The 115,343-nt window shown below is 65.3% G+C and carries 76 protein-coding genes, 2 tRNA genes, 1 other RNA gene and 3 pseudogenes (2 of these 82 only partly in view); 37 read left to right on the plus strand and 45 right to left on the minus strand.

The genetic code is table 11. The features are described from left to right. Both F6B93_RS21205 and F6B93_RS21210 read right to left on the minus strand, forming a co-directional pair. A protein-coding gene (locus tag F6B93_RS21205; protein WP_211696833.1) for a non-ribosomal peptide synthetase crosses the window boundary here: on the minus strand, positions 1 to 3,240 show its beginning. Its footprint begins 8,190 nt before the window's first position; 3,240 of the gene's 11,430 nt are visible here — the first part of the coding sequence; the start codon lies at positions 3,238 to 3,240; the stop codon falls past the left edge of the window. Continuing rightward, positions 3,237 to 3,968: a hypothetical protein gene (locus F6B93_RS21210; protein ID WP_211696834.1), complete on the minus strand. Its 732-nt coding sequence runs from the start codon at positions 3,966 to 3,968 to the stop codon at positions 3,237 to 3,239. Before F6B93_RS21210 ends, F6B93_RS21205 begins: the two co-directional genes overlap by 4 nt. A gap of 1,244 nt (positions 3,969 to 5,212) precedes the next feature. On the opposite strand from F6B93_RS21210, the gene F6B93_RS21215 reads away from it, so the two are divergent. Beyond that, positions 5,213 to 5,431 (plus strand): hypothetical protein, encoded by a 219-nt coding sequence (locus F6B93_RS21215; protein ID WP_211696835.1) that lies wholly within the window; start codon positions 5,213 to 5,215, stop codon positions 5,429 to 5,431. 138 nt (positions 5,432 to 5,569) lie between these two features. Here F6B93_RS21215 and F6B93_RS21220 read toward each other — a convergent pair whose 3' ends face one another. Further along, entirely contained in the window at positions 5,570 to 6,034 is a 465-nt protein-coding gene (locus F6B93_RS21220) for a GatB/YqeY domain-containing protein (protein ID WP_211696836.1), read from the minus strand. 156 nt (positions 6,035 to 6,190) lie between these two features. On the opposite strand from F6B93_RS21220, the gene F6B93_RS21225 reads away from it, so the two are divergent. From F6B93_RS21225 to F6B93_RS21245, 5 genes are all read left to right on the plus strand, one after another. After that, positions 6,191 to 7,465 (plus strand): DUF7847 domain-containing protein, encoded by a 1,275-nt coding sequence (locus F6B93_RS21225; RefSeq protein ID WP_211696837.1) that lies wholly within the window; start codon positions 6,191 to 6,193, stop codon positions 7,463 to 7,465. A 24-nt stretch (positions 7,466 to 7,489) separates the two neighbouring features. Next, positions 7,490 to 8,143 (plus strand): DUF4129 domain-containing protein, encoded by a 654-nt coding sequence (locus tag F6B93_RS21230; protein ID WP_211696838.1) that lies wholly within the window; start codon positions 7,490 to 7,492, stop codon positions 8,141 to 8,143. After that, positions 8,125 to 9,294, plus strand: a complete 1,170-nt coding sequence (locus tag F6B93_RS21235; RefSeq protein ID WP_425518479.1) for a DUF4350 domain-containing protein — start codon at positions 8,125 to 8,127, stop codon at positions 9,292 to 9,294. The genes F6B93_RS21230 and F6B93_RS21235 overlap by 19 nt, the downstream gene beginning before the upstream one ends. After that, positions 9,291 to 10,286: an AAA family ATPase gene (locus F6B93_RS21240; protein WP_211696840.1), complete on the plus strand. Its 996-nt coding sequence runs from the start codon at positions 9,291 to 9,293 to the stop codon at positions 10,284 to 10,286. The genes F6B93_RS21235 and F6B93_RS21240 overlap by 4 nt, the downstream gene beginning before the upstream one ends. Before the next feature lie 124 nt (positions 10,287 to 10,410). Further along, complete coding sequence (locus tag F6B93_RS21245) at positions 10,411 to 11,733, plus strand: DUF58 domain-containing protein (protein WP_211696841.1); 1,323 nt, start codon at positions 10,411 to 10,413, stop codon at positions 11,731 to 11,733. A gap of 318 nt (positions 11,734 to 12,051) precedes the next feature. On the opposite strand, the gene F6B93_RS21250 is transcribed toward F6B93_RS21245, so the two are convergent. Further along, positions 12,052 to 13,044: a stage II sporulation protein M gene (locus tag F6B93_RS21250; RefSeq protein WP_211696842.1), complete on the minus strand. Its 993-nt coding sequence runs from the start codon at positions 13,042 to 13,044 to the stop codon at positions 12,052 to 12,054. 181 nt (positions 13,045 to 13,225) lie between these two features. Here F6B93_RS21250 and F6B93_RS21255 point away from each other — a divergent pair, with 181 nt between their 5' ends. Further along, positions 13,226 to 14,209 (plus strand): RDD family protein, encoded by a 984-nt coding sequence (locus F6B93_RS21255; RefSeq protein WP_211696843.1) that lies wholly within the window; start codon positions 13,226 to 13,228, stop codon positions 14,207 to 14,209. Here the strand turns inward: F6B93_RS21255 and F6B93_RS21260 are convergent, their stop codons facing one another. After that, entirely contained in the window at positions 14,210 to 14,602 is a 393-nt protein-coding gene (locus F6B93_RS21260) for a hypothetical protein (protein WP_211699656.1), read from the minus strand. Positions 14,603 to 14,805: 203 nt separating this feature from the next. On the opposite strand from F6B93_RS21260, the gene F6B93_RS21265 reads away from it, so the two are divergent. Further along, positions 14,806 to 15,516 carry a PadR family transcriptional regulator gene (locus F6B93_RS21265; protein WP_211696844.1) on the plus strand — a complete coding sequence of 237 codons (711 nt, stop codon included), beginning with the start codon at positions 14,806 to 14,808 and terminating at the stop codon, positions 15,514 to 15,516. 48 nt (positions 15,517 to 15,564) lie between these two features. Here F6B93_RS21265 and F6B93_RS23265 read toward each other — a convergent pair whose 3' ends face one another. From F6B93_RS23265 to glpK, 3 genes and pseudogenes are all read right to left on the minus strand, one after another. Then, the gene (locus F6B93_RS23265; RefSeq protein ID WP_246540896.1) at positions 15,565 to 32,238 is read right to left on the minus strand and encodes a non-ribosomal peptide synthetase/type I polyketide synthase; all 16,674 of its coding nucleotides are present in this window, start codon (positions 32,236 to 32,238) and stop codon (positions 15,565 to 15,567) included. 246 nt (positions 32,239 to 32,484) lie between these two features. Beyond that, a pseudogene (locus tag F6B93_RS21290) lies at positions 32,485 to 40,898 on the minus strand (SDR family NAD(P)-dependent oxidoreductase); the annotation flags it as partial. A gap of 453 nt (positions 40,899 to 41,351) precedes the next feature. Further along, positions 41,352 to 42,878, minus strand: coding sequence for a glycerol kinase GlpK (gene glpK, locus F6B93_RS21300; protein WP_425518480.1), 1,527 nt, complete (start codon positions 42,876 to 42,878; stop codon positions 41,352 to 41,354). A 125-nt stretch (positions 42,879 to 43,003) separates the two neighbouring features. Here glpK and F6B93_RS21305 point away from each other — a divergent pair, with 125 nt between their 5' ends. The 4 genes and pseudogenes from F6B93_RS21305 (at position 43,004) to F6B93_RS21315 (ending at position 50,147) form a co-directional block, all read left to right on the plus strand. After that, a complete protein-coding gene (locus F6B93_RS21305) occupies positions 43,004 to 44,476 on the plus strand; it encodes a glutamate-cysteine ligase family protein (RefSeq protein WP_211696847.1) in 1,473 nt (490 codons plus the stop codon). 19 nt (positions 44,477 to 44,495) lie between these two features. Then, positions 44,496 to 45,185: a class I SAM-dependent methyltransferase gene (locus F6B93_RS21310; protein WP_211696848.1), complete on the plus strand. Its 690-nt coding sequence runs from the start codon at positions 44,496 to 44,498 to the stop codon at positions 45,183 to 45,185. 91 nt (positions 45,186 to 45,276) lie between these two features. Further along, positions 45,277 to 45,452, plus strand: a pseudogene (locus F6B93_RS23270) (cytochrome P450); the annotation flags it as partial. Between the two features lie 432 nt (positions 45,453 to 45,884). Then, positions 45,885 to 50,147 (plus strand): PE family protein, encoded by a 4,263-nt coding sequence (locus tag F6B93_RS21315; RefSeq protein WP_211696849.1) that lies wholly within the window; start codon positions 45,885 to 45,887, stop codon positions 50,145 to 50,147. A gap of 182 nt (positions 50,148 to 50,329) precedes the next feature. Here the strand turns inward: F6B93_RS21315 and F6B93_RS21320 are convergent, their stop codons facing one another. The 9 genes from F6B93_RS21320 to F6B93_RS21360 form a co-directional block, all read right to left on the minus strand. Further along, positions 50,330 to 53,392, minus strand: a complete 3,063-nt coding sequence (locus tag F6B93_RS21320) for a PPE family protein (protein WP_211696850.1) — start codon at positions 53,390 to 53,392, stop codon at positions 50,330 to 50,332. 167 nt (positions 53,393 to 53,559) lie between these two features. Continuing rightward, complete coding sequence (egtE, locus tag F6B93_RS21325; protein WP_211696851.1) at positions 53,560 to 54,699, minus strand: ergothioneine biosynthesis PLP-dependent enzyme EgtE; 1,140 nt, start codon at positions 54,697 to 54,699, stop codon at positions 53,560 to 53,562. Continuing rightward, positions 54,696 to 55,661, minus strand: a complete 966-nt coding sequence (gene egtD, locus F6B93_RS21330) for an L-histidine N(alpha)-methyltransferase (RefSeq protein WP_211696852.1) — start codon at positions 55,659 to 55,661, stop codon at positions 54,696 to 54,698. The genes egtE and egtD overlap by 4 nt, the downstream gene beginning before the upstream one ends. After that, complete coding sequence (gene egtC / locus F6B93_RS21335) at positions 55,658 to 56,380, minus strand: ergothioneine biosynthesis protein EgtC (RefSeq protein ID WP_211696853.1); 723 nt, start codon at positions 56,378 to 56,380, stop codon at positions 55,658 to 55,660. The genes egtD and egtC overlap by 4 nt, the downstream gene beginning before the upstream one ends. Beyond that, positions 56,380 to 57,711, minus strand: a complete 1,332-nt coding sequence (egtB, locus tag F6B93_RS21340; RefSeq protein WP_211696854.1) for an ergothioneine biosynthesis protein EgtB — start codon at positions 57,709 to 57,711, stop codon at positions 56,380 to 56,382. Before egtB ends, egtC begins: the two co-directional genes overlap by 1 nt. Continuing rightward, positions 57,708 to 58,997 (minus strand): ergothioneine biosynthesis glutamate--cysteine ligase EgtA, encoded by a 1,290-nt coding sequence (egtA, locus tag F6B93_RS21345; RefSeq protein ID WP_211696855.1) that lies wholly within the window; start codon positions 58,995 to 58,997, stop codon positions 57,708 to 57,710. The genes egtB and egtA overlap by 4 nt, the downstream gene beginning before the upstream one ends. Before the next feature lie 174 nt (positions 58,998 to 59,171). Next, the gene (locus F6B93_RS21350) at positions 59,172 to 59,837 is read right to left on the minus strand and encodes a sensor domain-containing protein (RefSeq protein WP_211696856.1); all 666 of its coding nucleotides are present in this window, start codon (positions 59,835 to 59,837) and stop codon (positions 59,172 to 59,174) included. 261 nt (positions 59,838 to 60,098) lie between these two features. Beyond that, entirely contained in the window at positions 60,099 to 60,509 is a 411-nt protein-coding gene (locus F6B93_RS21355) for a hypothetical protein (RefSeq protein ID WP_211696857.1), read from the minus strand. A 133-nt stretch (positions 60,510 to 60,642) separates the two neighbouring features. Further along, entirely contained in the window at positions 60,643 to 60,996 is a 354-nt protein-coding gene (locus tag F6B93_RS21360; RefSeq protein WP_425518573.1) for a hypothetical protein, read from the minus strand. 303 nt (positions 60,997 to 61,299) lie between these two features. Here F6B93_RS21360 and F6B93_RS21365 point away from each other — a divergent pair, with 303 nt between their 5' ends. After that, complete coding sequence (locus F6B93_RS21365; RefSeq protein WP_211696859.1) at positions 61,300 to 61,983, plus strand: TetR/AcrR family transcriptional regulator; 684 nt, start codon at positions 61,300 to 61,302, stop codon at positions 61,981 to 61,983. A 172-nt stretch (positions 61,984 to 62,155) separates the two neighbouring features. Here F6B93_RS21365 and F6B93_RS21370 read toward each other — a convergent pair. The 3 genes and pseudogenes from F6B93_RS21370 to F6B93_RS21380 form a co-directional block, all read right to left on the minus strand. Continuing rightward, positions 62,156 to 62,407 (minus strand): annotated as a pseudogene (locus F6B93_RS21370) (DUF4185 domain-containing protein); the annotation flags it as partial. 75 nt (positions 62,408 to 62,482) lie between these two features. Continuing rightward, a complete protein-coding gene (locus F6B93_RS21375; protein WP_211696860.1) occupies positions 62,483 to 63,526 on the minus strand; it encodes an aspartate-semialdehyde dehydrogenase in 1,044 nt (347 codons plus the stop codon). Further along, positions 63,527 to 64,792 carry an aspartate kinase gene (locus F6B93_RS21380; protein WP_211696861.1) on the minus strand — a complete coding sequence of 422 codons (1,266 nt, stop codon included), beginning with the start codon at positions 64,790 to 64,792 and terminating at the stop codon, positions 63,527 to 63,529. Positions 64,793 to 65,084: 292 nt separating this feature from the next. On the opposite strand from F6B93_RS21380, the gene leuA reads away from it, so the two are divergent. Further along, a complete protein-coding gene (gene leuA, locus F6B93_RS21385; RefSeq protein WP_211696862.1) occupies positions 65,085 to 66,914 on the plus strand; it encodes a 2-isopropylmalate synthase in 1,830 nt (609 codons plus the stop codon). On the opposite strand, the gene F6B93_RS21390 is transcribed toward leuA, so the two are convergent. From F6B93_RS21390 to F6B93_RS21400, 3 genes are read right to left on the minus strand one after another with little or no spacing between them, the layout of a single operon-like run. Beyond that, positions 66,911 to 67,474 carry a TetR/AcrR family transcriptional regulator gene (locus tag F6B93_RS21390; protein ID WP_211696863.1) on the minus strand — a complete coding sequence of 188 codons (564 nt, stop codon included), beginning with the start codon at positions 67,472 to 67,474 and terminating at the stop codon, positions 66,911 to 66,913. The genes leuA and F6B93_RS21390 overlap by 4 nt on opposite strands. Continuing rightward, on the minus strand, positions 67,474 to 67,923 hold the full coding sequence (locus F6B93_RS21395) for a hypothetical protein (protein ID WP_246540900.1): 450 nt from the start codon (positions 67,921 to 67,923) through the stop codon (positions 67,474 to 67,476). Before F6B93_RS21395 ends, F6B93_RS21390 begins: the two co-directional genes overlap by 1 nt. A 42-nt stretch (positions 67,924 to 67,965) precedes the next feature. Continuing rightward, positions 67,966 to 68,955, minus strand: coding sequence for a DEDDh family exonuclease (locus F6B93_RS21400; protein WP_211696864.1), 990 nt, complete (start codon positions 68,953 to 68,955; stop codon positions 67,966 to 67,968). A 368-nt stretch (positions 68,956 to 69,323) separates the two neighbouring features. On the opposite strand from F6B93_RS21400, the gene F6B93_RS21405 reads away from it, so the two are divergent. Continuing rightward, positions 69,324 to 70,562, plus strand: coding sequence for a Mur ligase family protein (locus tag F6B93_RS21405; protein WP_211696865.1), 1,239 nt, complete (start codon positions 69,324 to 69,326; stop codon positions 70,560 to 70,562). Positions 70,563 to 70,588: 26 nt separating this feature from the next. Continuing rightward, positions 70,589 to 71,281 carry a type 1 glutamine amidotransferase gene (locus F6B93_RS21410; RefSeq protein WP_211696866.1) on the plus strand — a complete coding sequence of 231 codons (693 nt, stop codon included), beginning with the start codon at positions 70,589 to 70,591 and terminating at the stop codon, positions 71,279 to 71,281. A 9-nt stretch (positions 71,282 to 71,290) separates the two neighbouring features. Here F6B93_RS21410 and recR read toward each other — a convergent pair whose 3' ends face one another. After that, a complete protein-coding gene (recR, locus tag F6B93_RS21415; protein ID WP_211696867.1) occupies positions 71,291 to 71,902 on the minus strand; it encodes a recombination mediator RecR in 612 nt (203 codons plus the stop codon). An 11-nt stretch (positions 71,903 to 71,913) separates the two neighbouring features. Next, the gene (locus tag F6B93_RS21420; RefSeq protein ID WP_211696868.1) at positions 71,914 to 72,438 is read right to left on the minus strand and encodes a YbaB/EbfC family nucleoid-associated protein; all 525 of its coding nucleotides are present in this window, start codon (positions 72,436 to 72,438) and stop codon (positions 71,914 to 71,916) included. A gap of 97 nt (positions 72,439 to 72,535) precedes the next feature. Here F6B93_RS21420 and F6B93_RS21425 point away from each other — a divergent pair, with 97 nt between their 5' ends. Next, a complete protein-coding gene (locus F6B93_RS21425; RefSeq protein WP_211696869.1) occupies positions 72,536 to 73,297 on the plus strand; it encodes an Rv3717 family N-acetylmuramoyl-L-alanine amidase in 762 nt (253 codons plus the stop codon). Positions 73,298 to 73,389: 92 nt separating this feature from the next. Here F6B93_RS21425 and F6B93_RS21430 read toward each other — a convergent pair whose 3' ends face one another. Further along, positions 73,390 to 73,827 carry an SRPBCC family protein gene (locus F6B93_RS21430; protein WP_211696870.1) on the minus strand — a complete coding sequence of 146 codons (438 nt, stop codon included), beginning with the start codon at positions 73,825 to 73,827 and terminating at the stop codon, positions 73,390 to 73,392. Positions 73,828 to 73,905: 78 nt separating this feature from the next. Between F6B93_RS21430 and F6B93_RS21435 the strand changes: the two genes are divergently transcribed. Both F6B93_RS21435 and F6B93_RS21440 read left to right on the plus strand, forming a co-directional pair. Beyond that, entirely contained in the window at positions 73,906 to 75,297 is a 1,392-nt protein-coding gene (locus F6B93_RS21435; RefSeq protein WP_246540901.1) for an FAD-binding oxidoreductase, read from the plus strand. Continuing rightward, a complete protein-coding gene (locus F6B93_RS21440) occupies positions 75,294 to 76,604 on the plus strand; it encodes a class I SAM-dependent methyltransferase (protein WP_211696872.1) in 1,311 nt (436 codons plus the stop codon). Before F6B93_RS21435 ends, F6B93_RS21440 begins: the two co-directional genes overlap by 4 nt. Positions 76,605 to 76,623: 19 nt before the next feature. On the opposite strand, the gene F6B93_RS21445 is transcribed toward F6B93_RS21440, so the two are convergent. The 3 genes from F6B93_RS21445 to ffs form a co-directional block, all read right to left on the minus strand. Then, positions 76,624 to 78,420: a DNA polymerase III subunits gamma/tau gene (locus tag F6B93_RS21445; RefSeq protein WP_211696873.1), complete on the minus strand. Its 1,797-nt coding sequence runs from the start codon at positions 78,418 to 78,420 to the stop codon at positions 76,624 to 76,626. Positions 78,421 to 78,597: 177 nt separating this feature from the next. Continuing rightward, positions 78,598 to 79,878 carry an aspartate aminotransferase type Ic gene (locus tag F6B93_RS21450; protein ID WP_211696874.1) on the minus strand — a complete coding sequence of 427 codons (1,281 nt, stop codon included), beginning with the start codon at positions 79,876 to 79,878 and terminating at the stop codon, positions 78,598 to 78,600. A 47-nt stretch (positions 79,879 to 79,925) separates the two neighbouring features. Further along, positions 79,926 to 80,020, minus strand: an RNA gene (gene ffs, locus F6B93_RS21455) — signal recognition particle sRNA small type. Between the two features lie 78 nt (positions 80,021 to 80,098). Between ffs and F6B93_RS21460 the strand changes: the two genes are divergently transcribed. After that, positions 80,099 to 80,184, plus strand: a tRNA-Ser gene (locus F6B93_RS21460). A gap of 87 nt (positions 80,185 to 80,271) precedes the next feature. Then, positions 80,272 to 81,174 (plus strand): lipid uptake coordinator LucA, encoded by a 903-nt coding sequence (gene lucA / locus F6B93_RS21465; protein ID WP_211696875.1) that lies wholly within the window; start codon positions 80,272 to 80,274, stop codon positions 81,172 to 81,174. Positions 81,175 to 81,181: 7 nt separating this feature from the next. Here lucA and F6B93_RS21470 read toward each other — a convergent pair whose 3' ends face one another. Beyond that, a complete protein-coding gene (locus F6B93_RS21470; RefSeq protein WP_246540902.1) occupies positions 81,182 to 81,916 on the minus strand; it encodes an enoyl-CoA hydratase/isomerase family protein in 735 nt (244 codons plus the stop codon). A gap of 202 nt (positions 81,917 to 82,118) precedes the next feature. Here F6B93_RS21470 and F6B93_RS21475 point away from each other — a divergent pair, with 202 nt between their 5' ends. Both F6B93_RS21475 and F6B93_RS21480 read left to right on the plus strand, forming a co-directional pair. Beyond that, positions 82,119 to 82,766: a cutinase family protein gene (locus tag F6B93_RS21475; RefSeq protein WP_211699660.1), complete on the plus strand. Its 648-nt coding sequence runs from the start codon at positions 82,119 to 82,121 to the stop codon at positions 82,764 to 82,766. Between the two features lie 82 nt (positions 82,767 to 82,848). Continuing rightward, positions 82,849 to 83,835 (plus strand): NAD-dependent epimerase/dehydratase family protein, encoded by a 987-nt coding sequence (locus tag F6B93_RS21480; RefSeq protein ID WP_211696877.1) that lies wholly within the window; start codon positions 82,849 to 82,851, stop codon positions 83,833 to 83,835. Here F6B93_RS21480 and F6B93_RS21485 read toward each other — a convergent pair. After that, positions 83,832 to 83,969 carry a hypothetical protein gene (locus F6B93_RS21485; RefSeq protein ID WP_211699678.1) on the minus strand — a complete coding sequence of 46 codons (138 nt, stop codon included), beginning with the start codon at positions 83,967 to 83,969 and terminating at the stop codon, positions 83,832 to 83,834. The two genes, F6B93_RS21480 and F6B93_RS21485, sit on opposite strands and share 4 nt — an antisense overlap. Positions 83,970 to 84,136: 167 nt before the next feature. Between F6B93_RS21485 and F6B93_RS21490 the strand changes: the two genes are divergently transcribed. The 4 genes from F6B93_RS21490 (at position 84,137) to F6B93_RS21505 (ending at position 88,093) form a co-directional block, all read left to right on the plus strand. Next, the gene (locus F6B93_RS21490; protein ID WP_211696878.1) at positions 84,137 to 85,849 is read left to right on the plus strand and encodes a PE family protein; all 1,713 of its coding nucleotides are present in this window, start codon (positions 84,137 to 84,139) and stop codon (positions 85,847 to 85,849) included. Positions 85,850 to 85,980: 131 nt separating this feature from the next. Further along, entirely contained in the window at positions 85,981 to 86,292 is a 312-nt protein-coding gene (locus F6B93_RS21495; RefSeq protein WP_211696879.1) for a carboxymuconolactone decarboxylase family protein, read from the plus strand. Then, positions 86,289 to 86,867 (plus strand): carboxymuconolactone decarboxylase family protein, encoded by a 579-nt coding sequence (locus tag F6B93_RS21500; RefSeq protein WP_211696880.1) that lies wholly within the window; start codon positions 86,289 to 86,291, stop codon positions 86,865 to 86,867. Before F6B93_RS21495 ends, F6B93_RS21500 begins: the two co-directional genes overlap by 4 nt. 53 nt (positions 86,868 to 86,920) lie before the next feature. Next, complete coding sequence (locus F6B93_RS21505; protein ID WP_211699661.1) at positions 86,921 to 88,093, plus strand: zinc-binding dehydrogenase; 1,173 nt, start codon at positions 86,921 to 86,923, stop codon at positions 88,091 to 88,093. Between the two features lie 16 nt (positions 88,094 to 88,109). Here F6B93_RS21505 and F6B93_RS21510 read toward each other — a convergent pair whose 3' ends face one another. The 3 genes from F6B93_RS21510 to ligD all read right to left on the minus strand — a co-directional run bounded on the left by F6B93_RS21510 (position 88,110) and on the right by ligD (position 92,942). After that, positions 88,110 to 91,283, minus strand: coding sequence for an ATP-binding protein (locus F6B93_RS21510; protein WP_211696881.1), 3,174 nt, complete (start codon positions 91,281 to 91,283; stop codon positions 88,110 to 88,112). A gap of 156 nt (positions 91,284 to 91,439) precedes the next feature. Further along, positions 91,440 to 91,853 (minus strand): hypothetical protein, encoded by a 414-nt coding sequence (locus tag F6B93_RS21515; protein ID WP_211696882.1) that lies wholly within the window; start codon positions 91,851 to 91,853, stop codon positions 91,440 to 91,442. Between the two features lie 48 nt (positions 91,854 to 91,901). Continuing rightward, on the minus strand, positions 91,902 to 92,942 hold the full coding sequence (gene ligD, locus F6B93_RS21520; RefSeq protein ID WP_211696883.1) for a non-homologous end-joining DNA ligase: 1,041 nt from the start codon (positions 92,940 to 92,942) through the stop codon (positions 91,902 to 91,904). Between the two features lie 57 nt (positions 92,943 to 92,999). On the opposite strand from ligD, the gene F6B93_RS21525 reads away from it, so the two are divergent. Both F6B93_RS21525 and F6B93_RS21530 read left to right on the plus strand, forming a co-directional pair. After that, on the plus strand, positions 93,000 to 94,097 hold the full coding sequence (locus F6B93_RS21525; RefSeq protein ID WP_211696884.1) for an ATP-dependent DNA ligase: 1,098 nt from the start codon (positions 93,000 to 93,002) through the stop codon (positions 94,095 to 94,097). A gap of 104 nt (positions 94,098 to 94,201) precedes the next feature. Further along, a complete protein-coding gene (locus tag F6B93_RS21530; protein ID WP_246540903.1) occupies positions 94,202 to 94,672 on the plus strand; it encodes a hypothetical protein in 471 nt (156 codons plus the stop codon). Here F6B93_RS21530 and F6B93_RS21535 read toward each other — a convergent pair. The 5 genes from F6B93_RS21535 to F6B93_RS21555 form a co-directional block, all read right to left on the minus strand. Continuing rightward, on the minus strand, positions 94,669 to 95,904 hold the full coding sequence (locus F6B93_RS21535; protein WP_211696885.1) for a cytochrome P450: 1,236 nt from the start codon (positions 95,902 to 95,904) through the stop codon (positions 94,669 to 94,671). The two genes, F6B93_RS21530 and F6B93_RS21535, sit on opposite strands and share 4 nt — an antisense overlap. Positions 95,905 to 95,971: 67 nt before the next feature. Continuing rightward, positions 95,972 to 96,877: a haloalkane dehalogenase gene (locus F6B93_RS21540; protein ID WP_211696886.1), complete on the minus strand. Its 906-nt coding sequence runs from the start codon at positions 96,875 to 96,877 to the stop codon at positions 95,972 to 95,974. Between the two features lie 19 nt (positions 96,878 to 96,896). After that, positions 96,897 to 97,382 carry an NUDIX hydrolase gene (locus F6B93_RS21545; RefSeq protein ID WP_211696887.1) on the minus strand — a complete coding sequence of 162 codons (486 nt, stop codon included), beginning with the start codon at positions 97,380 to 97,382 and terminating at the stop codon, positions 96,897 to 96,899. A gap of 36 nt (positions 97,383 to 97,418) precedes the next feature. Beyond that, a complete protein-coding gene (locus F6B93_RS21550) occupies positions 97,419 to 98,777 on the minus strand; it encodes a WS/DGAT/MGAT family O-acyltransferase (RefSeq protein ID WP_211696888.1) in 1,359 nt (452 codons plus the stop codon). A gap of 165 nt (positions 98,778 to 98,942) precedes the next feature. Further along, a complete protein-coding gene (locus F6B93_RS21555) occupies positions 98,943 to 100,634 on the minus strand; it encodes a PE family protein (RefSeq protein WP_211696889.1) in 1,692 nt (563 codons plus the stop codon). 263 nt (positions 100,635 to 100,897) lie between these two features. On the opposite strand from F6B93_RS21555, the gene F6B93_RS21560 reads away from it, so the two are divergent. Next, complete coding sequence (locus F6B93_RS21560) at positions 100,898 to 101,965, plus strand: AraC family transcriptional regulator (protein WP_211696890.1); 1,068 nt, start codon at positions 100,898 to 100,900, stop codon at positions 101,963 to 101,965. Here the strand turns inward: F6B93_RS21560 and F6B93_RS21565 are convergent. Next, positions 101,913 to 103,271 (minus strand): WS/DGAT/MGAT family O-acyltransferase, encoded by a 1,359-nt coding sequence (locus tag F6B93_RS21565; RefSeq protein WP_211699662.1) that lies wholly within the window; start codon positions 103,269 to 103,271, stop codon positions 101,913 to 101,915. The genes F6B93_RS21560 and F6B93_RS21565 overlap by 53 nt on opposite strands. 381 nt (positions 103,272 to 103,652) lie before the next feature. On the opposite strand from F6B93_RS21565, the gene F6B93_RS21570 reads away from it, so the two are divergent. After that, positions 103,653 to 107,570: a Pls/PosA family non-ribosomal peptide synthetase gene (locus tag F6B93_RS21570; protein ID WP_246540905.1), complete on the plus strand. Its 3,918-nt coding sequence runs from the start codon at positions 103,653 to 103,655 to the stop codon at positions 107,568 to 107,570. Further along, a complete protein-coding gene (locus tag F6B93_RS21575; protein ID WP_211696892.1) occupies positions 107,567 to 108,916 on the plus strand; it encodes a M1 family metallopeptidase in 1,350 nt (449 codons plus the stop codon). Before F6B93_RS21570 ends, F6B93_RS21575 begins: the two co-directional genes overlap by 4 nt. Positions 108,917 to 108,936: 20 nt before the next feature. Here F6B93_RS21575 and F6B93_RS21580 read toward each other — a convergent pair whose 3' ends face one another. Next, a complete protein-coding gene (locus tag F6B93_RS21580; protein WP_211696893.1) occupies positions 108,937 to 109,323 on the minus strand; it encodes a DUF2237 family protein in 387 nt (128 codons plus the stop codon). Between the two features lie 166 nt (positions 109,324 to 109,489). On the opposite strand from F6B93_RS21580, the gene F6B93_RS21585 reads away from it, so the two are divergent. Continuing rightward, positions 109,490 to 109,876 (plus strand): hypothetical protein, encoded by a 387-nt coding sequence (locus F6B93_RS21585; protein ID WP_211696894.1) that lies wholly within the window; start codon positions 109,490 to 109,492, stop codon positions 109,874 to 109,876. A 79-nt stretch (positions 109,877 to 109,955) separates the two neighbouring features. Here the strand turns inward: F6B93_RS21585 and F6B93_RS21590 are convergent, their stop codons facing one another. Beyond that, positions 109,956 to 111,092, minus strand: a complete 1,137-nt coding sequence (locus F6B93_RS21590) for a 6-phosphofructokinase (protein ID WP_211696895.1) — start codon at positions 111,090 to 111,092, stop codon at positions 109,956 to 109,958. 190 nt (positions 111,093 to 111,282) lie between these two features. Here F6B93_RS21590 and F6B93_RS21595 point away from each other — a divergent pair, with 190 nt between their 5' ends. The 3 genes from F6B93_RS21595 to F6B93_RS21605 all read left to right on the plus strand — a co-directional run bounded on the left by F6B93_RS21595 (position 111,283) and on the right by F6B93_RS21605 (position 113,058). Next, a complete protein-coding gene (locus F6B93_RS21595; protein WP_211696896.1) occupies positions 111,283 to 111,687 on the plus strand; it encodes a YbjQ family protein in 405 nt (134 codons plus the stop codon). Between the two features lie 67 nt (positions 111,688 to 111,754). Next, positions 111,755 to 112,126: a hypothetical protein gene (locus F6B93_RS21600; RefSeq protein WP_211696897.1), complete on the plus strand. Its 372-nt coding sequence runs from the start codon at positions 111,755 to 111,757 to the stop codon at positions 112,124 to 112,126. 260 nt (positions 112,127 to 112,386) lie between these two features. Continuing rightward, the gene (locus F6B93_RS21605) at positions 112,387 to 113,058 is read left to right on the plus strand and encodes a pyridoxamine 5'-phosphate oxidase family protein (protein WP_211696898.1); all 672 of its coding nucleotides are present in this window, start codon (positions 112,387 to 112,389) and stop codon (positions 113,056 to 113,058) included. Positions 113,059 to 113,109: 51 nt separating this feature from the next. On the opposite strand, the gene F6B93_RS21610 is transcribed toward F6B93_RS21605, so the two are convergent. The 3 genes from F6B93_RS21610 to F6B93_RS21620 all read right to left on the minus strand — a co-directional run bounded on the left by F6B93_RS21610 (position 113,110) and on the right by F6B93_RS21620 (position 114,274). Continuing rightward, positions 113,110 to 113,200, minus strand: a tRNA-Ser gene (locus F6B93_RS21610). Positions 113,201 to 113,240: 40 nt separating this feature from the next. Beyond that, positions 113,241 to 113,699, minus strand: coding sequence for a nucleoside deaminase (locus F6B93_RS21615; RefSeq protein ID WP_211696899.1), 459 nt, complete (start codon positions 113,697 to 113,699; stop codon positions 113,241 to 113,243). Between the two features lie 53 nt (positions 113,700 to 113,752). After that, positions 113,753 to 114,274 (minus strand): tRNA adenosine deaminase-associated protein, encoded by a 522-nt coding sequence (locus F6B93_RS21620; RefSeq protein WP_211696900.1) that lies wholly within the window; start codon positions 114,272 to 114,274, stop codon positions 113,753 to 113,755. A gap of 148 nt (positions 114,275 to 114,422) precedes the next feature. Here F6B93_RS21620 and F6B93_RS21625 point away from each other — a divergent pair, with 148 nt between their 5' ends. After that, positions 114,423 to 115,343 carry the 5' portion of a prephenate dehydrogenase gene (locus F6B93_RS21625; protein WP_211696901.1) on the plus strand. It continues 39 nt past the right edge of the window, so 921 of the gene's 960 nt are visible here — the first part of the coding sequence; the start codon lies at positions 114,423 to 114,425; the stop codon falls past the right edge of the window.

Here is a 115,343-nt window from a genome sequence, read left to right on the forward strand (position 1 = left end):
TTTCCCGTTCGGCGTCAACGGCAACCCATCAACCACCATCACCACCGCCGGCACCATGTAGGACGGCAACCCCTCACCAACCCACCGCCGCAACTGCGCACCCAGGTCCCCCTCGCCAGCGTGATCGGCTGGCGCGCTGTCGCTGGCCACCACATAGCCCACCAGCTGGTGATCGCCACTGACCGCACCCGCACTATCGGTGCTGGTTGCAGTGCTGTGGACAGTCACCACCGCCTGGGCAACACCCGGGTGGGAGGCCAATACTGCTTCGACTTCGCCGGGTTCGATACGGAAACCGCGGATCTTGACTTGCTCATCAGCACGACCAACGAACTCCAATACCCCGGCGCGGTTCCAGCGCACCAGATCACCACTGCGATACATCCGCGAGCCCCGGGGCCCGAACGGGCAGGCCACAAACCGCTCCGCGGTCAACGCCGACCGGCCCCGATACCCCCGCCCCACCTGCGCACCACCGATATACAACTCCCCGACCACCCCCGCCGGCACCGCAGACAACCCCGCATCAAGCACGAACACATCGACAGTGCCCAACGGCCCACCGATAGGCGAAGCACCGGGAGCGGGGTGTGTACTTGTCAGCTCGAGATGGGTGGCATACACCGTGGTTTCGGTGGGCCCATACATATTGACCAACCGCGGTGCATGCCTACGCTGCCCGGGATACCAGCCCTGCAGCCGGGAGGTATCCAACGCCTCCCCAACGAATACCACCATCCGCAAAGCACTGTCGGCGGCGTTCGTCGAGCATTCGCGCTCGGCGCGCATCAACTCATAAAACGCTGACGGGGTCTGGCCTAGCACGGTGATGCCCTTATCCACCACGAACTGCCACAGCTCGCGCGGTGCGCGCACCGTCTCCGCCGGCACCGCCACCACCCGAGCACCACACAGCAACGCCCCCCACAATTCCCACACCGACAAATCGAACGCCGCGGAATGGCACCACGCCCACACATCCCGCTCGGCACCGTCGTAGCAGCCATCCAGACCGGCGAACAACGCCACCACATTGCGGTGCGTGACGGCCACCGGTTTGGGTGTGCCCGTGGACCCGGAGGTGTAGATGACATAGGCCAGGTTGTCCGGGCTGGGCCGGCGCCGGGGCACAAAACGCCCACCGCCGGTCGGGTCGGCGGACTCAGTGTCAGCGCTCGACGTCAGAGTCGCGTCAGAATTGACCACCAGGACCGCGGTGCCGGTGTCAGGCAGGGTCGCGGCGGTGGCGGTGTCGGTGATCAGCACCCGCGCACCAGCATCGGCGAGGATGGTGGTGTTACGGCTGCTGGGATAGCTCGGATCGATCGGCAGATACGCCGCACCGGTCTTCAGGATCGCCAGCAACGCGGTAGCCAGTGCCGCCCCCCGCGGCAACACCACCGCCACCACGGTTTCCGGGCCGACGCCATACCCGCCAGCCAACTCATCTGCCAGCCGGTCAGCGCGGGCATCAAGCTGGCCATAAGTCAGCGCGAGCTGCTCGTCTTCGACGGCGATGGCCTGCGGGCTACGGCGCACCTGCGCAGCGACCAACTCCTCCAGGGTGGCCTCGCCCACCGGCTCAGCTGAGCCCCGGCCCTGGCTGACCAACACCTCACGCTGAGCCGCGGTGGTGATCTCAACCGCCGAGACCACCCGCCCCGGATCAGCAATGACCGCCCGCAACGTCGTCAGGTACTGCTCGATGAAGGCCGCGATCGTGTCAGGATCGAACAAATCGGTGGCGTACTCGATCGACCCAGACCAGGGCTGCGGTTGCTCGGGAGTGCTGGGCACATCAACCAGTTCGATGAACAAGTCGAACTTCGCGGTGCCGGTATGCGCAGGCAACAACTCGGTATCGAGTCCGGGCAGATCCAAACTCGGCCAGGGATTGTTCTGCAACGCAAACAACACCTGAAACAGCGGGTGATGCGCCGCCGAGCGGGCCGGGCTAAGCGACTCCACCAACCGCTCGAACGGGGCGTCCTGGTGCTCATAGGCCCCCAACGCCTTATCGCGCACCTGATCAACAAGCTGAGCAAAGGTCGGGTTACCCGCCACATCGACACGCAACACCCACGTATTGACGAAAAACCCGACCAACGCATCCAACGCCGCATCCGTACGCCCAGCGATCGGCCCCCCAATGCTGAGGTCATCACCGGCACCCAACTTATGCAGCACCACCGCCAACGCGGCCTGCAACACCATCGACGCGGTAGCACCGCTGCGCCGCGCATACCCCTCAACATCAGCACGCAGCGCGGGGTCGATGCTGAACGCCACCGTGTCACCGGCAAACGACTGCCGCGCCGGGCGAGGCCGATCCCACGGCAACACCATCTGCTCGGGCGCCCCCGCCAACGCCTCCCGCCAATAACCAACCTGCTGGGATAGCACACTGTCGGGGTCATCCTCATCACCGAGCAGCTCCTGCTGCCACAACGCGTAATCGGCGTACTGCACCGCCAGCGCAGACCACTCCGGGGCGTGGCCGGCACACCGCGCCCCATACGCGCGCGCCAGATCCCCCAGCAACGGCGCCATCGACGCCCCATCGGTGGCGATGTGATGAATCACCACCACCAACACCTGCTCACTAGCGCTGCGGCGCAGCAGCTCCACCCGCACCGGGACCTCCCCGGCCAAATCAAACCGATACCCCACCGCATCAGCCACCGCGGCGTCGAGCGCCGCGCCATCGGATACCGCACGCACCACCAGTGGCGCATCAACATCCGCACACGCCACAATCTGTTGATACGGCACCCCATCGACCTCGGGAAACACCGTGCGCAGGCTCTCATGACGAGCGATCACATCACCCACAGCCGCCCGCAACGCCGCCACATCCACATCCCCCACCAACCGCAACACCAACGGAATGTTGTACGTCGCCGAGGGACCCTCAAACTTGTGCAAAAACCACAACCGCCGCTGCGCATACGACAACGCCACCCGCACCGGACGCACCCGCGACCCCAACACCGGACGCACCGACCCCCTCTGTGCGGACGCCAACGCCGCGGCAAGCCGACCGACGCTGGGATTGCTCAACACCTCGACGAAGTCGAGCGTGACGTCGACACGTTCTTGGAGCAGATGCGTGATCAGAACGGCCTTGGCCGAGTCCCCGCCCAGCGCGAAGAAATTGTCATCGTCGCTGATCTCGGTCGTTGCCAACACATCTCGATAAACTGACCGCAGCGCATCCCGCAAACCATCCGCAAGCGTCATGTCTCTCTCACACGATCAGTTCCACCGCACGTTGCGGCGGCCGGTCGCTCCTCGGCCAGGAATATCGTCTGGGCCATCATTCGGTAGCCGGACATGTTCTCGCGCAGCACTTCGATCGATTCCTCCGGATGAACGGAGTCGATGACGGCGTTGGGGCCGATAGCGTTGAACTGATGAGATGTGCCGCTGGGAATCTGGAGGTCGATCCACGAGTTCGGCGGAACGATCAGGTTGTAGCGCGTCCGGTCGGTGTGCTCGTCGCCGCCGGGCAACACGTCGACAAACTCGTCCGGCACGAACGGGGCTAAGCCGGAAACGACGCGAAGTTCGAACGGTGCGAAACTCGATACCCGAATAATCGTCTCGGGTCCGGTCATCATGCGCACGAAGCGAAGCCCGGTGTGCAAATGCATCCGTGAGCAGATGCCGCGCTCGGTCACATCGTAGAAATCCATTAGGTACCGATCGGCATGAAAACCCTCGAAGGGCGCTTCCAACATATAGACGTCACCCTCTTCGAATGTCTGCGCGCGGGTGATGCCCTGCCGATCGGCGGTCGTTGTTGCTGTCAGCTGGTGTGCCCGTCGCACTACGCCCGCAAGGGCCTGGACGATACTCGCGGCAGTAGCAGGTTCGAATTGGACGACCGGGGTTACCACGCAGCTTCCGCTGTCGCGGAAATCGTCAGCCGGGCACACTTCGTTGAGGTCATCTGCGATGCGCTTCATGTGCCCCCCGACGGCCCCCGGAACACCGGGACTGCCCACGCACGACCCATCTCGGATCGACGTCGCTGCGGTCCGTCGCGACGGCCTCGTTATCGACGGAGACATAGCGATACTCCTTTTGTCGCGAAATCCGCGTACTTCGCGGCTGGCTCTACGTTTGACCACCCACGTGAATGCCCGGCGAGACCACAATGAGAGGGCTCTCATCGGCACTCAGACCGACCCCGCCATCACATTGACCGCCAACTGCGGTAGAAAGCTCGCGAACGTGCACAACCTGATCGCCGAGCTGCCCGTTCAACGGCGGCGTCCGCAACAGATCGCCCGGCAGCTGCGGGGCGATACTCCCGAGACCAATTGATGTGGTTACGGCACGAAAGCATCTGTCAGGCTGCGAACCAACCCGACTCGCGCTAGATCCGGCCGCCGCAGCGTAGGTCGCCACACCGGCGCAACGCTGCGCAGCGCCAGCACTCATAGCCGCAGGCAGCAGCGGCCAACCCAGTCAGGCTTGGCGCGCAGGCAAACTCGACCAATACCAGACGGCTAGGAACGATGTGCGCCTGCCGGCATGTGACTCAATCCAGCGCTGTCCGCCGTGGAGACCTAGCGGCGATGGCGTGATTCCAAGCCAGTCCGAGCCACGGCATCATGACTGCCACAACCAGTGCTGCGCCCGCGTGCGCTAGGTTTCCGGCCGCCAACAAAATCAGGCCAGCCAGCAGAGCGACCGCCCAGCCTGCCGCAGCAACCAGGCCCGGAACGCTGACACCATTCTCGGTTGACTCGTGAGCGCCGTGCTGCGCAACGCGTGCCTGGCTGCCCACGCTACTTCCGACGTAATACATGCTCACACTCCCAGCGAGAAGGATGTCGGGTCACCTCAGCGGTATGGTGACCACCCTGCGGCGACCGGGATGCGGGACACGGGCGCCGACCGACTCTGCTACTGTATCCTACGGATACTGTTTCTTCATTATTTAATTTGCTCTCGCCGTAGGTCCCAACGACTACGCGGGTCGCCACGATCTCACCACCGCTTCACTTCCGCCGGCATCGACCCGATCGAACAATACGCCCTAGGCATGCTCGACTGCGGTTTCGCCACGCGTGCCGCGCTCGTGCGGCGATTCATTCTCAGTGATCTACGTCCGTCGCCGTGCTCGTCACGCCGGACGGGTCGGGTAACCTGTTTTGCTGAGCGACTGGCCGGTCAGCTCCCACCGGCCTCAGCTGACCTCCTCATGGCCGCGGGTGTGGCGCTGATCGGCAACGGCGGTAGCGGCGGATCTGGCGCAACCTTGGGCAGTACCGGAGTCGGCGGTCCTCGCGCACTTGTTGTCGGCCAGAACGGGAGAAACCGGTTGGCGTGGCCGGGCGAACAGCGTGCAGCGCTCGGCATCTGGGAACGGCGCGACCAGGTTGGCTGCATCGCGACTCGGCGAGCGACCGGTCAGCAGTGATCGGCCCACCGTTCGGCCGAAAAACCTCGGGCGCACAGAATCTTTGGAGATTGCCGGCACCGGCCCCTGATCTAGGCCCAGTCGAGTCGTACTGACCCGGCACCTGCGCGTCCGAGGGAAAGCGGGCTTGTGGCAGGACTAGAGCCGCTCTTTGACAGCCGTGGACAGCCGTGCTCCGTCCGCTTTTCCGGCCGCAATCACGGTGGCCGCCTTCATAACCAGACCCATCTGCTTCATGTTGGGCCGATGCCCGAGTTGTTCGGCGACCTCGGCGATGGCGGTGTCGGCGACGTCGGCCAGCTCTGCCTCGGTGAGGGGCGTCGGCAGATACTCGTCGATGATCCGTGCCTCGGCATGCTCGTTCGCGGCTAGCTCACCGCGCCCGTTTTGAGTGTAGATCTCTGCCGCCTCACCACGCTTCCGCGATTCCCTGGCCAGCACCTTGATCACAGCGTCGTCGGAAAGCTCTCGTGCCTCCTTGCCGGAGACTTCCTCGGTCTGGATCGCTGCGAGCACCATGCGAAGGGTCGCAGTGCGCAACTTGTCCTGTGTCTTCATCGCCTGAGTCAGATCCGACCGAAGCCGGGATTTGAGTTCCGCCATGACTGAGACGCTACGCGTGGGACCCACAAACGCTGACGAGCAGTCAGGACACGCCGAGACCCAACCCGGATGCCCGCGCGGAGCATCCGGATTGTGAAATGGCCCGACCGTCGACAGGATGGAGGCCATGACGAATGACGACGGCCGCCCCCCACGGTGAGCCCGCAGCCGCCCGGTTCTCCGGCTGACCCACCGCCGAGGCCGCACGGGTATTCGCCGCAGCGATATCACCCACTTGGTTTTAATGCGCCGCCCGGTAGCGGCCCGCCGCAGGGGTATGAAGCCCCGCCCGGCCACGTTCCCCCGCCCGGTTACGCGGCACCGCCGGGTCACGTTCCGCCGCCCGGTTACGCAGTGCCGCCGGGCTACGTTTCGCAACCGAATTATCGTCCCCAGGGTTATGGGCCGCCGGGCTACGGGCCGCAGCGGACCCCCCAGTACGGTCCACCTCTAGACCCGGGAGCGGTTAAACCCGGGATAATCCCACTGCGCCCCCTGACCCTAAGCGACATCTTCAACGGCGCCGTCGGCTACATCCGAGCCAACCCGAAACCGACTCTGGGATTGACCGCGGCAGTGGTCATCATCATGCAGATCGTCACGTTGTTTGCCGCGCTCGGACCGTTGGCTGCCTACGGCAATATGGCCGCCGACCCGCCCGAGGAGTTGACTGAGGGTGTCGTAGGCGCGTGGGCGGCGACTGCCGGCGTCGGCCTGCTCGTCACCTGGCTGGGCGGCGTGCTGCTCAGCGGAATGCTCACCGTCGTTATTGGCCGCGCGGTGTTTGGCGCGCCGATCACCATCGGCGAAGCGTGGGCCAAGGTCCGCGGTCGCCTGCTGGCGTTGCTCGGCTTGGCGCTGCTGGAAGTCACCGGGATGGTGGCGCTTGTCGGGCTGGTGGTGGTGATCCTGGCCGCGGTCGCGACAGCGATCAACGGTGCGGCGGCGATCCTCGTGGCATTTCCGCTGGTGCTCGTGGTGATGGTGGTGTTGGCGTACCTCTACACCGTGCTGTTATTCGCGCCCGTGCTGATCGTGCTGGAGAAGCTATCGATCGTCGATGCGATCGCTAGATCGTTTGCGCTGGTTCGCAACGGATTCTGGCGGGTCTTTGGCATCCGGCTGCTGACCGCAATCGTGGTGGGCTTCATCGGCACAGCCATCTCGGCGCCATTCAGCATCGTCGGCCAGGCTCTCATGGCCGCCGCGGGTTCCACGACGATGTTGCTGGTCGGCACCACACTTGCGGCCGTCGGCGGCGGGATCAGCGAGATCATCACGGCACCGTTCAGCGCTGGGGTTGTGGTGCTGCTGTATACAGACCGACGCATTCGCGCGGAGGCTTTCGACCTGGTATTGCAAACAGGAGCCGCTGGCAGCCCCGCCGCAGTGGAATCCACCGACAACCTCTGGCTCACACGGCCGTTCTAAGGGACTAGCGAGGACCAACACAGCGTGCCAGCCATAGACATCGACCGCGATGCCGCGCACCAAGCCGCACAGCGTGAGCTCGAAAAGCCAATCTACCCAAAGGATTCCTTGACGACGCAATTCGTTGATTGGCTCAACGAGCTGATGTACCGGCTGTTGGAGAAAAGCTCGACGGTACCGGGCGGATGGTTCACCATTACCGTCCTGGCCATCCTCCTGGCGATCGCGGTGGCAGTTGCTATCCACATCGCTCGTCGCACCATCCGCACCAATCGCCGCAGCGACTACCGGCTGTTCGACGCCGGGCAACTAACCGCAGCGCAATATCGAGCAACGGCTGAAAGGTATGCAGCCGAGGGTAATTGGAGTGCGGCGATCCGGCACCGACTACGCGCGGTCGCCCGCGAACTAGAAGAGTCTGGCGTGCTCAACCCCACTCCCGGCCGCACAGCCAATGAATTGGCTAGCGACGCGAGCGTGCCCCTTCCGCACCTGGCGGGGGAATTGACTCAGGCAGCAACGGCATTCAACGACGTCACCTATGGGGAGCTGCCGGGAACCCAAGGCGCCTACCGGTTGATCGCCGACCTCGATGATCACCTGCGATCACGGTCATCGACTCCCGCGTCCGCAACGCAGCCGCAGGCCGCGTTCGTCCCGTGGGCGGCGGTCCGGTGAATGCCCCGCGTTCCGGAACCGACCCTCAGTCGCGGAGGACTATCTCCCGGCGACGAACGTCGTGGCGCGCGGTCTTGCTCACGCTCGGCGCACTGACTGTCGTTGCCGCGATTGGCGCCTACCTGACCGCACCGCGGCCGGGCGGCACCATGGACCCCGAGTCCACGAGTTCGTCGGGCGGACACGCGCTGGCGACACTGCTTCGCGAACAAGGCGTCGAGGTTGTGGTCGCCGATAGCACCTCCGATGTCGAGACCGCGGCACGTCCCGACTCGCTGTTGCTGGTGGCGCAGACTGAATATCTGGTCGATAGCGCACAACTGGATCGTCTGGCGGCAGCTCCCGGTGACCTCTTGCTGGTGGAACCTACATCGCGCACCCGGGCGGCGTTGGCGCCGCAGTTGCATGTCGGGGCAGCCAGCCCATTCAACAGCGAACCGAATTGCCCTTTGCGGGAGGCGAATCGAGCCGGTTCGGTGCAGTTCGGCCCAAGCAATAGCTACGTGGCCCGCGGCGATCTGGTGATCACCAGCTGTTACGACGGGGCGCTAGTTCGTTTTCGGAGCGGCGGCCGGACCATCACCGTGGTCGGCAGTGGCAGCTTCATGACCAACGGAAGCCTGCTTCGAGCCGGCAACGCCGCGCTGGCAATGAACCTTGCCGGTGACCGGCCTCGGCTCGTCTGGTACGCACCAGACCACATTGAGGGCGAAAAGTCCTCTCCGACATCTATTTCCGATCTGGTTCCCGACAACGTGAACTGGGTCTTCTGGCAGCTGTGGCTGGTGGTGCTCCTAGTCGCGCTATGGAAGGGCCGCCGGCTCGGGCCACTGGTGGCCGAGGAGTTGCCCGTCGTAGTCCGCGCATCGGAGACCGTAGAGGGCCGGGGCCGACTGTACCGATCCCGACGTGCCCGCGATCGCGCCGCGGCAGCCTTGCGCACGGCGACGCTACAGCGCTTAGCGCCGCGGCTCGGCCTTGGCCCCAACCCGCCGTCGGCGGGGGTAGTGACGACTGTGTCCGAGCGCAGCGGGGCCGACCCGGAATTTGTTTCCTACCACCTATTCGGCCCCCCACCGGCTAGTGACACTGAGCTGCTACAACTTGCTCGTGTGCTCGACGACATCGAAAGGCAGGCCACGCACCCGTGACGCAGTCCCCTACCAACCCGCAAGCCCCGCCGGCCCAAACCCCGACCGCAGAATCAGCACGTGATGCATTGCTGGCGTTACGCGCCGAGATCGCCAAGGCCGTCGTTGGGCAGGACGGGGTCGTCAGCGGCCTGGTAATCGCGCTGCTGTGTCGCGGCCACGTACTCCTGGAAGGTGTTCCCGGAGTGGCGAAAACATTGATGGTCCGTGCCATGGCCGCTGCCTTGCAGCTGGAGTTCAAGAGGGTGCAGTTCACTCCCGATCTGATGCCGGGCGACGTCACCGGGTCGCTGGTCTACGACGCGCGTACCGCGGCATTTGTGTTCCGCCCGGGTCCGGTCTTCACCAACCTTCTTCTGGCCGACGAGATCAACCGGACCCCACCCAAGACCCAGGCTGCATTGTTAGAGGCCATGGAGGAACGCCAAGTAAGCGTGGAAGGCGAACCCAAGGCGCTCCCCGACCCGTTCATCGTGGCTGCTACTCAGAACCCGATCGAATACGAGGGCACTTATCAGTTGCCGGAAGCGCAACTCGACCGTTTCCTGCTCAAATTGAACGTGACCCTGCCAGCGCGCGACGCCGAGATCGCGATACTTGGCAGACACGCGCACGGCTTCGATCCCCGCGATCTATCCACAATTGACCGCGTGGCCGGACCCGCCGACCTTGCGGCCGGCCGCGAGGCGGTGCGACAGGTGTTGATCGCCGACGAGGTGCTCGGTTACATCGTCGACGTCGTCGGGGCCACCCGCGCCTCTCCCGCGCTGCAGCTGGGCGTATCACCACGGGGGGCAACGGCCCTGCTGGGTACTGCTCGGTCTTGGGCGTGGCTGTCCGGGCGCAATTACGTCACTCCGGACGATGTGAAGGCCATGGCGCGCCCGACACTGCGCCACCGGGTGCTGCTGCGCCCAGAAGCCGAGCTCGAAGGCGCAACCCCCGACGGAATTCTCGACGGGATCTTGGCCTCGGTTCCGGTGCCCCGCTAGTGATCTGCGCCGACGACAATGCGGTAGGCGCACCAGCCGGCTGGCGGAGACGACGCGATGGCCGGGTACCGCGCACGGGCGCGACAGTGGGGATACCACCCGCGGGCGGCAGCGAGCGACGCCGATGACTCTCACCGGCCGCGCGGGCTTGCTGGCGTTGATCTGCGTTGTCCCGATCGCGCTGTCGCCCTGGCCAGCAAAGTCATTCGGCATGCTGATGGTGACGCTGACCGTCGCGGTGGTCGTTGACGTGGTGCTAGCGGCTAGCCCCAACCGGTTGCGCTACAACCGCCTACCAGACTGCTCGGCCCGGCTTGGCCAGCAAGTGGAGGCCGTCTTGCTGATCCACAACGATGGTCGCCGCCGGTTCCGCGGCCAAATACGCGATGCCTGGCCACCCAGCGCGCGTGCCGAGCCCCGCACACACGCGGTTAGCCTCCCGGCCGGGCAACCGCATCAAGTGTCTACGGCGCTGCGCCCAATCCGCCGCGGCGATCAGCGCTCTGCCGCCGTGACCGCTCGATCGACCGGGCCGCTGGGATTGGCGGGGCGACAACGTTCCACGTTGGTGCCCGCCCAGGTTCGGGTGCTGCCGCCATTTCTGTCCCGTAAGCACCTGCCCTCGCGGCTGGCGAAACTACGCGAGATCGACGGGCTATTGCCCACCCTGATACGCGGGCAAGGCACTGAATTCGATTCGCTGCGCGAGTACGTCGTGGGCGACGACGTCCGCTCAATCGACTGGCGGGCAACTGCGCGGCGCGCCGACGTCGTGGTCCGCACATGGCGACCTGAACGCGACCGCCGAGTCGTCATCGTGCTCGACACTGGGCGCATGGCCGCAGGTCGCGTCGGTGTCGACCCGACTGCGGCCGACCCCGCCGGGTGGCCTCGGCTGGATTGGGCGATGGACGCCGCGCTGCTGTTGGCGGCACTGGCCTCGCGGGCTGGCGATCATGTCGACTTTCTCGCCCACGACCGGGTTAGCCGGGCTGCCGTATTCGGCGCGTCGCGCACCGAACTGCTCGCTCAGCTCGTGGACGCGATGGCACCGCTACAGCCAGCACTTGTCGAGTCCGACTGGCGGGCGATGGTCGCAACGATTGCTCGTCGCACCCGCAGGCGGTCATTGGTGGTCCTGCTCACTGACCTGAACGCGACCGCGCTGGACGAGGGCCTGCTCCCGGTGCTACCGCAGTTGTCGGTCAAACACCATGTGTTGATCGCCGCAGTCGCCGACCCCCGCGTTGACCAGCTGGCCGCCGGGCGTTCCGACGCGGCCGCGGTGTACGACGCAGCGGCTGCCGAACGCGCTCGCAATGATCGGGGCGCGATCGCGTCGCGCCTGCGCCGCAGTGGGGTCGAGGTCGTCGATGCGCCTCCTACCGAAGTAGCGCCGGCGCTTGCGGATAGCTACCTGGCAATGAAAGCGACGGGCCGGCTCTAGCTCAGCGACGATGCAGGCCGCGCAGCGGCCTGAGAAGGAGCGAGCAATCCAACACAAGCTCAGCGACGATGCAGGCCGCGCAGCGGCCTGAGAAGGAGCGAGCAATCCAACACAAGCTCGGCGACGATGCAGGCCGCGCAGCGGCCTGAGAAGGAGCGAGCAATCCAACACAAGCTCAGCGACGATGCAGGCCGCGCAGCGGCCTGAGAAGGAGCGAGCAATCCAACACAAGCTCGGCGACGATGCAGGCCGCGCAGCGGCCTGAGAAGGAGCGAGCAATCCAACACAAGCTCGGCGACGATGCAGGTGCGGGGAGGTTCAGCCGGTCGGTATCACGTCGGGCGCGTCCTCGATATCGCCGGTCTCCCCGGCTTTCGCCGCGCGACGCCCGAAGTACGCGACGTAGGACAAGAACACCAACTCGGCAATGACGCCGATGGCGATCCGAACGAACGTCGGCAACGGTGACGGCGTCACCAGCGCTTCGAGCAAGCCCGATACGAGCAAGACGCCCACGAGGCCCACGGCCACCGCCACAACGCCACGACCTTGCTCTGCAAGAACCTGCCCACGCGGCCGGTCTCCCGGCGCTATCACCGACCACCCCAGGCGCATCCCAACCGCGCCGGCCAAAAAAACCGCCGTGAGCTCCAACAGCCCGTGCGGAATCAGCAGGCCCAGCAGCAGCCCGCCCTTGCCAGCCGGGAACATCAGACCGGCGATCAGCCCCAGGTTGGCCGCATTTTGAAGCAGCAGAAACGGGATGGGCAGACCCAGTAAGACGGCGAACGCGATGCACCTGGCGGCCAACCAGGAATTGTTCAGCCATACATGGAGGGCGAACGCCGCAGCCGGGTGCTCGCTGTAATACGACTCGACGTCGTGATTCACCAGTTCGTCTATTTCACTTGGCGTCCCGACCGCGTACTGCACCTCCGGATTGCCGGCAACCCAAAAGGCTAGGACTGCAACGACGACTAAGAACGCCACACCGGTCGCCAGCCACCACCGCCAGGTGCGGTAGGCAACCACGGGGAAGGAAACTGTCCAGAAACGAATGAAGGTGCTGGTCATCGGGGCATGCGCACCCGTGACCGCGGAACGGGCGCGCGCGACCAGACTCGAAAGCCGCCCAGTCACCAGTGAATCCGACGACGCCGATCGCAGCATCGACAAATGGGTAGACGCGCGCTGGTAGAGCTCAACGAGTTCATCCACTTCGGCACCGGTCAGGGAACGGCGCTTCTTGATCAATTGGTCAAGCCGATCCCACGTGCCACGGTGGGTCAGCAAGAACGCGTCGACGTCCACCCGCGCAGCCTAATGCCGATCGCAAGCTCGGCGAAGCCGAGTGCAGCGGGTCGGCATCATCAACGCCCGCCGATCGCAAGCTCAGCCAAGCCGAGCGCAGCGGGTCGGCATCATCAACGCCCGCCGATCGCAAGCTCGGCAAGCCGAGGCGCCCGCCGCAAAGCAGGTACCGTTCCGTGGTATGTCGGAGGTGGTGACCGGCGACGCCGTCGTTCTCGATGTACAGATCGCTCAGTTGCCGGTTCGCGCAGTAAGCGCGGTGATCGACATCATCGTCATACTCATTGCCTACATGCTCGGGTTGATGCTGTGGGCGGCCACGCTGACCGAGTTCGACGAGGCATGGACCACCGCGTTCCTGATCATCTTCACGGTGCTGGCGATGGTCGGCTATCCCTTGGCTTTCGAAACGGCCACGCGGGGAAGGTCGGTAGGCAAGATCGTGATGGGCCTACGCGTGGTGTCCGACGACGGCGGCCCAGAGCGCTTCCGGCAAGCTCTGTTTCGAGCACTGACATCGGTCGTAGAGATCTGGATGCTGCTGGGGAGCCCCGCCGTGATCTGCAGCATGTTCTCACCGAAGGCCAAACGCGTCGGCGATATCTTTGCTGGCACTGTGGTCGTGAGCGAAAGGGGTCCGCGGCTAGGTCCACCGCCTGCAATGCCGCCGTCACTGGCCTGGTGGGCGTCATCGCTGCAATTGTCCGGGCTTACCCCAGGCCAGGCCGAGGTAGCCCGTCAATTCCTCTCCCGGGCAACGCAACTCGATCACCAACTACGAGACCAGATGGCTTATCGAATCGCCAACGACGTGCTGTCGCACATCGCCCCGCCCCCGCCGCCCGGCGTCCCGCCGCAGCTGGTCCTTGCCGCAGTCCTCGCCGAACGACACCGACGCGAACTGGCACGATTACTCCCCACGATGCCCCAGCCTGGCCAAGCGGTGGGACCAGCGCCATGGCCTGCACCAGGGCCAGGGGCGCCCCCCGGACCGGTTCCGTGGCCCTCACCGCATCCGCATCCGCATCCGCAGGGATGGTGGCCAGGGCCGTGGCCACCCTCGCAGCCGGCGATCCCGTGGCCGGAGCCCGATTCGCCCGCTGCACAGCAGGCTCCCCGGCGGCAACAGCGGCCGGACGCCGGTGGGTTCGCACCGCCTCGCTAACTACCGCGCAACCGTAACCGCCAGAAGGGCAACATCGGCGACCAACAGCGCCCACCCGAAGAGTGGAACAGCGATACCGCCTCGGCGTTTCGCGCTAAAAACCGACACCAACATGACCACCAACGCGACCGCGGGCGCACCGTAGAACAGCACCCCGAAATCAATCCCCCCCACGCCCAGGTTTGAGCATTGGCGGCCACTACAGGCCTCTGTGCTCATCAACGCGCCAAGGGCAAAGAGCATCACGATGGCGGCACCCGGCACCGTCGACAGCGCGAGCACCCAATTGACGCGTGAACGACCCTTCCGGCCGCTAACCCTTCCGAAGGGCGTCGGCTCAGTCGCGCCAGCGGAACCGGTTTCGATCGTCAGATTGCGATTCCTTCCGTTCATCACTCCCGTGCTACCTGGTCGCAACTGGCTGCGCAAACTGGCGGTGCCTTTCAGGCGCAAAGCCGCCGGTAGACGGTTTGGTCACGGATCGATCTCACCGTTGCATCGCGTTAGTTTCCGATATATCGTGATATTCAACGATACTCTGAGACGAGCGCCTGAGTGACCCTCTGGCGCCTCGCTACCGACACAAGGAGAGGGACATGAGCAACTCATTCATACCCCCTACCGGTACATTTGCCGCGCGGCCAGGGTTCGGCTTCGGGCCGGGCTCCGCACTGGGGGGACCACTTGCTCGCCGGGGACGGCGCGCCCTGCACGGCGTGAAGCACGACGCTGGGCGGGAGTTCTTCGACAACGTCCGCGACCACGCAGCCGACCAGAACGGACACTGGGGTCTCGGCCCGGGATTCACATTCGGATTCGGCGGCCCCGGTTTCGGCGGCGGCCCGCGCGCCGGCTCACGCCGGGGTGGTCGTGGTCGGCGCGGTGATGTTCGCGCGGCCATTCTGGTGCTGCTGGCCGAGCACCCGATGCATGGCTACGAGATGATCCAGCAGATCGCCGAACGCAGCAACGGAATCTGGCGGCCCAGCCCCGGGTCGGTGTACCCAACGCTACAGCTGCTCGATGATGAGGGTCTCATTGCCGCCAGCGAAACCGACGGCAGCAAAAAGCTTTTCGAGCTGACCGACGACGGTCGCACCGCAGCGGAAAAGATCGGAACCCCACCGTGGGAGGAGATCGCCCGAGGCGTCGAACCCGGCCACATCAACCTGCGGACAGCTATGCGCCAACTCGTCGGCGCAGTGGCGCAATCTGCGCACGCCGCCAGCGCCGAACAGCAGCAACGCATCGTTGACATCATCAATACCGCGCGCCGGGAGATCTACGGCATCCTCGGCGAGGACTAAGCGCCGTTCCGCGAGCGTGCGCAAACGCGCAGCGTTAGCCGGTGTCGATCACGCGGTTCGTCTGGTGGGCCTCGGCGAGCCCTGGGCAGAACCATGATTCTCGTCCCTGGCTGAAGCGGTGGGCACGCCAAATAGCCGTTTGAGTTCGTCGCCATAACTACGAACGGATTCCGGAGTCAACATCTCTCCATGCAGGCAGTCAACCGAGTGCACTGTAAGACCGCCATCGACATACGGTTGCCAACTCCGCACCAGCGATGAACAGTGATCATCGCCCTCTCCAGCAGCCAGAAATATCACCGCGTTGCCGTCGTACACGCTCGGCTCGTGTTCCAACATCGACGAACAGTTAGAATCTACGTTTTCAATAGCGAGCTCCAGAATTTGCTCGACTAGATGACGAAACTCTGCTGCTCCTTCTTGCTGCAGAATTAGTTCGAGTGCCTGCTGGCGGGTAAGGAGACCGGACTGTTCTGGCAGATCGGGTCGGATAAATCGTAAGGCGATTTTCAAGAATACGCTCGTACGTTCGGCCTCGGTGTAAGATTCAACTCCTGCGGCGCCATCATTGTCAGTGGGGAAAGCGTCCAACAGCACCAGGTTTTGGACTACGCCTCCGCGTCGACCGAGCTCAATGGCGATCTCGTGGGCAACGGGGCCTCCAAAAGACCAGCCGAGTAGGTTGTATGGCCCGCTTGGATAGGCCGCTTCGATTCTGTCCGCATAGCTTTTCGCCAAGCCACGAATTGATTGATCTTCGACTTCCTCTCCATCCGAGACTTGTTGGATGCCAATGATCGGGCAGTCCAAGTATTTGCCCAGCTCCCTATATGGCCAGCTAATCCCACTAGCCGGATGGATGCAGAATAGCGGGACGCCGGTTCCTTGCTTGAGCGTCTCGATGGGAACTAGTTCGCCCGAACTGCTGTCTTCGCCCAACTGCTCACTCAAGCTCTTTACAGATGATGCATCGAACATTGCCCGTACCGAAAGCTCGGCACCAAAGGCGGTGTTGACCGCGGCGACCAGGCGCATCGCCGACAGCGAGTCCCCACCCAAATCGAAGAACGAATCATCGACCCCCACCCGGTCGACACCGAGGACTTGGGCAAAAATACCGGCCAAGATCTCCTCGGTGGGCGTACCCGGAGCCTGATACCGATCGGCATCACCGAACTCGGGTGCCGGCAAGGCCCGTTTGTCGAGTTTGCCGTTGACCGTCAACGGCAACGCGTCCAACACCAGCACCGCCGCAGGCACCATATACGCCGGCAACCGCTCGCCCAGCGCGGCACGGACCTGGGCCGCATCCACCGTCCCGGTCTCCAACTCGGTCACATAACCCACCAACCGCTTGTCACCGGGGCGGTCCTCGCGGGCGATCACCGCCGCCTGCGCCACCCCGTCCAACCCGGCCAGCGCAGCCTGGATTTCACCCAGCTCAATGCGATACCCACGGATCTTGACCTGCTCATCAGCGCGCCCCAGATACTGCAACTGCCCATCAGCGTCCCACCGCACCAAATCCCCAGTGCGATACATACGTTCGCCCGACGCTCCGAACGGGCACGCCACAAACCGCGACGCGGTCAAACCCGACCGGCCCACATAGCCATACCCCACCCCGGCGCCGGCCACATACAACTCACCGACCACCCCCACCGGCACCGGACGCAACCACCCATCCAAGACAAAGAACCCAAGATGGTCCAACGGCACCCCAACGGGACTGGCAGTGCTGTCCACATCGGCCTCGACGATCTCGCGGAACGACGCATGCACCGTCGTCTCGGTGATGCCGTACATGTTGATCAACCGCGGTGATCCCGGGTGGTGGTCCAACCACGTCCGCAGACGCTGCGGTTCCAACGCGTCACCGCCGAACACCACCGCCTCCAGCGTGAGCTGGTGTCCCAGCTCGCGCCGGAGAGCATCAACGGCTTGCAGCGCATAAAACGCCGACGGAGTTTGGCTCAACACCGTGACCTGTTCCGCGACCAGCAGGGCGTGGAAGTCCTCCGGTGAGCGGCTCGTCTCCTCGGGCACCACCACCACCCGGCCGCCATACAGCAGCGCACCGAAAATCTCCCACACCGAGAAGTCGAAGGCCAACGAATGCGCCTGCGACCACACCTGCCCGGTCAGCTCCAGCTCGGTGTCGGTTGCCTCCAACAACCGGGTCACATTGCGGTGGGCGATCGCCACTCCCTTGGGCACACCGGTGGTGCCCGAGGTGTAGATCAGATACGCGATGTCATCGGGGGCCGGCACCGGCAACCCGGTGCCGGGGTGGCTGTCCACCGTGGGGTCATCGATGTCGATAACCGGCACATCATGCCCATCCAACCGGTCGGCCAACCCGGCGGTGGTGATCGCCGCGATCGGCGCGGCGTCGGTCAACACGAACTCGATCCGCGCATCCGGAACCGCCGGGTCGATCGGCAGATACGCCGCCCCCGATTTGAGCACCGCCAGCATCGCCACGATCGCCTCCGGCGACCGGGAAAACAGCAGCGCCACACGCTGTCCCGGCCCCGCACCCCGGGTCACCAACAGCTGCGCCAACCGATTCGCGGCGTCATCAAGCTCCCGATACGTCAGCGACCGGCCCTGGAAGGTCACCGCCACCGCCTCCGGGGCACGCGCCACCTGCGCGGCAAACAAACCCGGAATCGACACCGGGTTCGTCGACTCGGTCAACGCCGTCCGATTGCTCCACTTATCCAGCCGGGAATGCTCACCAGCGTCAAGCGCATCCACCGACGAGAGCCGCCGCGCCGGATCAGCACACATCGCCACCAGCACCCGCCGCCACCGCTCGATCAACACCTCCATGCCGGCCGCGTCGAACACATCGGTGCGAAATTCCAGCGCCCCGGAAATCCCCGCCAGCTCACCGGTCTCGCTGAAGCGTTCGGACAGCGAGAACGACAGATCCATCTGCGCGGTGTGGGTGTCCGCCGACAGCGGCGTGACCTGCAGATCACCCAACGCCAACCCGGCGGGATCGGTGGTGTCGCGCCCGGGAAGGTTCTGCCAGGCCAACATCACCTGGACCAGCGGGTGATGACTCAACGACCGGGTGGGGTTGACGCGCTCGACCAGCACCTCAAACGGCACATCCTGATTGTCGTAGGCGGCCAGGCTGCGCTGCCGCACCTGAGCCAGCACCTCAGCGAAACTGGGATCGTCGCCCACCTGCACCCGCAACACCAACGTGTTGACAAAAAACCCGACCAACTCATCCAGCGCCGGGTCACGGCGTCCGGCGATCGGAAATCCGATAGCCACCTCACTGCTGGCACTGAGCTTGCACAGCAGCACCGCCAAAGCTGCCTGGATCACCATGAAACTGGTCGCGTTGCACTCTCCGGCGACAGCGCGCACCGCCTCCTGAACCTCGGCCGGCCAGTCCACGGCCACCGTGGCGCCGCGGTGATCGGCCACCGCCGGATACGGACGATCGGTGGGCAACGCCAGGTGCTCAGGCATCCCGGCCAGCGCGTCTTGCCAGTAGGCCACCTGCGCGGCAATAGCACTGTCGGGGTCGTCCAGATCACCGAGCTGGGTGCGCTGCCACAAGGTGTAGTCGATGTACTGCACCGCCAAATCCGCCCAGCCCGGGGCGTGGCCCGCACACCGGCTGGCATACGCCGCCCCCAGGTCAGCCACCAGCGGAGTGACCGACCAGCCATCGGCAGCGATATGGTGCACCACCGCCACCAGCACATGCTCCTCGGCGCCGACGCGAAACAGCCGCGCCCGCAACGGAATCTCCGTCGCCAGGTCAAAACTGTGAGCGGCGGTTTCCCCGATAGCCTGCTGCAGTTGCGCCGCCGACCACCCGGCGGCATCAACAACGTCCCAACCGAGATCGGCCCGCTCGGCGGTTATCACCTGCTGCCGCGGTATGCCATCCACGGCAGGGAACACGGTGCGCAGGCTCTCATGGCGGCCTACCACATCGGTCAAGGCCGCACCCAACGCCGTGGCATCCAGGCGCCCACTCAGGTGCAACGCCACCGCGAGGTTGTACACCGGTGAGTGCCCGTGCAACTGGTCGAGGAACCACAATCGGTTTTGGGTCGGCGACAACGGAACTACGTCGGGCCTTGGTCCGGCCACCAACGGCTCACGGCGACCGTCCTCCCCACCGAGACGGGACACCAACTGGGCCACCGTGGGGGTGTCGAATACCGCGCGCACTGAAAGCCCGGTATCCAGGCTGTTGTTGACCGCGGCGACCAGGCGCATCGCCGACAGCGAGTCCCCACCCAAATCGAAGAACGAATCATCGACCCCCACCCGGTCGACACCGAGGACTTGGGCAAAAATACCGGCCAAGATCTCCTCGGTGGGCGTACCCGGAGCCTGATACCGATCGGCATCACCGAACTCGGGTGCCGGCAAGGCCCGTTTGTCGAGTTTGCCGTTGACCGTCAACGGCAACGCGTCCAACACCAGCACCGCCGCAGGCACCATATACGCCGGCAACCGCTCGCCCAGCGCGGCACGGACCTGGGCCGCATCCACCGTCCCGGTCTCCAACTCGGTCACATAACCCACCAACCGCTTGTCACCGGGGCGGTCCTCGCGGGCGATCACCGCCGCCTGCGCCACCCCGTCCAACCCGGCCAGCGCAGCCTGGATTTCACCCAGCTCAATGCGATACCCACGGATCTTGACCTGCTCATCAGCGCGCCCCAGATACTGCAACTGCCCATCAGCGTCCCACCGCACCAAATCCCCAGTGCGATACATACGTTCGCCCGACGCTCCGAACGGGCACGCCACAAACCGCGACGCGGTCAAACCCGACCGGCCCACATAGCCATACCCCACCCCGGCGCCGGCCACATACAACTCACCGACCACCCCCACCGGCACCGGACGCAACCACCCATCCAAGACAAAGAACCCAAGATGGTCCAACGGCACCCCAACGGGACTGGCAGTGCTGTCCACATCGGCCTCGACGATCTCGCGGAACGACGCATGCACCGTCGTCTCGGTGGTGCCGTACATGTTGATCAACCGCGGTGATCCCGGGTGGTGGTCCAACCACGTCCGCAGACGCTGCGGTTCCAACGCCTCGCCGGCGAACACTACCGCCTCCAGCGTGAGCTGGTGTCCCAGCTCGCGCTGGAGAGCATCAACGGCTTGCAGCGCATAAAACGCCGACGGAGTTTGGCTCAACACCGTGACCTGTTCCGCGACCAGCAGGGCGTGGAAGTCCTCCGGTGAGCGGCTCGTCTCCTCGGGCACCACCACCACCCGGCCGCCATACAGCAGCGCACCGAAAATCTCCCACACCGAGACGTCGAAGGCCAACGAATGCCACTGCGACCACACCTGCCCGGTCAGCTCCAGCTCGGTGTCGGTTGCCTCCAACAACCGGGTCACATTGCGGTGGGCGATCGCCACTCCCTTGGGCACACCGGTGGTGCCCGAGGTGTAGATCAGATACGCGATGTCATCGGGGGCCGGCACCGGCAACCCGGTGCCGGGGTGGCTGTCCACCGTGGGGTCATCGATGTCGATAACCGGCACATCATGCCCATCCAACCGGTCGGCCAACCCGGCGGTGGTGATCGCCGCGATCGGCGCGGCGTCGGTCAACACGAACTCGATCCGCGCATCCGGAACCGCCGGGTCGATCGGCAGATACGCCGCCCCCGATTTGAGCACCGCCAGCATCGCCACGATCGCCTCCGGCGACCGGGAAAACAGCAGCGCCACACGCTGTCCCGGCCCCGCACCCCGGGTCACCAACAGCTGCGCCAACCGATTCGCGGCGTCATCAAGCTCCCGATACGTCAGCGACCGGCCCTGGAAGGTCACCGCCACCGCCTCCGGGGCACGCGCCACCTGCGCGGCAAACAAACCCGGAATCGACAGCGGCTCTGGCTTGGTGGTGGTCAGCGCACTGCGGTTACTGAAGGCATCGAGGAGGCCTTGTTCTGATATTGGTTCTGATGTTGCGGACTCGCCAGAGGCATGTTCGTCCAGGGTGGCGATGTCGCGGAGGGGGCGGCTCCACATCGGCAAGAGTTGCTCAAGGATGGCCAGCATGCGCTGCCCCAGGTGCTGGGCATTGACAACACCAAGCAGGTTTCTGGTGGTCTGGATAGTCAGGGTCAACCTGTCATCGGCCAGGCTGACCCAAATGGTCACAGAGAAGTGGGTATGGGCCGTCGCACTCGATATCGCGAAGCTTGGCGGGCCCGTGGTGAGATCGTCGCCAAGTAGACCTGTAGGTAACGGGGGCTCAAAAACTAGCAGGGTGTCGAACAGTTCGTCGAAGCCAGCTAAGGCGCGGAATCGTGCGTGGTTGAGGTAGCCGTGCTCGCGCATTTGTCCACCACTGCGCTGAATCTGCGCGCATTCATCGCCCACCGTGGTGGCGGGGTCAAGTCGAGTCCGCAGCGGTATGGCGTTGATGAGTAGGCCGACGATCGATTCGATACCGGTTTGTTGTAGCTCGACGGGCCGGTCAGCGATCGAGCTGCCGAAGACGACGTCGGGGGAGCCGGTGAGCGTGGACAATGTCAACGCCCAGGCGAGTTGGGTCAACGTGCTGACCGTGATCCCGCGGCTGCGGGCGGTGTCGAGCAGCCACGCGGTGTCAGCGCTGTTCATGCTGAGCTGCGCTCGCTGGGGTTGGTTGCTTGGTCCTGGTGGATTTTGGTCGGCCAGTATTGTCGGTGCTGGCAAGCCGGCCAGGTACTCACGCCATAGTTGTTCACCGTGCTGTTGGTCACGCTGAGCGTGCCAGGCGATGTAGTTGCGATACGGCCGCGGCTGCGGTAGCGAAGTCGTGTCGCCGCCATTCTTGTACAGGGTGAGTAGCTCATGGCACAACAGGCCAAGCGACCATCCATCGATGACGATGTGATGCGCGGTAATGAGAAACCGCCAACGCCCGCCCGACAATTCGATCAGCAGAAACCGGATCGGCGGCCCCTGTTCGAGGTTGAATCCGCGAGCTTGTTCGTCGGCTTCCAAACCGGCGAGCGTTTCCTGGGTGGCGCTGACATGCCGCCAGTCCAGGTCCACATCAGACATCACGACCTGCACTGGGTGCGGTAGTTCGCGACCGATGAAACGCGCCCGCAAATTTGGGTGGCGCTCGAGCTCCGCCAACGCACACATGCGCAGTAGCTCGCTGTCCAACGGCCCGGATACGTCGATACCTACCGCGACCGTATAGGGATCATCTGCCGGCGTTTCGCTCAGTATTGCGAGCGCGAAGAGCCCCTGCTGTAGCGGGCTAAGCGCCATGACGTCGTCGATATCGGAAACGTGATCGCCTAGCTGGGCCAACATATTCGGAACCGCAGCTAGCTCCCTGGGCGACAATCCCGATAACTCCATCGGCTGGGATGCAACAACCTCGACGGCCGCAGCGCCGTCGTTTTCGCCGGTTTTGGCGCCGTGGTCGATCGCGTGGTCGAGCGCGACGCCTAGGTGTTTGATCGTGGTGTGCTCGAAGATCAGCTGCGGCGTCAGCGGCAGACCCGCCTCCCGGACCTGGGCGGCCAGTTTCATAGCGGAGATACTGTCGCCGCCGAGTTCCACGAAGTCGTCGTCGCGCCCTGGCTGGGCGACGCCGAGAATTTCTTCGATCGTTGCGGCCAGCACGCGCTCGGTGTCGGTGCTTGGCGGCTCGGTCGACGTGCTGACGCCGACCTTCGGCGTGGGCGGTTGGGCGGTGTCCAATCCGGTGGACCAGCCGCTGCCGCTTGCCGCGGAGTCCAGCCATAGCCGCTTGCGCTGGAATGCATAGGTGGGCAGGCTCACGCGTCGTGCGTCTGTACCTGCGTATCCGCGGGTCCAATCGATCGGGGTCCCGTGGGCATACACGGTGGCCAGTCCGTTGACAAACGACACCTTCTCGTCGCTCGAGGGTCGCAGCAGCGGTGCGACAACCACCGCGTCGGAGTCGCGATCATCGGCGGTGACGACGTCTTGCGTCACGCTGGTCACGGAGTTGCCAGTTCCGATTTCCAAGAAATTGTTCACGCCCCCGTGGCGACGGGTCCAGCGCATCGCCTCCATGAATCGGACCGGGTTGTTGATTTGGTCAATCCAATATTGCGGCGAATTCAACAGATCCGGCTCTGCAATCTCCCCCGTGCACGCGGAGACAACCGGAATATCGGTAGCGCGGTAACCCAGGCTCCGGCAAACCCGAGCAAACTCCGAATACATCTCACTTTCAGCCGTCGCGATCGCCAACATGCCCGTAGCACCGGCCAGGGATTGCATGACCCGTCCGCGCGCGGCAACGACAAGGCAGGCATCGTCCAACGACCACAATCCCGCCACGTAAGCCGCGGTGAGCTCACCAACGCCATGACCCACCACAAAGTCCGGCCGCAGCCCCCAGGACCGAGCAAGGTCGAACAGCGCTACCCCGACAGCAAACGACGCCGGTTGAGCATATGCCACCTGGTCCAGTAATGTGGCCGCCTCCGATCCAGCTTCGGCGAATACCACATCGCGCAACGACGCGTCCAACTGTCCGTCGAAGCGGCGGCACACTTCGTCGAACGTTTCGGCGTATACCGGAAAACAGGCATACAGTTGTTTCCCCAGGCCGATCCATTGCGTATTTTCTCCCGCAAACAGCGCCGCCGTCCTCGTCGATTCGCGGGCTATTCCGCTCACCACCGCGGATGAATCTTCCTCAGCCGCCAACGATCTCAGCCCGTCGAGCAATTCTTCGCGATCGCGCCCAACGATCACCGCCCGATGCGCAAATTGTGCCCGTGAACTAGCCAACGAGAACCCGATATCGGTCAACCCGAAATCCGGATTCTGTTCGAGATGGGCCGCTAGCCGGGCACCCTGCATCGGCAGCGCCTCCGCGGACTTTGCGGTCAGCACCCACGCGTTGACAGGCAGACCATGAGCAGCTGGCGAGTCAGTAGCCTCACCCACCGGCAAACGCGGTTGCGGGGCTTCCTCGACTATCACATGCGAGTTGACGCCGCTGTTACCGAACGCAGACACCCCCGCCCTGCGGACGCCATCGTGACGCGGCCACGGCACCAACGTCGTCGCCAAGTCGACACCCCCCGACGACCAATCCACATACGGCGTCGGCTGCGCCGCGTGCAGGGTTGGCGGGATATATCCATGGCGCATCGCCTCGACCATCTTGATCACCCCGCCGACCCCGGCCGCAGCCACGGTGTGGCCGATGTTGGATTTCAGCGACCCCAACCACAACGACTGATCCGCCGGCCGCTGCTGGCCATACGTCGCCATCAACGCCTCAACCTCGATGAGATCGCCCACCGAAGTCCCAGTAGCGTGCGCCTCCACCGCATCGACTTGGGCCGCTTGTAGGCCAGCGTTGGCCAGCGCCCGCCGGATCAGCCGCTGTTGCGCCTTACCGTTGGGAGCCACCTGGGTCCCGGTCGATGTCCCTTGCCCCCCATCGTGATTGACCGCCGAGCCCGGTATCACGGCCAACACCGGATGTCCGTTGTCTTGCGCATCGCGCAGGCGCTCCAGCAGGAGGATGCCGGCGCCTTCACCCCACCCGGTGCCGTCGGCGTTGGCCGCGAATGATTTGCAGCGCCCATCGGGTGCAGACACCATTCCTAGCCGCAATCCGATGTAGGACTGTGGTGTGGCCATCACTGTCACACCACCAGCCAAGGCCAACGAACAATCCCCGGCCCGCAGTGATTGGCCAGCTTGATGAATCGCGACCAACGACGAGGAACACGCCGTATCGACCGTGATGGCGGGGCCCTCGAAGCCAAAAAAGTAGGAGAGTCGTCCGGTGGCCATACTCGACGCGTGGCCGGCCACCAAAGACGGCAAGGAACTGTCCGGGGTTTCGCTTTCGGTGGCGCCGAGACCCACACCGCCGCTCACCGACGACAGGCCCATGAAGACCCCTATCTCGTCGCCGCGAACAGTTGATGGATCAATGCCTGCGTCCTCAAACGCTTCCCACGCACACTCGAGTGCTAGTCGATGCTGGGGATCCATCGCCGCGGCCTCGCCCGAGCCGATTCCGAAGAAGTCAGCGTCGAACCCCGTCACATCGGACAGGAACCCTCCGGCCCACTCACCAAACCGGTTGTCTGAGGGGGAATTTGAGTCGGACACGATATCGGTGGCCCAGCCACGGTCTGTCGGCAACTCCGATATGAGGTCGCGGCCCGCTGACACCGCCGACCACAACTCCGCAGGAGAATTCAGCCCACCCGGATAACGACACGCCATGCCCACGATCGCGATCGGTTCGCTAACCCACGCCCCCGCATCCGGCGCGCGTCGACCCGTCTGTTCCAGCTCGGACAACTCCTCCTCATCCGATCCACCGGGCTGCCGCGCCCCATCGCCGGACCCGAGGTGATCGTTGTTGCTGAGCGAGGTGGTGAGGTGGTCGGCGAGTGTGTTGGGGGTTGGGTGGTCGAAGGCGAGGGTGGCTGGCAGGGTCAGCCCGGTTTGTGTCGAGAGCGTGTTGCGCAGTTCGAGGGCGCTGAGGGAGTCGATGCCGAGGTCTTTAAACGGCCGGTCGGGGTCGAGGGCCTGGGGATCGGGGTGGGCCAACACCTGCGCGGTGGTGGTGATGACCAGGCTGGTCAGGGTGGCGCGTTGTTGTTCGGGGGTCAGGTTGGCCAGCTGCGTGGTCAACGCGCGTGAGTCAGCTGCTGCGGCGTGGGGGCGGCTGGTGATCAGTGCCGACAGCATCGGGGGCAGGCTGTGGCGCTCGGCCAATGCTGCCAGCGCTGTGGGGTTGAGCGGGGCGGGGACCAGATTGGGGTGTTGGTAGCTCAGCGCGGTATCGAACAGGGCCAGGCCGTGGTCGATGCTGATCGGGGTCATCCCGATGCGGGTAAAACGGGTCTGATCGCGGGTGTCGAGATGCGCGGTCATCCCGGAGGGGGTTTGCCAGTAACCCCAGGCCAGGCTGGTGGCGGGTTGCTGGTGGTGGTGGCGGTGGTGGGCCAGCGCGTCGAGGACGGCGTTGGCGGCGGCGTAGTTGCCTTGGCCGGGGGCACCGAGGGTGGCCGCGACGGAGGAGAACAGCACAAACGCGGCCAGGTCGTGGTGTTGGGTGAGGTGGTGCAGATGCCATGCGGCATCGGCTTTGGCGGCCAACACGGTGTCGAGTTGGGTGGGGGTCAGTTCGGTGACAACCGCGTCATCGAGCACTGCGGCGGTGTGTACCACCGCGGTCAATCGATGTTCGGTGGGGATGGACTCGAGCAGAGCGGCCAGTTCGGTGGGGTTGGCGCTGTCGCACGCGGCGATCCTGACGTCAGCGCCGAGTTCGGTGAGGCGCTGGGCAAGCTCGTCGGCGTGGGGGGCGCTGGCGCCGCGGCGTGAGGTCAGCAGCAGATGACGCACACCATGGGTGGTGACGAGGTGTTCGGCGAACACCGCGCCCAGGGTCCCGGTGCCCCCGGTGATCAACACCGTGCCCTGCGGGTCCAAAACAGGGGGAGGTAGCAACACGATCTTGCCGCTGTGGCGGCCTTGGCTCATGTCCCGGAAAGCGTGGGCAGCGCGCAGCAGACCGTAACTGGTGGTGGGCAGCGCGGTGAGCACCCCACGGTTGAGCATGTCGACCAGCGCGGGCCAGGTTTGATGTAGCTGTGGGGCCGGGATGGTAGCCAGGTCATACACGTGGTAGCCGACGTTGGGATGGGCCGCGGTGATGTCATCGGCCCCGCGGACGTCGGTCTTACCGATCTCGATGAAACACCCCTGAGAGCCCAGGAGCTGCAGCGAAGCGTCCACGAACTCGCCGCGCAGACTGTTTAACACCACATCCATCCCGCGCTCACCGGTGAGCGCGGAAAACTTCTCAACGAAGTCCAGATCACGCGACGACGCGATGTGGTCATCACCGATTCCCAGGTGTCGCAGCAGGTGATGCTTGCTGGGGTGCGCGGTGGCAAACACCTCCGCACCGAGGTGGCTCGCGAGTTGGATAGCGGCTTGACCAACACCACCAGCGCCAGCGTGGATGAGTACCCGCTGGCCCGCGCACAGCTGCGCGATATCGACCAAGGTGGTGTAGGCGGTCAAGAACGCCACCGGTATCGACGCCGCCTGCGGATAAGACCACCCCGACGGGACGGCCACCACCATGCGGTGATCGGTGATAGCGGTCGGGGCAAACGCGTTGTTGGGGAATAGCCCCATCACCGCATCCCCGGGCTGAACACCCACCACATCATCGGCGGTGTCGATCACCACCCCAGCGGCTTCCACACCGAGGCCTTCATCGGTGATCGCGCCCAACGCGACCACCACATCATGGAAATTCAATCCGGCAGCGCGGATCTGCACCCGGATCTGCCCTGAGGCCAACGTGGTGGCCGGCTGCACCGGGGTTAACTCCAGATTGGCCAAGTCCCCCTTACCGGTGGTCATTAACTGCCAATCCGGTGTCGGCGGCGCAGTCAACGCCCGAGCTGGGGATAGCCGCGGAAGGAAAACCACACCATCACGCACCGCCAGGTGGGGTTCGGCCGAAGAACACCCCACCGCGGCGATCAGCGCGGTCACCCGGTCCGCAGTGGCCGCGCTGGTATCGGTATCGATCAATGTGATGCGGCCCGGATGCTCGTTTCGAGCGACGTGCAGCAACGCCCACACCGCCGCATGAGCCAGATCCGGCGCCCGGTCATACACACCGACACTGACGGCATGACGGGTGACCACCACCAAATGCGTGCTGGTGGTTTCCGCACGAGCCAGCCAGTCCTGCAACCTGGCCAAAGTGTCTTGGGTCACACCATGGACCCGCTCCAACACCACAGCATCTACCGCATCTGCCGCATCTGCCGCATCTGCCGCGGCCGCATCGGTGGCAGGGATACCCCAGACCATCAACTCCGGAAACGACGTCACCGCATCAAGATCGGGATAACTCACCACGTCACTGACACCAGCGAGCAACCCGTCACACCCATCACCGAGCACCGCCCACGACACCGTGTCGGACATATCAGCGCTCAACCCATCGGGCGCAGCCACCCAACCCAGCTCCAACGGGCCAGCACCCGACGTCGATGCCGCGACCCCCGCCGACACGGTGTCCGGCACAGCCCGCAAAGTGATGGTGTCGATCTTGATCACCGGCGCGCCCATGGGATCAGCGCCATACAACGTGAACGTGTCGGTGCCCGTACGGGTCAACCACACCTGTAACCGAGTGGCCGCGCTGGCATAAAGACACACCCCGGTAAAAGCGAACGGAAGCCGCGCCGACGGCCGGTCGGACTCATCGTCGGTCCCGGCGCCGAGCATGACCGCTAAGGGCTGTAACGCAGCATCCAGCAACGCCGGGTGAAGACCATAACCGGTGATATCGGTATCCGCCGGCAACGCCACTTCGGCGTAAACATGGTCAGGATCAGCCGGATCATGAGCAATACCGCGCAGCGAACGAAACAGGGAACCGTATTCCAAACCATGGGTCGCCAACTGCTGATAGAAACTGTCGACATCAACAGCGTCAACAGGCACCGCCGCGCCCGGAGAGCCACCCGCAAGACCCTGATCGGGACCCAACACACCGCTGGCATGACGCACCCACCCCGTACCACGGTCATGATCACCACGGCGGGCATGCACCGTAAACGAACGCCGCCCACCCTCACCGGCGGCAGCCACCACGATCTGCACATCGGTCGGGGCGTCGTCGGTAAGCACCAGCGGGGCATGCAAAACCAACTCATCAATCACCGGACAATGCACATAATCACCGGCCTGCAACACCACATCGATCAACGCGGCCCCCGCCAACACCACCGCACCACCCACCCGATGACCGGCCAACCACCCCTGCGACCCGATCGACAACCGACCACTGGCCACAACCTGATCTTGATCAGCCAACGCGGTAATCGCCCCCAACAACGGATGCTGCGCACGGTCCAACCCGGCCGCGCTGACATCACCACCCAACCGCGGGGTCAGCCAATACCGACGACGCTGAAACGCATACGTCGGTAACTGCACTACCTGGGCCCCTGGATACAGCACCGGCCACGACAGGACATGACCGTGAACATGCAGCCGACCCACCGCAGTGCTCAAGGCATCCAGATCACCGCGATCCCGATGCAACGTGGGAACCACCACCGAGGCGCCGCGCCCACCCCCATCACTGCACGCATCAGCGATCGCAGCGGTCAGGACCGGATGCGACGACAACTCCACAAACACCTGATCGCCAGCGGCCAACAACCCCGCCACCACGTCATAAAACCCGACCCGCTCACGCAGGTTGGCATACCAGTAATCCGCGGTCATCACCGTGGTGTCCAACGGCTGACCCGACACCATAGAACCCACCGTGGAATACACCGGGACACGCGCCGGCGCCGGGGCCAGCCCCGCCAGATCCTCCACAAGACGCTGCCGCAACGGTTCCACCTGAGAGCAATGCGAGGCGTAATCCACCGCGATCGGCCGCACCTGGACGTTGTCAGCCTCACAATCAGCAACGAAGCGCTCCACCGCCGCGCACTGGCCACTAACCACGGTCTGCGTCGGACCGTTAACCGCAGCGATCTCAACCTCATCGCCATAACGCCCCAACCGCGGACCCAGCTCATCAACACCCAGCAACACCGACGCCATACCCCCGGCCCCGGACAGATCCCCAAGCGCCGCACTACGCAACGCCACGATCTTGGCGGCCTCACTCAACGAGAACACCCCAGCCACATAAGCCGCGGCGATCTCACCCTGGGAATGCCCCACCACCGCATCAGCGCTCACCCCGTAACTGATCAGTGTTCGAGCCAGCGACACCATCACCGCGAACAACACCGGCTGGACCACATCCACCCGATCCAGCGCCGGAGCCGCCGGATCACCACAAATCACCCCACGCACCGACCAACCCGTATACACACCCAACGCCTGATCACACTCATCAATCGCGGCCGCAAACACCGGATGCTCGGCATACAACGCCGCGGCCATACCCGCGTACTGCGCCCCTTGACCAGGAAAAACGAACACCGTCTTACCCGCCAACGCCCCCTGCTGATGATGCTGGATCAACCCCGGATGAGATTGACCACCACGCAACGCGTCCAACCCCGCCAACAACTCAGCACGAGGATCAGCACTATCAGCCGGGACCACAACCACCGCCCGATACGGATGATGCGTACGAGTCGTGGCCAAGCTATACGCCACATCACCCAAATCCAGACCAGGATGACCACCCACATACCGACCCAAACGATCAGCCTGAGCACACAAAGCCCCAGCACTACGCGCCGAAACCGGCCACACCCGCAACACCGGCGCCTCAACCGGCGCATCCTCGACCGAGCCACCAGCCGGCTCGGGAGCTTGTTGCAGAATCAGGTGCGCGTTGGTGCCGCTGATCCCGAACGAGGACACCGCCGCGGTGCGGGGATGATCGGTGACGGGCCAGTCAACGGCCTCGGTGAGTAGCCGCACGTTGCCCGCTGACCAGTCAATATGAGGGCTGGGTTGGTCCACGTGCAAGGTGGGCGGCACCTTGTCGTGGTTGAGAGCGGTGATCATTTTGACCATCCCGGCGACCCCGGCCGCGGCTTGGGTGTGGCCGATATTGGATTTGACCGATCCCACCCACAGCGGGTTCTCGGGGGTGCGGTGGGCACCGTAGGTGGCGATCAGCGTGCCGGCTTCGATCGGATCGCCCAAGGTGGTGCCGGTGCCATGGGCTTCGACCACATCAACTTGATCCAGCCCCACCCCAGCGTTGGCGAGAGCCTGGGTGATCACCTGTTGTTGAGCGGGCCCATTGGGGGCGGTCAACCCGTTGGAGGCACCGTCTTGGTTGACCGCCGAGCCCGCGATGACCGCGAGCACCGGATGATTGTTGGCCCGGGCATCGCTGAGCCGTTCCAACACCAACACCGCTGCGCCCTCGCCGAACCCGGTGCCATCGGCAGCCGCGGCGAACGCCTTGCACCGCCCGTCTGGGGCCAGCCCACGCTGGCGGGCGAACTCGGCAAAGATCGCGGGGGTGGTCATGATCGTGACCCCACCAGCCAGCGCCAGGCTCGATTCCCCACTTCGCAGTGATTGACATGCCAGATGGGCCGCCACCAGGGAGGATGAACACGCGGTATCGACCGTGATGGCCGGGCCCCGCAACCCCAGCAGATATGCGATACGCCCGGACGCCACACTCGTAGCATTACCCGTCATGGCGTATCCCTCTGCGCCGTCAGAACCCATGTCCCCGTAAAGCTGGGCATAGGTACCGGCGAACACCCCAGTACTGGACCCCGCCAACGAACTCGGATCAATGCCGGCGGTTTCTAAAGCCTCCCAACACACCTCCAACAACAACCGCTGCTGAGGATCCATGGCCTGGGCCTCGCGCGGCGAAATCCCGAAAAACTCCGCGTCAAACCCATCAGCATCGGCCAAAAAGGCGCCGTGGCGGGTGTAGGTCTTGCCCACCGCATCCGGATCCGGATCAAACAACCCCGCCAAGTCCCAACCCCGATCCTCCGGGAACTCACCCACCACATCGACACCGCCGCTGACCACGTCCCACAAACCCACCGCCGAATCAATACCCCCCGAGAATCGGCAGCCCATCCCCACCACCGCCACCGGCTCGGAGGATCGGGAGATAAGAGCGTGATTTTGCTGCTTCAGTCGTTCTACTTTGTTGAGCGCCTTTTTGAGGGCTTTGGTTGCGGTTATAAGTTGAGTGTCCATCAGTTTTTCCTAAATACCGTCGTCGGCCATTGCCAGGTTTACTAAGTGACCGAGATCCATTTCTGAGATAGTGAGGCGGCTGTGATCTTGATGGGACGAGAACCCATCGCCAACCATTCCGAGAAGAATGTCCAGTACTCCTTCGTCTCTCAGGGTTTGCACCGGAATTGATGCAATGAGACGACGGATCTCGGCGTCATGTGCATCGTCATCTCGGCTTTCGCTGTTGTCGCTGAGCGAGGTGGTGAGGTGGTCGGCGAGTGTGTTGGGGGTTGGGTGGTCGAAGGCGAGGGTGGCTGGCAGGGTCAGCCCGGTTTGTGTCGAGAGCGTGTTGCGCAGTTCGAGGGCGCTGAGGGAGTCGATGCCGAGGTCTTTAAACGGCCGGTCGGGGTCGAGGGCCTGGGGATCGGGGTGGGCCAACACCTGCGCGGTGGTGGTGATGACCAGGCTGGTCAGGGTGGCGCGTTGTTGTTCGGGGGTCAGGTTGGCCAGCTGCGTGGTCAGCGCGCGTGAGTCAGCTGCTGCGGCGTGGGGGCGGCTGGTGATCAGTGCCGACAGCATCGGGGGCAGGCTGTGGCGCTCGGCCAATGCTGCCAGCGCTGTGGGGTTGAGCGGGGCGGGGACCAGATTGGGGTGTTGGTAGCTCAGCGCGGTATCGAACAGGGCCAGGCCGTGGTCGATGCTGATCGGGGTCATCCCGATGCGGGTAAAACGGGTCTGATCGCGGGTGTCGAGATGCGCGGTCATCCCGGAGGGGGTTTGCCAGTAACCCCAGGCCAGGCTGGTGGCGGGTTGCTGGTGGTGGTGGCGGTGGTGGGCCAGCGCGTCGAGGACGGCGTTGGCGGCGGCGTAGTTGGCAAGGCCGGGGGCACCGAGGGTGGCCGCGACGGAGGAGAACAGCACAAACGCGGCCAGGTCGTGGTGTTGGGTGAGGTGGTGCAGATGCCATGCGGCATCGGCTTTGGCGGCCAACACGGTGTCGAGTTGGGTGGGGGTCAGTTCGGTGACAACCGCGTCATCGAGCACGACGGCGGTGTGTACCACCGCGGTCAATCGATGTTCGGTGGGGATGGACTCGAGCAGAGCGGCCAGTTCGGTGGGGTTGGCGCTGTCGCACGCGGCGATCCTGACGTCAGCGCCGAGTTCGGTGAGGCGCTGGGCAAGCTCGTCGGCGTGGGGGGCGCTGGCGCCGCGGCGTGAGGTCAGCAGCAGATGACGCACACCATGGGTGGTGACGAGGTGTTCGGCGAACACCGCGCCCAGGGTCCCGGTGCCCCCGGTGATCAACACCGTGCCCTGCGGGTCCAAAACAGGGGGAGGTAGCAACACGATCTTGCCGCTGTGGCGGCCTTGGCTCATATCCCGGAAAGCGTGGGCAGCGCGCAGCAGACCGTAACTGGTGGTGGGCAGCGCGGTGAGCACCCCACGGTTGAGCATGTCGACCAACGCGGGCCAGGTTTGATGCAGCTGTGGGGCCGGGATGGTAGCCAGGTCATACACGTGGTAGCCGACATTGGGATGGGCCGCGGTGATGTCATCGGCCCCGCGGACGTCGGTCTTACCGATCTCGATGAAACACCCCTGAGAGCCCAGGAGCTGCAGCGAAGCGTCCACGAACTCGCCGCGCAGACTGTTTAACACCACATCCATCCCGCGCTCACCGGTGAGCGCGGAAAACTTCTCAACGAAGTCCAGATCACGCGACGACGCGATGTGGTCATCACCGATTCCCAGGTGTCGCAGCAGGTGATGCTTGCTGGGGTGCGCGGTGGCAAACACCTCCGCACCGAGGTGGCTCGCGAGTTGGATAGCGGCTTGACCAACACCACCAGCGCCAGCGTGGATGAGTACCCGCTGGCCCGCGCACAGCTGCGCGATATCGACCAAGGTGGTGTAGGCGGTCAAAAACGCCACCGGTATCGACGCCGCCTGCGAATAAGACCACCCCGACGGGACGGCCACCACCATGCGGTGATCGGTGATAGCGGTCGGGGCAAACGCGTTGTTGGGGAATAGCCCCATCACCGCATCCCCGGGCTGAACACCCACCACATCATCGGCGGTGTCGATCACCACCCCAGCGGCTTCCACACCGAGGCCTTCATCGGTGATCGCGCCCAACGCGACCACCACATCATGGAAATTCAATCCGGCAGCGCGGATCTGCACCCGGATCTGCCCTGAGGCCAACGTGGTGGCCGGCTGCACCGGGGTTAACTCCAGATTGGCCAAGTCCCCCTTACCGGTGGTCATTAACTGCCAATCCGGTGTTGGCGGCGCAGTCAACGCCCGAGCTGGGGATAGCCGCGGAAGGAAAACCACACCATCACGCACCGCCAGGTGGGGTTCGGCCGAAGAACACCCCACCGCGGCGATCAGCGCGGTCACCCGGTCCGCAGTGGCCGCGCTGGTATCGGTATCGATCAATGTGATGCGGCCCGGATGCTCGTTTTGAGCGACGTGCAGCAACGCCCACACCGCCGCATGAGCCAGATCCGGCGCCCGGTCATACACACCGACACTGACGGCATGGCGGGTGACCACCACCAAATGCGTGCTGGTGGTTTCCGCACGAGCCAGCCAGTCCTGCAACCTGGCCAAAGTGTCTTGGGTCACACCATGGACCCGCTCCAACACCACAGCATCTACCGCATCTGCCGCATCTGCCGCGGCCGCATCGGTGGCAGGGATACCCCAGACCATCAACTCCGGAAACGACGTCACCGCATCAAGATCGGGATAACTCACCACGTCACCCACACCAGCGAGCAACCCGTCACACCCATCACCGAGCACCGCCCACGACACCGTGTCGGACACATCAGCGCTCAACCCATCGGGCGCAGCCACCCAACCCAGCTCCAACGGGCCAGCACCCGACGTCGATGCCGCGACCCCCGCCGACACGGTGTCCGGCACAGCCCGCAAAGTGATGGTGTCGATCTTGATCACCGGCGCGCCCATGGGATCAGCGCCATACAACGTGAAAGTGTCGGTGCCCGTACGGGTCAACCACACCTGTAACCGAGTGGCCGCGCTGGCATAAAGACACACCCCGGTAAAAGCGAACGGAAGCCGCGCCGACGGCCGGTCGGACTCATCGTCGGTCCCGGCGCCGAGCATGACCGCTAAGGGCTGTAACGCAGCATCCAGCAACGCCGGGTGAAGACCATAACCGGTGATATCGGTATCCGCCGGCAACGCCACTTCGGCGTAAACATGGTCAGGATCAGCCGGATCATGAGCAATACCGCGCAACGAACGAAACAGGGAACCGTATTCCAAACCATGGGTCGCCAACTGCTGATAGAAACTGTCGACATCAACAGCGTCAACAGGCACCGCCGCGCCCGGAGAGCCACCCGCAAGACCCTGATCGGGACCCAACACACCGCTGGCATGACGCACCCACCCCGTACCACGGTCATGATCACCACGGCGGGCATGCACCGTAAACGAACGCCGCCCACCCTCACCGGCGGCAGCCACCACGATCTGCACATCGGTCGGGGCGTCGTCGGTAAGCACCAGCGGGGCATGCAAAACCAACTCATCAATCACCGGACAATGCACATAATCACCGGCCTGCAACACCACATCGACCAACGCGGCCCCCGCCAACACCACCGCACCACCCACCCGATGACCGGCCAACCACCCCTGCGACCCGATCGACAACCGACCACTGGCCACAACCTGATCTTGATCAGCCAACGCGGTAATCGCCCCCAACAACGGATGCTGCGCACGGTCCAACCCGGCCCCGCTGACATCACCACCCAACCGCGGGGTCAGCCAATACCGACGACGCTGAAACGCATACGTCGGTAACTGCACCACCTGGGCCCCTGGATACAGCACCGGCCACGACAGGACATGACCGTGAACATGCAGCCGACCCACCGCAGTGCTCAAGGCATCCAGATCACCGCGATCCCGATGCAACGTGGGAACCACCACCGAGGCGCCGCGCCCACCCCCATCACTGCACGCATCAGCGATCGCAGCGGTCAGGACCGGATGCGACGACAACTCCACAAACACCTGATCGCCAGCGGCCAACAACCCCGCCACCACGTCATAAAACCCGACCCGCTCACGCAGGTTGGCATACCAGTAATCCGCGGTCATCACCGTGGTGTCCAACGGCTGACCCGACACCATAGAACCCACCGTGGAATACACCGGGACACGCGCCGGCGCCGGGGCCAGCCCCGCCAGATCCTCCACAAGACGCTGCCGCAACGGTTCCACCTGAGAGCAATGCGAGGCGTAATCCACCGCGATCGGCCGCACCTGGACGTTGTCAGCCTCACAATCAGCAACGAAGCGCTCCACCGCCGCGCACTGGCCACTAACCACGGTCTGCGTCGGACCGTTAACCGCAGCGATCTCAACCTCATCGCCATAACGCCCCAACCGCGGACCCAGCTCATCAACACCCAGCAACACCGACGCCATACCCCCGGCCCCGGACAGATCCCCAAGCGCCGCACTACGCAACGCCACGATCTTGGCGGCCTCACTCAACGAGAACACCCCAGCCACATAAGCCGCGGCGATCTCACCCTGGGAATGCCCCACCACCGCATCAGCGCTCACCCCGTAACTGATCAGTGTTCGAGCCAGCGACACCATCACCGCGAACAACACCGGCTGGACCACATCCACCCGATCCAGCGCCGGAGCCGCCGGATCACCACAAATCACCCCACGCACCGACCAACCCGTATACACACCCAACGCCTGATCACACTCATCAATCGCGGCCGCAAACACCGGATGCTCGGCATACAACCCCGCGGCCATACCCGCGTACTGCGCCCCTTGACCAGGAAAAACGAACACCGTCTTACCCGCCAACGCCCCCTGCTGATGATGCTGGATCAACCCCGGATGAGATTGACCATCACCCAACGCGTCCAACCCCGCCAACAACTCAGCACGAGGATCAGCACTATCAGCCGGGACCACAACCACCGCCCGATACGGATGATGCGTACGAGTCGTGGCCAAGCTATACGCCACATCACCCAAATCCAGACCAGGATGACCACCCACATACCGACCCAAACGATCAGCCTGAGCACACAAAGCCCCAGCACTACGCGCCGAAACCGGCCACACCCGCAACACCGGCGTGCCCGCCGCGGGTGGCTCTGTGGTCACGAGCTCGGGTTCAACGGCAGGGGCGCACGCTTCTTCGAGCACCATGTGCACGTTGGTGCCCGAAATGCCGAAACTAGATACTCCGGCACGGCGCACCCGCGCGTGGGTATGGGGCCAGAGTCGAGACTGTTGGAGAAGGGCGAGTCCGCTGTCTTCCCAGACGATTTGTTCGTTGGGCGTCTGGGCATGCAGAGTTTTCGGCAAGCGCTCGTGTTGGAGGGCCAACACGATTTTCATCACACCCAGGACACCGGCGGCCGCTTGCGAGTGGCCAATGTTGGATTTCGACGAGCCCAACCACAACGGGTGTTGCGCGTCGCGGGTGGGCCCGAACACCTTCATCAGTGCGTCGGCTTCGATCGAATCCCCTAGCGGGGTGCCAGTGCCATGAGCCTCGATGACATCAACCTGATCCGGGCCGATCCCGGCGTTGGCGAGGGCCTGGGTGATCACCTGTTGTTGAGCGGGCCCATTGGGGGCGGTCAACCCCATGCTGCGCCCGTCCTGGTTGACCGCCGAGCCGCGAATCAGGGCCAATACCTGATCGCCGGCGCGTTGAGCGTCCGAGAGCCGTTTGAGCACCAAGATCCCGGCGCCCTCCGACCAACCGGCACCGTCGGCCGTATTCGAAAACGCTTTACACCGGCCATCTGGGGCCAATCCACGAAGGCGGCTGAACTCCACAAACGTCGACGGTGTGCTCATGACCTGGACACCACCGGCCAAAGCCATGGTGCACTCGCCCGAGCGCAAGGCCGAAGCCGCCAAGTGCAGTGCCGTCAACGACGACGAACACGCGGTATCGACCGTTATCGCCGGACCATGCAAATCCCACAGATACGACACCCGCCCCGACAGCACACTCGAAGTCCGTCCGGTCAGGCGGTAACCGTCCAACTCCTCCAACGAAATCGCATCGAGTCCGTAGTCCGAGCACTGGGCACCTAGATACACCCCGGTAGCCGACCCACCAAGAGAATCCGGAGGCAGGCCCGCGCGCTCCAGGGCTTCCCATGCCACTTCGAGCACCAGTCGTTGTTGCGGGTCCATGGATATTGCTTCGCGCGGTGAGATTCCGAAGAATTCGGCATCAAAGGACTCCACATCAGATACGAATCCGCCTTCACGGGAATAGGTCTTGCCCACCGCATCCGGATCCGGATCGAAAAGGGTTTGCGCATCCCAACGGTCGGAAAATGCTCCGATGGCATCGCGACCGTCATCAAGCAACGACCAGTAGCCCTCGGGGTCGGCGACACCTCCAGGCGTGCGACAAGCCATCGCGATAATCGCAATGGGCTCGTCAGCATCAATCGTCGCTGCACCCTGGTTGATCGGTTGCGCCACCGCCGCAACCCCTGCACGTCCAGCCCCGATCACCGCGCCGCACCCCTGGCTTCCTGCGGCTGTCGCCCGTGCGAGCCACGCCGGCTCAGCATCGTCGCCAAATCCCCGACCGTGGGGTGGTTGATGACATCCACCGCACGGACTTCGGTGTCCAACTCCTGGCTTAGACGCGAGGAGAGCTCGGCGACCCCGAGCGAGTTGATGCCAAGGCCACCCAGGGGTTGATCAACGTCGATATCGGCAACGGCGATCCCCAAGACCGCAGCCAGCTGGGAACGCACCGTGGAGCGCAGCTCATCTGCCGACGGCGTGTCGCTTCCCGGGATGGTCGAGACCGGCCTACCGGAAGGTCTTCGTTTCTCCGGTGCGGCCGGGGGCGCGGCGCCACTATGTCGGTCCTCGGAGTAGCCCTCAACCAACAGCGCCTGGGCTTGCAGGCTGCCGTCGAGCAAGCGAGCGCGGCATCGGGAACGCTGCAACTTGCCGCTGGTGGTCTTGTTCGCGCTACCTGGCGGCCCCACCACCACCACCGAGCACTGCAGCTGGTGGCTTCGCAAGACGGTCGCCCGCACGGCATCAACCACACTGGACAACACCTGTTGCGAAGTGTCGGCATGTACCTCCACGAGCACCGCAAGGGCCTCGGCGTTGCTGTCATCGATCGAAAAGGCCGCGATACCGCCAGCTCTGATCGCTTCGTGGCAATCGCGCAGGGCGTCCTCGATATCTTGGGGGTGGATGTTGCGACCGCCCAAGATGAGCAGATCCTTGATGCGGCCGCACACGTATAGCTCGCCATCGTGGATAAAACCCAGATCCCCGGTTCGCAGGTAGCCGCGGTCCCCGTCAGTCCCGGCCAGCCGGGCCTGGAAGATGGCCCGGCTCTGCTCCGCCATCCCCCAATAGCCCGCGGCTTTGCTCGGCGAGTCGACCCAAATCTCCCCGACCCGCCCTTCGGCCAGCGGAACACATAGCTCCGGGTCAACGATGCGGATATCCACGTCATCGGTCGGCACGCCGCAGCCCAGCAAGACCTGACTGTCCGAGCCTTCTCCCCGAACCGCCCGCCGCTGCGTTGCCAGCAGATCCTGCTGCACCCGCACGCTCGAGCGCCCGAACAGGCTCACAGCCACAGTGTGTTCGGCAAGACCATAGGACGGGCAAAACGCCTCCGGACGCAGCCCGGACACCGAGAAGGCCTCCAAAAAGCGTCGGGTGGTGTCTGCACGCACCGGCTCAGCACCGCTGAGCACCATCTGCAGCGAGCTCAAGTCCCAGCCGGCGCGCTGTTCAGCGGTGGTTTTCCGCACCGCCAACTCGTAGCCGAAGTTGGGGCCCGCGGTGTGAGTAGCACGCACACGGTCCATGAGCTCAAACCACAATGCGGGTCGCTGGATGAAGCTCAACGGCGACATCATGGTGAGCTCGCTACCGCCGGCCACCGCGCCCAAGATCACGCCGATGAGGCCCAAGTCGTGATAGGGGGGCACCCAAGCGACCGACCGACTACCCAGACCCATCCCCAGCCGGTCCCGGAGCAGATCGAGCTGATGCGCCAGGTTGCCGTGGGTGAGTATCACACCCTTGGGCGCTCCGGTGGAACCCGACGTGTATTGCAGCAAGGCCACCGTATCCGCGGTGGGGGTCCAGTCCGAAACCACCGAGGGGACGAAGCCTGACATGCGTGTCCCGCCGAAACGGCTTGCCCGCGGCGTCACATACCAAGGAGGATCTGCGGGCCAGGCGACCTCGTTCAGCTGACGGGCCGCGGCATAGGTGCGGTCTGTGAGTACCGCCTTCGCGCCGCAGTCGGCCGCGATCCGAAGGAATTCGTCGACGGTTTTTTGGGGGTTGAGCGGGTCCGGTGGATAGACCGGGACGGGCACCACCCCGGCAGCAAGGCAACCGATGAGACCCCGCACGAAATCAAGACCCGGCGGATACGCCAACAGCACCCGATCACCAGGCGCCAGAGCGCAACGCCGCCGCAAGAAAACGGCCACTTCGCCAATATCAGCCACCACGTCAGCGCGACTCATTGACTCAGTGACTTGCCCCTGCTCATTCACAAAGGAAGCAGCAGTGGCGTGGGGAAATCTCGCTCCAAGGTCCCAAACCCGATCAAGTAGTAGCCCATTGCCTATCCTCCAAGGCCGGGAGTGACTGCCACGGTGTCTGCTGACTCCGTAGCAATTTTTTGTTGTCTCTTCCGCCCACGTTGTTGATAACACACTCGACTCCTGAATTTGGTTTAGCCGGATTTACGGATGGTTGTTTTATCCGTTGGCTTCGATGGCCCAAGATTAGCAGTTACATCGAGAATGTTGGGTGAGAATTTTCTCACGACGATTTAATATTGGAGTGCAAATTAGGGCCTAATCTAGGCAAACTTTGAATTTAGAAATCTAGGTGAACTGTTAATTTAGAATATAGCCGGATTTTCCGGATGGCCATGGGGTTGCGCCGCTATTTGCGAAGGTTTCAGTGGCAGCGACCAGACAATATCCCGTCAAACTGGATGAAAGCGTCGTGCGGCGATCCTTCGCGGCCGTGTCCACCGCGACCGAACGCGGCACCGCACCCCCACCAAGCGGGTGCTAGGACACGTCGACCCAATCGAGAGTCCGCTGTACCGCCTTGCGCCAACCCGCATATCCAGCGGCACGCTCGTCGGCGGTCCACGTCGGCGTCCACCGCTTGTCTTCTTGCCAGTTGGCCCGCAGATCAGAGGGATCGGCCCAGAACCCGACCGCCAAACCCGCCGCGTAGGCCGCACCCAGCGCTGTCGTCTCGGCGACGACCGGCCGCACCACGTCTACGCCGAGCACATCAGCCTGGATCTGCATGCACAGGTCGTTGCCGGTGATGCCACCATCGACTTTCAGGACCTCCAGCCGCACGCCGGAGTCCGCTTCCATCGCGTCGACCACGTCGCGGCTCTGGTAACAAATCGCCTCCAGCGTCGCACGGGCCACGTGCGCGTTGGTATTGAACCGTGACAATCCCACGATTGCTCCGCGGGCATCGGAACGCCAGTACGGGGCGAACAGCCCCGAGAACGCCGGCACGAAGTACACCCCGCCGTTGTCGGCGACCTGACGGGCCAGCGACTCGCTCTGCGCGGCGCCGCTGATGATACCCAGCTGGTCGCGGAGCCACTGCACCGCCGAGCCGGTCACCGCGATCGAACCCTCAAGAGCGTAGACGGGTTTGGCGTTTCCAAACTGGTAGCAGACCGTTGTCAACAGGCCGTTGTTGGATCGCACGATCGTTTCGCCGGTGTTCAGGAGCAGGAAATTGCCGGTCCCGTAGGTGTTTTTGGCTTCCCCCGCCGCCAGGCAGACCTGACCGACCATCGCTGCATGCTGGTCGCCGAGCACACCAGTCAGCGGAATCTCGCCTCCGACGGGCCCGGTTTCGGCGGTGACGCCATACGGCTCCAGGGGAGACGACGGCGCGATAGCCGGCAGCATCGCCCGCGGTATGGAGAACAACGACAGCAGCTCGTCGTCCCAGTCCAACGTCTCGAGATCCATCAGCATGGTCCTGCTGGCGTTGGTGACATCCGTGACGTGCACTCCCCCGCGGGGACCGCCGGTCAGATTCCACAACAACCAGGTATCTGGGGTGCCGAACAAGGCATCGCCGGTTTCCGCGGCCGCGCGCACCCCGTCGACATTGTCCAAGATCCACTGCAGCTTTCCGCCGGAGAAGTAGGTGGCCGGCGGCAGGCCCGCCTTGCGGCGGATCACCTCGCCATGACCGTCTCGCTGCAGTGCCGATGCAATGCGGTCGGTGCGGGTGTCCTGCCAGACAATCGCATTGTAGTAAGGCCTGCCGGTGCGCTTGTTCCAGACCAGCGTCGTCTCGCGTTGATTGGTAATCCCCAGCGCTGCAATATCTTTCGACGAAAGATTAGCGGAGTTGAGCACGGAGATCAGCACCGACGCGGTGCGCTCCCAGATCTCGACGGGGTTGTGCTCTACCCAACCGGCCCGGGGCAGGATCTGCTCGTGCTCAAGCTGGTGGCGGGCCACCTCGGCACCGTCGTGATCGAAGATCATGCAGCGGGTACTGGTGGTGCCCTGGTCGATGGCGGCTATGAAATCAGGGAACTCGGCCAACTGCGCTCCTCGGGTGACTTCAGACACTGCATGTAATCGTCCATGATGGTCTACCCCCTCGAACGGTCCGCGGCTACCCTCGCGACCACTTGCGTTGTGGCCAGTAAACCTGTTGCATCGGCGATGTGGGGGAAGAGGTCGGGCGCACCACGTATAACCGCGAACAGCGCCGGGAATACCGGCGCAAGGTGCAGCTGTGTTTGGACGTCTTCGAGACGATGCTTGCGCGGTCCAACTTCGATTGCGACCGCCGGCTCACCGGCATGGAGATCGAATGCAACCTTGTCGACGCTGACTACCAGCCAGCCATGTCGAATCGCTTGGTGCTCGACGCCATCGCCGATCCGGCCTATCAGACCGAATTGGGCGCCTACAACATCGAATTCAACGTGCCACCCCGCCCCTTGCCAGGACATACCGGCCTGGCGCTAGAAGCAGAAGTTCGTGCCAGCCTCAACCATGCCGAAACCAAAGCTAATTCCGGCGGGGCGCACATCGTCATGATCGGCATACTGCCCACCCTGATGCCGGAACACCTGACCGATGGCTGGATGAGCGAGTCGACGCGGTATGCAGCCCTTAACGCGTCCATCTTCCGCGCCCGCGGCGAAGACATTCCCATTAACATCGCCGGCCCGGAGCCGCTGACCTGGCACGCCGCATCCATCGCACCCGAATCCGCCTGCACCAGCATGCAATTGCACTTGCAGGTTTCCCCGGCGGATTTTCCGGCCAATTGGAACGCGGCGCAGATACTGGCCGGACCGCAGCTGGCTCTGGCCGCGAACTCGCCGTTCTTCTTCGGCCACCAACTGTGGTCGGAAACCCGCATCGAGCTGTTCACCCAGTCCACCGACACCCGCCCCGAGGAGTTGATATCGCAAGGGGTGCGGCCTCGAGTGTGGTTCGGCGAACGTTGGATCACCTCGATAGTCGACCTTTTCAGAGAGAATCTCCGCTACTTCCCCAGCCTGCTGCCCGAAGTGTCCGCCGAGGATCCCGTCGCCGAACTCGCGGCTGGACGCAGCCCGCAGCTCTCGGAACTGCGGCTGCACAACGGCACGGTGTACCGATGGAATCGGCCGGTGTACGACGTTGTCAATGGGCGGCCGCATTTGCGATTGGAGAACCGGGTGCTGCCCGCCGGGCCGACGGTTGTTGACATGCTGGCGAATTCGGCCTTCTATTACGGCGCGCTGCGCAGCATGTCCGAAGCGGACCGCCCCCTGTGGACGCAGATGAGCTTTGCCGCCGCGCACGAAAATTTCCTGGCAGCCGCCCGATACGGCATGGATGCTCGGCTGCACTGGCCGGGCCTTGGCGAGGTCACGACGCAGGAATTGGTGTTGGACACGTTGCTACCGATGGCACAGGAGGGCCTGCGTCGGTGGGGTGTCGACGCGGAGGTCCGAGACCGGTTTCTGGGTGTCATCCAGGGTCGCGCGGAAACCGGCTGCAACGGTGCGCGTTGGCAAGTGTCCACCGTGCGCTCCCTGCAAGACCGCGGGCTGGCCAGGCCGGCGGCGCTAGCCGAGATGCTGCAACGGTACTGCGAGTACATGCACGCTAACGAGCCTGTGCATACCTGGCCCACCTAGCGGCGCGTAGGTTGAAATCATGACGGACGAGGTGATGGATTGGGACAGCGCCTACCGCGAGCAAGGGGGTTTCGAGGGACCGCCGCCATGGAATATTGGTGAGCCCCAGCCAGAACTGGCTGCCTTGATCGCGGCCGGGAAGATCCGCAGTGATGTGCTCGACGCCGGGTGTGGATTCGCCGAGTTGTCGTTGGCTCTGGCCGCTGACGGCTATACGGTGGTCGGCCTCGACATCACGCCGACAGCGATAGCCGCTGCCACCAAAGCCGCCGACGAACGCGGGCTGAGTACGGCCAGCTTCGCGCAGGCCGACATCACCTCATTTGCCGACTATCCCGCCGGCTCGAAAGACCGATTCGCCACGGTGATCGACAGCACGCTGTTTCACTCGCTGCCGGTCGATGGCCGCGACGGCTATCTCGCATCGGTGTACCGCGCGGCCGCGCCGGGCGCCACGTTGTACGTGCTGGTCTTTGCCAAAGGGGCCTTCCCCGCCGAGCTGGACATCAAGCCGAATGAAGTCGATGAGGACGAGTTGCGGGCCGCAGTGAGCAAGTATTGGCAGATCGACGAGATTCGGCCTGCTTTCATCCATGCCAATGTGCCGATGATGCCCGGGACACCGTTTGAGTCCCCGCCGCACGATCGCGACGAGAAGGGCAGGTTGAAGTTTCCCGCCTACCTGCTGACCGCACACAAGCCAGGCTGACACGGTCGAGCGATGGCACCGTCGCACCGCTCTACCAGGACCACTTTCGCGGTTGCGATTTTCTCCCAGCCCGATACCGCACTGTCCCGCCTACCGCACGAACGCATGGGGTTCTGATGCTGATGAGTTCGACCCGGACCGTTTCCTGCCCGAAAACTTGCGCAAATTCGCGCCACGTATAAGCCATTTAGGACCGACCCCCGGGCGTGCATTGGCCGGCAGTTCGCGTTTCACGAGATTCCTTCGACATTGGCGGCGGTACTGCGCGCCACTTCGATTGAGAACCTTTTACCCGAGCCCCTAGTCCATGGCGGCAGCTGCGGGCAGTGGCGGTGGCACGGCGGTACCGGCAACAACGGGATTCTCGGCTCGCCCGGCGCCGAAGTCACGCGTGAAGCGAAGGAGAGGCCGGCGACTCCAACCGCACCCGCGGCATCGGCGGCATAGGCGGCACCGCACCGCGTGCCGGCGGTGAGGGTTTCCACCGACCGACACTGCGCATACTCGCGCACCTGTGCATGTTGCACAGTTTTTGGGCAATTGATGGGCCGTTTGTCGTCGCGCCTGTCGTCACATGTTGCACAAAATTGACGCGCGTCCAACGTTGCTCGTCAGGTGTCTACCTGGGTGCGTTCAGAAGTATCAATCGGTCTATTCGTTGCAGGTCCAGCCGTGCGCTGGGCGGCTAAGGGGTGCGAGATGTCGTTCGTGAGTGTGTCGCCGGAGTTGGTAGCGGGTGCGGCTTCGGATATGACCAGAATTGGTGCCTCCCTGAGGGCAGCAAACGCGGCGGCGGCGGCCTCGACGACGGAGGTGTTGGCCGCTGGTGCCGATGAGGTGTCGGCGGCGATCGCGGCGTTGTTCGACACGCACGCCCAGCAGTATCAAGCGATCAGTACGCAGGTGGCGGTCTTTCAGGAGCAGTTCGTGCAGACGCTCGGTGCGGGTGCGGGTGCCTATGTGGCTGCCGAGGCTGCCAACGCGCAGCAGACGGTACTGGACGCGGTGAATGCGCCCACGCAGGCGTTCTTGGGCCGCCCGCTGATCGGCGACGGTGCACACGGGGCGCCCGGTACCGGTCAGGCCGGCCGGGCCGGCGGACTGCTGTTCGGTAACGGCGGAAATGGTGGTTCCGGTGGGGCTGGGCAGGCCGGTGGTGCTGGCGGGGAAGCGGGGCTGTTCGGCAACGGCGGCGCCGGCGGCATCGGCGGTGCAGCCGGTGCGTCAGGCAACGGCGCAGCCGGCGGGGCCGGCGGTCGTGGCGGTTGGTTGTACGGCAACGGCGGCGCCGGGGGCGCCGGCGGCCAGGGAATGTTGAGTGGAGGTGCCGGCGGGGCCGGCGGGTTTGCCCGGTTCATCGGTGCCGGCGGTGCCGGCGGGGACGGCGGGGACGGGGCCGGTCTCGGTGGGGGTGTCGGCGGGACCGGCGGAAACGCCGGCATGCTGTACGGCCACGGCGGCATTGGAGGTGTCGGGGGCGCATCGGCGATGGGACCTGGGGGCGTCGGCGGCAATGGCGGTGCGGCCGGGCTGATCGGCAATGGTGCTGTCGGCGGTGCGGGCGGTGTCGGGGGGCAAGGAAGCGGCGCCGGCGGCGATGGCGGCAATGCCCGGCTGTTTGGTAGTGGTGGCGCCGGTGGTAACGGCGGCATCATGGCGGGCATCGGCACCGCTGGTGCCGGTGGCGACGGCGGTATCGGCGGCCTGGTGTACGGCGACGGCGGTGCCGGCGGCGCCGGTGGGACCGGGCCGGTCGGCGGTGTCGGGGGCGATGGCGGTACCGGTGGTGCAGCTGGGATGTGGGGTGCCGGAGGGCATGGCGGCGTTGGAGGCCACGGTGGCGACGGTGTGTCAGGTGTGGTCGGCCATTCCGGCGGTGACGGCGGTGACGCCGGCAATGGCGGCGACGGCGGTCGCGGCGGCTGGTTGATTGGCCCAGGTGGGGCTGGCGGCCTCGGCGGTCTGGGCGGGGCCGGTGGTTCGGGTGGTTCCGGTGCGAACGCGGTCGCCGCGGGCAGTGTGGGCGGCAGCGGCGGCGATGGCGGCAATGGCGGGGCGGGTGGCGTCGGTGGCGCTGGCGGCAAGGGCGGTCTGATCAGCTTCCTGGGCGGTGAGGGTGCCGGCGGTGCCGGCGGTGACGGTGGCGCCGGCGGTGCTGCTGGTGATGGAGGTGATGGCGCGGCCGGCACGTTTAGTGGCGGCGGCGATGGCGGTGGCGGCAACGGCGGGCGTGGCGGCGACACGGGTATGGGTGGTGTCGGTGGGGCCGGCGGTAGCGGCCTGACCACCGGCGCTCAGGGCATCGACGGCGTGGATTCCACCAGCGGTGGTGACGGCGGCGCGGGTGGCCGGGGTGCTGACGCCACCGAGTTCGGCGGCGACGGCGGCAAGGGCGGTGACGGCGGCGAGGGCGGGCGCTTCGGCGCTGGTGGTAGTGGTGGTGCCGGCGGCCACGGCAAGGCCGCGGTGTTTAACCCCTTTGGAGGTACCGACGGCGGCTCCGGTGGTGACGGCGGCAAGGGCGGCGACGGTGGCTTGTACGGCAACGGTGGTGACGGCGGCGCCGGAGGCGAAGGCCGCGACGGCAGTCTTGGGCTATTTAACAGATTCCCGGCTGGCGGCGCCGGCGGTCACGGTGGCGATGGCGGTAAGGGCGGGGCCGGCGGCATGGGCGGGGCCGAAGCCGGCCATGGCGGCAGCGGTGGCGATGGCGGGTCTGCTGGAGACGGTGGCGATGGCGGTCGCGGTGTACAAGGCGCTGCCGGCCAGAGCCGGAACCAGCCCCACGGCGGCGACGGTGGTTCCGGCGGCGCTGGTGGTGGCGGGGGTGTCGGCGGTGATGGTGGGGCGGCCGGTGCCGCGCAGGCGGCTGGGTTCAGCGACGGTCAGCAGGGTGACGGCGGTGCCGGCGGCGACGGTGGTGCCGGCGGGGCGGCCGGTGACGGCGGTAGGGGGTTCGATGCGATCGCGGGCTCCGGCGCTGACGGCGGCAACGGCGGTAACGGCGGTAACCCCGGTGCCGGTGGGACCGGCGGGACCGGTGGTAGCGGTCTCACCCCAGGTAGGGACGGCGCGAACGGCTTTAACCCCACCAGTGGCGGCAACGGTGGTGACGGCGGTGACGGCGGTGACGCCGTTGCCAATACTGGCGGTACAGGTGGGAAGGGTGGCAACGGCGGGTCGCACGGCAATGGCGGAGATGGCGGCGACGGTGGTAAAGGCGGACGCGGTGACAACGGCATTACGATCAACGCGCCGGGACAACCCGGTGGGGACGGAATCACCGGCTGGTCTGGCGGGAACGGCGGTACGGGCGGCATGGGTGGAGCTATCGCTGGTGACGGTGGCGACGGCGGCACCGGCGGGGCCGGCGGTACGGGAGGGAACGGCGGCAATGGCCGTGATGGGTTCGCTGGCGACCCTGCCGGCAACCTGAACGGCGGTCCCGGTGGTGACGGTGGAAAGGGCGGAACCGGCGGTGGCGGCGGAACCGGCGGCAAGGGCGGCATAGCTCAGGCACCCACGTTCTCCGATGGGATCCAAGGCGCCGGCGGGGACGGCGGCGAGGGCGGGACCGGTGGAGTCGCCGGTAACGGCGGAGCTGGCGCCGACGGCGACCCGACTTTCGCGGTGAACGGTGGCGCTGGCGGTAACGGCGGCATCGGCGGTGACGCTGGTCTCGGCGGTGCTGGCGGAGCCGGTGGTAAGGGTTCGACCCCGGGTGAGACCGGCGGGATCGGCGGCCACGGCAGCGGCGGGGACGGCGGACGCGGCGGCGACGGCGCCCACGGGGCTGACAGCTCCGAGATCGGTGGGAAGGGCGGAACCGGCGGTGCCGGGGGACACGGCGGGTGGGGCGGATCGCGGGGTAACGGCGGTGCTGGCGGAGTTGGCGGCAACGGCGGGGCCGGCGGCGACGACACCCAGATCGGCGGGAAGGGCGGAACTGGCGGGACCGGCGGTGAAGGCGGAAAAGGCGGCAACGGCGGACGGCTTGCCGGCGACGGCGCTGACGGCGGGGCCGGTGGCAAGGGGGGCAAGGGTGGCGCCAGCGGTGCCGGCACCACCGGCTCAGCTGGCAACAACAATACGCAGCCCGGCGGGCAAGGCGGCCACGGGCACACCGGCGGCACTGGTATTGCCGGTGGGACGGGCGGGGCAGGCGGTAACGGCGGCTTCGGTGGGGCAACGTCGGCGACGGGCTACAGTCCCGGTAGTCAGGGCGTTGGCGGCGATGGCGGCACCGGCGGGACCGGCGGCGATGGCGGCGTCGGCGGGCGCGGCGGGAACGGCGGGAACGGCGCCGACCGCGCCTCCGCCGCTCCCGGCGGCACCGGCGGCACCGGCGGCAACGGCGGGAACGGCGGCCCGGCCGGCGCGGGCGGTGACGGTGGCGCTGGCGGAAAGGGCTCCACCCCCGGCGCGACCGGCGACGGCGGCACCGGCGGCGCCGTCGGCGCCGGGGGTGACGGCGGCACTGGCGGCACCGGCGGGCGCGGCCTCGACAGGCCCGGCACCGGGGAAGGCGTGGGAGGCGGTCGCGGCGGGACCGGCGGTGTTGGCGGCACCGGTAGCTCGGGCGGCGACGGCGGGCGCGGCGGGAACGGCGGAAACGGCTCCGACGCTGACGCGGGCAGGGCCGCTGGCAATGGCGGCACGGGCGGCACCGGCGGTGTTGGCGGCACCGGCACCGACGGCCGCGGCGGCAACGGCGGCACGGGCGGGGCCGGTGGCACCGGCGGCCAGGGCCTGCCTGGAAGCATCGTCTCCGGCTCTCGGCCAGGCGGCACCGGCGGTACCGGCGGAACCGGTGGCAACGGCGGCCCCGGGAGCGGGGCTATTAGCATCGTTGACAGCGGGCAGCCCGGTACCGGCGGCAACGGCCCGACCGGTGCGCCGGCCCTCACCACGGGCGGCACGGGCGGCGCCGGCGGCGCCGGCGGAGCAGGCGGCAACCCCTGAACCTGGTGCAACCACGTCGGCGGGTCCGGTGCGCCTGCCGATGTCAATAGCACCCGCATTGTCGACGCGTCCGGCGCTGGCTTCTAGTCACCTTCGGCGAACCATGCGACCGATCGAGCGTTTGCAGCTACGCGTGACGCTCGCCGTGCCGGGTTCCGCGGTGGCGCCCGCGTGCCGGCCGGCTAGATAGTGGTGCCCTGGAGGAACAAGCCGGAGAGGTAGAACCCGATGTTCTCCCAGCCCGACACCACACTGTTCACGTTGAAGGGCAACGTGCCGATGTTGTTGTAGCCCGAAACGCCGCTGCCCAAGTTCGATAGTCCAGAGGAACCTTCGCCGAAGACGTTGAAGCCGGAGCTAGAGATGAGTCCCAACGGATTGCCGGTCAAGAAGCCAGAAACGGCGTTCCCGTTGTTGAAGAAGCCCGAGCTATTTCCGACGCCGGTGTTGAAGAAGCCCGACGAGGTGGGGGTGTCGGTGGTGTTGAAGAAGCCGGGTGCTGGTGGGATCTGGAATTGCATGATGGTGGTGCCGGGCAGGTTGATGCTCGGGACATTGAGGGCGGGCAGGCTAAAGGGGCCGATGCCGACCGGCGGAATGGTCAAGGGCGCCGTGGCGAACCCAGGCACACTCACCTGCGGCAACATGAACTGGTCAATCCCGATCGGCGGAATCGTCAACGGTGCGGTCGCAAACCCAGGCACACTCACCTGCGGCAACGTGAACTGCGCAATCCCGATCGGCGGAATCGTCAACGGTGCGGTCGCAAACCCAGGCACACTCACCTGCGGCAACGTGAACTGGTCAATGCCTATCGACGGGATCGTCAACGGCGCCGTCGCAAACCCCGGCACGCTGACCTGCGGCACCGTGAATGTGTCGATGCTGATCGACGGAATCGTCAACGCCGGCGTGGAAAACGCCGGCACGGCTAGCTCGGGCAACGTGAACGTGTCGATGCCGATCGACGGAATCGTCAATGCCGGCGTGGAAAACGCCGGCACGCTGGCCTCGGGCAAGGTGAACGCGTCAAGGCTGATGGCCGGAATGGTGAGAGACGGGATGCTGAAGGCGCCCAGCCCGACGGACGGGATCGTGTAGTCGCCACCATTGTTGCTGATGCTGAGGGTCGGCAGGGTCAGTGCGCCGATACTGATGCTGGGGAAGCTGAACGCTCCGATAAAGCCTTGGGTGCTGAAGCCGAATGAAATCGCGTTGATATTGAACGTTTCAAGATCAATGCGATAGGTGGGCGCAACAATGTTACTGGTGTCCAGCGTAATTAATGTTTGACCGCCGCCGGGAACGCTGATATTCGGCAGTTGTATCTGAGGAATATTTATCTGCGGAATCGTGACTGACGGCAGGCTCCAGCCAGTGACCACTATGTCGGGCGTCTCGAACGGCGGTATGGTTATCTCGGGTAGACTTATCGCAGGCACCGATATAGTGGGGGTCGTTATCTCGGGCAGGCTAAAACCACCCACACCGATGGCTGGCGTAGTGAAGGCCGGAACACTAATCGACGGAATCGTTAACTCCGGCAAGCCAAACCCACCCACATCAACGGCAGGCGTGGTGAAGGCCGGCACACCGATCGACGGAATAGCCAACTCCGGCAAGCTAAACCCACCCACATCGATCGCCGGCGTCTGTCCCGCCGGAATACTGATCGACGGAATCGTCAACTGCGGCAAACCAAACCCACCCACAACAATATTCGCCGGCGTCTCCCCGCCCGGAATAGTTATCGACGGAATAGTCAACTGCGGCAAACCAAACCCACCCACATCGATCGCCGGCGTCTGTCCCGCCGGAATATTGATAGACGGAATCGTCAACTGCGGTAGACTAAACCCACCCACGACAATATTCGCTGGCGTCTCCCCAGCTGGAATATTGATAGACGGAATATCTATCTCGGGCAAGCTGAAACCAGAAATGGGGATCGCGGGGACGTTTACCGGCGGCAATGTAATATCGGGCGTGCTGATTCTGACGGTAATGCCACCCTGTCCATTCCCAGTGAAGAAGAAGCCGTTATTGCTGTTCCCCACGTTGAAAGCGCCGGTGTTGGTGTTGCCCCAATTGTGAAACCCAGTGTTGGTGCTGCCAATGTTAAAGCTACCCGTGTTCACCGAGCCCGGGTTGACATCGCCCGTGTTGAAATTGCCCACATTGTAGCTGCCCGTGTTGGAGGTACCCACGTTAACGTTGCCCGTATTGAAAAGACCGGCGTTGAACCACCCCGTGTTAGCCGTTCCCGAATTGCCGATGCCCGTGTTGTAGCTGCCGGAGTTGAACAGGCCAAAATTTCCAGTGCCAGAGTTAAAGAAGCCTACATTTCCATTGCCGGAGTTAAACAAGCCGATGTTATTCGTAAAGAGGCCCAGCGGGATCCCGATTTGGTTACTCCCCGTGATACCGATCCCGATATTATTGTTGCCCGTGTTCGCAAAGCCCCAATTGCCGCTGCCCGCGTTGGCGGACCCAATGTTCGAGCTACCTAGATTTCCAAAACCAACGTTGTAATTGCCGAAGTTCCCGGAACCCAAGTTGGATATACCCGAGTTTGCGTTACCGATGTTGCCAAAACCAACGTTTCCCATACCCAGGTTGTTAGAGCCAACGTTGGCCAAGCCCACGGCAAAGTCAAACGTCCTTACCGTGGCAGCAGGCAGGGCCGCGCTGGCCGCCGGCGCAGCGGCCACCACGCCCGCCAGATTCTTGAGCGGTTGTACAAACGGCGTCAAGGCCGAGGTCACAGCCGACGCCCCGCTGTGGTAGCCAACCATCGCGGCCACATCCTGTGCCCACATCGCCTCGTACTCGGCCTCCAGCGCGGCAATCGCCGGCGCGTTCTGCCCTAACAGGTTCGACACCACCAGTCGCACGAAGCCAGACCTATTCGCGGCCACCACTACTGGATGCACAGTTGCAGCCACCGCCGACTCAAACACGCTGACCACCGCTTTGGCCTGCGTCGCAGCCCCTGAAGCCTGCGATGCCGCCGCGGCCAACCAACCCAGGTAAGGCGCCGCCGCCGTCACCATCGCCAACGACGCCGGACCCTGCCACGCCTGACCGGCCAACCCAGAGGTCACCGAGCCGAAAGACTCTGCCGCCGAGCTTAATTCGGAGGCCAGCCCGTCCCAGGCCGACGCAGCCGCCAACATCGGACCGGGACCTGCCCCGGCGAATAACCGCATGGAGTTGATCTCTGGAGGCAACACCGAGAAGTTCATGGGCACACCTTCCTCGCCAAGCCCAAACGGGCGGCTGATTGCGCGGGACACGGCGACCGTCCCCGTACACAAAACCTACGTGAGCGTCAAATTACTCTGCACTCCCGCTACAGGTAGCGAAATCGTGCAGCGAGTCCAAGAAAGGCCGGAGCCCAACGCGACGAGCCCTACGCCCGCCCAGGCGCCTCAGCCAGCGCCGCTGCAAACGCCTCCAGATCCTGTTCCGTGGTGTCGATGTGCGGCGAGATCCGCAACACCGGTGCGGTCATCTCCAACGGTGCCCGCTGCACCCCGGCACACGTGGTCACGATGCGGCGTTCGGCAAGCAACCAGTTCCGAACCGCTTCTGGGTCGGCGCCGTCGACCGGGGCCAGTGTCGTGATAGCGCTCGGCTCACCGACCTCTTCGACCACCTGCCAGCCGCCAACGTCGGCAAGCATCGTCCGGCTGTGGCCACCCAGCTCAGCCAAGCGTGCGCGCACTACTCCGGGGCCACACGCCAAGAACTCACCCAGTGCCACCGAAAACCCCACGCGTGCAGCAACATTTGCTTCTCCGAGCTCGAGTTGCCGGGCTGTGCTCAGTGCGGACGCCCACTCGGGAAGCGCAAGCCTCGGACGCAGCCGCTGCATCATTGCGGCGCCCACCGCGAGAAAGCCGACACCACGTGGGCCCGCCATCCACTTCCGCGACGACGAGTAGACAACGTCGGCACCGACCGCGCAGTCCACCTGTCCCAATGCCTGAGCGGCGTCAACGATCAACGGCAACTCCAGCTCACGACACAGACGCGCCACTAGCGACAGTGGTTGCACAACACCGCGGTGGCTGGCTACCGGAGTCAAGTGGACCAGATCGGGTGGGTCGTTGGCGAGCACGAGGGCCGCGTCGTCGAGTGCCAACCGGCCGTCGTCGAGGGTTGGCAGTGGCCGAACGTCGAATCCGTGGGCGGCCATCACCGCGAGGTTGGGGCCGTATTCGCCAGGCAGGCACGCCAGGGTCCGGCTCTCGGCGGGCCAACTGCCGAGCAGTAGATCCAGCGCGTGCAACGAGCCGGTGGTGAACACCACCTGCGCCTCCGCAACCCCACTCAGCGCGGCGATCGCGGCGCGTCCCGCGTCGAGGACCGGCGTGGCAAGTTCAGCCGCGACATACCCGCCCAACTCTGCTTCGTTGCGAGCGTGCTGGGCAGCGGCGTCGAGTGCTGCAAAGCTCTGGCGCGAGCACGCCGCGCTATCCAAATGCAACCCGGCAGCCGGTGGGCGAGCCGCCCGCCATCGGTCGGCCAGCTCGTCGCTGTCGCTCACTTAGCGGCCAGCGACAACCCGAAGTCGCCGGCGTCGTCGGTCCACCAGCGAACGCGACGCAGTCCTACCCCCGCCAGCTCCGCGCCGACGGCATCCGGCCAGAACTTGCATGAAACCTCGGTCAGCATCTCTTCACCGGCCGCGAAATCGACGGTCAGCTCCAACGCACCCACACGAACGCGCTGGCGACGGTCGGATCGCAGCCACATCTCGATCCGCTCTTCTTCGATGTTCCACCGGGCGACATGCTGGTAGGCATCGACATCGAAATCGGCATTGAGCTCCCGATTAACCACCGCCAGCACATTGCGATTGAACTGCGCGGTTACCCCGGCGGCATCGTCATAGGCGCTAATCAGCCGGTCGGTGTCTTTGACCAGGTCGGTGCCCAGCAGCAGGCTATCCCCTGGCCGCATTACCGCCGCCAGTGCCGCGAGGAACTCCGCACGAGGCACCGGCGCGAGGTTGCCGATCGTTGACCCCAAGAACGCGAACAGGCGTCGTCCGCCACGGGGTATTTCGGTCAGATGCTCTTCGAAATCACCACAGACCGCGTTGATTTCGACGCCTGGATATTCCCGCTGGATGGCAAGGGCACTCGCCGACAACACGCTGGCGTCGACGTCGAACGGAACGAACCTGCACAGCGATCCGCGATCGCGCAGCGCATCCAGCAGCATCCGGGTCTTCTCGGACGTCCCGCTGCCCAGTTCGACCAAGGTATCGGCCTCGCTGGCAGACGCCACCTCGGCCGAGCGAGCACGCAGGATCGCCGCCTCGGCACGGGTTGGGTAGTACTCCGGCAACCGGGTGATCCGATCGAACAGATCGGATCCGACGGAGTCGTAGAACCATTTCGGCGGCAATGATTTCGGCGTTTTCTGCAGGCCCTCGTACACGTCGCGCCGCAACGCGTGATACGCCGAATCCTCGGCAAGATGGTTGGCAACAGAGAGGGTCATCGGGGTCCTTTCGGTGGCACCGGGCGGTCCAAAGAGGTCTCCAAAGAAGTCACCGTGACGCGGTCCCCAACGACCTCCACCAGGTGGCGGTCCGGTAGGTCTTCCCAATCCGGGCTGTCGTCGTAGGGTTCACTGGCCAGGACAATTCCGTCGTCGCGGCGCAGGATGGACAACGTGTCTCCCCAGGCCGTGGCAACCAGCCGAGAACCGTTCGCCGCCAACATATTGAGCCGGGCGAACCGATCCGCGTTCCCGATTTCGATGATGGTGTCACCCAACGCATCGAGACCACGGGCGAAGATGTTCGCAGCGAGCAGTGCACTGTCACAGACCGATTCAGCCGACGCGCGCAGCGGCAACACCGCGCGGTCCACCACGCCGTTGTGCGACAGCAGCCACTCGCCGTCGGTGAACGGCGCGGTCGCGCTGCTGTCGATGGGCATGCCCACGGTGGCTGAGCGCACCGCGGCGACCACGCAATGACTACGCAAGGCCGGCGCGACCGAGGCGAATGACGCGTCCCCCCACAGCGGCGCCGGGCTGCGCCAACGCCGCGGAGTTACGCCGTCGAAAAAACCGACACCCCAACCGTCAGCGTTCATCAGCCCGTTCTTTTGCCGGCGCGGGGCATAGGACTGCACCCGTAGGCCTTGCGGCGGGTCGAGGACCAGCGAGGAAACCGCAACCTCGCGTCCGAGCCATCCGAGATGACGGCACATCAGGCGGGCCTGCCGTCATCGGCGACATCCCATGCCAGGCGGACGCCGGAGAAGATCTGCCGGCGGTACGGGTGATCCCAGTTGCGGAAGCTAGGCCTCAGGATCGCGGGCTCCACCGCCCACGATCCGCCCCGCAGCACCCGATAGTCGCCGTCGAAAAAGGGCTGTGAGTAGCGCTCGTAGATCATCGGGACAAAGCCCGGCCAGGGTCGCAAGGGTGAAGTGGTCCACTCCCAGACATCGCCCAGCATCTGCTCGGCTCCGTATGCCGAAGCGCCGGCTGGGTAAGCACCGACCGGCGCCGGACGCAGCGATGAACCACCGAGATTTGCTCGGGCCGCAACGTTTGCCGCGGGCTCCTCTGAGGGCACCTCGGAACCCCAGGGGAAGCGACGCCGAGTATTCGTCGCCGGATCCCACGCGCAGGCCTTCTCCCATTCGATCTCGGTGGGCAGCCGCGCGCCGGCCCACGCTGCATATGCTTCGGCCTCGAAGTAGGTGACATGCTGCACTGGCTCGTCGTCGGGAATGTCCTCAACGTGGCCGAACCTGGTCCGCGTTCGGCCGCCGGAATTCCAGAACTGCGGGGCGGTGAGGCCGGCGTGTTGGCGGTGCTTCCAGCCGCGCGTGGACCACCACTGTGGCTGGGCGTAGCCGCCATCGTCGATGAATTGCTGCCATTCGCCGTTGGTGACCGGGACCCGACCAATCCGGAATGCCGGCACGTCAACGGTGTGCGCGGGGCGTTCATTGTCCAATGAGTAGGGTTCGGTCCCCACATCCACGCCCAGCACGAACGATCCGCCCGGAACCGCTACCGATGTTCCGGCCACGCCCGGCCGACCCGCGGGCAGGGTGGACGATTCGGTCAACAATGGCGGCCCACTGCGCAGGTTCAGTGCCTGCAGCATGGTCTCGTCGTGCTGGTTTTCGTGGCTGATTACCAGGCCGAACGCAAAGTCACCGGCAGAACCGGGAGGGCTGTCCGGAAGGGCGTCCAGAGCATCCAGCGCGGCCGACCGGACCGTACGGCAATATGACCGCGCTCGCTGGGGCGACAACAACGGCAGATCCACCCGGCTGGCGCGGGAGTGCTCGAACGCATCGTAGAGACCTTCGACTGCCGCCGGCAGAATCCCGGGCCGATCCCGGTCGCCATGGCGCAAAAGCCAATATTCTTCCTGCTGACCGATATGCGCCAAGTCCCAAACCAGGGGGCTCATCAAGGGGTCGTACTGACGACAGAGCTCGGCGTCGTCGAAATCGACCAGACGCAGCGTGCGGGTCCGCGCCCGCTCTAGATCGCGGGCCAGTTTTTCCGACGAGGTCACAGCCCCCCTTGTGCCAACCGCGAGACCGTCGGCGCGATGCCGTGCTCGATCACCCGATCGGAAAAGTCATCCGCCGCGCAGCGGCCCCGGTCAACGTCGTGCATCAGCCGCTCCATCGCGGCGGTCAACTCAGCAGGCGCCCGCTCAGCGGCCACGGACAGACACCGGTTGGCTGCTAGGTATAGCTGTCGGTCGCGCAGACCGATACGGGCCGCGGTATCCCAGGCAGTCGTGACCGGTTCGACGGCCTCCGCCGCCAGATCGGCTGCAACCGGGTCGTCGAGCAGCGTTACCAGGGTGAACAACACGGCAGGCCAGACTTCATCGGGCAGGGTGTCTAGATACCGGATTTCCAGCCACTGCCGCGGGCGCACCGGCGGGAACAGGGTGGTCAGGTGATAGTCGAGGTCGGCGACGGTCGGGCGGCGACCACCGAGCAGGACTCGGCCGTCTGCCCAGTGGGCGAAGGGCACATAGTGCGTGACGGCCATGGCGTCGGGACTGTGCACCAGCATCACGGGCGCCTTCAAGGCGTAGCGAGCCCAGTCGGTGCGCGGGTCATCGCCGCTCGCACCCAAGATCGGCCCACACCGCGCAGAGTCCATCTGGCCCCACACCCGCTGGCGGGTGGAAACCCAGCCCGAGAACTCGCCGCCCAGAAGCGGCGAGTTGGCGGCAATCGCGATCATGGTCGGCCCGAGGGCGTGGGCCAGCCGCACTCGCGCCGCCCAGCCGGCTTGTGGACCGGCATCGACGTTGACCTGGATCGAGGCTGTCGACGTCATCATCGCCGCACCGGCGACACCAGACTGACTAGCGGCAAAGAACTGTTCCATCGCGCGGTACCGCGCTCCCGGGTTGACGCGTTTCGCTGGCCGTAGCGGATCCGCACCGAGAAAGACCAATCCCAGTCCGGCTCCGGAGAAGGCCGCCCGCAGCACCGCTTGGTCGCGAGCCATGGCCTCGATCGCTGACGCAATGCCATCGCTGGGTGGTCCCGACAGCTCGACCGCGCCGCCGGGTTCCACACTGACCACGCTGCCGCCAGGCAGGGGGCGCAGCCACCCGAGCACATCGGTGATTTCGTCCCAGCTCGGCCGGCGCTGCGGGTCCGCGGGGTCATAGCAGTGCGCCTCGATTTCCAGGCCCACGGATTGCACCGGACCATCGACGAGACAGCCGTCAGTGATGTACTCGGCGGCGTCGGACGAGCTGGTGATCTCGACGCCAGCTGGGCCGGCGCCGTCCAGCTGAGAGGCCGCGGCGGTGATGGCGGCGAGCGTCATATCACGATCCCTCCGAGCACCGAGCATGCCCGGGCATGCCCTGTGGACAGTTGGCTGCGCGGCTCCCAGAACTCTCCCAGAACCATAGCCGCCACCACTTCATCCTCCGGACCACCCCGACATATTCCCGCTGCAGACGGCGTAGCTCACCCCTGGCACCCAAGTTTCCGCTCGCTACTGGCCCAGGGTGTTCTGCATTGCCCCAGCTAGGACGTTGACCGCAGGACCGGCGTTGCCCGATTGGCAAACCTTGGCCTGCAGCAACACATTCTCAAGCAGCCGGGTTTGATCGAAACACCGTCGATCGGTGCCCGCTTCCTGCTTGACCCACGCCGCCGACGATATCGGGGTGCCGGTCGGTGGCCCACCGGCGAACGACCACACCTGGGTGCTCCCGTCGTCCAAGTGCATTGCGGTGGTCTGTCCGGAACAGCCCGCGGTTCGATCGACGACGCGATGGAATGCGCGTTCTGCAGACTCGTTGGTCGCGAACACCCCGACCGCCTGCTTCGCGTAGTGGGTTTGGTCGGTAGCGGAGGTTTGCGTGGTGGCCCCATTGAACGACGCGAGATCGGGGTCGTCGTACACCTCCGACAGCCCGATGTCCGCCCAGTTGTTGCACGCCGGCAGATCAACCCAATACGCCTGGAATGGCCGGGTGAACACCGACTCCCACCGCATCGGTGCCCCGATGATATTGCCGACTGAACCCTTACCGAGAACGGCGTAGGACACAACTCCCGGTTCGGAAGGGTTGGCCCAAACCCGAGCCACCGGGAGCGCTGCCCCAACGGCCAGCCCGAGCAACACCGCAGCAGCGCTGATCCGAGTCCAGTGCATCGCCCGTCGCAAAATTCCGCTAGACCGTCGCCACCATGTCGACGTCGACCTTGCCGCGGGCGGACCCGGAATGGCCGTCACGACTGCCGCCAGTCGCGGCGGCTTCCGTGACGCGACCGCCTTCAAACGCCATGGACTCGATCATGCCAGGGCAAGGTTGCGGCACGCGAGCTCCGACTAGTCGAGCGCGACAAGGCGAAGTCGCGCCACTTTCAGTGCCCGCCGCCTGGCCGTGCGCCGCAACGCTAAGCGCACGACGCGCTACGGACGGGTCGGGGGGGTGTTGGGACTCGGAGTCTGCGGCACTGGTGGCGGCGGACCGGTCGGAACTGCGACGGGACCACCCGGGAAACCGGGGCCGCCCATGCCCGGTGCCCACGGTCCAGGGAGTCGGTACTGCCACCCGGCCCCTGGACCCGGGCCGCCGGGCCCGGGCGGCATATACATGCCTGGGTGGTAGTTGCGGTGGTGAAAGCAACGCCCGTGCCCGAGGACGACGGCACCAGAGACGAATATGACCGAGACGATAAACAAGACACCGGCGACGATCACCACCCACGCCGCGGTCTGGTAGAGCCGGCCCGGCTTCGCCGCTTGCGGGGGCGCCGCGGGTGTGGGTGGCGCTGGGGCGGCGGACGTCGGTTGGGCGGCGGGTTCAGATGCTTCACTCATGCCTCGAATATCGCCTAGACCTGCAACGACAGTAAAGGGTTCTAGCCAGAAAGTTATGAGGAATTGAGGTGAAGTGGCTAGCCCGGTGCTCGGATGAGCACCGGGCTAGCCGGGGTGGAGGTAGCGGGGCGGCTCAGGGAGTCGGCGCCGCGGAGGGAGAGACCGCGGATGGCAGCTGACCAGGCCCGGCGGGGCCGGTGCCGGGACGCATGGCCGGGGCTCCGCCATGGGGCATTCCCGGGCGCAACATCATCGCAGGATGTTTGTGGTTGCGGTGGTGACGGAAGCCGTCGTGACCGGAGTGCATGCCCAGTCGGAATCCGGTGAAGAAGATGACCGCGACGATAAACACGATCCCGGCGACGGTGACGACCCATGCCGCGGCCTTGAACACCTTGGGGGTTTGGTGGACGGCCGGTGCCGCCGGCGGTGGTGCGGGAGATGTCTGCGCTATTGAGCTTTCAGGGATTTCGTTCATGTGTCGAATGATGCCTGGGTAAACAGTGGTACTGGCTTTGCTATGGCTATGTAGCGGCTGTGAGCTTCAGTCCCCCTCGAAAAGACAAGAACAGCCCGTAGTTGGCGAACCGGCGAGCTGGGCGGCTAACGGGGCTTGAACAGATGGTGAACCGTTTCTGGGCGGCGGCCGGCCGGCATCACCAGTTCGGCACCCGCACAGACACATTGGACCTGGCGATCCCCAAAATGCGTCTTGGCTAAGACTTCCCACGTGGTCAACATCCATGCGCTAGTCGCGGTCGGGTCAACGCCCGTCGAGTAGCCTGTCTCCATGGCTGGTTCCTACCGGAGGCTCTTGCCGGAGGATCGTCGGGCCGAGTTGCTCGTGTTGGGCTCTGAAGTGTTCGGGTCCCGCCCGTATGACGAGGTGCGCCTCGATGAGATCGCGGCGCAGGCTGGCATATCGCGGGCTCTGATGTATCACTACTTTCGCGACAAGAAGGCGTTCTTCGCGGCGGTGATGTTCGCCGAGGGACAGCGGCTGTTCGATCTGGTCAACGCTATGAGCGCGGAAGTCAAAGAGGTCAGTATCGATGGAGGCCGGTCGCTGTTTGAATGGCTACGGGACGCAATATTGGTCTACCTGCGCCACGACGAGGCTCACCCACATAGCGCGTGGGTGAGCTATGTCGAGTGGGGTCGTTCGGAGTCGTTTTTAAGAGCCACCGAGGACATCGATTTCCGACGGTCGGTGGACATGGTCATGACCGTCCTCGATCGGATAACGAATTCGGCGATGACCACAGATTCGCGAGGAGCGGTCCAAGCGACGGTATCCAGTTGGATGGGCCTGGCAGTCGAGTCCTGCAACCAACGGGTCATCGATCCTTCGCTCGACGCCGCTTTGTTGGCCGACACGTGCGCAGACATGCTGCTCGACGCGCTGGGTCGGCTGCCCGGGCTACCAGCCGACTTCGTGAACGCAATCACGCAACGCTCCAAAACGGACGTGTGATCCGTCCTTGTAACCAGACGCGATGCACCCCAACCGCAGGGCTGTCGCCGGCGTGTCCGAGCAGACTGTTCGATCTACTGCCGACGCTCGGCGGACGGAGGACTGAAATGTGGCCTTTGATCAAGGCTTGAAGGGATTGACCGCGAACTGAATCACCCGGTACGGCGCGTTACCCCACTCCCTGGCCGGCGAAGCTGTCCCCGCATACCTGAAGCAGTTCGCTGGGGAATTCCACAAACTCGCAGAGTTCCGTGGCACCGATGCCATAGTCCCCGGTGGGCGTTCCAGTGCCCGCTGTCGGGCCGATTCGGAGCACTTGCCCCGGTACCAGGGGTGGCAGAATCGGGCCCGGCGCCGGTGCGGGAGGATCAGCGCGTGCCGATCCGAGCGTATCGGAAAAATACTGGGGTATAACCAAACACATCACCAAAGCGACCAGAGGCAGGCAGACCGCGGCCGGCCAGGTGCGTGCAACCTTCGCCCGCGGTTCCAATACGGGTCACAATTCGGCGGTCAGCAGCTCGGCAATCTGGATGGTGTTTAGCGCCGCCCCTTTGCGCAGGTTGTCACCCGAAACGAACATCGCCAACCCCCGCCCGTCCGGTACCCCCGGGTCGCGCCGGATACGTCCTACCAGTGATTCGTCGACACCGGCCGCCGCCAACGGCGTCGGCACATCGACCAGCTTGACCCCGGGCGCCCCATCGAGCAGCCTTCGGGCGCGCTCCGGCGTGAGCGGCTGGGAGAACTCGGCGTTGATCGACAACGAGTGGCCGGTGAACACTGGCACCCGCACGCAGGTGCCGCTGACCGCTAGATCCGGGATTCCGAGAATCTTGCGGCTCTCGTGACGTAACTTCTGGTCCTCGTCGGTCTCTCCGGACCCGTCATCAGCCAACGATCCCGCCAGTGGCACAACGTTGAATGCGATCGGCGCAACGTAGGTCTGCGGCGCCGGGAAGCGCACTGCACCACCGTCATGAACCAGCTGCTCGGCGTCGCCCAGGACTGCTCTCGTCTGACCAGCGAGTTCGGCCACCCCGGCCAGCCCGCTGCCGGATACCGCTTGATAGCTCGAAACCACCAAACGAAGCAGCCCAGCCTCGTCGTGCAGCACTTTGAGCACCGGCATCGCCGCCATGGTGGTGCAGTTCGGGTTGGCGATGATGCCCTTCTTGAGAGACCCGGCCCGACGCACGTCCCTGGAAAAGTTCACCTCGGAAACCACCAACGGCACCTCGGGGTCCTTGCGCCACGCCGATGAGTTGTCGATGACCGTCACCCCGGCGGCGGCGAACCGCGGCGCCTGGACCCGCGACATCGCCGAGCCCGCCGAAAACAGCGCGATGTCGAGACCGCCTGGGTCAGCGGTCTCGGCGTCTTCGACTTCGATTTCCTGACCGCGGAAGGCGATCTTGCGACCCTGCGATCGCGCGGAAGCGAAGAGCCGCACGGTACTGGCGGGGAAATCACGCCCCTCGAGCAGGTCGCGCATCACCTGACCCACCTGACCGGTGGCGCCGACGACCCCGATGGCGACCATCTATCGCCCCGTCCCCGCGTAGACCGTCGCGGCCTCCTCGCCACCGAGGCCGAACGCCTCGTGCAGGGCGACCACCGCTTTGTCCAGTTCGGTGTCTCGACACAGCACCGAAATGCGGATCTCCGAGGTCGAGATCAGCTCGATGTTGACTCCAACAGCGGCCAACGCCTCACAGAAGGTCGCCGTGACTCCGGGGTGGCTGCGCATGCCCGCACCGATCAACGACACCTTGCCGATGTGATCGTCGTAGAGCAATTGGGTGAAGCCGATCTCGCCTTTGAGGGAATCCAGCTTGGCCACGGCGACCGGCCCCGCGTCGCGGGAGCAGGTGAAAGTGATGTCGGTCTTGCCATCCTCGACCTTGGAGACGTTCTGCAGCACCATGTCGATGTTGACGTCGGCCTCGGCGACGGCCCGGAACACCTTGGCCGCGTATCCCGGGGTGTCAGGCAGCCCGACAACGGTCACTTTGGCTTCGCTGCGGTCGTGCGCGACGCCGGTCAGGATGGGGTCTTCCATGGGTATGTCCTTGATCGATCCGACAACGAAGGTGCCTGGCTTGTCCGAGTACGACGACCGGACATGCACTGGAATGTTGTGGCGGCGTGCGTATTCCACGCATCGAAGCATGAGCACTTTGGCGCCGCAGGCCGCCATTTCGAGCATTTCCTCGAACGTTACTGTGTCCAGCTTGCGGGCGTTGTGCACGATGCGCGGGTCCGCGCTGAAGATGCCGTCCACGTCGGTGTAGATCTCGCACACGTCAGCGCCCAACGCCGCGGCCAGCGCGACCGCAGTCGTGTCCGAGCCGCCGCGGCCCAGGGTCGTCACATCCTTGCTGTCTTGGCTGACCCCTTGGAAGCCGGCAACGAGCACGATCGAACCTTGCTCGAGAGCGGACTGTAGCCGCCCGGGGGTGACGTCGATGATCTTTGCGTTGCCGTGCGTGCCGGTGGTGATGACCCCAGCTTGGGAGCCCGTGAACGATCGGGCCTGGGCACCCTGCGATTCGATTGCCATCGCCACCAGCGCGTTGGAGATCCGTTCACCGGCGGTCAGCAGCATGTCAAGTTCGCGAGGCGGCGGGACCGGGCATACCTGCTGAGCCAGGTCCATGAGGTCATCGGTGGTGTCGCCCATCGCCGAGACGACCACGACGGTGTCGTTGCCGTGCTTTTTGGTATCGACGATGCGTTCGGCGACGCGGCGAATCCGCTCGGCGTCAGCCACCGATGATCCGCCGTACTTCTGCACGACGAGCGCCACTGTTTTTCTTCCTTGTTTCGGATTTGCTGCACTGGATCGGGTTTAGTCCACAACAGGATACGTGTCGGCGCATCGTGAATTTCGTCGTGATGCTCGGCTTTGCAGCCTGCGGCTTCGGCGCGGTTTTCGCCAAGGCACCGATCGGGTAGAGTTCTACAACGTGACGTGGGTGCTCCTCCTCCGACGCCGCGACGGGGTCTGATTCCAGACCGGCTTCCCGTCGCGGGGGTCGCGACGCGCCGGTCTGAGGTTCCTTTCACCACCCCCGTCACAACCCCCGGGAGCAACTACCGTGACTAACTTCTCACCATCTTCTTCTCCTGATTCGGCGGACAGCCCCGACGCGTACCAGTCGGTACGAGCTATCCGCAAACCCGACGGACCACCCCAACCCGGCCAACGTGTCTGGAATCCCCAGCGCGGCACATCGATGCCGATCAACCGGTACCGGCCGTTCGCCGACGAGGTCGAGCCGACCCGGCTAGTCGATCGCACCTGGCCCGACCGAGTGATTGGTCGTGCACCGCTGTGGTGCGCGGTGGACCTGCGTGACGGCAACCAGGCACTGATCGACCCCATGAGCCCGGCCCGCAAACGCCGCATGTTCGACCTACTGGTTCGTATGGGCTACAAGGAGATCGAGGTCGGGTTCCCGGCGGCCAGCCAGACCGACTTCGACTTCGTCCGGGAGATCATCACTGACGGCGCGGTTCCTGACGATGTCACCATCCAGGTACTGACTCAGTGTCGGCCCGAGCTGATCGAACGCACCTTCGAGGCGTGCGCCGGTGCGTCACGTGCCATCGTGCACTTCTACAATTCGACGTCAATCTTGCAGCGCCGCGTCGTCTTTCACGCCGACCGGGCCGCCGTGCAAGCCATCGCGACCGACGGGGCACGCAAGTGCGTCGAGGAAGCCGCCAAGTATCCGGGCACCCAGTGGCGCTTCGAGTACTCACCGGAGTCCTACACCGGCACCGAGCTGGAATACGCCAAACAGGTCTGCGACGCCGTTGGCGAGGTCATCAGACCGACGCCAGACAACCCGATCATCTTCAACCTGCCGGCCACCGTGGAGATGGCGACACCCAACGTTTACGCCGACTCGATCGAGTGGATGAGCCGCAATCTGGCCAACCGCGAGTCCGTGATCCTGAGCTTGCACCCGCACAACGACCGCGGAACCGCGGTCGCCGCAGCCGAATTGGGTTATCAGGCCGGCGCAGACCGGATCGAGGGCTGCTTGTTCGGCAACGGCGAGCGCACCGGCAACGTATGCCTGGTGACGCTGGGCCTGAACTTGTTTTCCCGTGGTGTGGACCCGCAGATCGATTTCTCCAACATCGACGAGATCCGGCGCACGGTGGAGTACTGCAACCAGTTGCCGGTACACGAGCGGCACCCTTACGGCGGGGACCTGGTCTACACCGCGTTCTCCGGTAGCCACCAAGATGCGATCAACAAGGGCCTGGATGCGATGAAGTTCGACGCGGACGCGGCGGACACCGACGTCGACGACATGCTCTGGCAGGTGCCGTACCTGCCGATCGACCCTAAGGACGTCGGGCGTACCTACGAGGCGGTGATCCGGGTCAACTCGCAGTCCGGCAAGGGTGGGGTGGCCTACGTCATGAAGGCAGACCATGGCCTGGCCCTGCCACGGCGGCTGCAGATCGAATTTTCCCAGGTCATCCAGCGGATCGCGGAGGGCGAAGGGGGCGAGATCTCGCCTAAGGAGATGTGGGACGCGTTCACCGAGGAGTACCTCGCCCCGGTGTTGCCGTTGGAACGCATGAAACAGCACCTGGATGCCGCCGACGAAGACGGTGGCACAACCACCATCACCGCGACCGTGAAGATCAACGGAACCGAGACCGAGATCACCGGCGCGGGGAACGGCCCGCTTGCCGCGTTCGTCTACGCGCTGGGAACCGTCGGATTCGACGTGGCCGTGCTCGATTACTCCGAGCATGCGATGAGCGCCGGTGATGACGCCCAGGCCGCGGCGTATGTCGAGGCTTCGGTAGCAGGCAAGACGGTGTGGGGCGTAGGCATCGCGCCATCGATCACGACGGCGTCGCTGCGGGCGGTGGTGTCGGCCGTGAACCGGGCTTCTGGCTAAACCTCGAAGTAGGCCCGCAGCAGCCGGTCGACCAACGCGGCCGGATCGTCTGTTCCCGGAAGGGTGATGTGGCTGAACACGTAGCCATTGAGAACGCGGCTCAGCTGGTCCATGTGGTCGGCCGTAGGTTCAAATCCCGCCGCCTCGAAGATCAGGGTTGCCGACTTCACCGCGGCACGTTGCAACTCCACCAGGAACGGCTGCAGCTCGGGTCGTCGGGTGCCTTCCAGGAACAGCTCGAACCGAGCCAAGGTGTAGCGACGCGCCTGGTCATCGAGGTCCGAGAGCATCCGCGTCAGAAGCGTCTTGACGGCGTCTGGGGCGAGGTGCCCGATCGCGGTGCGCAAGGCCCCGACGCGCTGCCAGTGCAGATCGACGGTCCGGGCCGCCGTGGCTTCGAGCAAGGCCTGACGTGTCCGGAAGTAGTTCGAGGTCGTGCCCGCCGGTAGACCCGCTTGGTCGTCGACGTGGCGATGCGTCAGCCCTCCTACACCGACGTCGGCGAGTATGTCGATCGCGGTGTCGAGGATCTGCGTGCGGCGTGCGGGGTTGGGTGGCATCAGTATGTGTAGCGCAGCCGCCAGAACATCGTGAGGAACGCCGGATAGACCACGATCAGCAACAGATAGCTGGACCACATCGGAAACCACGTGAGCAACGCAACGTCTCTGATCACGTAAGACATGTACACGTGGAGCGGCACGCTGCCGGCGATGTAGCCGATAGACGCGGTGAACGCTGCCCGATGCCGATTGTTGGCGAACCGGACCCGGTGCCACACCAGGATGCCGGTGATGGCCGCGTACGTCATCGGGACCAGGAGGATTCGGTCGGTTGTCACGGTCACCGCGTACTTCAGGGCGAGGTCGTCTGCGAAGATCACGCGGTACAGGTGCATCACGAACCCGAGCGAGATGGTCAGCATCGCCGCTTCCCGGAAGAAGTAGCCGTGCTCGCGGTAGCTGTGCCACCAGAATTCCCGATCCACTACATTCGTAGTACCACTCATGACCGCGACGCTACCACTACGGATGTAGTGAAACACGCGTCCTCAGAAGAGGGTGAACTGCTCGTCAACCCCGGTGGTGTCGGTGAATTGCTCCATTTTGCTGCCTCCGGCGACGGCACGGATGCAGTCGATGAATTGCGCCTCAGTCACCATCGGCACCCCCAGTTGCCGGGCGTGATAGCCCTTGCCGTGGCCCGGGTCGGCTTCGTTGCAGATGACCAGCGAGGTCTCACCGTCGACCACGTCGCTGTAGGCCAACCCGGCGCTGAGGATCCGCTCGACGAGCTCCTCATGAGTCCGTCCCAACTCGGCGGCCAGCGCCACCCGCATACCCTGGACCAGCGGCCTGCCCATGACATAGCGGCCTGGGTTGAGGTACGGACAGGGCATCCGCGAGGCGAGAACCTTCAGCGGCCGCAGCTCGTCGTGAGTGACCCGGCCATTCGGCCACCGGCGCCGAGTAACCGGATGTACCGGCAGCCAAATGTCGAGTTTGCGCGCCCGTTCCAGCGAGGGCACCAAAATCCCGGTCAACACGCGGGCGTCGTCGAACGCGTCGTGCGGCCGTTCCTGAGTCACGCTCCAGTACGCGGCGAGCGTCTCCAGCCGCAGGTTGTCGATGCCCAGTTCTAGCCGCCGGGCCAACTCGACAGTGCACATGACAGTGTCGACGGGCAGTTCGGCTTCGGTGATCTCGGCTTCTGCGGCAAGGAAGGAATAGTCGAACGCAACATTGTGCGCAACGAGGGTGCGGCCGCGCAGCACCTCGACCAGATCGCCAACGATATCGGCGAACTGCGGTTGATCTTCCAGCATCGCGGCTGTCAAACCGTGCACATGAGTAGGACCCGGATCCACGCCAGGATTGAGCAAGCTGACCACCGATTGCTCGACCCGGCCGTCGGCGTCCAAGCCAAGAGCCGCAAGGCTGATGATCCGCGCCTGACCCGGCCGAAAGCCCGACGTCTCTACGTCGATAACGGCCCAACCCCCATTCGGATCGTTGGCCGGCCGACCCCAGGTTTGCCTCACAAGCTGAGGATGGCATGGCCGAACGACATCACCAGGTCGCCGGGCGACGTGTCGTGAATTTAGACCAAAAGGTTATTGGCCGCCGCACTCGGCACACAGCGCCGAACTTGCGATCGCACTTAACCCGACGAGGCCGACCCGCTGCACTCGGCACACAGCGCCGAGCTTGCGATCGCCCTTAACCCGACGAGGCCGACCCGCTGCACTCGGCACACAGCGCCGAACTTGCGATCGCCCTTAACCCGACGAGGCCGACCCGCTGCACTCGGCACACAGCGCCGAACTTGCGATCGCCCTTAACCCGACGAGGCCGACCCGCTGCACTCGGCACACAGCGCCGAACTTGCGATCGCCCTTAAACTGCCTGGGTGCTTACCCCCCGCGCGCGGCTGGCCCTCGCCGCCGGAGCAAGCGCGCGGTGGGCGTCGCGGGTCACCGGACGCGGGGCCGGTGCGATGATCGGCGGCCTCGTCGCGATGACACTGGACCGATCGGTACTGCGGCAGCTCGCGGAGGGCCGGCGCACTGTCGTCGTCACCGGTACCAACGGCAAGTCGACCACCACCCGGATGACTGCGGCCGCGCTGAGCACGCTGGGGTCGGTCGCGACCAATGCGGAGGGCGCCAATATGGACGCTGGGCTGGTGGCGGCGCTGGCCGCTCACCTCCACGCCCCGCTGGCAGCCCTCGAGGTCGACGAGATGCACGTCCCACACGTGCTAGATGCGGTAGACGCCGCCGTGGTCGTTTTGCTCAATCTGTCGCGCGACCAGCTGGATCGCGTCGGCGAGATCAACGTGATCGAACGCACGCTGCGGGCCGGCCTGGCCCGGCATCCGGCCGCAGTCGTCATTGCTAACTGTGACGATGTGCTGATGACATCGGCCGCCTACGAGTGCCCGAATGTGGTGTGGGTGTCCGCGGGCGGCTCATGGTCGAGCGACTCGGTCAGCTGCCCTCGCAGTGGCGAGGTCATCGTCCGCGAGCAGGGTCACTGGTATTCCACTGGGGCCGACTTCATGCGCCCAACCCCGCACTGGTGGTTCGACAACACCACCGTCTATGGGCCACACGGGCTGGCGCTTCCGATGAAGCTGGCGCTGCCCGGATCGGTGAATCGCGGCAACGCCGCCCAAGCCGTGTCGGCTGCCGCCGCGTTGGGCGCCGACCCAGAGGCAGCGGTGGCTGCTGTCGCCCAGGTCGACGAGGTCGCGGGGCGCTACCGAACCACCGTCATCGGTTCACACCAGGCTCGGATCCTGCTGGCCAAGAACCCGGCCGGCTGGCAGGAAGCGCTGTCGATGGTGGACAAAGATGCCGCCGGGGTGGTCATTTCGGTCAACGGGCAGGTGCCCGACGGTGAGGACCTGTCGTGGCTGTGGGATGTGCGGTTCGAGTACTTCGCCCAGACCTTCAAGGAGACCCCAGTCGTGGCCGCCGGCGAGCGCGGCACCGACCTGGCCGTGCGGCTGGGCTACGCGGATGTTGAACACACCCTGGTGCACGACACCGTGGCGGCCATCGCGACGTGCCCGCCGGGCCGGGTGGAGGTCGTCGCCAACTACACCGCGTTTCTACAGCTGCAGCGGGCATTGGCGACAAGATGAGCGGGGCACCAGCGTCGGCTTCACGAATGCGCATCGGACTGGTATTACCCGACGTGATGGGCACCTACGGGGACGGCGGCAACGCCGTGGTGCTGCGCCAACGCCTGCTCTTGCGGGGCATCGCCGCAGAAATAGTTGAGATCACACTGGCCGACCCAGTTCCGGAGTCGCTGGACCTGTACACCCTCGGCGGCGCCGAGGACTACGCGCAACGGCTGGCGACCCGGCACCTAATTCGGTATCCAGGCCTGCAACGCGCAGCCGACCGGGGCGCACCAGTGTTAGCGATCTGCGCGGCGGTCCAGGTCCTGGGGCATTGGTACGAGACATCGTCGGGGGAACGCGTTGACGGCGTCGGCCTCCTCGACGCAACCACCACGCCACAGGCTTCCCGTACCATCGGCGAGTTGGCCAGCAAACCATTGCTGGCGGGCTTGACACAACGTCTCACCGGTTTCGAAAACCACCGGGGCGGTACTGTTCTCGGCCCCGACGCGTTACCGCTTGGGACGGTGGTCAAGGGCGCCGGCAACCGGCTCGGCGACGGCTTTGACGGCGCGATTCAGGACAACGTCGTCGCGACCTACATGCACGGACCGTGCCTGGCCCGCAACCCAGAGCTCGCCGACCTGCTGCTCAGCAAGGTAGTGGGTGCGCTGGCGCCGCTCGAGTTGCCCGAGGTGGATTTGTTGCGCCGGGAGCGGCTCGCGGCTCGTTGAACGGGGCTTTTAGACCATGGCGCGGCGACCGGCCAGCGCGCGACCAAGTGTCAGCTCGTCGGCGAACTCAAGGTCGCCGCCCATCGGCAGACCGGACGCGATCCGGGTGACGGTCAGGCCGGGGATGTCACGGAGCATCCGCACCAGGTACGTGGCGGTCGCCTCACCCTCGGTGTTGGGATCGGTGGCAATGATCACCTCGGTGATGTCGACGTCATCGACCCGCTCACCGATGCGGCTCAACAGCTCGCGAATCCGCAACTGATCCGGGCCTATTCCAGACAACGGATCGAGGGCGCCACCCAGAACGTGATAGCGACCGCGGAATTCGCGAGTGCGTTCGACAGCCTGAACGTCCTTCGGCTCCTCGACCACGCATACCAGCGAGGCGTCCCGGCGCGGATCGGCACAGATCCGGCACCGTTCGGCGTCGGACACGTTGCCGCACACCGCGCAGAACCGCACACCGTCGCGAACCTTGGCGAGCACGGCGTTCAGCCGGTCGATGTCAGAAGGTTCGACCGACAGCAGGTGAAACGCAATGCGCTGCGCGCTCTTTGGACCGATACCCGGCAGCTTGCCGAGTTCGTCGATGAGGTCCTGGACGGGTCCCTCAAACATGGTGGTGCAAGTCAGACGCCCGGCGCGGGCGGCACCCCCGGCCCGGGCGGCGCGGGCGGCTTGCCCGGAGCCGGCGGACCGGGCGGCATTCCCGGCGCCGGCGGACCGGGCGGCATTCCGGCAGCCGGCGGACCGGGCGGCATTCCCGGCGCCGGCGGACCGGGCGGCACCCCGGGCGGCCGCGGCGCGGGCTGACCAGGCGGCACCCCCGGTCCGGGCGATGCGGCCGCCGGGCGCATGGCCCCGGCCAGGGCACCCAGCCGCTCCTGCGCCATCTTTGTGACTTGCTTGGATGCATCCGCCATGGCGCCGACGATCAGATCCTGCAAGGTCTCAATATCGTCAGGGTTGACGACCTGGGGGTCGATCGCGACCGCGATCAACTCGCCGCTACCTTTGACGACGACCTTGACGAGGCCCCCACCGGCCTGGCCGTTAATCTCGGAATTCGCCAATTGCTGCTGGGCCTCGAGTAGCTTTTGCTGCATCTGCTGCGCCTGGGCGAGCAGCGCGGACATATCGCCTCCGGGTTGCATGACAGTCCCCTCGCGTCTTGGTCTCGAATTGGTTTCGCCTGCGGTTGTCGGCGATTTGAAACATCCAGCGTAGACCGCGCCACGCTACCTTTGCGCGGTGGATCTAGGAGTTAGCCTGCGTGTCGGAATCGCGATGGTCGTCGGGGCGCTCATCACGGCATGGATGCCGCTCATCCCAACCGCCGCCGCAGCCCCTTCCAATGTCGCCGGCATGATCGTGTTCATCGACCCCGGCCACAACGGGTCGAATGACGCATCCATCGGCCGCCAGGTTCCCACTGGCCGCGGGGGCACCAAGGATTGCCAAGCCAGCGGAACATCGACGAACAGCGGTTACGCGGAACACACGTTCAACTGGGAAACCGCGCTGCGCCTGCGGGCCGCACTCAACGCCCTTGGGGTGCGGACCGCCCTGTCACGGGGCAACGACGATGCGCTGGGTCCCTGCATCGATCAGCGCGCCGCCGCAGCCAATGCGTTGCACCCCAACGCTGTGATCAGCTTGCACGCCGACGGCGGCCCAGCGTCCGGCCGGGGATTCCATGTCAACTACTCGGCTCCGCCGCTCAACGCCGCGCAGGCAGGGCCCTCTGTACAGTTCGCCAGGATCATGCGCGACCAGCTCAAAGCTTCGGGCATTCCGGCGGCCAACTACATCGGCAAGGATGGGCTCTACGGACGCTCCGATCTGGCCGGCCTGAATCTGGCCCAGTATCCGTCGATCCTGGTCGAGTTGGGCAACATGAAGAACCCGGCAGATTCGGCTCTGATGGAGTCACCTCAGGGCAGGCAGAAATACGCGGACGCAATGGTCAAAGGGGTCGCCGGCTTCCTGGCCACCCAGGCCCGGGCGCGCTAGTTCGATCGCGGCGGCCTGTCTGCATCCGTCTGCATCCGTCCCGCGCACCGCACCCGGCTAGCACCCGCTGGCACTCTGTGGGGCGTCGGCGGCTAACTCTCCAGTTCGCTTTTTAAGTTGTCGAGCACCTCGGATTGGATCTTCCTCAACCCCAGCGGTGCAAAGGTCTTTTCGAAAAAGCCCTTGACGCCACCCGCGCCATTCCACGAGGTCTTCACGGTGACGCTGGACCCCGGTCCCGCCGGCGCCACCGTCCAGTTGATGAGCATCGACGAATTCGTGTCCTTCTCGATAACGGTGTGACCAGCGACGTCAACATTGACCTGGACGTCGCGAACGCGTGATTTGGTCGCCTGCAACCGCCACTTGGCTACCGTGCCCTTGCCCTGGCCACCTTCGGACACCTGGTACTCGCTGTAGTGCGGGGACAGGATCTTCGGGCGGATGTTCTCATAGTCGGCCACTGCGTCGAGTACGGCCGCGGGCTCAGCATTGATCAAGATCGTGCTGGATGCGCTCACCTGTCCCATCGGGCGCAAACTCCTTGTCGTGATTGGGGTGCTGCCCGCGCACGGATGCACGGGCGGTTGTCGACGACTAGGGTATATGTGGTGCCTGTGCCTGGATCCGCACTATCGGCTTATGCGTCGGGGGTCGAGCGATTGCTGGCGAGTTATCGCGCCATCCCCCCGGGCGCGACCGTCCGGTTGGCCAAGCCCACCTCAAACCTCTTCCGCGCCCGCGTAAAACGCGATGCTCCCGGCCTGGACATATCAGGACTGACCGGCGTCATCAGTATCGATCCCGAGGTACGCACCGCCGATGTTGCGGGCATGTGCACATACGAGGACCTGGTCACGGCGACACTGCAGTATGGCCTGTCCCCCTTGGTGGTTCCGCAACTGAAGACCATCACGCTGGGCGGTGCCGTCACCGGGCTTGGTATCGAGTCGGCGTCATTTCGTAACGGCCTGCCGCACGAATCGGTTCTGGAGATGGATATCCTCACCGGCGCCGGCGAATTGCTCACCGCATCCCCCGACCAGCACTCCGACCTCTATCGGGCATTCCCAAATTCGTATGGGACCCTGGGATACTCGACCCGACTTCGGATCCAACTTGAGCCAGTCGCACCGTTTGTGGCTCTGCGACACATCAGATTTCACTCGTTGACCACCATGGTCGAGGCCATGGAACGCATCATCGATACCGGCGGACTCGACGGTGTCCGAGTGGACTACCTTGACGGCGTCGTGTTCAGCGCCGAAGAAAGCTACCTGTGCGTCGGACTGCGGACCACAACGCCGGGACCGGTGAGCGACTACACCGGGCAAGACATTTACTACCGGTCAATCCAACACGACACCGAGATCAAAGAAGACCGGTTGACCATCCACGATTACTTCTGGCGTTGGGACACCGATTGGTTCTGGTGCTCACGCGCGTTCGGCGCGCAGAACCCACGACTGCGGCGCTGGTGGCCACGGCGCTACCGGCGCAGCAGCGTTTTCTGGAAGCTGGTGGCCCTCGATCAGCGATTCAGCGTCGCCGACCGGATCGAAAAACGTCATGGTCGTCCCGCCCGAGAGCGGGTCGTGCAGGACATCGAGGTGCCCATCGAACGCACACGCGCATTCCTGGAGTGGTTCGCCGACACCGTGCCAATCGCACCAATCTGGTTGTGCCCGTTACGGCTACGCGACCACCCTGAAGTGTCCCCGGCCTGGCCACTGTATCCGATCCGCCCCGACCGCAGTTACGTCAACGTCGGGTTCTGGTCATCCGTGCCGGCCGGCACCACCGCGGGTGCGACCAATCGGCTGATCGAGGACAAGGTCAGTGAACTCGACGGGCACAAGTCGCTGTACTCCGACTCCTTCTACACCCGAGAGAAGTTCGACGAGCTCTATGGCGGCGAGGCTTACAACATTGTGAAGAAGGCCTACGATCCCGACTCACGTCTTCTGGACCTTTACGAAAAGGCGGTGCAACGACGATGACTTTGACCAGCGAATCCGTGCGTACCGGCACGGGGAAACTGAGCATGGCGCAGATCCTGGAAATCTTCACCGCGACCGGTCGACAGCCGCTGAGGTTCACGGCGTACGACGGCAGCGTTGCCGGACCCGACGACGCGAAACTGGGCCTAGACCTTCGGACGCCCCGCGGCGCAACCTACCTGGCCACCGCTCCCGGTGAACTCGGTCTCGCCCGCGCCTACGTGGCCGGCGACCTACAGCTGCACGGTGTGCCTCCAGGTGATCCCTATGAGCTGCTCATGGCACTGACCGAACGGGTCAAGTTCAAGAGGCCGTCGGCGCGAGTGCTGGCCAATGTGGTGCGCTCACTAGGCGTCGAGCACTTGCTGCCGGTCGCCCCGCCACCACAAGAGGTGTCACCGCGATGGCGCCGGATCGCCGCCGGTTTGCTACACAGCAAGACCCGCGACGCCGAGGCCATCCACCACCACTACGACGTCTCCAACACCTTCTATCAGTGGGTTCTGGGGCCATCGATGACCTACACCTGCGCGGTCTATCCCAACTCCGCAGCGACGCTCGAAGAGGCTCAGGAAAACAAGTACCGGCTCATTTTTGAGAAGCTGCGACTACAACCAGGTGACCGGCTACTCGACGTCGGCTGCGGCTGGGGTGGCATGGTGCGCTACGCCGCCCGACGCGGCGTCCGGGTGATCGGTGCCACCCTGTCAGCCGAGCAGGCCAAGTGGGGCCAACAGGCGCTTGAAGATGAACAGCTGACTAGCCTCGCCGAGGTACGACACTCCGACTATCGCGACGTGGCCGAGGCCGGCTTCGACGCTGTTTCTTCGATCGGGCTCACCGAGCACATCGGGGTCAAGAACTACCCGTCGTACTTCGAGTTCCTCAAGTCCAAGTTGCGAACCGGCGGCCTACTGCTCAATCACTGCATCACCCGCCACGACAACAGCTCACGATCCCTGGCGGGCACCTTCACCGACCGTTACGTCTTCCCTGACGGCGAGCTGACGGGCTCGGGACGCATTATCACCGAGATCCAGAACGTTGGTTTGGAGGTGCTGCACGAGGAGAACTTCCGGCACCACTATGCGATGACGCTCCGCGACTGGTGTCGCAACCTCGTCGAGCACTGGGAGGAATCGGTCGCGGAAGTTGGACTGCCGACCGCCAAGGTGTGGGGTCTGTACATGGCGGCTTCGCGAGTCGCTTTCGAGCGAAACAACCTTCAGCTGCATCACGTACTAGCCACCAAGGCCGCCGCCTGCGGCGACGACAATCTGCCGCTGCGTCCCTGGTGGCAGCCATAGCACCGACGGCTAGCCAACGTTAGACCCCGTCGATGCGGCGGGCGCCCAATTCGGTTTGCAGCAGCTCGAGCGCAACCTCTTCTGGGTCGCGCGGCGGCTGGGACGGATCGCTGCGGCCCGCCTCGGCAAGCATGCGCTCTTCTTCGTCACGATGAGCGGAATCGACGACCGGAGCCGGCGCCTCCCCCGCGGAGACTTGCGAGTTGACGCCTGCACCTGCTGTAGCTACCCGCGCAGCGGGCTCCGAGGCATCAGCCTCACAGCGGACCCGCCAATTGACGCCGAGCGCGTCTTTCAGCGCCTCGGCGATGACATCGGCGTTGCGCTGTTCGGACAGCCGCCGCGCCAGCGGCGCTGAATCGTGGATGAGGATCAGCGTGTTGTCCTCCACCGCGCGCACGGTGGCGCCCGCCAGCATCACCTCGGTGGTCCGGCTGCGCTGACGCACTTTTTCCCGCACCGTCGACCACATGGTCCGTACCGCGGCCGCGTTCGGCTCGCCCGGTGGCGGGGGCGCCGGCTGTGCTGGCTCGGGCGGTGGCGTGGGCTCCGGTTCGCGACGGGGCGGCCGGGGTGGCGCGCTGGTTTGGACCGGCATGGGTGCCGCGGTCTGACTGGCCGCGGGCACGGGTTTTTCGGCTGGTATCGACATGTCCAGTCGAGTTTCGATCCGCTCGACACGCTGCAGCAGCGCGGATTCGGCGTCGCTGGCCGAGGGCAACAGCAGGCGCGCACACACCACTTCGAGAAGCAGGCGTGGCGCCGTCGCGCCCCGCATCTCGCCGAGCCCGGCTTGCACCACCTCGGCGTACCGCGTCAGGGTCGCTGCCCCGATACGGGCCGCTTGATCCCGCATCCGGTCGAGCACGTCTTCGGGGGCGTCGACTACCCCGCGGGCTGCCGCATCCGGAATCGCCTGAAGCACGATCAGATCGCGGAATCGCTCCAACAGGTCGGTAGAGAATCGCCGTGGGTCGTGGCCAGCGTCGATCACCGCTTCGACCGCGCCGAACAACGCCTCCGCGTCGCCGGCGCCTAGCGCGTCGACGGCGTCATCGATCAGCGCAACATCGGTTGCACCCAACAGACCCAACGCCCGCTGATAACTCACCCGGCTGCCATCGGGAGCGTCTTCCGAGCCAGCTACCAACTGGTCCAGCACGGAAAGCGTGTCGCGCGGCGACCCCCCGCCAGCGCGGATTACCAACGGATACACCGCGTCGTCGATAACGACACCTTCCTGGTCACAGATCCGCGCGAGCAGTGCCCGCATCGTACGAGGCGGCAACAGGCGGAAGGGGTAGTGATGGGTGCGGGACCGAATCGTGGGCAGCACCTTCTCTGGTTCGGTGGTGGCGAAGACGAAAATGAGGTGCTCGGGCGGTTCTTCGACGATCTTGAGGAGCGCGTTGAATCCCGCCGTGGTCACCATGTGGGCTTCATCGACAATGAACACCCGGTACCGCGACTGTGCCGGCGCATAGAACGCGCGGTCCCGCAGCTCCCGGGTGTCGTCCACCCCGCCGTGGCTGGCAGCGTCGAGCTCAACCACGTCGATGCTGCCCGGCGCATTGGGTGCCAACGAGGCACAGGACTCACAGACCCCGCACGGGCTGGCCGTGGGTCCCTGCACACAGTTCAACGACCGCGCAAGGATGCGCGCTGACGAGGTCTTTCCGCAGCCGCGTGGCCCGGAGAACAAGTACGCGTGATTGATCCGGCCAGCGTTCAGCGCGATGGACAGCGGCTCGGTGACATGCTCTTGGCCCACCACCTCAGCGAAGGTTGCCGGTCGATACTTGCGGTAGAGGGCCACCTCAGCAGGCTACCGGCGCGGGGCACCTGGGACCGGCGCTGGGCATCGAGTGTGCGTTGACGCATTCGTGTGTGAACACCGGGCGATGTTTTCTCGGTTATCGCGCCATCACCGCACAATCAAAGCCGTCCGCGCACACTCGACATTGCTGAAGCCCCCACCGCGCGCTGACGGCAGCTAGCTCCGTGCCAGCAGTGCCTCAGTTGCGGCCAGCAGCGCGCACGTCGCCAATCCGTCAACGGCGTTGCGCAGGTCCGGTAGCGACGGGAAGGTGGGAGCGATCCGGATGTTCTTGTCGTCCGGATCTCTTCGGTAGGGGAAGGTCGCGCCGGCCTCGGTCACCGCGATGCCGGCCTCTTTCGCCAGGGCCACGGTCCGTCGCGCGGTGCCGGGCATCACGTCGAGGCTGATGAAGTACCCGCCCTTGGGCTCAGTCCACGACGCGATCTTCGACTCGCTCAGACGCTGGTTCAAGATTTCGAGCACCAACGCGAACTTGGGCGCCAGTATCTGCTGATGGCGCAGCATATGGAGGCGTACCCCGTCGGCATCGCCGAAGAAACGCAGGTGTCGCAGCTGGTTGACCTTATCCGGGCCGATCGACTTCTTTCCCGCGTACTGCAGATACCAGGCGACGTTTCCCAGGGACCCCGCAAAGAAGCTGACTCCCCCGCCGGCAAATGTGATCTTCGAGGTGGACGCGAAGACATAGGGGCGGTTGGGATTGCCCGCCTTGGCGGCCAGGCCGAGCACATCAACCTGGCGGATGAAGTCGAAGGTCAAAGTGTGCACCGCGTAGGCGTTGTCCCAAAACAACCGAAAGTCGGGTGCCGCCGTCTGCATCTGGACGAGCCGGCGAACCGTTTCCCAGGAGTAGGTGACGCCGGTGGGGTTGCCGAACACCGGAACCGTCCACATCCCCTTGATCGCGGGGTCTACGGCGACCAACTCCTCGATCATGTCGACGTCGGGGCCGTCTTCGAGCATCGGAATCGGGATCATCTCGACGCCCAGTGCCTCGGTGATGGCGAAGTGGCGGTCATAGCCGGGGACGGGACAGAGGAATCTGATTCCGTCCCGCTCCTGACTCCACGGCCGCGGGGAGTCCATACCGCCGTAGAGCATCGAGAAGACGATCACATCGTGCATCAGCTCGAGGCTGGAGTTGTTCCCCGCGATCAGGTTCTGCACCGGAATGCCCAAGAGCTGCCCGAATATCGCCCGTAATCCGGGCAACCCGTGCTGGCCGCCGTAGTTTCGAGTATCGATTCCCTCCGGGTCGCGGTAGTCGTCCCCGGGCAAGCTCAGCAGCTGGTTAGACAAGTCGAGTTGCTCAGCGGCGGGCTTACCGCGAGTGAGATCCAGAGTCAGTTTCATCGCTCGCAACCGCGCATAATCCTGCTGATGGCGGGAATGCAGAGTAGCTAGCTCTTCTGGGCTTAGGGAATCGAACGACACCAAGTGCCCTTTCGCCGTCGCGCACCACGGAGCTGACCAGCACTGACTGAAGGGGACCCCGCGCACCCGACAGAGCCCATTGACCCTTGCTGCCTTCCGGCCCTGGGGGAGTTCACAGGATAGACGCCGCGCGGGGTCCATGGCGAGTCTAATACCTGAGTCGAAACACGTGACGGCGACCGCGGGACACCTCGACCGGATTAGCGGCTACCATTGCGGCGGAGGATTCGCCTAGTGGCCTATGGCGCTCGCCTGGAACGCGGGTTGGGTTAACAGCCCTCGCGGGTTCAAATCCCGCATCCTCCGCAGTTGGTCGCACTCATTTCGAGGCGCGGACAGGACTGTGACCTGGTCAGATTTGACTGGCTGGGGCTCATCAGCATGAGGAGGAGCATGGGGCGCAAGGTCGCCGTGCTGTGGCACGCGTCGTTTTCGATTGGCGCCGGCTTCCTTTACTTCTTTTTCATACTGCCCCGCTCGCGTGAGTTGATGGGCACCACTTCGCACTCGCTGGGGACGTCGCTCCGGATTGCGACGGGCGCACTGATCGGCCTCGCGGCGCTGCCGGTGGTGTTTACCCTGCTGCGCACCCGAAAGCCGGAGCTTGGCACCCCGCAGCTGGCTCTTTCCATCAGGACCTGGTCGATCGTGGCCCATGTCCTGGCCGGTGTACTCATCATTGGCACCGCGGTCAGCGAAGTCTGGCTCAGCCTGGATACTGCCGGACAGTGGTTGTTCGGGATTTATGGGGCGGCGGCCGCGATCGCGGTGCTGGGGTTCTTCGGGTTCTATCTGTCGTTTGTCGCGGAGCTACCGCCACCGCCGCCTAAACCGCTCAAGTCGAAGGAGCCCAAGCAGCGGCGACGCCGCCGCAAGAAGGACGCTAAGCGCGGCGCGACCGACACCGAAGACACGGACGAAGACTCCGCAGCCGCCGAAGAAGACACCGAAGTCAGCAAAGATGCCGACGACGATGCCGACGACGATGGTGAAGCTCAGACCACGGCGACCGTCGAAGCCGAGACCACCGAAGAGGCCCCCGAAGCCCAACACGAAGCTCAAGAACCTGAAAAAGGAACCGACGCCGAAGATGAGCCGGCCGAGCCGACCAGGGCGGCCGCCGAGACCGCACCCACGTCGACGGACGAAGACGCTCCCGTCGAACCCGCCGCCGAGGAAACCACCGACACCGCAGTCGATGAGGACGCGCGCGGGCTACGCAATCGCCGCCCGACGGGCAAGACCTCGCATCGGCGCAGGCGCACGCGACGCCGTGGCGTCGCGGTCGAGGAATAACCCGTCGCTACCGCTGCCGGAGGCGCTCCAGGAAGGCGGCAATTCGCTCCCGGGTCCGGTCTGTCCCCCACATCTGGCGAACCTTGGTGTCGATATCGCCGGAGTTACGCATGCGTGCCAGCGTGGGACCACGTAGCTGCGCTTTGGTCTGCTGGTAGGCGTCGGGCGGGATCTCGCCGAGGCTCGATGCTTCCGCAACTGCCGCCTCGCTCAGGCCCCGGTCCACGACGCGGTGGGCGAGCCTACTGGCGACAGCCTCAGCTCCCCGGTAGACGCGGCCACCGAGCAGCACCTCCTCGGCGTGATCTCCGCAGGCGTAGCGCATGACCTCCAACGCGGCCACCGGAAACCACACCCCGACGTGCACTTCGGTCGCCCCAATTTGGGCTTCGGGGCTGATCAACCGCCGGTCGCAAGCGCAGGCCAGCACACACCCGCCCGCGATCGCGCCACCATTGATCGCGGCCACCGTCGGCCCCGGATAACTGAACATTGCATCAAACGCATCCGACAAAGCCGGGACCAACCGATCGGTGTAGTCAGCCCCGCCCTGCAGCACCCGGTTGAGGTCGACTCCGGCGCAGAACACCTGTTCGGCACCGGTGACCACTAACGCTTCGCCGCCTGACCGCTCCAGCTCACGCAGGGCTTCGGTCAGCTCGTTCAACAACTCGACATCGAGGGCGTTAACGCGTCCCGACGACAGGGTCAAGACACGTACCGCGGCCGGCCGTGTCTTCACGGTTTGAATATCGATCACAGTGTCACTGAACCACTCCAAGCCCCCAAGCGTGTACCTTGCGACGGCACCCCGGCGCGTCGCGTCGTGAGGTTCTACAGTCGGCGGGACACATCGATAAGGGTTGATTATGAGGCGACACGGTGGAATTGGGATGTACGCCAAGCGGGCGAGCTGGATAACGATAACCGCAGCCGCAACAACAATGGTCGCAACGTCCGCGCTGGGGAGCCTAGCGACGCCAGCAGCGGCTGCCGAACCGTGTCCGGACGTCGAGGTGGTGTTCGCCCGCGGCACCGGCGAGCCACCCGGCGTCGGCAGCGTAGGCCAGGGCTTTGTGGACGCATTGCGCCCGCGGATCGGCCCCCGGTCACTCGGGGTGTACCCCGTCAACTACCCCGCCAGCACTGACTTCTACAACACCGATTTCCCACGAACGGTCATCGACGGCATTCGCGACGCAAGTGCTCACATCGAATCCATGGCGGCCAACTGTCCGAACACCAAAGAGGTCCTCGGCGGTTACTCGCAAGGCGCAGCCGTAGCCGGTTATGTCACCTCGGCCGCGGTACCGCCCGAGGTACCTGCTTCCGCGGTGCCCGCGCCGATGCCGTCGGAAATCGCAGATCACGTTGCGGCGGTGACCCTGTTCGGAACGCCGTCCGATCAATTCCTGGGACAGCACGGCGCACCCGCGATCGTGATCGGACCTCTGTATGAGCCCAAGACTCTGAAGTTGTGCGCACCAGGTGACGCGATTTGCGGCGACGGAAGCCTCCCCCTCGCGCACGCCTTGTACGTCTTCAACGGCATGGAGAACCAGGCGGCCGATTTCGCCGCCGCTCACCTGTAGCCGACCGCGCCGACGACAGCCCCAACCGGCCCCAGGCAGCCCCAACAGTGACCCGCGCGGCTCGCCGTTGCAGAATGCCACCATGCGTGTTCTGGTCACAGGCGGTACGGGGTTCGTGGGCGGCTGGACCGCCAAGGCCATAGCCGACGCGGGTCACTCGGTTCGGTTTCTGGTGAGAAGCCCCGCTCGGCTGGAAACGTCAGTCGCGAAACTCGGCGTCGACGTGTCGGACTTCGCCGTGGCCGACATCGCCGACCGCCACTCGGTACGAGAAGCGTTGACTGGTTGCGACGCCGTCGTGCACAGTGCCGCGCTGGTAGCAACGGACCCACGCGAGAACGCCAAAATGTTGAGCACCAACATGGCGGGCGCCCAAAATGTCCTCGGTCAAGCGATCGAGCTCGGAATAGACCCCATAGTTCACGTATCGAGCTTCACGGCGCTGTTTCATCCCGGGTTGGAAATGTTGGAGGCTGATCTGCCCGTCGTCGGTGGAACAGACGGCTACGGGCAATCCAAGGCTCAGGTTGAAATCTATGCTCGCGGCTTGCAGGACGCCGGCGCGCCGGTGAGCATCACCTATCCCGGGATGGTGCTGGGTCCGCCGGTCGGCAACCAATTCGGTGAGGCCGGCGAGGGCGTCAAAGCCGCACTCGGGTTGCATTTCCTTCCCGGGCGTAGCGCCGCGTGGCTGATCGTCGATGTCCGAGACTTGGCCGAACTGCACGCCGCGCTATTGGAGCCCGGCCGTGGGCCACGCCGCTACATGGCAGGCGGGCGGCGGGTTCCGGTGGCCGAACTGGCAACGATGCTCGGCGGGATCGCGGACACCACCATGCTCGCCGTTCCGGTGCCCGACACTGCGTTGCGTGTCGTTGGAACCGTGCTGGATCAGGCGGGGCCGTATCTGCCCTTCGAGAATCCGTTCACCGCGGCCGGAATGCAGTACTACACCCAGATGCCGGAGGCCGACGATTCACCGAGCGAGCGCGACCTCGGCATCACCTACCGTGACCCGCGCGACACGGTCGCCGACACCATTGCCGCCCTGCGCGACCTCACGGGCTAGGTCTCGTCAGGAGACTGTCCGTCTTCGTGTTCGGGGGGTGAACTCTTCAGCCACTTCTTTAGCCGAAGAAGTTCGTTGACGACGATGCCAATCCCGAGGAGAACCAGCACGGTCACCACAATCGCGGTGGTCACGCTGTCCATCGTGACAGGCCGAAGCCTGAGGCGCCGGATGGCCTCGCCAGGGCGATTTTCCAGGCGTAAACAAAGTGTGCTGGTCCTATCCGGGATAGGGTGGTAGCGCCAAGCAGCAATGATGGTGATCCGACCCTGGCCGGATTTGCACCCGTTTGGGAGGTGCCATGTCCTTGGTGATTGCGGTGCCGGACGTTTTGGGGACAGCCGCTGCGGATTTGGCTGGTGTTGGCTCGACACTAGGTGCCGCCAATGCGGCAGCCGCTCCCGAGACGACGGGGATCGTCGCCGCGGCCGAGGATGAGGTGTCCGCGGCAATTGCGGCGCTGTTTTCGGCCCACGGCCGCGGCTATCAGCTGATCAGTGCACAGGCGGAGGCGTTTCATGCCCAGTTTGTGCAGGCGTTGACAGCGGGCGCGGGGGCCTACGCCACGGCGGAGGCCGCCAGCGCGGCCTCGATTACCGACCCCATCCTGACCGCAATCAATGCCCCGTTCCTGGCGCTGACCGGGCGCCCGCTGATCGGCAACGGCGCACCCGGGGCTCCGGGTACCGGTGCCAATGGGGCACCGGGTGGCTGGTTGCTCGGTGACGGCGGGGCCGGCGGCTCGGGTGCCGCGGGTATGACCGGCGGTAGCGGCGGGGCCGCCGGGCTGATCGGCAACGGCGGCGCCGGTGGGAGCGGCGGGAGCACAACCGGTGGCGCTGCCGCCGGATCCGGTGGCGCCGGCGGGGCCGGCGGATGGTTGTTCGGTACCGGCGGACTCGGCGGGGCCGGCGGGAGCGCGGAAGCCGCCGCCGCCGGCGCCGGGGGGATCGGTGGGGCCGGCGGGCTGTTCGGTGCTGGCGGGCTCGGCGGGAACGGTGGAACCACCTCGCTCTCCGGCGCTGGCGGAGCCGGCGGTTCTGGTGGCGCCGGCGGCCTGCTCGGCGGGCTGTTCGGTGCCGGGGGTGGTGACGGCGGCAGCGGCGGGAGCGGCGCCGCCGCCGCTCCCGGGGGCGCCGGTGGGACCGGCGGCAGCGCCGGACTTTTCGGCGGCCCAGGTGGGGCCGGCGGGGCCGGCGGAGCAAGCCCAGGCGCCGTGGCCGGCGGGGCCGGCGGGGCCGGCGGCAACGCCGGGCTGCTGTTCGGCAACGGCGGCGCCGGCGGGGGCGGCGGACTTAGCGGTGGTGCCGCTGGCGGGGACGGCGGGGCCGGCGGCAACGCCGGACTGCTGTTTTCCACCGGCGGTGGCGGCGGTGGCGGCGGTGGCGGCGCGACCGGCGGGGACGGCGGGGCCGGCGGAAACTCCGGGCTGCTGTTCTCCAATGGCGGGACCGGGGGCGCAGGCGGGCGCGGCGGAGCCGGCGACGGCGGGGCCGGCGGGGCCGGCGGCGACGCCGGTTGGATCGGCGACGGCGGAACCGGCGGAACCGGCGGAGAAGGCGATGGGGTTGGCGCCGGGGGCGCCGGCGGAACGGGCGGCAAGGCCGGACTATTAAGCGGAACCGGCGGAACCGGAGGTGCCGGCGGGAGTGGCGAGACCGGCGGCGGGGCCGGCGCCTCCGGCGGCGCCGCGGGCCTACTTGGCCGCGGCGGGACCGGGGGCACCGGCGGAGACGGCTTTATCGGCGACGGGGGCGCCGGCGGGGCCGGCGGCAACGGCGGCCAATTGGTAGGCAATGGCGGCGCTGGCGGCGCAGGTGGAGACGGCGCCATCGCCCCGGTCGGACAATCTGGCGGCGATGGCGGAGCCGGCGGCAACGCCGGGCTCTTCGGCAACGGTGGCAATGGCGGCAACGGCGGCATCGGCGTCTTCTCAGGCACCAACGGCGCCGGCGGCACCGGTGGCGCCAGCGGGCTGCTGTTTGGCCTCGACGGGTTCAACGGGTTGTCCTAGGCCAATCGCACGCGCGGACCCACGCTGTCGGCTCCCAGAACGCCTATGATTGAAGTCCAGTGGTCCACCACGAAGAGGTGGCCGCTGAAGAGGCGTGAACCACACATTGGGCGCCAGACAGAGGGTACGCAGTGGCGATAGCGGGTCGTTACCCAAGGTTGGAGCGGAAGCTGCGCAGCGCGGTCCTCGATGCCCCGGCCACTACCGATGCGGCCCTGCGCCGCGCCGCCTATAGCGGGGAAGGCCTGCCGGCGCCGCTGAGCGGGTACGTCGAGAAGCTCCACCGACACGCTTACCGCGTGCAGGACGACGACGTCGAGCAGATGCGCGCCGCCGGCTATTCCGATGATCAGATATTCGAGGTCACCATCGCTGCCGCGCTCGGTGCGGGTGATGATCGTATGCGCGCCGGTTTGTCGGCCCTCAACGAGGCTCTGCGATGAGGCTGCCACGGATCGCACGCGGCCGGCCTGCCGGACGAGTCGTGTTCGCGCTGCTGCACTTGGTGACCCGGCGCGACGTACCCGACATCGTCAAGGTGCGTTTCTACCGTCGGCGCTTCTTCGGTACGCCTTTCTTCAACCTGGGCCAGCGAATGTTGCGCGGACCCTCTCCGTGGACGGTCGGTGAGCGGGAGCTCATCGGGGCGTTTGTGTCAGCGAAGAACCGCTGCCAGTTCTGCGCCACTACCCACGAGGCCGTCGCGTCGGCGGTGCTAGATCCCTCGATCACCGCCGCGGTGATTGCCGATTGGCGCACCGCCGAGGTCGACGATGGGTTGAAGGCGACCCTCGGCTTCTTGGAAAAGCTGACCCTCACGCCCGACGAGGTACAGCCACGAGACGCCCGTGCGGTGCTCGACGCCGGAGTCAGCCCGGAAGCGTTACGCGACGCGATCAGCATCTGCGCTGCGTTCAACACAATCAACCGGGTAGCCGATGGGCTGGATTTCACTCTGCCCACCAACGCCGATCGCGCAATGAGCACTCGGGTGCTCCTCACAGTTGGGTATCGCTGAGCAACCCCGGTCGGGACTCCACGCGACGTCGGATTCACGAGAGGGCCTCCATGATGAAGGCAGTGACCTGCCACAACGCGACCCTCGAGCTAGCTGACGTGCCGAGCCCGACGCCAGCGAAGGGTCAGTTGGTGCTCAACGTCCTCCGGTGTGGCATCTGTGGGTCGGACCTGCATGCCCGCCACCATTGCGACGAACTCGCTGACGTGATGGCCGAAGCGGGATATCCCGCCTTCATGCGCTCGAATCAGCGCGTGGTATTCGGACACGAGTTCTGTGGCGAGGTGGTCGATTACGGTCCCCGCACCCGCAAGACACCCCGACCCGGGACACCGGTAGTTGCCATGCCATTGCTGCGCCGTGGCGACGATGTCCATGGGATCGGGCTATCCACGATGGCGCCGGGTGCGTACGCGGAGCAGATCGTCACTGAGCAGTCACTGGCATTTCGGGTCCCGAACGGGCTGGCACCCGAGATCGCCGCGTTGACCGAGCCGATGGCCGTCGGATGGCACGCCGTCCGACGGGGCGAGGTGGGCAAAGGCGACGTCGCGATAGTGATCGGGTGCGGGCCGATCGGGCTCGCGGTGATCTGCATGCTGAAGGCGGGCGGGGTGCGCACCGTGATCGCGAGCGACTTTTCCGCGGGTCGCCGTAGACTCGCGACGGCGTGCGGCGCCGACATCGTGGTCGATCCCCTTCAGGACTCGCCCTACACGGCGGGGGCGGACCGTGGACGGGCAAAGGGGCATCTCAATAGCATCGTCGAGGCGTTCGACCTTGCGGTCGGCACGCTCGAAAAGCTGCAACGGCTGCGGCTGCCGTGGTGGCACGTGTGGCGGGCCGCCGATGCGGCCGGTGCCGCCACCCCCAAGCACCCGGTGATCTTCGAATGTGTTGGCGTCCCAGGCATCATCGAGGACATCATCACGAGCGCGCCGATATTTTCGCGAGTCGTCGTGGTCGGCGTCTGCATGGGCTCGGACCAAATCCGGCCGTCGATGGCGATCAACAAAGAGATCGACCTGCGGTTCGTGCTCGGCTACACACCGCTCGAGTTCCGCGACACCCTGCACATGCTCGCCGACGGCAAGGTCAACGCTGAGCCACTCATCACCGGGACTGTCGGTCTGCCCGGCGTCGAGGCCGCGTTCGACGCGCTCGCCGACCCCGAGACGCATGCGAAGATCCTGATCGACCCCAAGAGCGACGCCGCCAGCCCCTAGCCTGTCTGCCCCGGCATCACACCATCGCCGCGGCCCACGCGATGTGCCCGGCGAAGCCCAGTGATGTCGCCATGTCGCGGTAGCGATCCCGCGACTGCGCATAGCCCGCGTCATCGCCGTGCGCGTGCGCCAGCAAGGCACGCAGCCGCAACAGCTGGACCTTGCGCACGGCAAAACCATCATCGGCCGGCGCCGCGGCCAACCGCTCGATCACCGCCGCGGCTTCGATCACGTCGCCTTCATCCCCACGTTCCAGCAGCGTCTCGACCAGCACACCGGTCGAGGGCGTGCTCCACCCCACCAGCCGTCCGTCCCGCAAGAGGTGGTCAACGGCCCCACGCACGAGCGCGATGGCGCCGTCGCGATCACCACACCGACTCATTTCCCGCCCCAGATACGCCTCGACCAACGGTAGATCGGCCAAGAAGTAGGCGCGGCGGTGGAATATGTCCCTGACGTGCGCTAGCACCTGCTGTCCCCGGTCGCGGTCCGCGTTCTCGCTCCGGTGCACCAGCGCGACGCCCAGCGTCATCCTCGCGATGGCCAGCGCAACATCATCGCCGCTTCGTTCGGCGATGTGAAGGGCGTCCTCGATCTCGCGCAGCGCGCGGTCGTCGGACATGAGCACGCCAGTCGATATTCCCGCGCTGTATACGTAGGTGACCACCGTGGCGTAGGACATCGGATCGGCGCTGCGCGCCATGGCGAGTCCGCGCTCGAGGTCGTCCGACCATCCTGGGCGTCCCAAGCAATAGCGTGCGTTCGCCCGGGTCACAAACGCCACCGCCAACGGACATCCGATAATCAAGTCGCCTCTTGTTGGATCACCGTCGGCCAACTCGATAACCCGCTGTGACCATTGCAGCGCGTCGGACCATTCGGCGCACTCACCCTTGGCGTAGATCAGCCCAATAGCTAGCCCGACCGTCAAGCTCGGATCGCCAATCGACTCAATAAGGGCCATGGCTTCCGACGCCAGCTGCGAGGCTTCGCGCATCCGGGCATGCTGCAGGTGATCGATCACCAGCCCGGCCATCCCGACAGCCAGGGACGCCTTGTCCCCTGCTGCGGCACACAATTCCCGCAATTCCTCGAAGCGGGCACCGGCAACGTTCATGCGGATTCGAAAGGCGATGCCGCACAACATCGTACGTGGGGCGATCCGCATGGCGGTTCGGTGCGGAGCATCTGCTGGTAACGCGTCGGCGATCTTTCGGGCACGCTCCCAACTCACGCTGGCCGCGGCGATGTCCCGGTTGGTCGCCCAGGCCGCGGCGCGCATGTGCCAGCCGTATGCGACATGCAGTTCTCCGGCGGCTTCCAAGTGTTCGGCAATCAGCGCGGCGTTCTGTTCGACCGATTCCGGGTCTCGGTCTTCGATCGCCGCCGCTACGCGCTGGTGCATGTGCGCCCGATCGGATTTCAGTTGCGATTCGTAAGCCACGGTGTGGATCAGCGGATGCCGAAACGCATACTCGGCCGGAGCGGTGAACCGCACTTGGTCAACGAGCTCCGCACGGATCAGCTCCTCAATCGCCGGATCGATCCCGAGGCCGATCAGCAGATCAGCACCAAAGCGAGACCCGATCACCGCCGCGGCGCCGAGCGTGTGCTTGGCCGCCGGGCCGAGCCGGTCGATGCGCGCGCCAATGGTTGCTTGCAGCGTTGCCGGCACAACTGCCTCGTCGACATTCGCGCCACACGAGTAGCGGCCACGTTCGCCCACCAACACCGAGCTTTCGGCGAGTTCGCGGATGATCTCCTCAGCGAAGAACGGGTTTCCGGCTGCGCGCTGAGCGATGATCTCGGCGATCTCACTCACGGATTGATCGGGGCCCAGGAGTTCAGCGATGAGCGTTGACGCTTCCGTGTCGCTCAGTGGCGCCAACGCGATGGTCTGCGCGCCGCGGACGCTCCGCAGCGCTCCGTGGTAGTCCGGCCGATAGCTCACCAGCACCAGGGAGTGGGTCTGCGGGATGACCGCGAGAAAGTCCGCGACCATGGATTCGCTGATCTCATCCATCCAGTGCACGTCCTCCAAGACGTACACGGCCGGTTGCCTGCGGGCCAGCTGCACCGCGTTTATCAGCGCGGTGAGCCGTCGGCGCCGGGCTTCCGGGGCGATATTCGGCAGCGCAATCCCGGGATCGGCGATGCCCAGCAGGTCGTAGAGCAGCAAGAGATCGTGTGGATCGGCATCGGGGACTTGTGCATGCACCCGCACCCGCGCGGTCTCCACGTCCAGCTGGTCGACCTGCGCGCCGGCGCGCAGCAACCGAGTGACCGCGTGGAACGGGACATCGCTGGCATGTGATTCGCAGAAGGTGGAAAACACCCGAACGCCACGCGCTTTGGCAAGCTGCGCGGCTTCGCGCGCCAGGCGAGTCTTGCCGATGCCCGCGCGGCCAACCACTTCAACGACTGCCCCACGTCCGGCGATGGACCGATCCAGCATCGTGGTCAATGTGGCTAATTCCCACTCGCGGCCCACCAACACCGAGTGCGCGGGACCGCTCTGCCAGCGCCGGTCGACCACTCTCACCAGTCGCCGAGCCGGCACCGCATCCTCGGCACCTTTGATGCGCACCATCTCCAGCTCGCCGAGCATGGCGGCACCGCCGACCAGCCGGGCGGTGGCCTCGCTGAGCAGCACGGTGTTGGGCAACGCCGCCGCCTCCATCCGCTGGGCCATCCCGACTTGCGCACCGACCGCGGTGTAACCCAAAGCGCCAGAACCGATCTCACCGGCAACGACTTCGCCAGAATTGAGACCCACCCGAACCCGCAAGGAGACACCGTCGCCGCGCTCTACGTCGACTGATAGGCGCTGGGCCTCATCCTGAAGACCGAGCGCGGCGAGACACGCGCGTAGCGCATGATCCTCCAAAGCGGCCGGTGCCCCAAACACCGCCATAATCCCGTCACCGGTGAACTTGTCGACCGTGCCGCCGTAGCGCCGCACCACCGCTGCCGAACGGCTGACCAGCTCGGTCATGATCTCGCGCAACCGCTCTGGACCGACGGTGGCCGCGATATCCATCGATCCCACTACGTCGGCGAACAGCACTGTCACCTGCTTGTACTCGGCGTGGGCGTCGGCCGCGACAACCGGTGCGCCGCAGCCGTGGCAGAACCGCGCGTGCTCAACAGGCTCGGTGCCACAGCTACGGCACACCAGTCCGGCCGTCATCCGACCCTCCGTCACTCCCCGGCCCGCAGAGTTTCCGCCTTTCCAGGATAGGGCGCTGGCGGGCTAGCGACGTCCGACAGACCCAGATGCCGGCGGGCCGGCTCCACGGCGGCCTAGCAAGCCACTGTCGGTCAAACCCGAGCGGATCGCGAATCGCTACGTCGGCGGGCGCTCGATTCGCCAGGGACCAACCTCCCCCTTGCGCTGCAACTTGACCTCGTCGGTGCCTGCGTCGTGCGTTCCATCGATCTCGATCTCGATGGCGACGCGCACAGTCGCCCTGCGCGTGCCGCGCGGCCGAATTGACCGCACCTCCAGCCTGTGAATCGTCCAGCTGCGCAACATCTCGAGCTTGCTCGCGATGATGTCGTCGTCGGGACACAGCACGTGGCCGTCCACGTCGTCATCGCCGCGCATCAGTGCCGCGTAGAACCCGACGACCGCCGCCGCCGGATTGGCGTCACCCGGCGACATGTCGGCGGCCTCCTCGGGCGTCAACACTATGGGCTCCGTGTAATCGGCCCAACCGTCGTCGTCACGCTCGGTGGTCGGCGGAATCTTCAGCACCATGGGCGGATGCTATCGGGACGAGGAGCACTATCCGGGTGGCGCGCGCAGCTATTGGGCGCTCTTGTCCTTCTTCCGATCGGTGTCGCGGCTCGGCTGCACCCGCTTGGGCTCGCCCGGCATCTTCGGATAGTTCGGCGGATACGGCAGATCGCCCAGCCCGCGCTCCGCGTCGGCGTCGGCCATGTTCAGCAAGGGAACAATCGATTGCGCGACCTCGTCCATGCCGGCCCACGGGTCTTCTCGACGCGTGAGCAAATCGGGCACCGTGGCCATGGTGTAGTCGTCGGGATCGGCGCCGGCAAGCTCGTCCCAGGTCAGTGGTGTCGACACCGTCGCGATCGGGGTACGCCGCACCGAATACGCCGCCGCCATGGTGCGGTCCCGGGCGTTCTGGTTGAAGTCAACGAAAATGCGCTGCCCCCGCTCTTCCTTCCACCACGATGTGGTCACGACGTCCGGGGCGCGACGCTCAAGCGCACGGGCCAACGCGATGCCCGCCCGGCGCACTTGAATGAAGTCCCAGTCGGTGGCGATCGGCAGGAATACGTGGATCCCGCGCCCCCCGGACGTTTTCGGGTAGCCCACCAGACCGAGTTCGTCGAGCACCGGCCGCAACACATCGACCGCGACCGCACGCGCATCCTCGAATCCGGTGCCGGGCTGTGGATCTAGATCAATGCGCAACTCATCCGGGTGCTCGGCGTCGGGGCAGCGCACCTGCCACGGGTGCAGCGTAATCGTGCCCATTTGCGCGGCCCACACGATCGCGGCCGGGTGGGTCACCTTCAGCGCGTCGGCGGTGCGGCCCGACGGGAACGTCACTCGGCAGGTCTCCAGGTAGTCGGGATGGTGCTTCGGGATCCGCTTCTGATAGATCTCTTCCGCGTCGATGCCGTCGGGAAATCGCTGCAGATGAGTCGGCCGGTCGCGCAGCGCGGCCAACATCGGCCCTCCCGCCACGGCGCGGTAGTAGTCGACGAGTCGTCCCTTGGTGCCGTTGGATCCCAGCTTCGGGAAAAGCACCTTGCCGAGATTGGTGAGCCGGACGGCGACACCGTCCACGTCGACTTCCCTTGCTGAGTTGGCCACACCAGGATTCCAACACGCCGACGGGGTGAGCTGCCGCCGAGACGCAAGAATGTACCCATGGAGTTACCCGTCATGCCGCCGGTGTCGCCGATGCTGGCCAAGTCGGTTCGGACAATCCCGCCCGTGGCGTCTTATGAGCCCAAGTGGGATGGATTCCGGTCCATCTGCTTCCGCGACAACGCTGAGGTCGTCTTGGGTAGCCGCAATGAGCGGCCGATGACGCGCTACTTCCCCGAGTTGGTCGCGGCCATCACAGCGGAGCTACCCCAGCGCTGCGTGATCGACGGTGAAATCGTCGTCGCCACCGAACACGGCCTGGACTTCGAGGCGCTGCAACAGCGCATCCACCCAGCCGACTCGCGGGTGCGGATGCTTGCCGAGCACACCCCCGCTTCCCTGATTGCCTTCGACGTGCTGGCATTGGGCGACGACGACTACACCGGGCGTCCCTTCAGCGAGCGGCGAGCCGCCCTCGTTGACGCGATGGCCGGATCGGGCGCAGGGTCGCATCGATCGATCCACGTCACCCCGGCGACCACGGACGTGGCGACCGCGCGTCGATGGTTCTCCGAATTCGAGGGAGCCGGCTTGGATGGGCTTATCGCCAAACCGCTCACGCTCACCTATCAACCCGACAAGCGCGTCATGTTCAAAATCAAGCACGAACGCACTGCCGACTGCGTGGTCGCCGGCTATCGGGTGCACAAGTCCGGCGGCAGCAAAGGCGGGGTGGTCGGCTCGCTTCTACTCGGGCTCTATCAGGAAGACGGTCAACTGGCGTCCGTGGGCGTCATCGGGGCCTTCCCCATGGCCGAACGCCGGCGCTTGTTCACCGAGCTGCAGCCGCTAGTCACCGGCTTCGATGAGCATCCTTGGAACTGGGCCGCGCACGCCGCCGGCCAACGCACCCCGCGCAAGAACGAAACGTCCCGCTGGAACGCGGGCAAGGACCTTTCCTTCGTACCGCTGCGACCCGAGCGGGTGGTCGAGGTCCGCTACGACCACATGGAAGGCACCCGGTTCCGCCACACCGCCCAGTTCAACCGGTGGCGCTCCGACCGCGATCCCCGCTCCTGCACCTACGCACAGCTCGAGCAGCCGATCACGTTCAACCTCGACGACATAGTGCCCGGACTCGGCTCCGGCAGGGCCTGACGTCGCTGATGCCGGCGGACGACGTCGGCGGGCTTCGATGTGCGCTGGCCGGCTACTCGCTCGCCCGTGCTAGCGGAGTTGTCGGAGCCCACTAAGCTGTCGTGATGCTCCACGTATCCTCACTGTTCGTTGCAGGCACCGCCACCGTGGACGAACACGGCGCGATCAGTGCCACGCGCATACCGACGACCTGGTTTCAGGTCGACCGAGTCCCCCTGCGAGGTGAGGTTCCGGTCGTCATCGTGGTGCACGCGCCCGCCGGAGGGGATTACGACCCGGAACTCCATGTCGTATGCAAAGACCCTTCCGGGGTGCCCCAGGGTTTCCTCCGCGCGGCCTGGCATTGGCCGGACGATGACCACAAATCATCCAAGTACCGATGCTTTACGCAACAGCTCGCCTTCCCGATCGAGTGCGAGGGCGAGTACACAATCGGCGCGTACTACGACGCCGAGGGCAAATTCGAGCTGGCCACACCCATACCGATTTCGATCATCTTGGCGCCGCCGAGTCCGGAGGCCGGCGGCGACGGTACCCAGCCGGTCGCCGGAAGCTCCCCGGAGGCCACCGCCTAGACCGCGACCGACAGCGCCGACAACCCGCGCAGTGTGACGTTCCTCTTGTAGTGGGGCTCACCGTCGAGCCGGGCGTTCGGGAAGCGGGCAGTGAGCGCCGCCAGGGCCACACTGGATTCCAGACGAGCCAGCGGGGCACCCAGGCAAAAATGCAGCCCGCGACCAAATGCCAAGTGCCGGAAGGCTCCCCGGTCCGGATCGAAGACATCCGGTCGCTCGAACTCGCGCGCGTCGCGGTGGGCGGCCGCGACCAACAGCAGCATGCTGTCGCCCTGGACCACGTGGGTATCCCTAATAGTCATGTCGGCGCCGGCAATCCGGCCGACCAGCTGCACCGGCGGATCGTAGCGCAGGGTTTCCTCGACGACAGCTGCTGCCCGGCCGGCGCTGGCGCCCAGTGCCGCCCACTGCGACGGCTCGCGCAACATCGCCAGGATGGCATTGCCGATCACGTTGACCGTCGTCTCATGTCCCGCGATCAGCAACAAATTGCACGTTGAGACGATCTCCTCCTCGGTCAGCTGATCACCGGACTCCTCCACCGCGATCAGACCGGACATCAGGTCATCGCCAGGCCGTAGCCGGCGGCGTTCGATCAACGCATGCAGGTATTCGCGCAGCCACCGATGGGCCTGCCGCGTCTCCTCCGCTGCATCCGATGACTCACCAGAGACCTCGACCAATGGATCCAGCGACTGGCCCAGCACTGCCGACGCCCAGCTGAACTGCGGCTCGTCTTCAAGCGGCACGCCCAGCAATCGGCAGATGACCGCCACCGGCAGCGGGTACGCGAAGTCTTCGACGACATCAAACCGGCCCTTCTCGGCGATCCGATGAAGCAACCGGGCCACCGTTGCGCTGATGTCAGGTTGCAGCTGGTTCACGACTTTCGGCAGGAACGCTTTGCTGACCAACTTTCGCAGCCGGGTGTGATCGGGGGGATCGAGGAACAAGAAACTCGGCGGACCGATGCGGCGCGGCGCCGGATCTTGTTCACGAAGCCGCTGCGCAGTCGTCGAACTGCTAGTGTCGCTGCTCGACGAGGGATGCCGCAGCACTTCGTCACAGTCCTGGTATTGCGCGAAGACCGTGAGGTTGGCCTCGGGCACCTGGAAGGCTCCTCCGTCGCGCAACTCGGCGTAGAGCGGGTATGGATTGGCCCGGTTGGCCGGGTCGAGCAGCTGCACCAGTAGCGCTTGGTATTCCTCCTGCGCATTAGGAGCAACCGTCATCTCTTTATTGTGCCCGCGGCGCGGCGGGCGGTGGCGTTCAGTGGCGTTCAGTGGCGTTCAGTGGCGTTCAGCCGCGTAGAAACTCGACGATGTGACCGGCCAGTTCTTCCCCGGCGTCCTCTTGGAGGAAGTGTCCGGCGTCGCGCACCACGGGGTGATCAATGCCCTGAGCTCCCCGCATCTCGCGCTGAAAGATCGCGCCCATCGGCCCGGTGATCGGGTCGCTGTCACTGAACGCGACCAGCATGGGGGTCGGGCTTGCACTCAACGTTGCCCATGCCGTCTTGTTGGCCGCGGCAGCCGGATCGTCCGGTGAGGTCGGCACCAGCCCGGGCATCGCACGCGGCCCGGCGCAGTATTGGTCGTCGGGAAATGGCGCGTCGTAGCCCGCGCGTACCTCATCGCTCATCTGCTGGCGGCAGCCGCCCTGCACAAACCAGCCGATATTCAGGGTGGGTGCGTTCTGGATCGTCTCGCGAAAGCGCCACCAGACTTCGGCCATCGGCTGCTCCCCGTTCGGCAGCCCGGTATTGGCGACGACCAACCGCGAGAATCGTTCGGGATGCTCTGCGGCCAGCCGCAACCCGATCAGCCCGCCCCAGTCTTGGCCGACCAGAGTGACATTGCGCAGATCGAGAGCATCGAACGCCAGGGCTCGCATCCACTCGACATGACGTGCGTAGCTGTGGTCCTCGCGGCGGGTCGGTTTGTCCGACCGTCCGAACCCGACCAGATCGGGGCAGATGACCCGGTGCCCGGCGGCGACCAGAATCGGGATCATCGTCCGGTACAGATACGACCAAGATGGCTCGCCATGCAGCATGAGGACCGGGTCGGCATCGGCCGGACCGTCTTCGACCCAGGCAACCCGCAATACCCCACCCTCGCCGTCCGCCACGTCGCAATAGCTTGGTGCGTAGGAAAATTCGGGCAGGTTGTCGAACCGGTCGTCGGGTGTTCGCAATGTCTCCATGACCGCGAACTTACCGCGGTCACTGATCTTCCGGTGAGCCCGCAATCCCCGGATGGGTCATCAATCGATCGAGAAAGCCGCGCTGCCCGACCACCAGCTTGGTGCGAGCCTGCGCTACCGGGAACCAGCCGACCCGGTCGACCTCGGGGAACTCTTGCACTCTGCCGGAGCGCTTAGGCCACTCCAACGCGAAGGTGTTGCTGCGTGCGTGGGTGATGTCGAGGTCGCCGTGTACGGCGAACGCCGTGACCAGCTTGCCGCTGGGTTGTTTGAGCGCACCGATGTCGATTCGCGGCCCGGCAGGCGCCGGCAGGCCAATCTCCTCAACGAACTCACGCTGGGCGGCCACCCACGGATCTTCACCGTCGGTGTACTCCCCTTTCGGGATGGACCACGCACCGTCGTCCTTGCGCGCCCAGTAGGGGCCGCCGGGGTGCGCGATCAAGACATCGACCACGCCCGCGCGTGCCCGGTACAACAGCAGACCCGCGCTGAGCTTGGGCATGACTACAGATATTCGGAGGTAGGTGGGCGGGCTCTTCTAGACGCCGATGGCCTGCTCCAGGTCCTTCAGCGACGACTCCAAGTGTGCGAGCAGCCGCTGCAGACTCGGCACGCTGCGACGACACCCCACCAACCCGAAGTCGAGATTCCCGGCGTTGTTCACCAGGGTGATGTTCAACGCTTGCCCATCCGGGATATTCGACAACGGGTAACTGCCATCGAGCCGGGCACCGCCGTAATACAGCGGGTCCGGCGATCCCGGCACATTCGAGATGACGATGTTGAACGGTGGCGGGAATGCCGACAGAAAACCCGGCACGCCCGACAGCGTCAACGGGGCCATGTTCAACGCCGACAACGCGAGCACGTGCAGCTGGGGTAGTTCGGCGAGCACCTTCTTATTGCGGCGCATCGAGTCGCTGATCACCTGCAACCGTTCGGCCGGGTCCGCGACGTTGGTGGCGAGGTTGCACAGGATGCTGCCAACCTTGTTGCCGCCGGAATCAGCTTCCTCAGCCGAGCGCAGGCTCACCGGAACCATCGCAACCAGCGGCCTATCAGGCAGTGCGTTCTGCTCGATCAAGTAATAGCGGAGGGCGCCGGCGCACATCGCGAGAACGGTGTCGTTGACCGTCGCACCGGCCGCCTGTTTGACGTTTCTGACCCGGTCCAGCGACCAGGACTGCGCGGCACACCGCCGGGCGCCGCCCACCTTGACATTGAACATCGAGTGGGGTGCCGCGAACGGCAGCGTCAATTGCTGCTCGAACAGCGCCGCGCGGGCCAACCGCAGGGTTGAGGGCGCTAGTCCCAAGACAGATCCGGCCATCTTGCCCAGCGAATCCAACGGGGAAGAGCCGCCGGATTGCTTGCGCTGTTTGCGCGGCAAATTCCACATCGCCCGAATCCCGGTGTCCTCCGGGTCAACCGACAGGGTGCGCTGCATCAGTTTCATCGCGGACACACCGTCGATGAGGGCGTGGTGCATTTTCGTGTACATGGCGAACCGGCCGTCCTTGAGGCCCTCCACCACGTGCAATTCCCACAACGGGCGATGGCGATCGAGCAGGCTGGTGTGCAGCCGAGAGCTCAGCTCCAACAGATCGCGAACCCGTCCCGGCGACGGCAACGCGGATCGACGGACGTGATAGTCGACGTCGATGTCGTCGTCGTAGGCCCATGCCACCCTCGCGATTCCGCCACCGATCCGCACCGGGTGCTTACGGAATAGCGGCTGGAATGTGTCATTGGCAACCAGGCCGTCGTAGAACTCCCGGATAAACTCCGGACCAGCCCCGTCCGGCGGTTCGAACAACGACAAGCCGCCCACATGCATGGGATGCTCCCGTGATTCGGAGAACAGAAACATCGAGTCGGTGGGCATCATGAGCTCCATCCACCTATTAGACCGCGCTGCCCGAGATATGTCGCTAGGTAGGTGCCAGAACCGAAGCGCGCTCACGGCTGCCGCCATCAATCGAGATCAACCCGGATCGACCGGTGCCGTGACTGAGCGCGCCACGATCACCCCACAGCCTCAACCCACATCACACGGGCAGCGTCAGGTAAAGAGGCTTTCGATATCTCTGATGTTGTTGGCGATGGTTGACGCGAGGACCAGGAAGCCAACCCCGCCCGCTATCGTCGTCATGCCCACGTCAGCCGCGATGGGGAATCCAACGGCGTTGATGAGGTTGCCCTGGGCAAGCTGGTCGACGAACAAAGTGGCGTTGTACAGCGGCAACGTGGTTGCGTAGGCAAGTGCGATATCGGCCGCGGGAAGCAGCACGGCATAGTCGTCGGAGACGATCTTGGTGAATGTGTTGACGACCTCGGTCGGCGTCGGGGCGGACAACAGCGCCGCCCCTGGGTTCAGCGTTGGAAACGTCAGCTCCGGCAACGTGGGCGGTTGGGACAGGATTTCACTCATGTCGGCCGAGAAGTCCCCGATGCCCTCGTGGGTGCCCGCTACGAGCGCATCGAAAATCACCTGCGGCGGCACATCCGGCCACAAACCGAACGGCGTCGTCACGTCGGCGGGGCCCGTCGAATAGCCAAAGTTGGGGTCGCCGTAGCCCAAGTTAACGATCACTTTCAAGTTCGGTTGAACAAGGTTGGCAATCGGGTCCCCAATAACCGGAATCGCCCGTATCGGCTCCAGGAGTGGCAGATTCTCCGTCGGCAGCATGTAGTAACTGGTGACGCCCGAGTAGCCCGGCGACGTCGGTAGCTCAATAGCGGCATCAACCTGCGCGGGAGTCAGGTCGAAATACGTGGGGTGCACATAGATGATTCCCATGACCGCGTTCAGAGAGGAAATGAAATTCAGCGGGTATTGCGGGAAGCTGGCGAAGCCGTCGTATTCGAGCGAATAGATGGCCGTTGGATAAATCGTATCCGAAGGCGTCCCACCGTAGAATGTCAGCCCCAGGCTCGGGATGCTCAGATTCGGAAAACGCGCCAGCATGCCCCCGTTGGGGTTCATCTCGTTCCCGGTCAGGACGAAGTTGAGCTGATCCGCGGTCGGAGCGGCCGCCCCCATTGCGGCGAGCCTTTGCATTTCCAGCGAGGCGATCACGGCGCTTTGCGAAACCCCGAAGACAGTTACGGTGTTTCCGGGAATCGCGAGTTGTGCCTGGATCTGGTTGTCGAGGATGGTCAACCCCTCGGCCACCGACGCGTCCAGGGTCATGCTCTTGACCCCGGTCAGTGGGTACAACTCCTCGGGTGTGTCGAGCCCTTGCACAGTGTTCATCGACCGGACATAGAGCTCATTGGCGAGGTTGATGAATTGTGGTCCGGGTATGGGAATTCCGGTGCCACCCATGACCAGGGTCGTCAGGTTGGCCGGGAACGGCGGAATCATTGCGGCAGCGGGCGCGGCAGCGGGCGCGGCCGTGGGCAGGATGGGCGCCAGCGCCCCCTGCAACGCCGGCGCGACCGGCGCCAGCGCTGACTGCACGGCTGCGGCACCGGCGGCCTCGGCTTGCGTATACGCGCTTGCGGCGACGGCCAACGTTCGTTGGAATTCGCCGTGGAACGCGGCCACCTGCGCGGCGGCAGCCTGGTATTCCTGGCCATATGCGGCGAACAAGTTCGCGATATTGGCGGACACCTCGTCGCCGGCGGCCGCCAACAATCCCGAAATCGGCGCTGCCGCAGTGGCATTGGCCGCGCTGATCGCCGAGCCAATCCCCTCGATATCGGCAGCAACCGCTGCCATGATCTGCGGCTCCGCAACCAGAAACGCCATCGTCGCCGTCCTTTCACGTCCACCGGGGTCCACCGGGTTCCTTGTTCGAGCCCAAGACCCTGGGAGGTCGAGCCCGAGATCCTGGAACCGCAAAACCGATACGCGTCGTTGTCAACTTAGCCGGACGCGTCGGGTTCGTGGCAAGAAAATCGCGAAATTGCTACATATCATTTCGCGACGGGTCGGCCGCTCGCGACCGACCGGCACCGAAAGATTGCTCTCAAGTCTTGACAGAACGCGATTGTCCGCTCAGGGTCGTCGACGTGTCCCTGGTACGCGGCACGGCGCTCGCCAACTACCCAAGCCTGGTGACCGAATTAGGCGGCGACCCGGCCACGTTGTTATGCGCCGCGGGGATCCGAGAGCAGGACGTCGGCAATTACGACACCTTTGTTCCGTTCCAGGCCGCAATACACGCAACCGAATCCGCCGCCGAGGCCACGGCCACAAAGGATTTCGGACGGCGATTAGCACAAAGGCAGGGAATCGAGATTCTGGGGCCGGTCGGCGCAGCGGCGCGCACCGCCGCCACCGTGGCCGACGCGCTGGCGATCTTCAACACGTTCATGGGCGCCTACAGCCCGGTGATCTCCATCAATGTCACACCGCTACCAAACGGGACGCAATCGTTTCTCGCGATCGAGTTCCTGATCGACGAGACGACGCGATGTCCGCAAACAACCGAACTGGCGCTGGGCGTCTCGCTGGGCGTGTTTCACCTTCTGCTGGGTGCGGATTACCGGGCATTGGCAGTGCACCTGCCGCACGACCCGCTCACCCCGAAGGCCGACTACGTGCGCTACTTCGGCGCCAGACCGCACTTCGCCGCACGCGTAGCGGGCTACACCGTTCGCACGGCGGACCTGGGTCGTGCGTTGCACCATGATGACGTTGCCCACCGCGCCATCGTCGACTACCTGAGCAAGATCACGCCGGTCGACGCCGGGGTCGTGGAATCAGTGCGCACCATTGTCCGACAGCTGTTGCCCACCGGCGCGGCAACGCTCGATGTGGTCGCCGAGCAGTTCCACCTGCATCCGAAGACACTGCAGCGCCGACTCGCCGATGCAGAGACTACCTTCGCCGCGCTGGTCGATCAGGTCCGCAAGGAGGCCGCCGATCGCTACCTTCGCAACACCGGCATCAGCTTGACGCACCTGGCCCGCGAATTGGGCTACGCCGAGCAGAGCGTGCTGACTCGTTCGTGTAAACGCTGGTTCGGAACTGGGCCGGCCGCCTATCGCAACAAGACCGGCGTACCGGCGTCGCACGGGCGACTCACAGTCCGACGGCTAGCTCAAGTTCCTTCAGTGCCGTCTCCAAGTGGCTGAGCAGTCGCTGCAGGTGCGGGACACTGCTGCGGCAGCCCACGAGCCCGAAGTCAAGGCTATCCGCCGTGTTGGTCAACGTGATGTTGAGCGCTTGCCCGTTGAGCGCCAGCGACATCGGGTAGTTGCCGACTAGACGGGCACCGTTGAGATACCGTGGTTCGCGCACGCCCGGCACATTCGAGATGCACACGTTGAACGGTGGCGGAGCGACCTTGCCGACACCGGGAAGGGCGCTGAGCGCGGCCGGGCTCACCAGCAGCACAGACAACGCCACCACCTGCGTCCGGGTCAGTTGCGAGAGCACCTTCTTGTTGTCGCGCATCGAGGCGTGGATGGCGTTGAGGCGGTCCGCCGGATCGGCGAGGTGGGTGGCCAGGTTGCACAACACCGCCCCAACCATGTTGCCGCCGACGGAATCGCGCTCATTGCGCAGACTCACGGGGACCATCGCTACCAGCGGTCGCTGCGGCAGCGCGTCGGATTCGTGCAGATACGCACGCAGCGCGCCCGCGCACATCGCCAGCACAACGTCGTTGAGGCTGACCCCGGCAGCGTCCTTGACCGCCTTGACCCGGTCCAGCTGCCACGACTGCGCAGCGCAGCGCCGCGCTCCCCCGATGGCAACATTGAACATCGTGCGCGGCGTGCGGAAAGGCAGCGTCAACTGCTGTTCCAGCAGCGCGGACCGGGCCAGGCGGAGTGTCGACGGAGCCAGACCGGCTGCCGAGCCCGCAACGGATCCCAGGATGCCCCCAAGCTGTCGCAAGCCGGCGCGCTGCGGCTCGGTGTCCCGGCGTTTCGGCGCCGGCGACCAGGTCGCGCGAACCTCGCTGTCGGTCGGGTCGGCCGGTAGCGACCGCCTCATCAGGGAAAGTCCGGATACCCCGTCGACCAATGCGTGATGCATCTTCGAGTACATCGCGAAGCGCCCATCTTTCAGGCCCTCGATCACGTGTGTCTCCCACAGCGGACGGTGGCGATCGAGCAGATTGGCGTGCAGCCTCGATGTCAGCTCCAGCAGCTCACGCACGCGCCCCGGCGTCGGCAAGGCAGAGCTCCGTACGTGGTAGCCGAGGTCGACGTCATCGTCGATCGACCACCCGAGGTTGGTCATGGCACCACCAAACATCTTGGGGCGCTTGCGAAATAACGGCGCAACCTCGGTGCAGTCCAACATCGCGCGATGGGTGTCGCGCACGAATTCGGGTCCCGCGCCCGCCGGCGGCTCGAACACCTGCAGCGCGCCGACATGCAGCGGGAGTTCACGTGACTCGGCTGACAAGTACAGCGCGTCGATCGGTGACATCAACTCCATGGTGTGCTCCTTGTGATGGTTGCGTGTGATGGTTGCGCCGGGCCAGCGTTTTGGGGCTAGCTCACGCGGTTCGACCGCAGCCGACACAGTGAAGCGCAGATGATCGGGATCGACTCCGCCGTGCCCATCGACCTCGATGTCGGGTCGGCGGTGGATTGACCACGGAACACTGTGCAGCAGCACACGCCCGCGGGTCTTGACATTACAGGACAGATTTTTGACATTCAAAGACACCGGGAGGTTTCGCACTTTGTTGCGCCGAAGCTCTGCGCCACGGCCTCACCGGCACACCCGGGCGCCGCCGGGTCGAGTTTGTCACCACACAGCCGTGGCGACAATCCCCAAGCCCCTGGCGTGAGTAGGGTTCCTAGAGTGGCGATCCCCGCGCACTATCTGTTGTCGGCCGACGCGCCCGATCCGCGCACCCTGATCGACATCATCCATCACACCGCCGCGCGCTACCCGGATGCCGCGGCACTCGACGACGGCGCTGTGCAACTCACCTACAGCGAACTCGTCGGCGATATCGAAGCCAGCGTGACCTGGTTGGCGGCCCGGGGAATCGGCCGGGGGGACCGGATCGGCATCCGCATGCCCTCGGGCAGTTACTCACTGTATGTGGCGATCCTGTCCGCGCTCGCCGCCGGCGCGGCATACGTGCCCGTCGACGCCGACGATCCCGACGAGCGTGCGGAATTGGTGTTCAGCGAGGCCAACGTCGCCGCCGTCATCACCGAGTCCGGCCTGCAACGAGGCCCGGGCTCGTCGCGTGGCTGGCAGGCCGGTGCCCCGTTGCCGCGGGACGACGCGTGGATCATCTTCACCTCCGGATCGACTGGCAAGCCCAAAGGGGTAGCGGTAACACACCGCAACGCGGCCGCGTTCGTTGACGCCGAGGCGCGGATGTTCTTGAGAGACAACCCGATCGGCCCCACCGACCGGGTGCTGGCCGGGTTATCGGTGGCGTTCGACGCGTCGTGTGAGGAAATGTGGCTGGCGTGGCGACACGGCGCCTGCCTGGTTCCGGCGCCGAGATCGCTGGTACGCAGCGGGATGGACCTGGGTCCGTGGCTCGTCACACGGGACATCACAGTGGTCTCGACGGTGCCGGCGCTGGCCGCACTGTGGCCCGCCGAGGCCCTTGAAGCCGTGCGGCTATTGATCTTTGGCGGCGAGGCTTGCCCCGCGGAGCTGGCCGAGCGACTTGCGGTCGACGGTCGGGAGGTGTGGAACACCTACGGCCCGACAGAAGCCACCGTGGTCGCGTGCGCAGCCTTGCTCGACGGCGTCGGACCCATCAGCATCGGGCTGCCGCTGCCGGGCTGGGACCTGGCCGTTGTCGACGCGGACGGCCAGCAAGTCGGCTACGGCGACGTGGGTGAACTGGTGATTGGCGGCGTAGGACTGGCCCGCTACCTGGACCAGGACAAGGACGCCGAGAAGTACGCCCCGATGCCGGCCCTGGGCTGGGGTCGCGCCTACCGCAGTGGCGACCTGGTGCGACTGGAACACAACGGGTTGTATTTCTGCGGTCGCAGCGATGATCAGGTCAAGGTCGGCGGCCGCCGCATCGAGCTGGGCGAGGTCGATTCCGCGCTGGTGCACCTGCCCGGTGTCAGTGGTGCGGCGTGCGCGGTTCGCCATACCGCCACCGGTACCCCGCTGCTGGTCGGGTATGTGGTCAGCGCCGATCCATCGTTCGACATCAACGAGGCACGCAAGCGGCTCGGCGAACAGCTGCCGGCCGCGCTCGTGCCGCGCCTGGTCCACGTCGACGAGCTGCCCACCCGCACATCGGGCAAGGTCGACCGCGACGCGCTGCCATGGCCACCGCCGGGCGGCGCCGACACCGAAGACGCCGCCAGCCTGGGCGGCACCGCGGGCCGACTGGCCGAGTTGTGGCGTGATTTGCTCGGGGCCACCCTGGAAGGTCCGGACAGTCCGGAGGCTGACTTCTTTGCGCTCGGCGGCGGTTCGCTGGCGGCCGCCCAGCTCGTCGCCACGCTACGCCGCCAATATCCTCAGGTCACCGTCGCCGACCTCTACGATCACCCCAGGCTCGGCTCCTTTGCCGGGTTTCTCGACGAACTCGAACCCCCGCCGCAGGTCACCGAGCGTGCGGTGCGGCCAACGTCTTTGCTGACCCAGGTAGCACAGACCGCCCTCGCGGTGCCCCTGGCGACGCTCGCCGCGCTGCAGTGGGTCACGTGGCTGGCGCTGGGAAACAATGTGGCCCGCGCCCTGCACCTGGTGCCGTGGACCGTCGCCGTGAACTGGTGGATCGTTGCCGCGGCATTCGTCTTGTTCATCACGCCGCTGGGGCGGATGGGTATCGCGGTGTTGTTCGCGCGCATCTTGCTGGTGAACGTGAAGCCGGGCACCTACCGCCGTGGTGGGTTGGTGCACCTGCGGGTGTGGTTCGTCGAACGACTGGCCGAGGCGAGCGGCGCCGAGAATCTGGCCGGGGCGCCGTGGCTGGTGTACTACGCCCGCGCACTCGGCGCCGACGTCGGCAAGGGCGTGGATCTGCATTCCATTCCGCCGGTTACCGGGTTGCTGACGCTGGGAAACCGCAGTGCCGTCGAACCCGAAGTCGACCTGCGCGGGCACTGGATCGACGGGGACGCGTTCCACGTCGGCGAAATCAAGATCGGCGACGACGCGACGATCGCGGCACGAACGACGCTGCTGCCCGGCGCGGTCGTCGGCAAGAACGCCGACGTGGCACCCGGGTCGGGCGTGCTCGGCAAGATCAAGAACGGGCAGTACTGGAAGGGTTCGCCCGCGGTGAAGTCGGGCAAAGCAAACCACCCCTGGCCCGACGAGCGGCCGCCCCGCGCCAGCCATTGGGTCCCGGTATACGGGCTGACGTCGCTGCTGCTGGGCGCGTTACCGCTGATCGCGGCCGCGGCAGGCCTCGCAGTGATCGCAGGAGCCGTCCGGCACACCCAACGACTGTCGCAGGCCGTGCTGCCCGCGCTGCTGTGGACGCCGATCGCGACACTGGTCGCGGTCATCGTGTACGCAATGCTGACGGTGCTCGCCGTGCGGACACTGTCCCTTGGACTTCGGGAGGGCTACCACCCGGTGCGCAGCCGCTCCGGCTGGCAGCTGTGGGCGACCGAACGACTCATGGATGCCGCGCGCAACTACTTGTTTCCGCTCTATGCCGGCATGCTGACGCCGATGTGGTTGCGGATGCTCGGCGCTACGGTGGGGCGCGGCACCGAGATATCCACGGTATTGCTGACTCCGAAGTTCGCCGTGATCGAGGACGGCGCGTTCCTGGCCGACGACACGATGGTCGCGTCCTACGAGCTCGGGGGCGGCTGGATCTACGCGGCGGCAACGACAGTCGGTAACCGCGCGTTCCTCGGGAACTCCGGTATCACCCAGCCCGGGCGGCGCGTCCCGGACAATGGGCTGGTTGCGGTGCTGTCGGCGACACCCCCCAAAGCCAAGCGCGGGTCCTCCTGGCTGGGCAGCCCGCCGATGCGGCTGCGCCGCCGCCCCGCAGAAGCCGACGCACAGACAACCTATGACCCGCCGCGGCGATTGCAAGCGATGCGCGCAATGGTGGAGACCCTGCGACTGCTCCCGGTGATCGTCACTGTCGCAATCGGACTGGCGGTGCTGGGGGTGCTGCAGGCATTGGCACGAATGTTCGGCATGTGGTGGGCGGCCCTCTGCGGCGGCCTCGTGCTGCTGGCGGCCGGTGCGATCGCCGGAGCGGTCACGGTCGCCGCAAAATGGCTGCTGGTAGGCAGGATTAGGGCCGGCGAGTTTCCTTTGTGGTCATCGTTTGTGTGGCGCAACGAGGTCGCCGACACGTTCGTCGAAACGGTCGCGGCACCGTGGTTCGCGCGCGCGGCCAGCGGGACCGCCGTCATGAACCTCTGGCTACGGGCGCTCGGCGCTCAGGTCGGCCGGGGTAGCTGGTGCGAAACCTATTGGCTGCCCGAGGCGGATCTCGTCACCCTCGGCAAGGGAAGCACTGTCAACCGTGGCTGTGTGGTGCAGACCCACCTCTTCCACGACCGCATCATGCGGATGGACGCCGTTGTGCTCGAACCCGGCGCGACCCTGGGGCCGCATTGCGTTGCGCTGCCCGCGGCCCGGGTCGGCGCGGGAGCCACGGTCGGTCCCGCGTCACTGGTCGTGCGTGGTGACGAGGTACCGCGGTCAAGTCGCTGGCAGGGCAATCCGATCAGGCCGTGGAATCTTGCCCGCAAGAAGGGGAGAAGCAAGAAGACCGCAGACACCGGCGTCATGCAGGGCAGCGCGGCGTGAAAGCCTCACCGAACCCGCCTGCGCGCCGAGCAGTCAAGGCGGCGAAGGCTCCAGCGGCGGTTATCGACGAGTACCTGCCCCAAAACGGCAACTCGGGCTACCGGGTGTCGCGCTATGAGTTGGATCTGAACTACAAGGTCGCCATCAACCGGCTCTCGGGATCGGCGACGATCACCGCGGTGGCGCTCACCGAATTGCAGCAGTTCACCCTCGACCTGTCGGCCGCGCTGACGGTGTCCAAGGTGTCGGTGAACGGCCAGCGCCCCACCCAATTCTCCTGTCGTGGAGGCAAACTGCGCATTCGGCTGCCCGCGAGGCTTGCGCCCGGCGCGGCGCTGGTGGTCGTCGTGCGCTACGGCGGATCGCCAAAACCGCTGAAGTCACTGTGGGGTGACGTCGGTTTCGAGGAATTGACCGACGGCGCGTTGGTCGCCGGACAACCCAACGGCGCCGCGTCGTGGTTCCCGTGCGACGACCACCCCAGTGCCAAGGCGGCCTATCGCATCCAGATCAGCACCGAAAGCGCATATCGGGTAATTGCCAACGGAAAGTTAGTGGCGAAGCGGTCGCGCGCCTCGCAGACCGTGTGGACCTATGAACAATCCGAGCCCACGTCGACATACCTCGTCACGGTGCAGATCGGGGTGTACACCATGGCCCGGCTGTCGAAGACGCCGGTGCCAATTCAGGCCGCGCTGCCTGCGCGGCTGCGACGCTCGTTCGACTGCGACTTCGCCCGCCAGCCCGAGATGATGGCGCTGTTCGTGGACCTGTTCGGGCCATACCCGCTCGCGAACGGTTACACGGTCGTGGTAGCCGACGACCCGCTGGAGATACCGCTTGAAGCCCAAGGGATCTCGATCTTCGGCGCTAATCACTGTGACGGGTCGCAAGCTAGCGAGCGGCTCATCGCGCACGAACTGGCGCATCAATGGTTCGGCAATTCAGTAACCGCGCGGCGCTGGCGTGACATCTGGTTGCACGAGGGATTCGCCTGCTATGCCGAATGGTTGTGGTCCGAAAACAGTGGCGGTCCCACCGCTGACAACCTCGCCCGCCAGCACCACGGCCTGCTGCGCGCGCAGCCCCAAGACCTGCTGTTGGCCGATCCGGGACCGCAACACATGTTCGACGATCGTGTCTATAAACGGGGCGCGCTGACCCTGCACGCGCTGCGCGATCGGTTGGGTGACGAGAAATTCTTCGCGCTGCTCAAAGATTGGACCAGCCGGTACCGTCACGGCACCGTCATTACCGATGACTTCATCGGGCTGGCTGCCCAGTACTCCTATGAATCGCTGACCCCGCTGTGGGATGCGTGGCTGTACTCGAAGCAAGCTCCCTAGGCATCCGTAAGCCAGCAGATCTACAAGTCGCCCAGGTCGTCGGGTACGTCGACGGCGTGTTCCTGCAGAGCCTCGAGGGGCACCACCTCCAGGGTCCGCTCGTGAGTGGACGCCAGCACCACCGGTGCGGCGCAGCCGTCACGGTGTGCCCGAAGCCAGTTCACCGCGGTGACGCACCAACGGTCTCCGGGCACGAGGCCGGGAAAGCGGTACTCGGGCACCGGTGTGAGCAGGTTGTTACCGATAGATCGTTGGTGCTCGAGGAACTCGCTGGTCATCACCGCGCAGATGGTGTGCAGGCCGCGGTCCTCCGGACCGGTGGAGCAGCAGCCGTCACGGTAGAACCCGGTGAGGGGGTCGGTGCCGCATGGTTCCAGGGGGCCACCTAGCGCGTTGCGATCAAGCATTCGCCCAGTATCCCGCTTCCCGACTTTCGGACCTGATCCAGTGGCTCGACCTGCGACTACTCTCGCACCCAGCCGGCGCCCGTCGAACAGCCCGGAACCGTGCAGGTGCGGCTAATCTGGCCCCCTCCAGCATGCGAGCTGCCGGCGTCGCGGTAGGTTCAGCGGCGTGATACTTACGGGCGCCTTCCTGGCTGACGCCGCTGCCGCGGTAGAAAACAAACTCAACGTATCGGGCGGCGTGTTGTCGCGGTTTGCGGTCGGACCGGACCGGTTGGCCCGATTTGTCCTGGTGGTGCTGACGCAGTCCGAGCCTGGCAGCACGGACCGGAAGGTTGAGGTCGAAATGCGACCTCCGACCGAGGATGACGACCCCATACGCCTGGAGTTCGAGGTGCCGGAGGTCTCGGTCGCCGAGTTTCCGGGCTTCGCCTTCTTCGAGATTCAGGTGCGACTGCCTGCCGACGGACGGTGGGTGCTGGTGGTGTCCGGTGGCACCGGGGCGATCTCGCTGCCGGTGGTCGTCAGTCCGATGCCCACCCCAGCAGGGTTCTAGCGACTGCGTTTCCGCCGAACACGCGGCGCAGTCCGGCACGGCCGGCAAAGCGCCACCGCTGCGGCACGCCGCGGGGCGTTCATCGTCCAATCGTGCTGTGGCTGGGCATTTCATCGCCGAAGTTGATCCCCATGTCCCGCGCGGTGAGCAGCGAGTCGCAGTCCAGCGGGACCGTCTTCTGTCGGTGGGTGGCCTCGACCAGCGGCACATAGTCCACCGTTGGCGGGTTGAGAGCCACCATGACGCCGTTGTGTCCCTCGTCGAGGGCTCGCACGGCAGCGGCGCCGAATCTCAGGCCGAGCAACCTGTCGAACGAGGTAGGCGAACCGCCGCGCAAGAGGTGACCGAGCACGACCGTGCGCGCCTCTCGACCGGTCATCCGTTCGAGCTCGGCGGCAACCTTGGCGCCAATGCCACCAAGGCGCTCGGCCTGGCCCGGCGATTTACCCACGATCGATACTTCTCCTCCGACGGGGATGGCGCCTTCAGCGACGCAAACGATCGAGAACTTCGCTCCGCGCTGCTCACGCTCCACGATCAGCGCCGCCACCGGATCGAGGCTGAACGGGATCTCGGGAATCAGGATCGCGTGCACCCCCGATGCCATACCGGCGTTGAGGGCGATCCAGCCCGCGTAGCGGCCCATCACCTCGACCACGATGATGCGGCCATGCGACGTCGCGGTGGCGAACAGCCGATCGATGCACTCCGAGGCGAAGTCGACAGCACTGTCGAAGCCAAAGGTCGACGTCGTTTTCTCCAGGTCGTTGTCGATCGTCTTGGGTACACCCACCAGCCGCAACCCGGCCTCGTACAGGTGTTGACCGATCGCCATCGATCCGTCGCCGCCGATCATGATCAACGCGTCGATCCGCTGCTCTTCGATCCGGCCCAACAGCTCGTCGGTGCGGTCCACCTCGACCCAGCTGCCATCGCTTTGCCGCACGGGGTATGCCGTCGGGTTGCCACGATTAGTGGTGCCGATGATCGTGCCGCCGTGGTGGATGATGCCGCGGACCCGGTCGCGCGTCAGCTCGATGAGCCCACCATCGGGATAATCGTCGGGCAACAGCAGTCCGTTGAGCCCGTCGCGGATTCCGAGGACTTCCCAGCCACGGTTTCGCGCAGCCAGCGTGGCCGCGTGGATGACCGCATTGAGTCCCGGTGCGTCACCACCACCGGTGCTCAACGCAATTCGTTTAATGGGCGCCGTCACGTAGCGAACCATACGCCGGCCACCCGAGGGCTCTCGAAGTTGGCTTGCCACGCCACAACTGGACGAACGTCGGGCCAGCGCGCCCCGCGAGCGCGGCAGCCGCGCAAACCGGGCGATACCCGGCGCCCGGTGGGACGGTACCCTGCGTGCGGGAACGACCCGTCCCCCGTGTGCATAGAAAGGCTGTCCGGTGCTCGTCGTCACTACCAATGACATTCCCGGTTGGGAGATCCAACGCGTGTGCGGCGAAGTCTTCGGACTCACCGTCCGATCCCGAAATGCCTTCGCCCAGGTCGGCGCCGGGCTCAAATCCATGTTCGGCGGCGAGCTGCAGGGCATGACCAAGAATCTCGCCGAGAGCCGCAACGAGGCGATGTCGCGGCTGATGGCTGAGGCACTCGCCAAGGGCGGCAATGCGATCATCGGGATGCGCTTCGACACGACCGAGCTCGGCGATGTGTGGACCGAAATCTGCGCCTACGGGACCGCGGTGCAAGCCGTCCCCGTCACTGACGCGGCGCGCTACACCGCTTCCCAATTGGGCTACGGCGGTGCTTCGCAGCCGCAGCACCAGCAGCCCCAGGGCGCGGTCTGAGGCCCGGTGGAACCATCCACTCCCCCGCTGCTGTCCTCGCGACAGGTCGATCGGTAGGTTCGGCCCCGTGATAGTGGGCGCTTTCCTGGCTGAAGCCGCGTCGGCGGTGGATAACAAGCTCAATGTGTCGGGCGGCGTGCTGTACCGGTTTGCGGTGGGCAGCGACCGATCGGCCGAATTTCTGCTGGTGACGTTGACGCAGGCGGAAACAGACGATCCAGACCCCCGCGTGCAGGTCGAGATCAGACCGCCGACGGACGACGAACCGCTGCTCCTGGAGTACGAGCTGCCTGAAGCCACCACCACCGCCGAAGTCGGGTTCGCCATCTTCGCTATCGAGGTAAAACTGCCTGTCGACGGCCGATGGGTGATCGTCGTGAGCGGTGGCGCTGGAGCGATTTCGCTTCCACTGATCGTGCGTGGCGATGCGCGTAGCTGAACACCATCGGCCACCGCTGGTTGTTTGAAGATACGCGCTCATATCCGCCTCGCTACGCGTTCTAGCTGATGTTCTAGGGTTCCTCAGCCCCGCATGCTGTGTTCAGCGGCGATCGATGAAGTACTTGACTCCGCGCCGTTGAATGCCAACTGAACGGGAGATCGGCGAGATGAATTGGACGATGCGTTGACCAACAGAGCCTGCGCTGTGCCACTGACCGGCACGGCCTACCGACAGCCCACCACAGGGGCACCAACCCGATGGAGGCGGTACGCAACAACGCACACGCAGCCTTCACCACATCGAAGCGCGTTGTGATGTTTCCCAAGAGGAAAGCTACCCACTACCTCCACCCCGCAATGCGCGAGTTCATCTCCCGTCGGCATATGGTCTTTATCGCGACCGCGGACGCGCGAGGTCACGCCGATTCTTCGGTGCGCTTCGGTCCGCTCGGCTTCGTACAGACACTGGACGAGAACACTATCCTGTACCCGGAATACCGCGGCGGTGAATCCTTGGCGAGCGCCGACAACATTCTCGAAAATCCCTATGTTGGAATGCTTTTCATCGACTCTTTCCAACATGGCCTGGAGCTGCACGTCAACGGCAGAGCCAAGGTCGTCGAGAATGCTGAGCTCCTTAACAGCCTTGCTGATGGCACCGCCCATGAAATTCTGGAGACACCGCTGTCCGCCCAGAATTATTCCGCCGAAATGCTGGAGCCATTGGTCCAGGCGACGCTCACCATCAATAAACCCCGCGTCGAGCGATGGATCGTCGTCAAGGTAACCGGCGCCTACATTCACCGCGCAAAACACGTACCGCTATTCCGGAAAGGAAAACGCAAAGACATTCCTCGGGGCACGGTCGAGCAAAACTTCACGGGCAGCGGCCGGTTAACGGCAAGTGCCCTGCCTACGACCCTGGGGTAGCGGCAGCAGACCGGGAATCCCGCGGTGACCTGCGCCGACTTAGGAGAGTTATGGCGGTGGCGGAGGGATTTGAACCCTCGGACGGGGTTTAGCCGTCACACGCTTTCGAGGCGTGCTCCTTAGGCCGCTCGGACACGCCACCGCCCAGCAGCTTACCCAACTGGGCGCTCGCCGCGCTTCGGTCACCCCAATCGCTGGCGGGCGAAGAACCTCTCGAGTGGCGCGGCGCACTCGTGCGCCAAGACACCGCCACGCACCTCAGGCCGATGGTTGAGCCGCCGGTCGCGGACTACGTCCCACAGCGAGCCGACCGCGCCGGTCTTGGGCTCCCACGCGCCGAATACCAGCCGTGCAATGCGGGCCAGCACCAGAGCACCGGCGCACATGGTGCACGGTTCGACGGTGACTGCCACCGTGGTCCCCTCCAGCCGCCACCCGTCTCCCAGCACGTCAGCGGCCGCCCGCAGGGCCAAGATCTCCGCGTGCGCGGTCGGATCTCCCAAGGCCTCCCGGGCATTGACGGCCCGGGCGAGTTCGGTTCCGTCGGAAGCGACGACGACCGCTCCGATGGGCACGTCGCGGGGGCCTGCCGTCGCGGCAACCGCCAACGCGGCGCGAATCAGGTCTTCGTCGGTGGTCACCGCCCCATTCTGACGGCGGCGACCCGCCGCGCCCGGCGTCGCCGCGCTTGCGGTCACCGACCCAAGCGGTCGATCACCGCGGAAAGTTGGTCCGCGAAGCCCATCTCGCGGGCGATGCGGCCAAGCTGTTCGTCGGCGTAGAGGTCGGTCTCATCGAGGATGACACCGAGCACCGCTTCAGGCAGCCCGACGTCGGAGAGCAACCCAAGATCGCCCTCCTCGAATGGGTCGGCGTCCTCGAGGTCTTCGGGATCGATCTCGGCGTCCAGGTTGTCCAGGACTTCAGCGGCGATGTCGTAGTCGAGTGCGGCGGTGGCGTCCGACAGCAGCAGCCGGGTGCCCGACGGCGCGGGTCGCACGATGACGAAGAATTCGTCGTCAATGTCGAGCAGCCCGAAGACCGCTCCGGCGCTGCGGAGCTCGCGTAGGTCGGTCTCGGCGGCCTGGAGACTGGTCAGCGCCTTGGAACGCATCGCCGAGCATCGCCACTGCCCCTCTTCGCGCACAACCGCGACGCCGAAGCCGTCCGGCGCGTCCACCGACGGGCCTTTCGCGGCAGCGCGTTGTGCTCCCATGGGCGCTTACGCTAGTCGCTGACGAGGCCCCGTGACCAGATGAGCCATGACCGGCGCGGCTTGGCGACCGCCCCTCACAGCACCACACGCGCGGCACTATGCCAACCTTGGACTGTGGCGATACGCGTGCGTGGACAGGGCTGAGACGATGGCGGGGCCACCGGTATGCGTGCTCGGTCTTGGCCTGATCGGTGGCTCGATAGTGCGGGCGACCGCCGCCGCGGGCCGCGAGGTGTTCGGCTACAACCGCTCGGTCCAGGGCGCCCAGGGAGCCCAGTCCGAAGGCTTTGACGCCTCCACAGATCTCGCCGAAACCCTGACCCGTGCCGCCCACACCGGCGCGTTGATCGTGCTGGCCGTTCCGATGCCGGCGTTGCCGAACATGCTCGCCCACATCGGCGACTTGGCCGCTGACTGCGCGCTGACCGACGTCACCAGCGTCAAGCGCGCGGTGCTTGACGAAGTCGAAGCGGCGGGTCTGCAGACCCGCTACGTCGGCGGCCACCCGATGACCGGCACCGCGCATTCGGGCTGGTCGGCCGGTCACGGCGGATTGTTCGCCCGAGCCCCGTGGGTGGTCAGCGTGGACAACCACGTCGATGCCGCTGTGTGGTCCATCGTGACGGCGCTGGCGCTGGACTGCGGCGCCGTGGTGGTACCGGCCAAATCCGACGAGCACGACGCCGCCGCGGCCGCGATCTCACACCTGCCCCACTTGCTCGCCGAGGCTTTGGCGGTCACAGCCGCCGAAGTGCCGCTCGCGTTCGCATTGGCCGCGGGGTCTTTCCGCGACGCCACCCGGGTCGCCGGCACGGCACCGGACCTGGTGCGGGCGATGTGCGAAGCCAACACCAGCCAACTGGTGCCGACCACGGACCGGGTGATCGAACTCCTCGGCCGCGCCCGCGAATCGTTGGCCGGCAACGCCTCGGTGGCCGATCTCGCTGACGCGGGCCACGCCGCCCGTACCCGCTACGAGAGTTTCCCGCGCTACGACATCGACTCCATCGTCGTCGGCGCGGAGAACTGGCGTGAGCAGCTGGCCGCCGCCGGCCGGGCGGGCGGGGTG

The organism is Mycobacterium spongiae, assembly GCF_018278905.1.
Lineage (GTDB): Bacteria > Actinomycetota > Actinomycetes > Mycobacteriales > Mycobacteriaceae > Mycobacterium > Mycobacterium spongiae.

What these genes read in the sequence shown, in the direction of transcription:
- F6B93_RS21210 (WP_211696834.1), bottom strand. Translation starts at nt 3,968, where the DNA reads ATGAAGCGCATCGCAGATGACCTCAACGAAGTGTGCCCGGCTGACGAT.
- F6B93_RS21215 (WP_211696835.1), top strand. Translation starts at nt 5,213, where the DNA reads ATGGCCGCGGGTGTGGCGCTGATCGGCAACGGCGGTAGCGGCGGATCT.
- F6B93_RS21220 (WP_211696836.1), bottom strand. Translation starts at nt 6,034, where the DNA reads ATGGCGGAACTCAAATCCCGGCTTCGGTCGGATCTGACTCAGGCGATG.
- F6B93_RS21245 (WP_211696841.1), top strand. Translation starts at nt 10,411, where the DNA reads ATGACTCTCACCGGCCGCGCGGGCTTGCTGGCGTTGATCTGCGTTGTC.
- F6B93_RS21255 (WP_211696843.1), top strand. Translation starts at nt 13,226, where the DNA reads ATGTCGGAGGTGGTGACCGGCGACGCCGTCGTTCTCGATGTACAGATC.
- F6B93_RS21260 (WP_211699656.1), bottom strand. Translation starts at nt 14,602, where the DNA reads ATGAACGGAAGGAATCGCAATCTGACGATCGAAACCGGTTCCGCTGGC.
- F6B93_RS21265 (WP_211696844.1), top strand. Translation starts at nt 14,806, where the DNA reads ATGAGCAACTCATTCATACCCCCTACCGGTACATTTGCCGCGCGGCCA.
- F6B93_RS23265 (WP_246540896.1), bottom strand. Translation starts at nt 32,238, where the DNA reads ATGGACACTCAACTTATAACCGCAACCAAAGCCCTCAAAAAGGCGCTC.
- F6B93_RS21310 (WP_211696848.1), top strand. Translation starts at nt 44,496, where the DNA reads ATGACGGACGAGGTGATGGATTGGGACAGCGCCTACCGCGAGCAAGGG.
- F6B93_RS21315 (WP_211696849.1), top strand. Translation starts at nt 45,885, where the DNA reads ATGTCGTTCGTGAGTGTGTCGCCGGAGTTGGTAGCGGGTGCGGCTTCG.
- F6B93_RS21320 (WP_211696850.1), bottom strand. Translation starts at nt 53,392, where the DNA reads ATGAACTTCTCGGTGTTGCCTCCAGAGATCAACTCCATGCGGTTATTC.
- egtD (WP_211696852.1), bottom strand. Translation starts at nt 55,661, where the DNA reads ATGACCCTCTCTGTTGCCAACCATCTTGCCGAGGATTCGGCGTATCAC.
- egtC (WP_211696853.1), bottom strand. Translation starts at nt 56,380, where the DNA reads ATGTGCCGTCATCTCGGATGGCTCGGACGCGAGGTTGCGGTTTCCTCG.
- egtA (WP_211696855.1), bottom strand. Translation starts at nt 58,997, where the DNA reads ATGACGCTCGCCGCCATCACCGCCGCGGCCTCTCAGCTGGACGGCGCC.
- F6B93_RS21350 (WP_211696856.1), bottom strand. Translation starts at nt 59,837, where the DNA reads ATGCACTGGACTCGGATCAGCGCTGCTGCGGTGTTGCTCGGGCTGGCC.
- F6B93_RS21355 (WP_211696857.1), bottom strand. Translation starts at nt 60,509, where the DNA reads ATGAGTGAAGCATCTGAACCCGCCGCCCAACCGACGTCCGCCGCCCCA.
- F6B93_RS21365 (WP_211696859.1), top strand. Translation starts at nt 61,300, where the DNA reads ATGGCTGGTTCCTACCGGAGGCTCTTGCCGGAGGATCGTCGGGCCGAG.
- F6B93_RS21375 (WP_211696860.1), bottom strand. Translation starts at nt 63,526, where the DNA reads ATGGTCGCCATCGGGGTCGTCGGCGCCACCGGTCAGGTGGGTCAGGTG.
- F6B93_RS21390 (WP_211696863.1), bottom strand. Translation starts at nt 67,474, where the DNA reads ATGCCACCCAACCCCGCACGCCGCACGCAGATCCTCGACACCGCGATC.
- F6B93_RS21395 (WP_246540900.1), bottom strand. Translation starts at nt 67,923, where the DNA reads ATGAGTGGTACTACGAATGTAGTGGATCGGGAATTCTGGTGGCACAGC.
- F6B93_RS21410 (WP_211696866.1), top strand. Translation starts at nt 70,589, where the DNA reads ATGCGCATCGGACTGGTATTACCCGACGTGATGGGCACCTACGGGGAC.
- recR (WP_211696867.1), bottom strand. Translation starts at nt 71,902, where the DNA reads ATGTTTGAGGGACCCGTCCAGGACCTCATCGACGAACTCGGCAAGCTG.
- F6B93_RS21420 (WP_211696868.1), bottom strand. Translation starts at nt 72,438, where the DNA reads ATGCAACCCGGAGGCGATATGTCCGCGCTGCTCGCCCAGGCGCAGCAG.
- F6B93_RS21430 (WP_211696870.1), bottom strand. Translation starts at nt 73,827, where the DNA reads ATGGGACAGGTGAGCGCATCCAGCACGATCTTGATCAATGCTGAGCCC.
- F6B93_RS21440 (WP_211696872.1), top strand. Translation starts at nt 75,294, where the DNA reads ATGACTTTGACCAGCGAATCCGTGCGTACCGGCACGGGGAAACTGAGC.
- lucA (WP_211696875.1), top strand. Translation starts at nt 80,272, where the DNA reads ATGGGGCGCAAGGTCGCCGTGCTGTGGCACGCGTCGTTTTCGATTGGC.
- F6B93_RS21475 (WP_211699660.1), top strand. Translation starts at nt 82,119, where the DNA reads ATGGTCGCAACGTCCGCGCTGGGGAGCCTAGCGACGCCAGCAGCGGCT.
- F6B93_RS21480 (WP_211696877.1), top strand. Translation starts at nt 82,849, where the DNA reads ATGCGTGTTCTGGTCACAGGCGGTACGGGGTTCGTGGGCGGCTGGACC.
- F6B93_RS21490 (WP_211696878.1), top strand. Translation starts at nt 84,137, where the DNA reads ATGTCCTTGGTGATTGCGGTGCCGGACGTTTTGGGGACAGCCGCTGCG.
- F6B93_RS21500 (WP_211696880.1), top strand. Translation starts at nt 86,289, where the DNA reads ATGAGGCTGCCACGGATCGCACGCGGCCGGCCTGCCGGACGAGTCGTG.
- F6B93_RS21505 (WP_211699661.1), top strand. Translation starts at nt 86,921, where the DNA reads ATGAAGGCAGTGACCTGCCACAACGCGACCCTCGAGCTAGCTGACGTG.
- F6B93_RS21510 (WP_211696881.1), bottom strand. Translation starts at nt 91,283, where the DNA reads ATGACGGCCGGACTGGTGTGCCGTAGCTGTGGCACCGAGCCTGTTGAG.
- F6B93_RS21515 (WP_211696882.1), bottom strand. Translation starts at nt 91,853, where the DNA reads ATGGTGCTGAAGATTCCGCCGACCACCGAGCGTGACGACGACGGTTGG.
- F6B93_RS21525 (WP_211696884.1), top strand. Translation starts at nt 93,000, where the DNA reads ATGGAGTTACCCGTCATGCCGCCGGTGTCGCCGATGCTGGCCAAGTCG.
- F6B93_RS21530 (WP_246540903.1), top strand. Translation starts at nt 94,202, where the DNA reads ATGCTCCACGTATCCTCACTGTTCGTTGCAGGCACCGCCACCGTGGAC.
- F6B93_RS21535 (WP_211696885.1), bottom strand. Translation starts at nt 95,904, where the DNA reads ATGACGGTTGCTCCTAATGCGCAGGAGGAATACCAAGCGCTACTGGTG.
- F6B93_RS21540 (WP_211696886.1), bottom strand. Translation starts at nt 96,877, where the DNA reads ATGGAGACATTGCGAACACCCGACGACCGGTTCGACAACCTGCCCGAA.
- F6B93_RS21545 (WP_211696887.1), bottom strand. Translation starts at nt 97,382, where the DNA reads ATGCCCAAGCTCAGCGCGGGTCTGCTGTTGTACCGGGCACGCGCGGGC.
- F6B93_RS21550 (WP_211696888.1), bottom strand. Translation starts at nt 98,777, where the DNA reads ATGGAGCTCATGATGCCCACCGACTCGATGTTTCTGTTCTCCGAATCA.
- F6B93_RS21555 (WP_211696889.1), bottom strand. Translation starts at nt 100,634, where the DNA reads ATGGCGTTTCTGGTTGCGGAGCCGCAGATCATGGCAGCGGTTGCTGCC.
- F6B93_RS21565 (WP_211699662.1), bottom strand. Translation starts at nt 103,271, where the DNA reads ATGTCACCGATCGACGCGCTGTACTTGTCAGCCGAGTCACGTGAACTC.
- F6B93_RS21580 (WP_211696893.1), bottom strand. Translation starts at nt 109,323, where the DNA reads ATGCTTGATCGCAACGCGCTAGGTGGCCCCCTGGAACCATGCGGCACC.
- F6B93_RS21605 (WP_211696898.1), top strand. Translation starts at nt 112,387, where the DNA reads ATGGAGGCGGTACGCAACAACGCACACGCAGCCTTCACCACATCGAAG.
- F6B93_RS21620 (WP_211696900.1), bottom strand. Translation starts at nt 114,274, where the DNA reads ATGGGAGCACAACGCGCTGCCGCGAAAGGCCCGTCGGTGGACGCGCCG.